This is a genomic window from Neobacillus sp. NPDC093127, from assembly GCF_044754175.1.
GTDB lineage: Bacteria > Bacillota > Bacilli > Bacillales > Cytobacillaceae > Neobacillus.
This window is the reverse complement of the sequence record NZ_JBIVOP010000001.1, coordinates 57672-173014: the sequence shown is the minus strand read 5'-3', so window position 1 is coordinate 173014 and position 115343 is coordinate 57672. Positions and strand designations below refer to the sequence as shown.

Annotated in this window: 98 protein-coding genes, 1 pseudogene and 1 other annotated feature (2 of these 100 cut by a window edge); of the genes and pseudogenes, 78 read left to right on the top strand and 21 right to left on the bottom strand. The window is 40.1% G+C overall.

All coding sequences use genetic code 11. From position 1 onward, the window contains the following. From solA to ACIQCO_RS00670, 21 genes are all read left to right on the top strand, one after another. Positions 1-331: the 3' end of an N-methyl-L-tryptophan oxidase gene (gene solA / locus ACIQCO_RS00770; RefSeq protein WP_400424619.1), read on the top strand. The gene continues 815 nt to the left of window position 1, outside the view; the window shows 331 of its 1146 coding nt (coding positions 816-1146); its start codon lies beyond the left edge, outside the window; the stop codon is at positions 329-331. A 133-nt stretch (positions 332-464) separates the two neighbouring features. Continuing rightward, positions 465-1100, top strand: coding sequence for a YesL family protein (locus ACIQCO_RS00765; RefSeq protein WP_400425886.1), 636 nt, complete (start codon positions 465-467; stop codon positions 1098-1100). Positions 1101-1651: 551 nt separating this feature from the next. Continuing rightward, positions 1652-3001, top strand: coding sequence for an ABC transporter substrate-binding protein (locus ACIQCO_RS00760; RefSeq protein WP_400424616.1), 1350 nt, complete (start codon positions 1652-1654; stop codon positions 2999-3001). Between the two features lie 115 nt (positions 3002-3116). Further along, positions 3117-4118: a carbohydrate ABC transporter permease gene (locus tag ACIQCO_RS00755; protein ID WP_400424613.1), complete on the top strand. Its 1002-nt coding sequence runs from the start codon at positions 3117-3119 to the stop codon at positions 4116-4118. A 35-nt stretch (positions 4119-4153) separates the two neighbouring features. Then, positions 4154-5002: a carbohydrate ABC transporter permease gene (locus ACIQCO_RS00750; protein WP_400424610.1), complete on the top strand. Its 849-nt coding sequence runs from the start codon at positions 4154-4156 to the stop codon at positions 5000-5002. Between the two features lie 177 nt (positions 5003-5179). Beyond that, positions 5180-8179 (top strand): alpha-amylase family glycosyl hydrolase, encoded by a 3000-nt coding sequence (locus ACIQCO_RS00745; protein WP_400424607.1) that lies wholly within the window; start codon positions 5180-5182, stop codon positions 8177-8179. Between the two features lie 153 nt (positions 8180-8332). Continuing rightward, on the top strand, positions 8333-9007 hold the full coding sequence (gene rpe / locus ACIQCO_RS00740; RefSeq protein WP_400424604.1) for a ribulose-phosphate 3-epimerase: 675 nt from the start codon (positions 8333-8335) through the stop codon (positions 9005-9007). Between the two features lie 18 nt (positions 9008-9025). Next, positions 9026-9991: an ROK family protein gene (locus ACIQCO_RS00735; protein ID WP_400424601.1), complete on the top strand. Its 966-nt coding sequence runs from the start codon at positions 9026-9028 to the stop codon at positions 9989-9991. A gap of 12 nt (positions 9992-10003) precedes the next feature. After that, positions 10004-10459, top strand: a complete 456-nt coding sequence (gene rpiB, locus ACIQCO_RS00730) for a ribose 5-phosphate isomerase B (protein WP_400425884.1) — start codon at positions 10004-10006, stop codon at positions 10457-10459. Positions 10460-10521: 62 nt separating this feature from the next. Then, a complete protein-coding gene (locus tag ACIQCO_RS00725; RefSeq protein WP_400424598.1) occupies positions 10522-11067 on the top strand; it encodes a D-lyxose/D-mannose family sugar isomerase in 546 nt (181 codons plus the stop codon). A 25-nt stretch (positions 11068-11092) separates the two neighbouring features. Beyond that, positions 11093-14413, top strand: a complete 3321-nt coding sequence (locus ACIQCO_RS00720; protein WP_400424595.1) for a glycosyl hydrolase — start codon at positions 11093-11095, stop codon at positions 14411-14413. Positions 14414-14425: 12 nt separating this feature from the next. Continuing rightward, positions 14426-14929: an ureidoglycolate lyase gene (locus tag ACIQCO_RS00715; protein WP_400424592.1), complete on the top strand. Its 504-nt coding sequence runs from the start codon at positions 14426-14428 to the stop codon at positions 14927-14929. Between the two features lie 104 nt (positions 14930-15033). After that, on the top strand, positions 15034-15957 hold the full coding sequence (gene rbsK / locus ACIQCO_RS00710; RefSeq protein WP_400424590.1) for a ribokinase: 924 nt from the start codon (positions 15034-15036) through the stop codon (positions 15955-15957). A gap of 26 nt (positions 15958-15983) precedes the next feature. Continuing rightward, positions 15984-17105 carry an amidohydrolase family protein gene (locus ACIQCO_RS00705; protein WP_400424587.1) on the top strand — a complete coding sequence of 374 codons (1122 nt, stop codon included), beginning with the start codon at positions 15984-15986 and terminating at the stop codon, positions 17103-17105. Between the two features lie 25 nt (positions 17106-17130). Further along, positions 17131-18534, top strand: coding sequence for a family 4 glycosyl hydrolase (locus ACIQCO_RS00700; protein WP_400424584.1), 1404 nt, complete (start codon positions 17131-17133; stop codon positions 18532-18534). Next, positions 18534-19436, top strand: a complete 903-nt coding sequence (locus ACIQCO_RS00695) for a carbohydrate kinase family protein (RefSeq protein ID WP_400424581.1) — start codon at positions 18534-18536, stop codon at positions 19434-19436. Before ACIQCO_RS00700 ends, ACIQCO_RS00695 begins: the two co-directional genes overlap by 1 nt. 18 nt (positions 19437-19454) lie before the next feature. Then, positions 19455-20360: a nucleoside hydrolase gene (locus ACIQCO_RS00690; protein WP_400424579.1), complete on the top strand. Its 906-nt coding sequence runs from the start codon at positions 19455-19457 to the stop codon at positions 20358-20360. A 47-nt stretch (positions 20361-20407) separates the two neighbouring features. Continuing rightward, positions 20408-22495 (top strand): glycoside hydrolase family 36 protein, encoded by a 2088-nt coding sequence (locus tag ACIQCO_RS00685; protein ID WP_400424576.1) that lies wholly within the window; start codon positions 20408-20410, stop codon positions 22493-22495. 29 nt (positions 22496-22524) lie between these two features. Then, the gene (locus ACIQCO_RS00680; protein ID WP_400424573.1) at positions 22525-25779 is read left to right on the top strand and encodes a glycoside hydrolase family 31 protein; all 3255 of its coding nucleotides are present in this window, start codon (positions 22525-22527) and stop codon (positions 25777-25779) included. Between the two features lie 28 nt (positions 25780-25807). Then, positions 25808-27982, top strand: coding sequence for a motility-associated ABC transporter substrate-binding family protein (locus ACIQCO_RS00675; RefSeq protein ID WP_400424570.1), 2175 nt, complete (start codon positions 25808-25810; stop codon positions 27980-27982). A 120-nt stretch (positions 27983-28102) separates the two neighbouring features. Next, a complete protein-coding gene (locus ACIQCO_RS00670; RefSeq protein WP_400424567.1) occupies positions 28103-29119 on the top strand; it encodes a LacI family DNA-binding transcriptional regulator in 1017 nt (338 codons plus the stop codon). Between the two features lie 127 nt (positions 29120-29246). Here ACIQCO_RS00670 and ACIQCO_RS00665 read toward each other — a convergent pair whose 3' ends face one another. From ACIQCO_RS00665 to ACIQCO_RS00645, 5 genes are all read right to left on the bottom strand, one after another. Continuing rightward, a complete protein-coding gene (locus tag ACIQCO_RS00665; RefSeq protein WP_400424564.1) occupies positions 29247-31295 on the bottom strand; it encodes an alpha-amylase family glycosyl hydrolase in 2049 nt (682 codons plus the stop codon). Positions 31296-31324: 29 nt separating this feature from the next. Next, positions 31325-31681 carry a Rieske (2Fe-2S) protein gene (locus ACIQCO_RS00660; protein ID WP_400424561.1) on the bottom strand — a complete coding sequence of 119 codons (357 nt, stop codon included), beginning with the start codon at positions 31679-31681 and terminating at the stop codon, positions 31325-31327. 13 nt (positions 31682-31694) lie between these two features. Next, a complete protein-coding gene (locus ACIQCO_RS00655; protein ID WP_400425882.1) occupies positions 31695-32762 on the bottom strand; it encodes an amidohydrolase family protein in 1068 nt (355 codons plus the stop codon). A 123-nt stretch (positions 32763-32885) separates the two neighbouring features. Then, entirely contained in the window at positions 32886-33827 is a 942-nt protein-coding gene (locus ACIQCO_RS00650) for a glycyl-radical enzyme activating protein (protein ID WP_400424558.1), read from the bottom strand. A gap of 18 nt (positions 33828-33845) precedes the next feature. After that, the gene (locus tag ACIQCO_RS00645) at positions 33846-36083 is read right to left on the bottom strand and encodes a pyruvate formate lyase family protein (RefSeq protein ID WP_400424555.1); all 2238 of its coding nucleotides are present in this window, start codon (positions 36081-36083) and stop codon (positions 33846-33848) included. A 497-nt stretch (positions 36084-36580) separates the two neighbouring features. On the opposite strand from ACIQCO_RS00645, the gene ACIQCO_RS00640 reads away from it, so the two are divergent. The 5 genes from ACIQCO_RS00640 to ACIQCO_RS00620 all read left to right on the top strand — a co-directional run bounded on the left by ACIQCO_RS00640 (position 36581) and on the right by ACIQCO_RS00620 (position 45495). Beyond that, on the top strand, positions 36581-37327 hold the full coding sequence (locus ACIQCO_RS00640; RefSeq protein ID WP_400424552.1) for a phytanoyl-CoA dioxygenase family protein: 747 nt from the start codon (positions 36581-36583) through the stop codon (positions 37325-37327). Positions 37328-37729: 402 nt separating this feature from the next. Further along, positions 37730-38803, top strand: coding sequence for a Wadjet anti-phage system protein JetD domain-containing protein (locus tag ACIQCO_RS00635; protein WP_400424550.1), 1074 nt, complete (start codon positions 37730-37732; stop codon positions 38801-38803). Continuing rightward, entirely contained in the window at positions 38794-40308 is a 1515-nt protein-coding gene (locus ACIQCO_RS00630) for a hypothetical protein (RefSeq protein ID WP_400424547.1), read from the top strand. Before ACIQCO_RS00635 ends, ACIQCO_RS00630 begins: the two co-directional genes overlap by 10 nt. Then, entirely contained in the window at positions 40305-41051 is a 747-nt protein-coding gene (locus tag ACIQCO_RS00625) for a DUF6063 family protein (RefSeq protein WP_400424544.1), read from the top strand. The genes ACIQCO_RS00630 and ACIQCO_RS00625 overlap by 4 nt, the downstream gene beginning before the upstream one ends. Further along, entirely contained in the window at positions 41029-45495 is a 4467-nt protein-coding gene (locus tag ACIQCO_RS00620; RefSeq protein WP_400424541.1) for a hypothetical protein, read from the top strand. Before ACIQCO_RS00625 ends, ACIQCO_RS00620 begins: the two co-directional genes overlap by 23 nt. Before the next feature lie 228 nt (positions 45496-45723). On the opposite strand, the gene ACIQCO_RS00615 is transcribed toward ACIQCO_RS00620, so the two are convergent. Continuing rightward, positions 45724-46239: a hypothetical protein gene (locus ACIQCO_RS00615; protein ID WP_400424538.1), complete on the bottom strand. Its 516-nt coding sequence runs from the start codon at positions 46237-46239 to the stop codon at positions 45724-45726. Between the two features lie 26 nt (positions 46240-46265). Further along, complete coding sequence (locus tag ACIQCO_RS00610; protein ID WP_400424535.1) at positions 46266-46772, bottom strand: hypothetical protein; 507 nt, start codon at positions 46770-46772, stop codon at positions 46266-46268. Between the two features lie 244 nt (positions 46773-47016). On the opposite strand from ACIQCO_RS00610, the gene ACIQCO_RS00605 reads away from it, so the two are divergent. From ACIQCO_RS00605 to ACIQCO_RS00580, 6 genes are all read left to right on the top strand, one after another. Next, positions 47017-48201, top strand: a complete 1185-nt coding sequence (locus tag ACIQCO_RS00605; protein ID WP_400424532.1) for a branched-chain amino acid ABC transporter substrate-binding protein — start codon at positions 47017-47019, stop codon at positions 48199-48201. Between the two features lie 86 nt (positions 48202-48287). Next, on the top strand, positions 48288-49274 hold the full coding sequence (locus tag ACIQCO_RS00600) for a branched-chain amino acid ABC transporter permease (protein WP_400424529.1): 987 nt from the start codon (positions 48288-48290) through the stop codon (positions 49272-49274). A gap of 9 nt (positions 49275-49283) precedes the next feature. Beyond that, entirely contained in the window at positions 49284-50588 is a 1305-nt protein-coding gene (locus ACIQCO_RS00595) for a branched-chain amino acid ABC transporter permease (RefSeq protein WP_400424526.1), read from the top strand. 3 nt (positions 50589-50591) lie between these two features. Continuing rightward, positions 50592-51368 carry an ABC transporter ATP-binding protein gene (locus tag ACIQCO_RS00590; protein ID WP_400424523.1) on the top strand — a complete coding sequence of 259 codons (777 nt, stop codon included), beginning with the start codon at positions 50592-50594 and terminating at the stop codon, positions 51366-51368. Between the two features lie 12 nt (positions 51369-51380). Next, positions 51381-52082 carry an ABC transporter ATP-binding protein gene (locus tag ACIQCO_RS00585; protein WP_400424520.1) on the top strand — a complete coding sequence of 234 codons (702 nt, stop codon included), beginning with the start codon at positions 51381-51383 and terminating at the stop codon, positions 52080-52082. Between the two features lie 96 nt (positions 52083-52178). After that, a complete protein-coding gene (locus tag ACIQCO_RS00580; RefSeq protein ID WP_082804931.1) occupies positions 52179-52286 on the top strand; it encodes a YjcZ family sporulation protein in 108 nt (35 codons plus the stop codon). A gap of 200 nt (positions 52287-52486) precedes the next feature. On the opposite strand, the gene ACIQCO_RS00575 is transcribed toward ACIQCO_RS00580, so the two are convergent. Then, positions 52487-52864, bottom strand: a complete 378-nt coding sequence (locus ACIQCO_RS00575) for a hypothetical protein (RefSeq protein ID WP_400424516.1) — start codon at positions 52862-52864, stop codon at positions 52487-52489. 425 nt (positions 52865-53289) lie between these two features. On the opposite strand from ACIQCO_RS00575, the gene ACIQCO_RS00570 reads away from it, so the two are divergent. The 5 genes from ACIQCO_RS00570 (at position 53290) to ACIQCO_RS00550 (ending at position 55502) form a co-directional block, all read left to right on the top strand. Continuing rightward, on the top strand, positions 53290-53685 hold the full coding sequence (locus ACIQCO_RS00570) for a PepSY domain-containing protein (RefSeq protein WP_400424513.1): 396 nt from the start codon (positions 53290-53292) through the stop codon (positions 53683-53685). Between the two features lie 71 nt (positions 53686-53756). Then, positions 53757-54227 carry a DUF2680 domain-containing protein gene (locus tag ACIQCO_RS00565; RefSeq protein ID WP_400424510.1) on the top strand — a complete coding sequence of 157 codons (471 nt, stop codon included), beginning with the start codon at positions 53757-53759 and terminating at the stop codon, positions 54225-54227. A 79-nt stretch (positions 54228-54306) separates the two neighbouring features. Next, complete coding sequence (locus ACIQCO_RS00560; protein ID WP_400424508.1) at positions 54307-54684, top strand: fluoride efflux transporter FluC; 378 nt, start codon at positions 54307-54309, stop codon at positions 54682-54684. Positions 54685-54689: 5 nt separating this feature from the next. Beyond that, on the top strand, positions 54690-55049 hold the full coding sequence (locus tag ACIQCO_RS00555) for a fluoride efflux transporter FluC (protein WP_400424505.1): 360 nt from the start codon (positions 54690-54692) through the stop codon (positions 55047-55049). Between the two features lie 153 nt (positions 55050-55202). Next, positions 55203-55502: a hypothetical protein gene (locus ACIQCO_RS00550; RefSeq protein WP_400424503.1), complete on the top strand. Its 300-nt coding sequence runs from the start codon at positions 55203-55205 to the stop codon at positions 55500-55502. 57 nt (positions 55503-55559) lie between these two features. On the opposite strand, the gene ACIQCO_RS00545 is transcribed toward ACIQCO_RS00550, so the two are convergent. Continuing rightward, positions 55560-56417: an MBL fold metallo-hydrolase gene (locus tag ACIQCO_RS00545; protein ID WP_400424500.1), complete on the bottom strand. Its 858-nt coding sequence runs from the start codon at positions 56415-56417 to the stop codon at positions 55560-55562. A gap of 97 nt (positions 56418-56514) precedes the next feature. Here ACIQCO_RS00545 and ACIQCO_RS00540 point away from each other — a divergent pair, with 97 nt between their 5' ends. Beyond that, positions 56515-58143: an ABC1 kinase family protein gene (locus ACIQCO_RS00540; protein WP_400424498.1), complete on the top strand. Its 1629-nt coding sequence runs from the start codon at positions 56515-56517 to the stop codon at positions 58141-58143. Positions 58144-58361: 218 nt separating this feature from the next. Here ACIQCO_RS00540 and ACIQCO_RS00535 read toward each other — a convergent pair whose 3' ends face one another. Beyond that, positions 58362-59492 carry a polysaccharide deacetylase family protein gene (locus tag ACIQCO_RS00535; protein ID WP_400424495.1) on the bottom strand — a complete coding sequence of 377 codons (1131 nt, stop codon included), beginning with the start codon at positions 59490-59492 and terminating at the stop codon, positions 58362-58364. A 291-nt stretch (positions 59493-59783) separates the two neighbouring features. Between ACIQCO_RS00535 and aspA the strand changes: the two genes are divergently transcribed. Then, positions 59784-61208 (top strand): aspartate ammonia-lyase, encoded by a 1425-nt coding sequence (aspA, locus tag ACIQCO_RS00530; RefSeq protein ID WP_400424494.1) that lies wholly within the window; start codon positions 59784-59786, stop codon positions 61206-61208. 68 nt (positions 61209-61276) lie between these two features. On the opposite strand, the gene ACIQCO_RS00525 is transcribed toward aspA, so the two are convergent. Continuing rightward, positions 61277-61594 (bottom strand): hypothetical protein, encoded by a 318-nt coding sequence (locus ACIQCO_RS00525; protein ID WP_400424491.1) that lies wholly within the window; start codon positions 61592-61594, stop codon positions 61277-61279. A gap of 268 nt (positions 61595-61862) precedes the next feature. On the opposite strand from ACIQCO_RS00525, the gene ACIQCO_RS00520 reads away from it, so the two are divergent. Together ACIQCO_RS00520 and ACIQCO_RS00515 are read left to right on the top strand one after the other, a co-directional pair. Then, positions 61863-62855 (top strand): VanW family protein, encoded by a 993-nt coding sequence (locus ACIQCO_RS00520; RefSeq protein ID WP_400424488.1) that lies wholly within the window; start codon positions 61863-61865, stop codon positions 62853-62855. An 83-nt stretch (positions 62856-62938) separates the two neighbouring features. Then, on the top strand, positions 62939-63508 hold the full coding sequence (locus ACIQCO_RS00515; RefSeq protein ID WP_400424486.1) for a hypothetical protein: 570 nt from the start codon (positions 62939-62941) through the stop codon (positions 63506-63508). Positions 63509-63723: 215 nt separating this feature from the next. Here ACIQCO_RS00515 and ACIQCO_RS00510 read toward each other — a convergent pair whose 3' ends face one another. After that, a complete protein-coding gene (locus ACIQCO_RS00510) occupies positions 63724-63930 on the bottom strand; it encodes a methionine aminopeptidase (RefSeq protein ID WP_082804930.1) in 207 nt (68 codons plus the stop codon). A 231-nt stretch (positions 63931-64161) separates the two neighbouring features. On the opposite strand from ACIQCO_RS00510, the gene ACIQCO_RS00505 reads away from it, so the two are divergent. From ACIQCO_RS00505 to ACIQCO_RS00440, 14 genes are all read left to right on the top strand, one after another. Next, on the top strand, positions 64162-64335 hold the full coding sequence (locus ACIQCO_RS00505) for a hypothetical protein (protein WP_400424483.1): 174 nt from the start codon (positions 64162-64164) through the stop codon (positions 64333-64335). Between the two features lie 115 nt (positions 64336-64450). Then, entirely contained in the window at positions 64451-64798 is a 348-nt protein-coding gene (locus ACIQCO_RS00500) for a PadR family transcriptional regulator (RefSeq protein ID WP_400424480.1), read from the top strand. Beyond that, the gene (locus ACIQCO_RS00495) at positions 64779-65417 is read left to right on the top strand and encodes an HAAS signaling domain-containing protein (RefSeq protein WP_400424477.1); all 639 of its coding nucleotides are present in this window, start codon (positions 64779-64781) and stop codon (positions 65415-65417) included. Before ACIQCO_RS00500 ends, ACIQCO_RS00495 begins: the two co-directional genes overlap by 20 nt. A 70-nt stretch (positions 65418-65487) precedes the next feature. Next, positions 65488-66948 carry a DUF4153 domain-containing protein gene (locus tag ACIQCO_RS00490; RefSeq protein ID WP_400424474.1) on the top strand — a complete coding sequence of 487 codons (1461 nt, stop codon included), beginning with the start codon at positions 65488-65490 and terminating at the stop codon, positions 66946-66948. Positions 66949-67107: 159 nt separating this feature from the next. Beyond that, on the top strand, positions 67108-67983 hold the full coding sequence (locus ACIQCO_RS00485) for an ABC transporter permease subunit (protein WP_400424471.1): 876 nt from the start codon (positions 67108-67110) through the stop codon (positions 67981-67983). Continuing rightward, complete coding sequence (locus ACIQCO_RS00480; protein ID WP_400424469.1) at positions 67980-68981, top strand: ABC transporter permease; 1002 nt, start codon at positions 67980-67982, stop codon at positions 68979-68981. Before ACIQCO_RS00485 ends, ACIQCO_RS00480 begins: the two co-directional genes overlap by 4 nt. Before the next feature lie 515 nt (positions 68982-69496). After that, positions 69497-70207 (top strand): ABC transporter permease subunit, encoded by a 711-nt coding sequence (locus tag ACIQCO_RS00475; RefSeq protein WP_400424466.1) that lies wholly within the window; start codon positions 69497-69499, stop codon positions 70205-70207. Then, entirely contained in the window at positions 70204-71205 is a 1002-nt protein-coding gene (locus tag ACIQCO_RS00470; RefSeq protein ID WP_400424463.1) for an ABC transporter permease subunit, read from the top strand. The genes ACIQCO_RS00475 and ACIQCO_RS00470 overlap by 4 nt, the downstream gene beginning before the upstream one ends. Before the next feature lie 266 nt (positions 71206-71471). Continuing rightward, on the top strand, positions 71472-73220 hold the full coding sequence (locus ACIQCO_RS00465; RefSeq protein ID WP_400424460.1) for a SulP family inorganic anion transporter: 1749 nt from the start codon (positions 71472-71474) through the stop codon (positions 73218-73220). A 237-nt stretch (positions 73221-73457) separates the two neighbouring features. Further along, on the top strand, positions 73458-73811 hold the full coding sequence (locus tag ACIQCO_RS00460; RefSeq protein WP_066085788.1) for an ArsR/SmtB family transcription factor: 354 nt from the start codon (positions 73458-73460) through the stop codon (positions 73809-73811). A 160-nt stretch (positions 73812-73971) separates the two neighbouring features. Beyond that, entirely contained in the window at positions 73972-75783 is a 1812-nt protein-coding gene (locus ACIQCO_RS00455) for a TIGR04190 family B12-binding domain/radical SAM domain protein (RefSeq protein ID WP_400424457.1), read from the top strand. A gap of 363 nt (positions 75784-76146) precedes the next feature. Then, on the top strand, positions 76147-76347 hold the full coding sequence (locus ACIQCO_RS00450; RefSeq protein ID WP_007083969.1) for a cold-shock protein: 201 nt from the start codon (positions 76147-76149) through the stop codon (positions 76345-76347). A gap of 147 nt (positions 76348-76494) precedes the next feature. After that, positions 76495-77640: an exonuclease SbcCD subunit D gene (locus ACIQCO_RS00445; RefSeq protein ID WP_400424452.1), complete on the top strand. Its 1146-nt coding sequence runs from the start codon at positions 76495-76497 to the stop codon at positions 77638-77640. Further along, entirely contained in the window at positions 77637-80774 is a 3138-nt protein-coding gene (locus ACIQCO_RS00440; RefSeq protein WP_400424450.1) for an AAA family ATPase, read from the top strand. The genes ACIQCO_RS00445 and ACIQCO_RS00440 overlap by 4 nt, the downstream gene beginning before the upstream one ends. Positions 80775-81124: 350 nt before the next feature. On the opposite strand, the gene ACIQCO_RS00435 is transcribed toward ACIQCO_RS00440, so the two are convergent. After that, the gene (locus ACIQCO_RS00435) at positions 81125-82780 is read right to left on the bottom strand and encodes an FAD-binding dehydrogenase (RefSeq protein WP_400424447.1); all 1656 of its coding nucleotides are present in this window, start codon (positions 82778-82780) and stop codon (positions 81125-81127) included. Positions 82781-83021: 241 nt separating this feature from the next. On the opposite strand from ACIQCO_RS00435, the gene ACIQCO_RS00430 reads away from it, so the two are divergent. The 9 genes and pseudogenes from ACIQCO_RS00430 (at position 83022) to ACIQCO_RS00390 (ending at position 89322) form a co-directional block, all read left to right on the top strand. Next, positions 83022-83357 (top strand): PadR family transcriptional regulator, encoded by a 336-nt coding sequence (locus ACIQCO_RS00430; protein WP_483873482.1) that lies wholly within the window; start codon positions 83022-83024, stop codon positions 83355-83357. Beyond that, positions 83354-84562: a DUF2812 domain-containing protein gene (locus ACIQCO_RS00425; RefSeq protein WP_400424441.1), complete on the top strand. Its 1209-nt coding sequence runs from the start codon at positions 83354-83356 to the stop codon at positions 84560-84562. The genes ACIQCO_RS00430 and ACIQCO_RS00425 overlap by 4 nt, the downstream gene beginning before the upstream one ends. Before the next feature lie 253 nt (positions 84563-84815). Then, positions 84816-85376: a sugar O-acetyltransferase gene (locus ACIQCO_RS00420; RefSeq protein WP_400424438.1), complete on the top strand. Its 561-nt coding sequence runs from the start codon at positions 84816-84818 to the stop codon at positions 85374-85376. An 80-nt stretch (positions 85377-85456) separates the two neighbouring features. Next, complete coding sequence (locus tag ACIQCO_RS00415) at positions 85457-85975, top strand: hypothetical protein (RefSeq protein ID WP_400424436.1); 519 nt, start codon at positions 85457-85459, stop codon at positions 85973-85975. 16 nt (positions 85976-85991) lie between these two features. Continuing rightward, complete coding sequence (locus ACIQCO_RS00410) at positions 85992-86570, top strand: uracil-DNA glycosylase (RefSeq protein WP_400424433.1); 579 nt, start codon at positions 85992-85994, stop codon at positions 86568-86570. A gap of 114 nt (positions 86571-86684) precedes the next feature. Next, positions 86685-87338: pseudogene (locus ACIQCO_RS00405) on the top strand (HAD family hydrolase); the annotation flags it as partial. 21 nt (positions 87339-87359) lie between these two features. After that, the gene (locus tag ACIQCO_RS00400) at positions 87360-87815 is read left to right on the top strand and encodes a GNAT family N-acetyltransferase (protein ID WP_400425880.1); all 456 of its coding nucleotides are present in this window, start codon (positions 87360-87362) and stop codon (positions 87813-87815) included. 120 nt (positions 87816-87935) lie between these two features. Next, the gene (locus ACIQCO_RS00395; protein WP_400424430.1) at positions 87936-88292 is read left to right on the top strand and encodes a hypothetical protein; all 357 of its coding nucleotides are present in this window, start codon (positions 87936-87938) and stop codon (positions 88290-88292) included. A gap of 61 nt (positions 88293-88353) precedes the next feature. Continuing rightward, the gene (locus ACIQCO_RS00390) at positions 88354-89322 is read left to right on the top strand and encodes an NAD(P)-dependent alcohol dehydrogenase (protein WP_400424427.1); all 969 of its coding nucleotides are present in this window, start codon (positions 88354-88356) and stop codon (positions 89320-89322) included. Positions 89323-89349: 27 nt separating this feature from the next. On the opposite strand, the gene ACIQCO_RS00385 is transcribed toward ACIQCO_RS00390, so the two are convergent. Continuing rightward, complete coding sequence (locus tag ACIQCO_RS00385; RefSeq protein ID WP_400425878.1) at positions 89350-89736, bottom strand: GNAT family N-acetyltransferase; 387 nt, start codon at positions 89734-89736, stop codon at positions 89350-89352. A gap of 217 nt (positions 89737-89953) precedes the next feature. Between ACIQCO_RS00385 and ACIQCO_RS00380 the strand changes: the two genes are divergently transcribed. Then, positions 89954-90937 carry a hypothetical protein gene (locus ACIQCO_RS00380; RefSeq protein ID WP_400424425.1) on the top strand — a complete coding sequence of 328 codons (984 nt, stop codon included), beginning with the start codon at positions 89954-89956 and terminating at the stop codon, positions 90935-90937. Between the two features lie 99 nt (positions 90938-91036). Beyond that, positions 91037-92920 (top strand): selenocysteine-specific translation elongation factor, encoded by a 1884-nt coding sequence (gene selB / locus ACIQCO_RS00375; RefSeq protein ID WP_400424423.1) that lies wholly within the window; start codon positions 91037-91039, stop codon positions 92918-92920. Positions 92921-92961: 41 nt separating this feature from the next. Here selB and ACIQCO_RS00370 read toward each other — a convergent pair whose 3' ends face one another. Then, positions 92962-94476 carry a TerD family protein gene (locus ACIQCO_RS00370; RefSeq protein ID WP_400424420.1) on the bottom strand — a complete coding sequence of 505 codons (1515 nt, stop codon included), beginning with the start codon at positions 94474-94476 and terminating at the stop codon, positions 92962-92964. Between the two features lie 277 nt (positions 94477-94753). On the opposite strand from ACIQCO_RS00370, the gene ACIQCO_RS00365 reads away from it, so the two are divergent. The 10 genes from ACIQCO_RS00365 to ACIQCO_RS00320 all read left to right on the top strand — a co-directional run bounded on the left by ACIQCO_RS00365 (position 94754) and on the right by ACIQCO_RS00320 (position 104973). Further along, a complete protein-coding gene (locus ACIQCO_RS00365) occupies positions 94754-95578 on the top strand; it encodes a M55 family metallopeptidase (protein WP_400424417.1) in 825 nt (274 codons plus the stop codon). 13 nt (positions 95579-95591) lie between these two features. Beyond that, positions 95592-96524 (top strand): ABC transporter permease, encoded by a 933-nt coding sequence (locus ACIQCO_RS00360; protein ID WP_400424414.1) that lies wholly within the window; start codon positions 95592-95594, stop codon positions 96522-96524. After that, on the top strand, positions 96525-97478 hold the full coding sequence (locus ACIQCO_RS00355) for an ABC transporter permease (protein WP_400424411.1): 954 nt from the start codon (positions 96525-96527) through the stop codon (positions 97476-97478). A gap of 4 nt (positions 97479-97482) precedes the next feature. After that, positions 97483-98481 (top strand): ABC transporter ATP-binding protein, encoded by a 999-nt coding sequence (locus ACIQCO_RS00350; protein WP_400424408.1) that lies wholly within the window; start codon positions 97483-97485, stop codon positions 98479-98481. A gap of 28 nt (positions 98482-98509) precedes the next feature. After that, entirely contained in the window at positions 98510-100144 is a 1635-nt protein-coding gene (locus tag ACIQCO_RS00345; RefSeq protein WP_400424406.1) for a peptide ABC transporter substrate-binding protein, read from the top strand. A gap of 94 nt (positions 100145-100238) precedes the next feature. Further along, entirely contained in the window at positions 100239-101162 is a 924-nt protein-coding gene (locus ACIQCO_RS00340; protein ID WP_400424403.1) for a S66 peptidase family protein, read from the top strand. 16 nt (positions 101163-101178) lie between these two features. Beyond that, positions 101179-102279 carry a dipeptide epimerase gene (locus ACIQCO_RS00335; protein ID WP_400424401.1) on the top strand — a complete coding sequence of 367 codons (1101 nt, stop codon included), beginning with the start codon at positions 101179-101181 and terminating at the stop codon, positions 102277-102279. Next, on the top strand, positions 102272-103189 hold the full coding sequence (locus ACIQCO_RS00330; protein WP_400424398.1) for a C40 family peptidase: 918 nt from the start codon (positions 102272-102274) through the stop codon (positions 103187-103189). Before ACIQCO_RS00335 ends, ACIQCO_RS00330 begins: the two co-directional genes overlap by 8 nt. Positions 103190-103191: 2 nt before the next feature. Next, on the top strand, positions 103192-104196 hold the full coding sequence (locus ACIQCO_RS00325) for an ABC transporter ATP-binding protein (protein ID WP_400424395.1): 1005 nt from the start codon (positions 103192-103194) through the stop codon (positions 104194-104196). A 3-nt stretch (positions 104197-104199) separates the two neighbouring features. Further along, positions 104200-104973, top strand: coding sequence for a serine hydrolase (locus ACIQCO_RS00320; RefSeq protein WP_400424392.1), 774 nt, complete (start codon positions 104200-104202; stop codon positions 104971-104973). A 97-nt stretch (positions 104974-105070) separates the two neighbouring features. Here the strand turns inward: ACIQCO_RS00320 and ACIQCO_RS00315 are convergent, their stop codons facing one another. Further along, the gene (locus ACIQCO_RS00315) at positions 105071-108241 is read right to left on the bottom strand and encodes an MMPL family transporter (protein ID WP_400424389.1); all 3171 of its coding nucleotides are present in this window, start codon (positions 108239-108241) and stop codon (positions 105071-105073) included. A gap of 4 nt (positions 108242-108245) precedes the next feature. Then, positions 108246-108707 carry a MarR family winged helix-turn-helix transcriptional regulator gene (locus tag ACIQCO_RS00310; RefSeq protein WP_400424386.1) on the bottom strand — a complete coding sequence of 154 codons (462 nt, stop codon included), beginning with the start codon at positions 108705-108707 and terminating at the stop codon, positions 108246-108248. A 222-nt stretch (positions 108708-108929) separates the two neighbouring features. On the opposite strand from ACIQCO_RS00310, the gene ACIQCO_RS00305 reads away from it, so the two are divergent. Next, the gene (locus ACIQCO_RS00305) at positions 108930-110807 is read left to right on the top strand and encodes a M48 family metalloprotease (RefSeq protein ID WP_400424384.1); all 1878 of its coding nucleotides are present in this window, start codon (positions 108930-108932) and stop codon (positions 110805-110807) included. Between the two features lie 31 nt (positions 110808-110838). Here the strand turns inward: ACIQCO_RS00305 and ACIQCO_RS00300 are convergent, their stop codons facing one another. Then, positions 110839-111732 (bottom strand): cupredoxin domain-containing protein, encoded by an 894-nt coding sequence (locus ACIQCO_RS00300; RefSeq protein ID WP_400424381.1) that lies wholly within the window; start codon positions 111730-111732, stop codon positions 110839-110841. Between the two features lie 144 nt (positions 111733-111876). Further along, on the bottom strand, positions 111877-112008 hold the full coding sequence (locus ACIQCO_RS00295; RefSeq protein ID WP_400424378.1) for a hypothetical protein: 132 nt from the start codon (positions 112006-112008) through the stop codon (positions 111877-111879). A 134-nt stretch (positions 112009-112142) separates the two neighbouring features. Continuing rightward, positions 112143-112358 (top strand) — a binding site (T-box leader). Positions 112359-112406: 48 nt separating this feature from the next. Here ACIQCO_RS00295 and proS point away from each other — a divergent pair. Then, positions 112407-113837, top strand: a complete 1431-nt coding sequence (gene proS / locus ACIQCO_RS00290) for a proline--tRNA ligase (RefSeq protein WP_400424375.1) — start codon at positions 112407-112409, stop codon at positions 113835-113837. 243 nt (positions 113838-114080) lie between these two features. On the opposite strand, the gene ACIQCO_RS00285 is transcribed toward proS, so the two are convergent. Together ACIQCO_RS00285 and ACIQCO_RS00280 are read right to left on the bottom strand one after the other, a co-directional pair. Then, a complete protein-coding gene (locus ACIQCO_RS00285) occupies positions 114081-114668 on the bottom strand; it encodes a YdcF family protein (protein ID WP_400425876.1) in 588 nt (195 codons plus the stop codon). Positions 114669-114788: 120 nt separating this feature from the next. Beyond that, on the bottom strand, positions 114789-115343 hold the 3' portion of the coding sequence (locus tag ACIQCO_RS00280) for a DegV family protein (RefSeq protein ID WP_400424372.1). 294 nt of this gene lie beyond the right edge of the window; the window shows 555 of its 849 coding nt (coding positions 295-849); its start codon lies off the right edge, out of view — the gene reads right to left on this strand; it ends in the stop codon at positions 114789-114791.

Below are 115343 nucleotides of genomic sequence, written 5' to 3'. Positions count from 1 at the left end.
TGAGGTCGATCCGGATTGTGTAAAACGAGAGTTTGGTTCAATCCCCGAAGACGAAGAGGATGTACGTAGATTCCTTAAACATTACATGCGTGAGGCGGAAGGGAAATTGCTAAAAGGAGCAGTTTGTATGTATACGGTTACACCGGATGAACATTTTATCATCGATCACCATCCGAACTACTCTCATGTGGTAATGGCCGGAGGTTTCTCTGGGCATGGCTTTAAATTTGCAAGTGCGATAGGGGAACAACTTAGTCAACTAGTTATCGATGGGACAAGTACATTGGATCTTTCCCTGTTTTCCCTGAGTCGTTTTAATAAAAATCTCTAAATATAAGGATGTATGTTATCACATTGACAATTCTTTACTAAAACATTAATCTATGTAATAACTATTATATCGTCTTACGAAATACAATTAACATCATGTTTCTGAAATTTAGTTTGAGGATGTGAATTTCCGTATGTTCAGTATAGACGGAAAATTATATCGTTTATGTACATGGATTTCAAACTTTGCCTTTCTTAATCTCTTGTTTTTAATCAGCTGTATCCCTGTTATTACGATATTTCCAGCTACTGCAGCATTATTTGCTATTGTTAGACAACTCGTAAAAAATAACGAAATAAGTATTTTTAAAAATTACTGGCTGTATTTTGCTAAAAATTTTAAGCAGAGTTTTCTAATTGGGATCTTTTCAGCCTGTATTGGCCTGTTTCTTTTTGTGGATTTTCGCATTATTAACCAGATGCAACCTAGTTTAAAGTCGTTTTTATTTTCATGTCTAGTTGCCATCACAATATACTTCATTCTTTTTTTATTATGTGTTTTCCCTTTGATGGTAAACTCCTATTACACAACAAAGCAGTTGATTGTGAATGCTTTTACATTCAGTTTGTATAAGCCACATTTAACCTTGTTAACTTTAATTGGATTTTCCGCTATTGTTTTGGCATCGCTCAAGTGGACGTTCTTATTGGTCTTCTTTTCTTGCAGTTTTTCTGCCTATCTGACTTATTGGTTTGCAGAACGGAAATTTTCTTCGTTGGACTCCCATTCGGTCAAAAAAGAGAGTTTAGAATTCAAAGCTAATAAATAGTAAATTAAAAATCTCAAATAGTCACCTTTTCACATCCCCTTTACTACTGGGTACTTTTTACCAGGGGAGATAACGAAAAGATGACTATTTTTTTAAAAGGTTTTAAAAATTTAATATATATTGACAAGGTAATTTACTTATTCTACAATTAGGTTAAACGCTTAACATGTTTCAAACTTATTAAGTTTTAGAGAGGGGGGCACAAGGTAGGAGTTTCTCCGATAGTAATGTGTGCAAGATTTAGATCTAGTTAAGAATTTTACTGATTTTAATGAGACTCAAGTAAATCTATTGTGAAGATAATAGATTGATACTTTGGCCGAATCAGTCTTTAAAATTCTAATCTTTATAAGGTGCGTGAAAGCGGTTACAAGTCGGGATATGAATGATCTTAACTTTTCCGTTGATGTATTTATGTGAATTTTACACAATGGCATTACATATGATTGGGTCTTTTACTTATTTTTCTTGCTGTTGATAGTTGCCAGAATACCATTCACCTTATATATGGAGATTCAAAACTAAAAAAACTGATTTATGGGGGAAAAATAATGAAGAAACTGTTAGCTGTTGCAATGAGTCTTTTCATGGGAGTGGCCTTGCTTGCCGGTTGTTCGGATAGTGCCTCTTCCGATTCGTCGTCAAAAGGTGAACAAAAAGTAGTTTTCTGGACCCACTACGTAGATGATCAGAAGTTTACTGAGCAGGCAGTGGCTGATTTTAATAAAGCGCACAAAGGAAAAATAAAAGTTGAGATGAAGATGGTAAGCAATGATAATTACAATAACGTCCTATTATTGGCGTTGAAAAACAACACAAATGCTCCTGATATTTTTGCAGACGGTATTTCATTACCCCAGCTTGTAGACCAGAAATACGTTGCACCTTTGGATGATTTAATGGGCAGCGATATGAAAAATCGTGTAGAGGGTTTTAAGGCGTTAGGTTCCAACTGGATGGACGGAAAATGGTATTCCTTGCCAATGAGAGGTTACAATTTCCGCCTCGTTTACAATAAAGATATGTTCAAGGCTGCAGGTCTTGATCCAAACTCACCGCCAAAGACTTATGCTGAGATGATTGAGGACGCTAAAAAGCTTACAAATCCGGAGAAAAAACAATATGGTTTCATGTTGCCTACCGGAGAAAGTTGGATTTGGTGGATTTATGGTAACCAACCATCCTATGCAAGCGGCAAGAGCTTTATAGATTTGAAAACACTTCAATACGATTTCACAGCAGCTAAACCAGCTTTGGAAACATATCTCCGGATGAAGCAAGACGGCTCATTATATCCTGGCGGCACTTCCATGAAGAATGATCCGGCCCGTGCACAGTTCTCTGCGGGAAATGTAGGAATGATGTTCGCTGCATCTTGGGATGTTGGAGTATTTAATGATCAGTTCCCGGCTAAAATTGATTGGGGTGTAGCTCCGCTTCCATCCGAAACTGGGACACAACAAGGTAAGACAGAATTTAACTTTGGATCCTATTTATTGATTAACAATAATTCAAAAGTGAAAAAAGCTGCAATGGAATTCTATGAATTCTTACTCAGCCCAACTGAACTTACTAAGTATTATGAGCAAGGTTACGGTATCCCGGTATATCCAGGAATAACAGATAAAGCTACTGCACCTACCAAAAATGGTGCTGCAGGATTTGCAGATATTAGTAACGATTCCTTATATCCACAAGAGCCGCCTACACAAGTAGAAGGTAAAGGCTATGGCGATGTTTATAATGACATTATGAACGGAACAATATCTGTAGATGCCGGACTTGCCGATCTTACAAAACGTTACAATGATGCGGTTCAGAAAGGTATTTCATCTAAAGATTTCAATCCGGATGATTATATTATCAAGAATTTCAGCGTTCAAACACCAACAGGAAATTAATAAGTCTCGTAAGGAATTCGTTTAGTTTTGATCCATGAAAAAACGAGGAACAGTACTGAATCTTTATTAAGATCTGTTCTTCGTTTTTATTTTTTAAAAGTGTGGTGAGGAGTTTATGAAGATTGAGCAACCAATTGATAAAGTAGCAGCCTCTCAAAATCAAGCGGCATCAAAGCTTCCTCCATCAATGGTTAAAAATACAAAAAAGCAGCCTCTTTGGAATCAAATAAAGGAAAATAAAATCGCATACTTTATGTTGGCTCCTGTAATCCTTGGATTCTTTGTTTTTACAATATACCCCAATATTTGGGTGATTGTTCTATCTTTCACTCATTATAACGGTGTAAACAATCCTCAATTTACTGGTTTGGATAATTATATTCGTCTGTTTACCCGTGATCCATTGTGGTGGAAAGCGGTAACGAATACGATTATTTTCACGCTCGGAAAGTTGTTGATCGAAATACCTTTGGCTCTTTTTTGTGCCATCCTTTTAAATAACGCAAAAAGAAAAGGTAGCAGGTTTTTTAAAAGCGTTTTTTTCCTGCCGAATGTTGTGAGTATCGCCATCATGTGTACCGTCTTTTCCGTATTATTAATGCCTGTAAATGGTTATATTAATGGCCTGCTTCCTAGTTTGGGGATGAAGCAGATTGACTTTGTTGGCTCTTCTCCTGCCGCGATGTTAACCGTTATGGGAGTATCCATCTGGCAAAACTTTGGACTAAACATGATTCTCTTCTTGGCGGGATTGCAAGGTATTCCGGGAGAAGTTTATGAAAGTGCAGAAATGGATGGTGCAGTGGGATTTACTCGTTTCTTTAAAATCACGCTGCCAATGCTTTCTAGAATGTTCCAAGTCATTCTCATGCTGGCAATCATCGGATCTTTGCAGGTTTTCGATATTCAATGGCTGCTTACAGCCGGAGGGCCATCAGATTCAACTGAAGTCATGATGACCTATTTGTTCAAATATTATTTCCCACCTTCTTTTTCCCAAAATGCGATTCCGCAAATGGGTTATGGAAGTGCATTGGGTGTTGTAGCTTCAATTATTATCGGTATTGTTACAGTCATTTACCTTTATACCTCCAAAAAAATGGATGACGTATATTGATAGATTGGGATTGTTATTGAAAGGCAGGGTTTCGAATGAATTTGGCTAGAAGGTCAGTTGGAGATATATTTGTTTATATATTCTTAAGTATCATGTTAATCATTGCGTTGTTTCCGATATTTTATGCGATCATGGGATCCTTTAAATCCAATATGGACTTTATAACAGGGGAGGGTGGCTTAATACCATCTACTTGGCATATAGAAAATTATGTAGAGGCATGGCAAAATGCAAATTTCTCCCTATATACGATAAACAGCGTTGTGATTACAGCCTTGGCAATCATCGGCTCCTTGATCTTGACGTCAATGGCTGGGTACGTGTTTGCTAGAAGTAACTTTCCGGGGAAGAAGTTCGTTATAAGCGCATTTTTAGCTACGATGTTTTTAGCAACGGGTACAATTACGATATTTCCTACTTTTTCAATCATTAAGGCACTTAATTTAAATGGAAGTATATTTGGGATGGTTATCGTTTATGTATTCTCAATCAATGTTGCCAATATTTTCTTGACGATGGGATATATTAAGGGGATTCCGAAAGAAATCGATGAGGCTGCTGCAATCGACGGCTGCGGTTTTTTCAAAACGTATCTCTATATTCTTATGCCTGTCTGTCTTCCTATTCTAGCAACCATCGCATTGCTAATCTTTAGGACAACGTGGAATGATTATATGATGCCAATGGTATTCAGTCTTGCTAATGATGATATTAAGACATTAACAGTTGGTGTCACCTCATTAGCAAATTCGGGTGCTGGTTCTTCCGCGTATAACCTTATGCTAGCCGGTACTGCCATTGCACTGGTGCCACAAATCATCTTCTATTTGTTTACAAGTAAATTTTTTATTTCAGGTATTACGATGGGTTCATTAAAAGGTTAATACATATTCATCTTGCCATTGGATTTTTTAGATGAATTCATTTTGAAAGTGAATTCATCTGAAAGGATGTGATGCCTATCTCATTTTGACTGAAAACCTTACATTGATAGTTGTTTCAGCCCTAAAATCAAGCAAATTTATGTTGTAAAATGCAAGAAATTTAAAGGAGGTTTTTTAGTGTTTTCAACCAACCGAGAAAACAAAAATTATTTTCGAAAATTCTTTGCTTTTTTGATTTCCCTGATTATGACTTTCCAGTGTGCAATTTTTACTGGTATTGTTTATGCCGAGGATAATGCTTCAGTCACACAAACAAAAAATGATGAAACAAAAACAATAAAAGGTGTCAAAAAAACGAAAAATGGGTTAACGATGACGTTTAATCCAACTACCGGCGACCTGATTAGTGTTTCTTATGGTAACAAATCGTTGGATTTTAGAGGAGCTTTATGGGATGTTGGGATGATTGACTTTCTTTCTGGCCAAGAAGATTGGCATTATGCTAGAGAACGTTTGTGGGTTGATGATGCAGATCGTCTGCATACCTACGAACTTCCTAACGTTTGGTATCGTAATGGTTCTAAAGACCCAACCAAGGCTACCTTTACCGATACAAAAAATGGTGTTGATATAAAAACAACGATTAACAATTTAGAAATGGTGACCCATTATGTAGTTAACAATAAGAAAACAGTAGAAACATCTGTAACGATTAAAAATGTAAGCAATGGTGAAATTAAGATTGACGGGGTTGCTTATCTAGTACAAAACATGGCTCTTCAAAGTAACGCAGAATTTGAATATCCCGGAAATCTACCACAAGAAGTATACGCGACAGCAGGTCTTCCCCCAGAATATAGCATAAATACGTCGTATTCAAGTCCGCAAATCCATATTAATAACAACAACCAACATATTAATCTATTGTTTGTCGATACTAGTGAAAAATGGATTAGTTCCATGACAAAAGAAAAAGATCAATCGATGACAGCAATTAATCTTGCCACTACCTTACAGAAACTCGCTCCTAATCAATCCCTTGAGGTCGGAACGCAGTACATACAATTGGTCGGCAAGGATAACCCGTATAAAGCTGCTCAAGACTTATATACTTCTAAAGGCTGGACAGCGCCAACCGATGGTGTAAAAGGTGAACCTGTTTACTCTGGACATCCTTCCGGTACTTCGGATGACAACTTTGAAACTCCTCACAAAATTGATAACGTTCAAGATGGTTCAAAGCCTGGAACATTGCAATATTATGCTCATGATTTGCAAAAGATTAAAAATATGGGATTTACCAACATGTGGCTGCTCCCAATTTTTGATCACCCAAACTCAAATGGAAGTATTTACCTTCCTTATAACATGGAAAATATTGATTCGCGTTATGGCGGTACAGAAGGTGCAAAAGCTTATGCATCAACAGCAGCATCATTAGGTGTTAATTTAATGTATGATTATGTTCCGCATGGGCCATATATGTATACCCGTGATGACTCCAAACCTGTTACAGATAATACACCTTTATATGACAATCCTTGGATGACGGAGGAGCACCAGGCATGGGCTTCAAAAGATATATATGGAAATTACCGTTCAGAATGGAATTGTTACGCATTTGACTTTGCCAACCCGAACTATTTGCAATACATGAAGGAGCTCGCCTACACCCAAGCGAAAAATTTCGGTGTTTCGGGCGCAAGAATTGATGCGAATATGGGCTCGATTCCAAACTGGAATCCATATGGCAGCAATCGTCCAAGCGAGACCGGTCTTTTCGGTGGTTCAGCGATGACAAAGGCGATCCGAGATGGGATCAAAGCGGCTGGAAAAACACCAATCATCTTGCCAGAGAATAATAACCCAGTACCATTTTATGCTCCAGCTACAGATCTTTTCTATGATATGCCGTTCTATCAAGTTACCAAAAACTTAAGAGATAATAACGTCTCTGAACAAGACTTTGCTGTTGCGATTGCCCATTGGTTGGACACGGAACAACAGAGTTCACCAAAAGGATTGCAGCACGGCAGATTTTTAGAAAACCATGATACTGTCGCTCCTTGGTATAGTAATTTTGATCAACAAAGGGCGGTCGAAGTATATGGTGCAGATAAAGCTAGGGCGATGTGGGTTTTACTTAGCACCATAGATGGAGCACCGATCATCTATCAAAACGATGAAAACGGAAATGAAGACTTTTTCACGACGCTGCTTTCCATGCGTAAACAGAATCTAGGTGCTAATTACGATATTCAATATTACAAAGACGAAAATAGCGGCGTTGTTGCCTTTAGACGATTTATTGGAGACGCTCAAAAGCTCGTTCTTGTCAATTTAACAAATAAAACTGCAGCAAGAGACTTTTCCAATATCGATATTGGCGGAATCAAATTTAGTACAGCAAAGCAGAAAAAAGTTTATGGGGATGCCCAAATAAGCGGGGATAAAATTACCCTCGCACCTTATCAAAGTGTGGTTATTGAATTGACTGGCGGTAAATCTCTTCGCTCATCCAATACACCGAAAGGTTATAAGGTAAGAAATATTTTGGATGAATATAAAGCAGCAGCAGATGCATATCTGCCGCCAACATTCAATAAACCAACTTTTAAAGTGCCATCCGTTGCCCCAGGCAATAAAGTATTCAATCCGTATTTAGATTTTTCAACCAAAACGGCTGATGGAGATATGTGGAAATATATGTATCTATTGGAAGGGAAGAAGGATTTACAATTCTGCACAGTTATTGACGATCCTGCCGTTGTTGGTGTCTGGCGTGCTTCAGGTACAAACTCCGGCAACTACAATTGGATCGGCGCAGGGGTAAATACGAATGTGGTAGCCGATAACTTCATTAACCAACCTTTTGAGTTAGATTCGAACGGAAATGATTATGGAATGCTTGTATTTTCGGCAGCAGAGGATGGGAAATACACGATACCTGCATTTTCTGTTTATGATTCTGACGGAAATTCAACCGGTTCCATGCTTGTCATTTTGAAAAATGGAGAATATGTTTACCATTCCGATATATTATTCAATAAAGCAGATGTTCCATCCCAGGTATTCGACCTGAAAAAAGGCGATAACCTTATGTTCTATACGGTGAAACCAATGGGTGGATATTCTTACATTCAATTGTCAGGTTTAACTATTAATTATACGCCTTAAAGCGGTTAACCGAATCTGATGAAACAGGTAGAAACAGGGGGCGCTTCTAGGGGCGTCTCCTGTTAAGTTATATATTGACAATGGAAAATTCTTCTTATACAATTACGTTAAACGTTTAACCCGGATACATAAAATCTTGAAAGGGGTGCCTTCATGGTAAGACTTTCTCCATCGTTAATGTGTGCAAATTATTTATATCTGGAAAGGGATATCAAGGACCTTGATAAGGCTCAAGTAGATTTATATCATATCGATATTATGGATGGGCACTTTGTACCAAACCTTTCCTTAAACTTTGACCTGATCAGGTCCTTGAAAGCGGCTACAAAAACGCCGATGGATGTTCATTTGATGGTGGATAATCCCGAAACTTACATACCAATAATCGATAATATCAGGCCTGAGTACGTAGCGTTCCATATCGAAACTCTGAATCATCCGATAAGGTTTATGAAAGAACTTAAAAATAGAAACATTAGGGTTGGCGCAGCTATATGCCCAAGTACTAGTTTAAGCACCTTGGAATACATTTTAAAGGACTTGGATTATGTAATTGTCATGACTGTGGAGCCAGGATATGCTGGTCAAAAATTTATTCCAGAGATGATAGACAAGATTGCTAGGTTAAGTGAAATGAGAAACAACCTAAACAAAGAACTGTTAATCGAGGTTGATGGCAACATTAACGAAATTACAGGAAAGCAGTGTATAGAAGCGGGTGCGGATATTTTAGTTCTCGGAACAGCAAGCATTTTCAAAGAAGGAAAAGATTTATATATCTCTGCAATCGAATTTAAAAACAAGATAGATAACAGCTCTATAGCATAGTAATTAGGGGGCGATATAATGAGCGCTAGTCATTATATTGGCATAGATATTGGAGGAACCAAAACCAATATTGGCTTAATAGATGAAGCTGGACAGATCGTGGAGTGTGAAAAGGTAATTACACAAATGTCTGGTGAAGACAGCTTTCATGCGATTAAACGAATAATAGAAACTACTAAATCGATGGTGGATCATTTGGATTCCGAAATCAAAGTGGAATCGGTTGGAATAGGTATTCCTGGAACTGTAGAAAGGAAAGAAGGCACCGTTTTATTTGCTCCTAATCTTGGGTGGAAGGATGTGCCGATTAAGAAGCTTTTTTCAGCAGTATTTTCCCAGCCGATATATGTGGGTCAAGACACTGAGGCGGCAGCATTAGGAGAGTTTCTATTTGGAGCAGGAAAAGGGCTAAACAACATGATCTGCATAACTATAGGAACAGGTGTAGGCTGTGGGTTAGTGTTGGATGGGAAGTTGTACAAAGGCCGTTTCTTTACAGCGGGTGAATTTGGGCATACCTTGGTTGAAAAAGATGGATTACCTTGCAATTGTGGTAAAAAGGGCTGCCTTGAAGCGTATGCATCGGGAACAGCTATTTTAAAGCGTTTTAAAATGAAGGTCGATGAAGGCAGCTATTCCAGTCTGCTTGAAAAATTGAATGTTGACGATATCAGAACAGAAGATATATTCGTTGAAGCAAAACAAGGGGACAGTTTGGCAATAGCAATAATAAATGATGCGATCAATTACTTGAGTATGGGCATTACGAATGCAGTAAACCTATTAGGTCCAGAAGCGATTATATTAAGCGGCGGCATCGGGAGCGAACAGGAGTTATTTATCGAACCATTGATAAAAAAATCCAATTCAGCTATTTATAGTCTTCTTGTAGACAAGGTGAAGATAGCGAATGCAGATTTAGGTGAATATGCACCGCTTGTTGGTGCAGCCATGCTATTTAAAGATCCATTGTATAACACATAAAACGGGAGGTCCATTATGTTAGCACTGGGAAGCGATCATGTAGGCTTAGCTTTAAAAGAAGAAATTAAACAGCATTTGGATGAAAAGGGAATACCATATAAGGATTATGGCTGCATTTCGACTGAGCGAACGAATTATCCTATATACGGACAAAAGGTGGCAAAGGCCGTTGTCAGCGGCGAATGTGAAAAAGGTCTTTTATTTTGTGGAACAGGTGTAGGGATCTCAATCGCGGCGAACAAGATGAAGGGTGTCAGAGCAGTCGTATGCAGTGATTGCTATACGGCAGTTCTATCAAGACAGCATAATAATACCAACATTTTGGCTCTCGGTTCGAGAGTGGTCGGTGTTGATCTTGCAAAAATGATCATAGACGGATGGCTTAACGCAGAATTTGAAGGCGGAAGACACGAAACTAGAGTTGACATGATTCGCAAAGTTGAAGAGGGTAATGATTTATCAGAATAAAATATTATACTTTGGCGCGTTGGTATATTGCAATAACTATACTACAGTAAGGGGCTGAAAATATGATAAGTAAACTGAAACATAATGAGTTTGCAAGGAAAACCCTAGATTACTTTAAGAAAGCTAATATCGTTTTAACCGAGGATGAACAGAACAAAATTGAAATTGCAGATTTTGGCCTTGATGATATTGAGAATACGGGTCTCCAACTCATTACATATATCAATACAGAGCGAGTATGTGCGAAAGAGCTAGTATTGTTTCCTAATCAAACATGTCCCGAACACAGGCACCCAGATCGAAATGGTCTGCCAGGTAAAGAAGAAACCTTTCGATGCAGGTATGGCAGAGTGTATCTATATGTAAGTGGAGATCCAGCGGCTAACCCATTTTGCAAGCCACCGGCCGGTAGTGAGGAGTATTTTACAGTATGGCATGAGGTCGTATTAAATCCAGGAGAACAATATACGATCTTACCTAATACCCTGCATTGGTTCCAAGCAGGCGGTGAAGGTGCAATCGTATCCGAATTCTCTACTAAATCTCATGATGAGTCGGACATATTTACCGATGTTAGAATCAAGCGAATTCCTGTCATAGAAAACTAATTTTATTTAACAAGGAGAAAAACAAATGGAAGAAAACATTTTAGTACATGGTGAAGCTTTATCTACAGCTAAATTTAAATCTCCATCTAGAGAATTTGGAATCATGCCTTTCTGGTTTTGGAATGGCGAAATGAGTTACGAAGAAATGGAATACCAGTTAAAGGAGTATTATGACAAAGGGATTCCGGGTATCCATATTCACGCAAGATTTGGTGTGAAGGAAAAAATTGGCTACCTTTCCGACGATTGGTTCGATCGTGTCAAGTTCACCGTAGAAAAGGCGCAGGAAATCGGTCTTCAGGTTTGGGTGTACGATGAATACAATTGGCCAAGCGGTACTGCCAATAACGAAGTGCAAAAGCAGAATCCGGACCTTACGCAGCGGTATCTTGAACTTGTAGAAGTGGATATTCCGGGACAGTTTTTTACCTTCCTCGAAGGCACGGATTCAAGATATCACGATTTGGAACAATCTGAACCGATATTCGCTTGTGCCGTATTGGTGGAAGATTTGAAAAATGGTGTGAACAATTATATCGACTTAATGCCATCACTTTCGTTTGATAAGGTGATTACCTGGGAAGCGCCGAAAGGACCATGGAAACTATTTTACTTAATTGAAAGAAAAGCTTCCTGGTATACAGATGTTTTAGATAAAGAAACGACCAAAAAATTTCTTGAACTGACCCATGAACGATATAAAGAATCGATGAATGGCAGCTTTGAAGGAAAAATTAAAGGCTTCTATACGGACGAGCCTGCCATGCATTATTTCACTACAGGAAAAGACAATCCGATTGTTCCCTGGTCAAGGAAGATGTTTAAAATATTCAAAGATGCCAATGGTTATGATTTGAAGCCTCACCTTCTTAAACTTTTCCACGATTTAGGGGAAGACACCGCGAAAGTGCGCTTTGATTTCTGGAGTGCTTTAAGCAAACAGTATGAGGATGCCTATTATAAGCAAATCGCTGATTGGTGTGACGATAATGACGTCTTGTTCACTGGTCATTTGTTATATGAAGAATGGCTGAGGAAACATGCGAGAACAGGAGGCAACCTATTCCATATGCTTAGACATATGGACATGATTGGAGTTGACCATCTGTATCCACGAATTGGGACAAGAGAAATGCCGGATGAGCATGTGGCATTAAAGCTTGCCAGCTCAGCTGCTCATCAGTTTGGAAGTACTAGATTGTTGTGTGAATCACTTGGCGGTATCTACTGGGATGCTACGATGGAGAGAATGAAGTGGATTGCAGATTGGCAATATGTACTCGGAGTGAATCTCTTTAATCCACACGGTTTCCACTACTCAATTGAGGGTGAAAGAAAGCGGGATTGGCCGCCTTCACAGTTCTACCATCATACATGGTGGAAGGATTACACGATGTTCAATGATTACATGGCAAGAATGGGTTACATTTTAAGCGGTGGAAAGCATGTTGCGAAGATTGCCATATTATATCCGTTAAACAGTATTTGGACCAATTACACACCGCAGGCTAGGAATGCAGTCGGCGATGCTATTGAATTTGATTTTAACTATCTAACGGATACTTTGCTGCGCCTGCATGTTGACTTTGATTATATCGATGAAGATGTAATGAAAGAAGCGATAGTAAAAGACGGAAAAATTTGCATTCGGGATGAGGAATACTCATTGCTATTTCTTCCTCCTGTCACGCACATCAAAGAAACCACATTGAAGTCAATGGAAGAGCTTTACAAGCAAGGCGGTAGTGTAATGGGAGATGCAATCCTTCCGTTCGACTGCTTGGAAGGTAATAAAGAAGACTTTACAGACCGAATCGAGAAGCTGTTCCAGGTGTCTCCAATTGAAGTGAAAAAGGCGTTCGACGCTGGCAGCAAACAAGACTACAGCCTAAAAGTAAATGAAAACAGTAATGGCGGTAAAATCGTGTTTATCGAGGGACCTGGACTTTACGTAAAGAAGCCTATGGAAGTGTTAAAAGAAGCAGTGCTTATGTGTGTAACTCCAGAAATCGAAATCGATAGTGAAGAGGTTTTTTATCTGCACAGAGTGAAAGATGGGAAAGACTTTTTCTTTATCATTAACCCTGTTGAAGATGGAGGAGAGATCAACGTTACAATCACCGCAAACGGGAGACCGGAGCTCTGGAACCTGGAAAATGGCGATATCTTAGATATGCCTGTATTCCAAAGAAAAGGAGAAAAAGTAAGCTTTAAGCTTGATCTAGAGCCTTACGGTTCTGCCATGGTATCGTTCTCTGAAACCGATGAGCTTCCGCATATTGAAAAAACAAATATTACCATTACTTCTATAAATGATGAGGCAGTCCAGGGGTATGGAAGAGTAGAAGAAGATGTATATGCTAGTGTCCACAAGAATGGAAAGGTCGTAGAGTTAAAAACAAAAGGAACGAAGCCACTGGCTCCAATTGAATTTGCCAATGAGTGGATGTTTGCAACCGATCATGAAAATGCCTTGCTAATTAACAGCTGGAAGGTAGCTATTGATGAGGCTGAACTTGGAGAAGAGAATGGGTACCACTTGAGCAGCTTTAATGATGACAACTGGATGGACTTTAGGATGGGCGCATGGGAAATGCAGCTGCAAGAAGAGCGTGACGAAAAGGTCTATCCGGTAACTCTATGGTACCGGACGAATTTTGAAGCGGAGTACATTCCGGCAGATATCAAACTATTAATCGATGGATTTAAAGGCAGCAGCTACGAGTTGTTTATCAATGATAAAAAAGTAAATGAAAAACCGGAAAGAAGTTATTTAGATGCAGAAATAAAAGCAGTTGCCATTAAGAATTATGTAAAAACCGGCATCAACACTGTGGTTGTGAAGATTGTCGTAAATACGAGGGCTGAAGGAATACTGGATATCTTAAAAATAACAGGCGACTTCGCATTAAGAAACAAGGACGGTCAGTATCTCATCACTGCCCCTAAAGACGTCATTCAGACAGGTAGTTGGACGCAACAAGGCTATCCCTTCTTCTCAGGTGCAGGTGACTATACACAAATAGTAACCGTTGATGAAGCTTATCTTGGAAAAGTACTCAAACTCAAAGTTGAATGCGGTAAAGATGTTGCAGAGGTTTGGGTAAATGGACAAAAAGCTGGGGTTCGTCTATGGAATCCTTATGAATTTAATTTAACTCCATTCCTGCATGCAGGGGAAAACACTGTAACAGTTAAAGTCACAAATACGCTGATCAATGTTTTAGAAGCAGTTGAACAAGCTTCAGGAGTATTTAATCTAAGCCTTGTGCCTTATGATACCTATGAGTTTAAACTGTCGGATGTCATTCCGAATGAAAAATCTTTATTGGGCGTTAAAGAATAGGAAGGATTCTTTATGATATATGAAATCGCACTCAAAAAAATAAACAATGATAATTTTTCTGATTATGGAACTTACATCGACGAAAGCGAAATCGCCCCTACCTATTCTGATTCAGCCTTTGATTGGTGGAATGCGGTTGGCATTTTTCCAATAGAGGGGAATATTTCGATGGGGGTCGTTCGACCGAATTTTAATCCTGAATTTTCGGAGCAAGTGTTTGAAGCGCACAACCTTACTCCTGAAGTATTGGTACCAATCGATGATAATGTGATTGTGCTGGTAGGAAAGAAAAGAGCGTTTGATAATGGAATGCCTGCAAAGGAAGATTTCGAAGCATTCCTTGTGCCAAAAGGAATGGCGGTTAGCCTTAACCCGGGTATATGGCATCATGCTCCGATGACCTTATCTGGTTCGGTAAAAACGTTGGTTTTATTTAAGGAAAATACCTCCTTTGAAGATACAATCGTGAAAGATCTTAAAGAGCAGGGCCTTGTCATAAAAGTTAAGGTCGATTGATGATAGTAACGTAACTTCTGTATGCATCAAATGTATAGCCGTTATTTTTTACATTTGGTGCATATTCCTTTGTTTTCATATTTTATTAACAGGAGGATAATCGGTTGAACAGGAAACCTTCAGTTTTAGTAATCGGAAGCATAAATATGGATTTGGTTTTGAAGGTAGATAAAGTACCTGTAGATGGAGAAACCGTACTTGGAGAAAGTTATGCGTACATTCCCGGAGGAAAAGGTGCCAATCAAGGGGTTGCGGCAGCAAGGCTCGGAGCGGATGTAACCTTTATAGGTAGAGTAGGAGAAGATGCAAATGGCAAGGTGTTAAAAGGAAATTTGCAAAAAGAAGGAATTAACGCCGAGTTTGTAATAGAAAGCCCAGAGACCAGTACAGGTATAGCAGCAATCATGCTGCAAGAAACAGGACAGAACAGAATTATTGTCATTCCTGGTGCAAATATGAAAATAACAAAAGAGGATTTGCAAACCGCATTTGAACATACATATGATGCCGTTATTGTACAGCTTGAAATTCCGGATGAAATCGTCATCGAAGCCTCCAGGTTAAGTAAAGAAAAGAACATTCCAGTTATTCTGGATGCAGGTCCTGCAAAAAGCTTTCCACTTGAGGATCTAGAAGGATTGGAAATAGTAAGTCCTAATGAATCTGAAGCGTTAGCATTAACGGGGGTGGAAGTGAATTCTATTGAAAGCGCGGAAAAAGCAGCCATAGTGTTAAAGGAACGATCAAACGCGAAGACGATTGTTTTGAAAATGGGATCCCTTGGTGCGTATCTGTATGAGGATGGCGAGGGAGAATTTTTCCCGGCTCATAAGGTGAAAGTTGTGGATACCACTGCAGCAGGGGACGCCTTTACTGCTGCTTTAACCGTGAAATACATGACAAGCAAAGACATAAAAGAGGCCATTCGCTTTGCAAATGTAGCGGGGGCGATAACGGTTACAAGGATGGGGGCTCAACCATCTCTTCCAACGGTAAATGAGGTTGAAAAGTTTGCTGCACGACTTTAATAATCTGAAGAATTTGAGGTGATTGTATGCATTCAGAATCAATTTTAGATAAAGAATCCATTTTAAAATTTAAAGATGAAATATATGAAAGCAAGTATAAGGATATCCCAGTATTTGATTGTCACACTCATATTATGCATGGGCAGGGTGGCATTGAAACTGCAATGGTAATAAAGAAACTGTTTAACTTTGAGTGGATGAATGTATTGAGTATTCCTGTTTGGGATTTTGCCCAAAATCTGAAAATGATGGTTTTTAAAAAACAAAACCCGGAAAAAAGTTATATTTTTGGCGGCTTAATTCACTCCAAAGAAGTGCTGGAAGCAGGGTACGATTACAGGACACAAGCCAAAAATTTAATGGCACTTGGCTTTGACGGCATGAAAATGCTAGAGGGAAAGCCGGAGATTCGAAAGGAACTGCAAAAGCCTTTAGATGACCCTTCCTTCGACGAATATTACCAATTCCTAGAAGAAGGACAAGTGCCACTCCTCATTCATGTTGCCGACCCTGAAGAATTCTGGGATCGAGAGAAAGTGCCGGAATGGGCATACAACAATGGCTGGTTCTGGGGCGACGGAACATACACTTCCAAGGAAGATTTGTATCAGGAAGTAGATGGATTTCTGACGAAGTTTCCAAAATTGCATGCGATTTTTGCCCATTTCTTTTTTCTTTCTGCAGACCTTGAAAGGACTGCTGCATTCCTTGATAAATGGGAAAATGTCAGCATCGACTTAACCCCGGGAACGGAAATGTTTGTGAACCTCTCAAAAAATCCTGAAAAGGCGCGAGAATTTTTCCTGAAATATCAAGATCGCATCCTTTTCGGTACGGATAATTTTGATCCGGGCAATGAAGAAGAATTAGATAATATGATTAAAACCGTACGAATCATGCGACAGTTCTTGGAAACAGATGACATATTTCAGGTTTGGGATTTAAAATTTACAGGAATTAAGCTTGATAGAGAAGTTTTAGAAAAAATTTATTTTAAAAATTTCTTTAAATACGTAAAAACTGAGCCTAAAAAGCTAGTTTTAGAAGCGGCTGTAGAGGAATGTAAGCGCATAATTGATTTAGCCAAGAAGGCTTCAGTAAAAGACTTCAAAATTGAAGAAATGAACAAGCTTTTAAATTGTTTGTAAGCGGCAGGGAAAGGGGAAGCGTAAGATGAAGATTGCACTTGTCGGCGGCGGCGGAGTGAGGACCATGTATTTTACTGAAGCTGTCGCAAAGTATGCGGACAGACTCGGTGTTACTCAAATTTCCATTATGGATAATAATGAAGAAAAATTAGAGATATTTGGCAATATGGCAAAGTACGTGGCCAGGAAAGCAAATGAAGCTTTGAAAATCGACTTAACGACAAGTCTTATAGAAGCGGTAACAGATGCAGACTATGTGGTGACCACAATGAGGGTTGGCGGGGACGAAGGCCGTGTGAAAGACGAAAGAATTGCATTAAAACATGGGGTAATCGGTCAGGAAACAACAGGTGCCGGAGGCTTTGCCTTTGCGATCCGGACGATACCTGTCATGCTCGAATACTGCAAGATCATTAAGGAGCATAGCAACAACGCGGTTATCTTTAATTTTACAAACCCAGCAGGGCTCGTAACTCAGGCGATGCATGCAAATGGTTTTACCAATGTGTTAGGAGTATGTGATAATCCGACTACCTTGAAGACGGAAGTGGCACATGCTTTAGGTTTAGGTGTGAACAGCATCAGCACAAGAATGTATGGATTGAACCATTTATCTTGGATGGACAGTATCAAAATCAAAGGCGTAGAGGTCATTGATAAACTCCTTGCAAGTGATGCGTTCCTCGAAAGCTCCTGGGAATTCGGATACTTTGACAAAGAACTGATCCAGATGCTTGGGCAAATACCGAATGGATATCTGTATTATTTTTACTACAGCGAAAAAGCTCTTAAGAATATTCTTTCATCGAATCAATCACGTGGTGAGGTCATCCGTGATATCAATAGTAGAATGATCAAGAGACTGAAAGAAATTGATGTGAAGAAAAATCCTGAAGAAGCTATTGAAGCCTATCAAAAGTTCCTTCACGAGAGAGAAGGCAGCTACATGTCGATTGAACTTGCAGGTAAAAAGCTCCAATCGAAGCCATTTGATTTATCCACTTTATCAATAGAAGGTTTACAGCAAGTGGAGGAAGAAGGAGAAAACTTCGAGGGGTATGCCGGAGTTGCTTTTAATTATATTGAGGCGGTAAAAAATAATACATCGATGGAAATTCCTTTAAATGTGGCAAATAACGGAGCGATTCCGGGACTAAAGGATGAAGATGTCGTTGAGTTGACCTGTATTGTTGATAAAGATGGCGCGCATCCAATCAGGGTGGAAACGATTCCGGAAAATAATATGCTCCTAATAAATGTCATCAAACGATATGAGAATTTGACGGTAGAAGCAATCAAGAATCGTTCCAAAGAACTTGCTGTACAGGCTTTGATGATTCATCCTTTAGTGAATTCTTATTCTCTCGCTAAGAATTTAGTGGAAGATTATCTGGAAGCACATAAGGAATTTGTAGGAGACTGGAATTAATGAAACCATTTGTTTCAGCAATTGCACCAATCAACATCGATATTTTGTATTCTGGACTATCAAGAGTACCAAATCTCGGAGAAGAGGTTTACTCCAAGCAGTTCGAGACACAGTTAGGCGGCGGACCTACGGCAACAATCATAGCTTTAGCAAGGCTTGGGGTCCATTGTGAATTTGGAACCTTTCTTTCCAATGACTTAATGAGTACTTTTGCTAGAGATGTACTCAAGCAAAATAACGTAAAGTTTAAGAATTTATATAAAGGAAGCAACACTCCGGTGATCGTAACCAGTATTGCCTCTTTCCCAGAGGATCGCTTTTTTATATCCTATGTGCCTGAATGGAAAGAGATTGACGGCACGGATGAGGAAATCTATCAATTATTTACAGGTTCCAAAGTATGCAGGGGTATTGATGGACATAATGAAGTGCTTAAGAAATTAAAGGATGAAGGTACCCGAATCACGTATGATGTGGCTTGGAGCGATGACCTGAATATTGAAAGTCTTCGTGAAACGTTACAATATGTGGATGTGTTTACACCCAATGAGGCGGAAGCTTTAAAAATGACGGGCAAAGCTAAGGTTGAAGAAGCACTGGAAGTTATATGCCAGTATGTTGAACAAACAATTATTAAAATTGGGAAAGAAGGATGTATTACAAAAGTTGGAAATCAAATCCTTCATGTCCCGGCCTTGAATGTATTCCAAGCTGTCGATACAACAGGGGCAGGAGACAATTTTTTAGCTGGAATCATGTTTGGGATGATGCAGGACTGGAATATAGAAGCATGCATGAGAATGGGAAATATTGTAGGCGGTTATTCTACAACCGAGCTGGGCTGCAGCAAGGCACATCTAACGTTAGATGAAGCAATGGAGTATATGAGTTTGTACGAATAATAGGAGGATTTTAAAAGCATGAGTGAGATGAAAGAAAAAATTATCATCGATACGGATATTGGCGATGATATCGATGATGCACTTGCTATTTCTTTGGCAGTCAAATCGCCTGAAATCGATTTAATTGGCGTAACGACAGTTTGGAAAGATACTGCAGCCAGAGCAAGACTAGCAAAAAGTGTATTACGGATGCTGGGCAGAGGTGATATTCCTGTTTATATCGGATGTGCACAGCCTCTAATAGGCAAAGTGGATGACCAAGAGATTCCAAATCAGTATTCAGCGGATATGGACTTCATTACAGTCAATACAGATATGGATGCTGCCGACTATATCATTGATACTGTGATGAAATCGGAGGGTGACATTAGTTTAGTCACGATTGGCGCCCTAACCAATATCGCGTTGGCTATTGTCAAGAAGCCGGAAATTAAGAATAGGATCAAAAGGATTGTTATGATGGGAGGAGCCTATTACTTCCATTACAATGAGTACAATATCGAATGTGATCCGGAAGCAGCAAGGATTGTCTTTGAATCTGGCATTCCAATAAAGGCTGTCGGTCTCGATGTGACACTTCAGTGTCAACTCACGAAGGAGGATGTCGAGAGAATTGAGCATCCACATAGTGAAATTACCAAGTTTTTATCTGAACTGATTGGGCGTTGGACAAAAATCAATAATTATCTGCCAATCCTTCATGACCCTTTGGCTGTTTGTGCAGTTTTTGATAAGGAACTGCTAGAGTTTAAGGAAGAAAGAATTGTCATCGAAACAAAGGGTGAATTTACCAGAGGTGCAACCCATAATCAGACGAGCTACAGATGGGGCAATACAGATCCAGTAAATTCCAACATCTGGACGGCAAAGAACGTAGATCATGAGAAGTTTACAAAACTTTTTATGGATCGTGTGTTTGGGTAAGATCATATACACCGATAGAGATTAATTGAAATTTAATAGGAGAAACCATGAGCCAAATTATATCTCTAAGTGAAAATAGAATCCATGTAGCGATTGAAGTAACAGGAGAAATGGATGTAAGACTGCTTCATTTTTCTTCTCTTCCTTACGATGAAGCAACCCATAAAAATGCAGAGCAAAGAAAAAGATGCCGTCTTGTAGAGGTTCAGGTAACGGGAGAAAATCAAGACGACCATCACGGCTCTAAGCACACAAGAACCAACCCTGGTTTTTTGCTAGAGTATAAGGATCATAGAGACTTCAGAAATCATGAAGGCCGAAAGCTTGAAATTGAACTTGAGAAGGATGGGCTTATTGTCATAAGCCATATCCAGTTTTATGATAACGTTTCGGTTGTTCGAGCTTGGACAGAGCTAATTAACAAGTCTGAGTCTTCCAAAGGGATTGAATTCGTGTCCTCCTTTGCACTATCGGGAATCGAGAAGGAAGGACTGCGATGCTGGAGCGAAACAAGCAGGCTTTATATTCCCCATAACACCTGGTATGGAGAAATGCAGTGGAGAAAATACTCGCTGCCGGAACTGGGATTATCCCCAGTAAATAATGTAACTTTAAAACGAATTGCTTATAACAGTGCGGGTACATGGTCTTCATCTGAGATTCTTCCAATGGGGTGCTTTGAAAATCTTGAAAGTGGAAGCGCTCTAATATGGCAGATAGAGCATAATGGCTCCTGGCATTGGGAACTAGGGGAACAAGCGGAGCATCTATATATTCAATTAAGCGGTCCTACCGAAAATGAAAGCCATTGGTGGAAAGAACTAAAGCCAGGCGCAACCTTTACTTCGGTAACAGCAGCCGTTGGAGTTAGCTGTGAATTTGAAAAGGCTATCGGAGAACTGACGAAATACAGGCGGCTCATTCGAAGGGAAAATGAAGACAATAAAAAGCTGCCTGTTATCTTTAATGACTATGCGAATTGCCTCGATGGTGATCCTACGACACAAAAGCTAAAGCCACTGATTGATGCAGCAGCGGAAGTTGGTTGTGAAATATTCTGCATTGATGCAGGCTGGTATTCGGATGGAGATTGGTGGGAAGGCGTTGGCGAGTGGCAGCCTTCGAACGTACGGTTTCCTGGAGGGATCGAAGAACCTCTAAATTATATCCGTTCAAAGGGAATGATACCAGGATTGTGGCTAGAAATAGAAGTTATGGGTATTCATTGCCCGCTTGCAAAAATGATCCCTGATGATTGGTTTTTTGTCCGGCATGGGAAAAGGATCATTGACCATGGACGATACCAATTAGATTTTCGTAATTCAGCGGTTGTAAAGTATGCGGATCAAATAATAGACAGGCTGGTAAACGAATATGGTGCAGGCTATATAAAGATGGATTATAACATCAACGGTGGAATTGGAACAGAGCTTTATGCTGATAGCTTTGGCGATGGACTTTTGGAGCATAACAGGGCATATCTAAAGTGGATTGACAGCATATTCAAGAGGTATCCTGAGCTTATTATTGAAAACTGCGGCAGCGGAGGCATGCGGATGGATTATGCGATGCTGAGCAGATTTAGTATTCAATCCACAAGTGACCAGTCAGATTATAAAAAATACGCCGTTATTTCTGCAGCAGCCCCGATTGCTGTAACACCGGAGCAGTGCGGAGTATGGTCGTACCCTTTAACGGATAATGATGAAGAAGTTGTTTTTAATATGGTGAATACCATGCTGCTACGGATTCAACAAAGCGGAAATATCCTCGGAATAACAGATCAAGGACAAGAACGAATCAAGCAGGGGATCGAGTATTACAAATCGATTCGAAGTGATATTCCGAATAGTATCCCATTTTGGCCCTTAGGTATTCCAACGTATGGAGACGGATGGCTAAGTTTAGGCCTGAAGAGCGCAGAAAAAATCTATCTGGCTGTGTGGAGGCTGGAGGATCAGCAAGATACTTATCTTCTCCCATTGCAAGAATATAAAGGCATGGATCTATCTATCAAATGTTCCTATCCCGATCCTGAAAGTTGCAGGCATATATGGAACAAAGACTGTGGAACAATCAGTATCACCATGCTTAACAGGAATTCGGCAAGAGTTTTTGAAATTGAAGGAATTTGATAAATATAGGCTTTGAAAGGGGAGAACCCATGGAACTCCAAACGGTTAAAAGTTGGGAAGAAAGGGATCACTCGCTTATCTTGTATTTTGAAAAAGGCATGGCAACGATCACTTTTGCAGAAAAAGATGTTATCAGGTTTCGATACACCGATTCTGGTGCTTGGAATGGCGAGGAAGACTTTATTGTCCATGCCTGTGTGAACAATGTGGCTTTTCAGCTAGACACTAAAGAAAATTCACTTGAATTATCTACTGGTGAGTTGAGGGCAGAACTTCAATTAAATCCTTTTTCTATTGCCATATCTAATAAAAAGGGAAAAGAAATCCTTTCTTCTACAGGTCCTTTCATGTCAATCGAACACAATAGGAAAGTAGCCCGCTTCACGCTAACAGAACATGAAGGAATATATGGTTTGGGTCAAGACCCGATGGCTAACCTGAATCAACGGGATAAAGAAAGAAGAATGTGGCAGCAATGGGGCAGTAATGGACGGAGCGGCAATGGCGGCGTGCCATTTATGATGTCCACGAATGGCTATGGAATTCTGTTAAATAGTGCTTGGCCATCAAGATTTGCCATAGGAAAAGCGGAAGTGGCGGAATTTAATAGAATGGGAGAGATTATGGCTCCTGCACCTAGGGGTTGGGATCAGAACTCTGGAGAAACAGATCCAAATACATCTGCTATCTTGCTAGAAGGGGATAACAAACTTGATTTATTCATCATCTGCCGTGAAAATTTTGATGAGATTTTGAAGGGGTATTACGGCCTGACCGGCTTTGCGCCTATGCTGCCAAAATGGGCGTTTGGATTTATGCAGTGTAAAAATCGCTACCGTTCACAGAATGAGCTTTTAACTATTGCAAGAATAATGCGCGAAAAAGAAATTCCATGTGATGTGCTCATTATCGACTGGCTTTGGTTCCGGGAATTTGGAGATTTGGTTTGGGATCAAGAAAACTGGCCGGATGTTACGGTCATGTTCCAGGAGCTTTCGGATATGGGCTTTAAGGTGATGCAGGCGCAGCATCCATTCCTGTCGCCGAGTGGATTAAAATTTGAGGAATTTAAAAACGCCGCATTTTTAAATAAAGTACCAGAAGGAAAGCGATATACCTTTGACCATTCGAATCCGGATGCCAGAAAGGCATGGTGGAATGAATTCAAGCGTCTTTATAAGCAGGGAATCAAAGGATATTGGACTGATATGGGCGAGCTTGAGGAACATTTCCCGGGAACCGAGAGTTACCTGGGGGGAAGGGAAAAAGTTCATAATATCTATTCGCTTCTATGGGCGAAAGGACTTTATGATGGGCAACGGGGTGACTTCGGACAAAGAGTTATTACATTGGCAAGAACCACGTATGCAGGTATGCAAAAATATGGAACCACGCTTTGGTCTGGCGATATCGATGCTTCCTGGGAGGTTCTCAAGAGTCAGGTCGCAGTCGGACAGGGAGTATGCATGTCGGGCATGCCTTATTGGACTACTGATATTGGCGGCTTTATCACCAACATGGACTTTACCCCTGAGTTGTACGTTCGCTGGCTGCAGTGGGGTGTATTTTGCCCGCTTTTTAGAACGCATGGTACAAAGCCTGAAAATGAACCATGGTCATATGGCAAACAGACAGAAGATATTGTGAAAGAATATATCGAACTTCGCTACAAGCTCATTCCTTATATATACAGCTGTGCACATAAGATTACAACAGAGGGTAAAGCACTCATGCGTGCCATGGTCATGGATTATGGCAGTGAACCTAAAGCCGTAGAGAGAACTGAGCAATTTATGTTCGGTCCGAATATCCTTGTAGCCCCCGTATTGGATAAAGGTGTCAGGGAGATGGAAGTGTATCTTCCGGAAGGAGACTGGTACGACTACTGGACAGATAGGAAATATGAAGGAAAGAACTTCATACGTGTAAGCGCTCCATTAAACAAAATACCTTTATTTGTAAAATCAGGAAGCGTCATTCCAATGAGTGCGGTAACCCAATCGATTGATGAAACACTTAACAAAGATATAACGGTTCATGTTTATCCGGGAAAGAATACTGTTTTTGAGCTGTATGACGATGACGGTCAAACCTACGAATATGAAAATGACTGGTATGTAAAAACAAGGATTGAGTATATGGAAGATGCCGTTAAGTCTGTGAAAATCTATCCTGTACATGTGGACGAGAGCCTTTTATCAGCAAGGGACTATACGATTGTCTTACATGATGTTGATCGGCCAAAGGAAATTTTTATAGGAAACGACATGTGTAAGAATTGGGAATACCTGGAGCCGAATAGAACTCTTACAATCACGTGCAGGAATCTTTCAACAAACACTAGCTTTGAAGTTTTCATAAAGCAAGCGGACATACTTGAGAAGACGGATCAGCAAAAGCGATTGGGAGATGTCCATCTGTTTGCGGATACAGATATGGAGAGTCATGGGAAAGTAACCATACACCTAACCATTGATACGTTTATGGAATACAAAGACACCATTGTCACAGCTAAACTGATCGTTCCGGAAGGCTGGACGATAACAAAATCGGACCGCAGCGACCATGACATCAATTCGTATTGGAAGCTCCAAATCTATCAGGAAGAACAACAAGAAACGACGATTTATCCCGGAGCGAATCTGCAGTGGGAAGTTCATCCTATGGCAGAAGCACTTCCATCATTAACGGAGGGAGTCATTGAAGTTGAATTTTTGAATGAAAAGAATTGTATTCGTAAGACCAGGATGCCGATCAGTTGGGGCACAGGGTTTTTGACGAGATGGTCCATGGTGGGCAGCTTCGAAAATGCTGATAACGCAGGCTTTGATGCTACATTCGAACCGGAAAGAAATCCGCATCAACCTTTCTATGAGCATCAATCCAAAAAGCTGACATGGATACGAGATTCAGACAACGAGTTTAACTGTTTTGGATATGTGGATTTAAGAAGGCTGGGAGCATTCAGCAAAGGCGAAGCCATTCAAGGACTTTCCTATTGCAGATGCAAAGTATGGTCGAATGCCCAAAGGGAAGCATTCCTTGAGCTATCAGCCGAAAGTTCAATAAAGGTTTGGGTCAATCATGAAGAAGTATTCCAATCCAACAAGATCACCATCAATGAACGGAGTACAGCTGTTTCTTTAAAAGAAGGCTGGAATCAGATTATAGTCAAAGCAGCCGTACAATGTGATAAACCTTATAGCGGCAGGGAATATGGATTTAATCTGCGTTTAGTGGACAAACAAGGCCAGCCGGTTAATGATTTATTATATATGCCCTAAAAATACAAATGAAAAGAGTGTGAACTGTATGGAAAGAGGAATTTACTTTGACGGGTGGTACAAAAATAACCACTGCTATCATCCGAGCCTGCCATTTCGCAGCATGCAGATGATCGAGGACTTAGAAAAATATAAGGGGACCATTTTGGTATGGTCAGCATTAGGCGGAGGTTCCATATCGCTTCCTTTTCTTGAGCACGAAGCATTTGGAGAAGTAGATCCGCGTTTAAGATTTTACGGATTTATGAACGATAGCGAATTTATCGAAGAGTGCAATAAAAGAGGGATCAAGGTTTTTGGAATCGTTTTCGAGGTGCAGGGGTGGGAGTTTCCGGCCGTATTTAACGATGATGGTACGGCATTTAAGGGCTTGAATGTTTTAAGAGATGAAACTAACCATGATTGGTATGGACTAAGAGAATTTACCTCTGGAAAGCACGATAAGGTATTTGGAAAAAGTCTAAAGGATTATTTCCCGGAAGGCTTATTCAATAGTGACGGGGAAGAGGTTAAAGATCTTTGGTCAGAATGTGCGGCAATCGATTATAAAGGAGAACCTGTTCATTCTAATTGGGTCGAGGTTGTTGGCCATAAGCATATTGCGTACCAGATGTGCAGAAACAATCCAGTGTGGAGACAATATTTAAAGAAGATTATGGAAATCCAAATTGATGCAGGTGTGCCAGGCATTCAGCTTGATGAATGTGAATTGCCTATCACATCAATACAGGCTGGAGGATGCTTCTGTAACGATTGCCGAAAGCAATTTAGAGAATACCTTAAGGATTTAAAAGCTAGAGGAGAATTAGATCCCCAATACCATGATATTGATTTAGATACATTTGACTACAAAGGGTATATTAATGAAAGAGGTCTTAAGTTTCCAAAGGATCCGACAGGGGTGCAAGTGCCGCTCTTTAAAGAATATTGGCATTTCCAGGTTCGGGCAGTGAAGAAGTATTTTACGGAACTTGTCGACCATGCCAAGGAATATGGGAAGAAGAAGAAAGGAAAAGACATTTTAGTCTCAGGAAACTTCTTTAACCTGATGCCTGTCTACTATCCAATTGAATCAAAAGTAGATGTCATCATCACGGAAATGAGACAGACCGTATTTAAACAGCCATATTGGTATCGGTATTCCGCTGGCTTTGCCGGTGATAAGACAATCGTCGTGGCGGAAAACCCATATGGCGGCATTGTCCCTGAGCTCGTGGAAATGATCGAAACTGGAAATGGCTTCGATTTGTATCGCATCTTCTTGCTCGAAGCATCGGTATACGGCTGCAACATGGCCGTACCATATGGCGGTTGGATGGGCAATACGATCAAGGATTCCTTTACACCGCCAAGAGCCGTTACAGAGGAAGTTCAAACATTCCTCGCTGATAACGAAAATCTGTACTCCAAAAAATCAGGTTCGAATGTGGCCGTTTTATACAGCTTCCCAAGCTATTACTGGCGAGAAACGGCTTCAGGCTATTCAAGCAATCTGGTTGATAATAATGAATCAGGCCTATTGTCTTATAAGATTGATGATATCAATAATCCAAATTCACCAAGACTTCCATTCTGGGAGGTTATCAAGACTTTATCTGACAAGCAAGTTAACTATGATATTAAGCTTGCGGCAGATGACGATCTGAGAGCAGACGAATTCAGTATTGAAGACATTAGCGATTACGACCTGCTTGTACTGCCTGATTGTGATATATTAACGGAAAATCAGGCAAAAGTATTCGAGGAATTTGTGAACAGGGGATCCAAGCTGCTCATTTTTGGCCGTGCAGCCGATAATGTATCTGGGTGGCTAGAAAAAATGAAACAAATGAGTAACGTAATTTACATCGAAAATCCTTCTATCAAACCGGAAGCACTTGAGAATTTTGTAAAAGGCTTTAATGAGGCATATGAAGACGTTTGGCAGCTTAAAGCCTCCGACCCGGAAATCGGAATTCAAATGCATAAAACGAATGAAGGCAGAGCAATACATGTTATCAACTATAATTATGCAAAAGAACAGGACAAAATCAATTCGCTAGAAGAGTTAAAGATAGATGTTAGATTTAAAGAATCGTATAAAGATATTCAAGTTTATACATTAGATGGCAGTAAAATTGAATCTACTTATGAAGTCAAGAATCAAAATGCTGTCGTGACGCTATACAATGTGCCGATTTATGCCGTTGTGGAATTTAAATAAAATGCTATAAACCCGAGTTCTGCAAATTCGGTCGTACAGCTTGAATTTGCAGAACTTAAGCCTAAAAAGTATAGTAAATAACATAAGGAAATTGGCAATCTTCGAAATGAGGGAAGTTATATGGTAACAATAAAGGATATCAGCAGGGAAGCAGGTGTATCGACTGCTTCGGTTTCCAAGGTGCTAAATGGTGATTATCGAAATGTTAGTGAGGAAACAAAAAATAAAATACTTCGTATAGCCAAGGAACTAAAATACAGGCCAAACCGGTTAGCGAGAGGCTTGGTTAAAAATCGCACAAATATTATCGGTTTGATTGTTTCTGATATTACGAACCCCTATTTTGCAGAGCTTGCTAAAGGAATAGAGAATCGAGCGGATAAGGCTGGTTACAAACTGATCCTTTGCAATACGGACGAGGATGAAGAAAAAGAACGTTCATATATTAATGTGATTCTTGAATACAATCTAGATGGTGTCATCATCACTGGCAGTGAAAAATCAACAAGTAACAGTAGTATTGAAGAGCTGCAATATTATAATATTCCGTATGTCTCGATTGATCGCGAGCAAGGGGATGAGGACTACCGGGTATATGTGGGGAATCTTGAGGGCTCTTACAATGCTACAGCGCATATCATAGAAAGAGGCCATACCAAAATAGCCTTTATCGGCGGGGCAGGAATGTCCGGAAGCCGGAACCTAAGGTTAGAGGGCTACTTAAAGGCGCTAACAGAGTATGGTATTGAACCCGATGATTCCCTCATCAAGATCGGCAATTATCATCAGGAAACAGGCTATGATTATAACAAGCTTCTTATAGAAAAAGGTTCCGAGTTTACAGCAATTGTGTGCGGTAATGACCTTATAGCTTTCGGTGCACTGAATGCGATAAAAGATAATGGGTTAAAGTGTCCGGACGACATTTCCCTTATTGGATATGACGATATTTATTTAACTGAGTTGACTGATCCAAAGCTTACGACGATCAAACAGCCATCAGCCGAAATCGGCAACTATGCTATGGAGGTTCTTTTAAAGTTGATGAAAACTGATCCAGTAGAGGAAAAAGTAAAATGCTTTGTTCCTTATTTAGTTGAAAGAGACTCTGTCAAAAGAATTAATGCAAAGAAATAAAGGCTGGCCGCACCAAACTCATAACGGGCAACATGTGAACGGGAAATAACAATAAGAAAAATAAAAGGAGGATAAAGTTCATACTGTATCCTCTTTCTAACCAATAGCATCTTTTCCTTGGATAAATTTAGATTATTTGTAAGATTGCGAAGCTATATCCGTCAAGGGAAATTTCGTTTCCCGCATTTTGTGTCTGTCCGAACAATGTGACTAGTATTTGAAAACCACATGACCATTGTTCTTTGTTCGGGGACAAGTTGATAACGACAAGTCGTTTTTCAGTTCCTTTTGTTCGAGTAAAGGCAATGATGGCTGTATTGGTAGATAAATAGTTTATATCAAATTTATTTCCGAGATACTTTTTCCTTGCAGCAAATAGCTCCGTAAAGAACTCTACTAGCACTGGGCCTTCCTTTCTATATATGGAAGCATCTTCATCCCCTTGATAAATCATTGGGATTCCATCAATCGTAGCCATTAACACCCAAAAAGCTTTTGCTTTTTCTACTCCGTAAACTGCGGTTGCCCGTGCCTTTTGCCAAACCCAGCTCACTGAATCATGGTTTCCAAGAAAACGTAACTTGAGATAGTTTTCGGGTGTTGACAGTAATTGGTGGTTCAGCCATCTTGTCAGGCGTTTGGCATACTCATCTAGAGCTAAATTTGCCTCTTCCATTTCAAACAATACACGATATAGCGGCATATCGTAGAAAATATCCGTATATGGAGCATAAACAGGTACCGGGTTAAAGTTTTCAGGCGTGACGATTGGCTTTTTATTTTTTTTCAGAAAACCTTCACGAATGGCACTCGAAATGCATACACCACCTCGCAAACTCGAGCTGCTCGGCCGATTTCCCATAACGGGATTCCAATTGGAGAGGCCGCCCATCGCACAATCGATCCTTGCTCCGTCAATATCAAACCGCTCCACATGATTCTCGACGAGCTCTGTCGTATATTGCCGATAGACTGGATTGGTCATGTCGAATGATAAGCAGTTCCATTCGATCTTAGGTGTGCCATCTCGCCAAACCGAAGCCCACTCACGATGCTCAATTCCTAGCGGATCATCCTTTTCAGGGCCATGTGGGACATAATCAAACAGTAAGGTCATGCCCAGTTTGTGCAGTTTTTGGCTGAAATACTTGACATCTTCATCTGTGCCATAGCGGGAATCAATAATTTTTTGATCGGTTGGATGGTATACACCTCGATCAAGATGTTCAAAAATGGGTAAAATCCAAACGTGATCAATCCCCATTTTCTTAAGTCTTTCCATTTCTTCTGCATACTCTCTTATTGTCTTTCGATCCTGAAAGTCCGAGTCCATCGTGCCATGCGGATGACAAGAATACAAAACCCCTTCCGTATGACCATTGGTTGGTGGATTCCAGCCTTTTTTCTTATAAAGTTCTCGGATCGGCACAAATGGGTCTTCTTGACCGATGGGCTGAATATAGAGCTTCCCACAGGATATAGTTTCATTCGGTTTGATATAGCTTTCTAGGCAAGCGATATTGACATAATGGGGGATGCCTGCTTCATCTTTATAAACTCCGCTGCTCCATTTTTCTTCTTCATTTACAAACAGAATATTGAGATTTCCGTAATCAGATACTGTTTGAATAATGGGATTCACAAGTCCGGTGACAACTGGTTCAAAAGGTTTTAGTTGTGAAATTCGAAATTCATCATGTGGGACGTTTCCGGGAAACTCAAACCGAACATCTCCAGCTTGAGCAGAATCACGTAAAATAAAAGCCAAACCATTTATCATTCTTCTATCAGAACGGGTATTTTTTACCCGAGTGGATACCTCTAAAGTATCGCCGTTAATCTGATAGATGACGGTGATTACGAGATCATCGAAAGCAAAATTCATATGTAATTCATCGATTCGATCGTTGTATCCGATATAGTCCCATTCTTTTTGGGGTTGATTTATCGGCTCAATAGGCGGCATTTCCCATGTATGGAGAGGATCTAATGAATGGTACTTAAGAAGACCAAGTTTATATTCCTCATCGCAACCGATATCGATAAAAAGTCCTCCTGTTTTCCATTCCATTCCCTTATTGGTTATATTCAATAACTGTCCGGTAAGATTATTAAATTTGCAATGTAAATCCCCCTCTTTTAAGATTAATAGTTCGTTAGATTCAGTGACCTTCATATGTGTATCCTCCCTTTTATTGGCCGTTTTTATGCTCCGATAACTACGCCTATTTTTTCTCCTTCAATAACTACTTGAAATTTTTTCGTTCTTACTTTGTCACTAAATAAAGACTTACCTGTTTTAATATCGAATTCCCATCCATGCCACGGGCAACGTAAAATCTCTTGATCTCTGCCATAAATATATTGATATACTTGTGATTTAATATTAGTTCCACAAACTTCTCCTTTACATAGCTTAGCTCCTTGGTGTGGACAATAGTTGTTTAATGCATGGAATTCTCCTCTGACATTATAAATACCGATCGAAAATCCTTTAACATCAACTATTTTATGGGTACCTTCAGGAATTTCATTAATTCCCGCTACATAATGCACAGCCATACAATCCCACCTTTTATGATAAATTATATAGATTTTTTGCATTTTGATAAAAAATTTTATTCTTTGCTTCTGCACTTAATCCTCTTAATATTTTTGATGGATCATCATTATCCCAATGTGGGTAGTCGCTAGAGAACATCAGAATATTTTCAGCATCGATCATATCAAAGATTGTCAGCAAATCTTTTGGATTTTCAGGCTCTTCAATTGGTTGTGTTGAGAACAAGCAATTGCTGCGAATATATTCGCTCGGAAGTCGTTTTAGCCATGGTACCGAAGAACGTAGTCCCTTATAGTTTTTATCTAACCTCCACATAAGGTGTGGTAACCATGCTATGCCACCTTCAAGACATACAAACTTTAGATTTGGAAATTTTTCGAAGACACCTTCACATACAAGACTAGTGACGTGCGCCATATAGTTCTGCGACAAAATCGTGTGATATTCAATGTATCGTGTTGGATAGCCAGATGCTGTCGGCGCAGATGATATACCAGCACCTTCACCACCTGGATGAATGGCAATTGGAAGTCGGTGACGTTCAGCTGCTTCATAGATAGGATGGAATTGTCGCTGTCCTAGCAGGGTACGCTGTGCACTGCCAATCACAATTCCAACAATTTCAGGGTGTTCTGCCATGCGGTCAATTTCTCTTACTGCAAGAATAGGATCTTGAGTTGCCACAACTATAGAACCTCGAAAGGATGGGTGCATGGAAAGCCATTTGGATATCAGATAATCGTTATAAGCCGAAGCGATTACTGCAGCATAGTCAGGGTCATGCATTGTAGAGACATCCATCATGTTACCAGTTAGTATTGCGTATTCAATATTAAATGGTTCAATCAAATCTTTTACAAGAAATTCTGGATCAGAAGCAGCTGGGCCCCCAGAGGGAGGTGTACAATCTTTACGAATTACACCGACAGGAGACGGATAGCCTCGGTCTGGAATACCGATACCTGTACGCGCAACTTGGGATTTCCAAGGCTCCGGTAAAAAAGGCAACAAATCATCTGAGCATTTTAGTTGGTTATGCACATCGACATCAATAACTTTTAAATTGGTTGACATGTTCATCATCACATTCCTTTCCTTTATATATTTATTGAATCGATAGACTTTCCTCACTTTTTTTGCTTCGACACATGTAATAGTTATTTATTCCACTGAAGTTTCAAATATTTACATTAGGCAGCCTTTCTATCCGAATAAAACCTGTTCACAGCCAAGTTCGTGCAAAGTCTGCAGCCAGTTTGCTTTCAAAGCTTCATCCGCTGATTTAATGTGGTTAAGTGGGGCGGTGGCTCCAATCCGGACTGCTTTATGGTTGCCCATATCGTGGTAAGCCATGATATGAACGGCTTTAAGGTTTGGATATTTGCGGGCCATTGCAGCAATGCCGGCCAAATGCTCGGGGGAGTCATTGACGCCTGGAATCAGCGGGCAGCGTAAAATGATCGAAGCACCTGTCTTGTACAGAACATCCAAATTTTTCAAAATGAGTCGGTTCGATACTCCCGTCACCGCCAGATGACGCTCCTCGCCTGTTTCTTTATAATCAAACAGAAACAAATCGATAAACCTGGCGATTTCTTTGAACTTATTAGTCGGTGCATATCCAGATGTATCGAGGCATACGTGAATGCTTTCCTTTTGTAAGAGGGATGCGGTCTCTTTGACAAATTCATACTGCACCATCGGTTCCCCGCCTGATATCGTGACTCCGCCACCTGACCTCGTATAATAATCCATATCTTTCCTTATTTCCGAAAGCACATGTTCAACCGTTGTCTCATAACCGATCAGTTTGATCGCATCATAGGGGCAGGCAGCAATGCTGGTTTCATTGATTAACGTACGATCATGGAAAACTCTCGCTTTCCCGACCCGAATGGACTGTAGCGTATCATTGGCCTGATCCGATTTAAAGACTCCGGCCGGACAAATCCGGCCTTCATTCAGGCAGCGCACACAAGTATCGTAATGAAAGGAGTAATGAGGATCTTTCGTTTGTGATTCCGGGTTGTGGCACCACTGACACCTTAATGGACAACCTTTCAGAAAAACCGTTGTTCGAATACCCGGTCCATCATGTAATGCGAAACGTTGAATATCAAACACCAAAGGTTTAACACTGACCATTGAATGATCATCTCCAAATCAATAAAGAGTCCGGCTTAAGATTTCTTCTTGAACGTCCCTGTCCAATTCAACAAATCTTGCGCTGAATCCGCCGACACGGACAAATACATGTGAATACTTTTCTGGTTCGATCATTGCCTGTTCCAGTTCGGCCCGGTTAACGACAGAAATCATCAGCTGCGTGCCGCCCTTGGCAAAATAGGTGTCCAAAACAGCCTTAAATTGTTCTCTTCGTTCCGTAAACAGTTCTCTGCTGCACTTTAAGTTATGAACCGCCCCGGCATGGATTCGCGGGTCTAGTTTAACGATGGAATTGAGCAAAGCGGTCATGCCATTCTTGTCGCTGCCTCCGGAGGGAGTATTCCCATTTGTCATCGGTTCCCTTGCTTTTCGGCCATCCGCAGACGCGGAAGTATACCGGCCAAGAATGGTATTCGCTGAGTTATTGATAATGACGTTCAAATAGGAATGCAAATTCGTCCGGCTGCGTTGTTTACTGATGGTAGTGCAAATGTGCTGATGCACTTTTTTTGCCATTTCATCTGCGAGGTCATCATCGTTTCCATACTTAGGGACTTTCAGCAACTCCTTGCGCTCCAGCTCGAATCCCTGGAAATCGGCATCAAGCCATTGTACGAGATGCTCCAGGCTGAATTGCTTCTTTCCAAAAACCAAGTCCCTGATAGCAGTTAAACTGTCCGCTGTATTGATGTTTCCGTACGTTTCCAATGTGCCGCCCAAGTAGGTGATGCCGCCATCAAAGAGGGATTTGCCACGTTCCATACAATCATCATATAGCATGCTTGTGTACAAATAGGCAGCGGTCCCGCCGATTACCCGATATTCCAGTTCCTCCTGATCAGCCATGATTTCCGTAAAATAATCAATTTGCTGCTTGTATGCATCGAACAGTATATCGAAAGATGTGAACTCTTGGGGCTCCCCTGTTGAAAGGCCGATTCTTCTGCCTGTCATCGGGTCGATGCCGTTGTGGAGTGCCGCTTCAAGAGCCTTTAATAAATTGATGACCCCGCTTGGAGTACCGATGCTTCGATGTTCAAGAATATATTCTCCACACCCGAACGGGACATACGTTTCAGCCTCCTCACGGCTGACCCGGAATGCATTGGCTGCCGCTTCTACATTCACATCATCGTTATACAGCAAAGGGAGGGTTCTTCCCTCGCCAATGACGGTCAAGGCTTTCTCCAGCAAGTCCGGATTCATGCCGGTATAGCACCGAAGCGTGAGCTGAGGTTCAATTTCAAATACCGTCCTTGATGCTTCCATGGCAAGCATGGCAAACCGGTCCGCATTGTATTGATTCCGACGGCCCAAACCACCGATTATGACCCGGCTTTCATACACGGTTTTTAACGATGCAATCAAACGCCAAAGCGATTGCACAAGCTTTAATGCTTGAGGCTCAGATAATACATTTGTTTTCAGATCGTTTGCTAAGAAGTCGCCGAAATATACATCCATGCGGCCATAATTTCGAACTCCGGATAGAAGAGAATAGAGCCAAAACAACTGGATGGCCTCCCGGAAGGTCGTTGGCTGATCCTTGGTAATGGACCTGAGTGCAGCCGCTATTTCTTCCAGTTCCAATTTCCTCGCTTCATCGGACTCGCCTAGGCTCATCTGTTCAGCCTGATCGGCATAATAAAGGCAAGAGCCGGTAAACAAATCAAGCGCAAGCCCCATGCCCTCAAATAACTTGACATCACCCCCCTCGCGCACAGCTTGCTGCAGGTGACGTTCAACTTTTGCTTTCAATTCAGGTATGCCAAGCTGCAGCAGCTTGCCGAAATCCGGCATCACGCCGCACATTCTGTACAATGGAAACGCGATTCCCGGTTCGCCGACCCAATTGTCGCTCGGCAGGGCTTCAGCCAAGTATGGCGGGTAAGCCGCCCGTACCTTTGCTTGTGTATTTTCCGTTTTCCAAAATTTGATCAGTTCCATTATGCTTTGCTTCTCGAATTTGCTCGCATCAGGGTTTTCATATGCTTCTATCATTCTTTTCTCGTCAAAGGTGAACGCAAGCTCATCGCAATCATGCGATGTAAACCGTACCCAAGGCCTTCGAAATCTGCCTGCTATGAGATCATTTGCTTGAATGGGTTCGAATGCATACGGATATTGCACACTTAAGCACATGGCCTCAAGGATTGCTACATGATCATTTTTATAGTTGCGGTAGGTCTCGGTAAACATGACCGCTTGTTCCAAATCATCTCTCCACGTCTTCATATGTACTCACCTTTCCCTTAAGTTCCCGTTTGATTTCATTGTAGGGTCAGCATAAGGAAAAGTCTTGTTTTATTTTGCTTAAAATTGTGCTATTTTGATGTTAAAAAGAAAGGAAAATCTAAATGATCATTTTGAACGGGGATAAGATCCTTGATTCAGATGCTGAAGTCCATTTCCGCCTTTTTCATGTATGAATGTGGTATCGTAAAAATTTCAAGATAAATTTTTATTTTTTGAAAGATTCAATTTTTTTGTTGACAATATAAATTACCTTGTAATAAGATTACGTTAATCTCAACATCATGTTAAACGCTTAACATTAAATTGCAAGGTTGAAAATTAAATAGAGAAGGAGGCTCAATGGGAACGCTTTTGGACTTTTTGTAACGATCCTAACCTTTTGTGGAAGCGGATACATACATTCGTATGAAGATGAGTCTGACGAATCGTTGAATTCACGCAGGAAACTTTTAAACTATTTGAAGGGCGGAAATGAGATGGCTAAACTTTCAAAACAGGAAGTCGATTTTTTTAACGAGAATGGGTACTATTTATATCATAAACCGTTATTTTCTCAAGAGAAAATGGAGCGATTAGAGGAAATTTTTCAGGAACACCTGGCGGAAAAAGGCAGCAAATTGTCAGATGAACTTGACACGCCTCATTTTCGTGATGAACGGTTATTGGAATATTTGTTGAGTGATGAAGCACTCGATTTAGTGGAGCCTATCCTTGGCCCGAATATCATCATGTGGACTAGTCACTTTATTTGTAAAGACCCTTACGTCGGCAGGTTTACACCGTGGCATGAAGATTCGGCGTATTGGAATGGCCGTTTCGATAAATACGACAAAATCGTAACCATTTGGCTTGCGCTCGATGACGTGACAAAAGAAAATGGATGTATGAAGGTCATTTCTGGAAGCCATACCAACGGATTTTCTGAATACGAGTCTGTCGATCAGACAGTGAGTACGTTCCATGCAAAAATTAAGGATGTTGACGAATCCAATGCTGTTGATTTTGAGATTAAAAAAGGGGAATGCTCTATCCATGATTCCCGCATCATTCACGGAGCAAACGCAAATACCAGCCCATATCGCCGTCTTGGATTTACCATGCGATATATCTCGGCTGATACAAAAGTGCTTCCGGTTGACATGAACAATGGTTGGAAGTTTTGGCTTGCACGTGGAGAAAATGTGGCCGGAAACCCATGTGTAAACGTTCCGTCTAAATCTTGACTTATTTTTTAATAACGTCCTTTGGGAATTGCGAAACCTTTTTAAATTCATGACCACTCCTTTCATTTGATTGAAAGATCATTTGAACGGATTGGTCTTTCTTATTGGCAAAAAAATGCAATTTAGAAATAAATTTTTATAGTAAAAAATTTATTGGTGTTAAGATGCCGGCGCATGAATTTCTTCATGCGCCTACTCTATTTAGCTCGGTGAACTTCTTCACCTGATACCTTTTTTTATAATGCTATTTCAAACTACTTTGATGTCCGTGTTGGTTCATTAGCCGTCTATTATTATTTTAAAAAAATTTCATTTACCAACAATATCGCAACTAGTTTATAATATAAGGATGTCCAAAATGGATATCAGGAGTCTTTTCATGACACTATGACGAGGTAGTAGGTGAGTAAAATCGATATCATAGAAACACGGGTGAGAGGTTTTATCGCAGATATTCAACACCCTAACCAGAAAAAGAAAATAAATAGTAACGAGTTAGAATTTCAGTTGCGCAAGCTATTAGATAATTATTTTGAAATGGACGGTTATTCATTGTTTTATCTTGCAATCGAAACATTGCAAGCTGAAGGACAACTGATCCCTATTCAAAATAATCAATACAATGGTAAAACACCAGCGCTTGCCTTATATTACTGGGTAAATATAAAAGTTCAGGCAGCCAAATGGGATCGTCTCGAGATGATGAAATTAAGTGATCAGTTTGATTTTTCCTATTATGAACAGCATCCTGAATGGCAAACGAAAGAAGAATGGAATCGAATCCATCATGTATATACGTTTCTAAAGTCCAGTCAGGAAAGGGAAATCGTATCATTAGAAGAAAGAAGCCTTGAGCTCTTTAGCCATGAAAAATTCTTAATTGATAGTGATAGTTTTCCTGATGGAAAAGGTTTTTTAGCTAGAATTGGCATAGCAGAAGATCAACTTAAAATGGTGAATTATGGGGAGCCTTTTGTCTTTTGGCTGAAACAAGGGAAAGAAATGAAAGATATTCAGAGAGTACTAATCGTCGAAAATCTATCTTTCTTTCATACTTCCATTCAATTATTGGAAGCGAATCAACTCGATTATGAACCTGAACTAATCATTTATGGGGAAGGCGCTAAAATTGAACGGAGCTTTTCTTTTTTCTTTCGAATGTTTCCGCCAAAATCCTATCTTTTCTACTACGCAGGAGATCTTGATGCCGCTGGATACGGGATCATCATGCGGCTTATCGAAAAATATCCGGATAGCTGTTTTCAGCCTGCCTTAAAAATTTATCGAAAAATGCTCGAATGTCTAGAACAAAGGAATGATCAGAAAATCGGTCAATCACAAAACCTCAAATACCGTGATTTATTCTTTCAATGGTTTACAGAAGAGGAGCAAGCGTTATTACAGCAATTATGGCAGGAAAATAAGCGAATCCCACAAGAAGTGTTAACAATTGAAACATGGAGGAGATGGCTGTGAACGAATCATGGGAAGGTTTCGCCCAGCGTATGCAACGATTAAATCCATTGTTTGAGCTTGGCAGAGGAATGGAAGTAGGAGAGCTGAAGCCTCATATCCAAACAATTCTGATGCAAGTGCTCCTGACCATCTTTTATCGAGAATTAAATGATGATGATCATCGCCGCAAATCAGATATCAAATATATGGTAGAAGATTCCATTAAGCAAATGAAGCTTCTAGCAGACGATAAGCAAATGGAACGGATTACAAGCGGGCTCCTGTATCAGGGAAAAGAAGAGTATAGTAAACCGTTTGAAGCCTTATATTACGATGAAATCAGACAATCATGGGAAACTCAGGTTTTCCGTTATGTCACGATGGATGAATTATATACGAATTTAGAAATAGGCGGATCGATTGTTTATAAACTCACGGATGTCTCTCAGGAAATGATTTTTATGAGCAGGGAAATGGCGGAGGAATTCTCTATAACGATAGAACAACTCTATAGTATGCAGCTGATTAAAAACGGTAATTTTAGAAAAGCTACTCGAAACCTCGATCACCTCATTTCACGAGTAAACCGCTTAATGGCAAAAGAATTCACTTTTCAAAAGGAAATGATTAACAATCCTAAAATCTTATTGATTGAAGAAGAATGGCAAAGGGCCGACAATCGTGTGGAAATTGAAAAGCAATTTGAAGAAGAAAAAAATCACTTCCGAACCATTACGAGCATGATCGAAAAAACGAAACGAAGAAATGAAGAAGATGATTATATTCAGAAAGAATTGATTCTTCTCCAAGAAAAAATTGGTCATACAAGGCAGCTGCATGATCGTTTTGCCAAGCTCGTCATTCAAAATATCTCCTATGAGATGAAATTAAAAGCGGAAAACCCTTCGTTGTTTTGGGAAACCAGCCTGGTTTCATTTCGAGAACATCTATATGAAAATTGGTTCATGAAGGAAGGAATCAAAAGTTTTGAGACAATAGAAAAAGTACTTTCTCCGTTATTTTCACCAAAGAATGAATTTATTTTGCCGCTGGATTGGATTTGGGGAGAACAAGAATTTGATGAAAAACAACTAATGGCTGCTGTAATCGAAGAAGAGGAAGAAGAAAGCATTACTCGTCTCCGAGTAACGAACTGGGATTCTGTTATTAAGGCATGGAGTTATGTTTTTCAACATTTACAAACATACGGAGAGTTTTCATTAGCGGATTTGCAGGCATGTCCATTAGAAGTGCAGGATTTATGGTTTGAAGAGTCTGAAACGATTGATTTATGGATGATGTTTGATAAAAAGCCGCTGAAGATTCAAGTGCTGCATCGGAAGGAAGAAACATTAAGTGACGAGAGGGAAATTCTTCTATATAAACTAATGCAGGAATATCCGCAATTTCAAACTTTTGAAGGCTTGAAAATCTTTACCATGTTTGATCATCGGGCGGAGCCTCATCAATGGTATCAAATGAAAATTACCCCTTTCAAAATATGTGTACAGGAGGAGCAACGATGAATGCGGAATCAATCAAAAAAGCGTCAGCTATCTATTTTACTCTATTAAAAGATAGAGTAATCGACGAAAATAGCGAACACTTTCAGACCTATTTTGATCCGGAAGTGCGACAAACTGTTCTTTTATTAGCTGACGAATCAGGTACATATATCATTGAATCGCCTAAACGGATTCATTTAGTTGTCCAGCCGACCGGCTCTGTCTTTGCTACGAATTTTACGCATATGAAAGAAAAGCATAAGCAAGTCGAAACGAAAAAACACTTTCATCTTATGAGCGTTGTCATTATGTCTTTTTTAGCAGCGATAGACCGCAACCAGGCTGCAAAAATCCGCACGAAGCGGGAAGGGATTAGCTATTACGCATTAGAACGTCTTGTTAACGATCTCATAACAAATTGGGAAAGCATTCTTAAAGTGAAACCTGCCTTCGGTGAAGAAGAACGAATCGATATGAAGGAAGTTGTCATATTGTGGAAATACATGGAAGTGGACACGGATGATTATGCTCTTAAAAAAGCTAATAGACGAACCAGAATAGGTTTAATTGCAAGCAGCATGCGCTTATTAGAGACGGAGGGGCTAATCGTCATTCTTGATCGGGATGATATACCTAAGGTGATTCCAAAACAAGAGCTTTTTGAGCGAATTGAATACTTGTATCACGATTATGATCGTTATGAATTATTTAAAAAATTAATGACGGTAGAGGAGGATGAGCATGCCGAAAATCCATCGAATTAGAATTGTTGGCCTGAAGTATGATGGCATGCAAAAGCAATATAAAGATACCACCTTTAACTTCCATAATGAAGAGACCTCCACAAATGGCCTCATTGCGATGATGAATGGGGGTGGGAAAGGTGTATTCCTGCAAACCATCTTTCAAATCCTTAAACCTGGAACCTCGTGGGGAAAACAAAACAATCGTTATTATCAGCAGTTCTTTTTTAATAATAAGGAGCAATTTATTCCCTATACCTTTCATGTTCTCATTCAATGGGAATTGGACGGTTCGGACCACCGGCATCTGGTAACTGGAGGAATGTTCTCAGCCGAACAGCGGATTTCGATGAGTGAAGAAAGTGGAAATGAAAGCAAAACGTTGGAACAGGAAGCGAGGATCCTCCCGAATATTACCTTTTATACAAGAGAGTTTGAACGGAAAGAAGAGGTATCGCTTGAACATATTCCACTTTATGAAAATGATGAGGTGGCTGAAACGGAAAGCTTGAAGGACTATTTAAAATGGAATGGATATGACGTTTACCGCGATACGAAGAAGCACTATCGTATTCTGGATACATACGGAATTAACCGTAAAGACTGGGATATTATGAAGGAGATTAACAAGGATGAAGGCGGCGTTGGGAAATACTTTGAGGGTGCTGAGGATGATCATTCCCTGTTTCAAAAACGAATTATTCCTACGGTTAGTCAAGTCTTGCATCCGACGGAACATCAAAAGAACGATCTTGTCGAGATTTTCAAGAGTCAGGCCAGTATTGCGAAGGACCTGCCAGTTCTCTTAAAAAGAGAGCAAGCACATAAGGAATTTTTAGAAGACATTGTCCCTTTTGAAGAGAACTTAGCTAAAGGGGTAGAGCATAAAGAAATTGTTCATGAAAGTGTTAAGGTCGGAAGGCAACTTCTGGGTGCTTTAAAGCATTTGAAGCAATCGGAAGAGGAATCGCTGCTTACTTTAGCGAAAGACATGGAAAACTTAACGATCAGGCAAGCAGATTTACGCTATCAAAAGGACAATTTAGAGTTTGCAAAAGCTCACAGAGAGGTATTGGATTGGGAGAAGAAATTAGTAGAAGAAAGGAATAAACATACCTCCTTACAATCGGCCGTAAAGGAGAAACAGGAACGAAAAGAGCAGCTTGCCTTTCAGGTTTTATTGAAAGAGTGGAGTGAAAACGAACAAAGTATTCGCTCTCTTTCACAACAGATAGCGACATTAGAACAAAATAGCGGCTTAGAGCAAGTGAATCAAAGAATGGATGAAATCAAAAAGGAAGCAGCACAGCAATGGGAGCATTCTTACCGATCCATACAAGAAACGGTTAAGCAGTATTTGGGGTATCAAAAGTTTTTAAAGAGAAAAGGGATGGATCTGTCAGGAAAGGATAAACAAAAGACAAAAGAGATTGCTCAGCTTAGTGCTGAAATTGATTTTCTCTATACGCAAATCCATACATTTGAGTCGAAGGAAGAAGCACTAATCAAAGAATTTGGCGACCTCTTAACCTATGACTTAAGGGGCTATATCGATAGTCTTTCTAAACAAATTGAGCAGAAAAAGGGTATGTTAGAAGAGCTGCAAGCAAAAGAGAAAGAATCTAGTGAAGTGCAAAACAAATTAGCCACATCACATGGTACGCTTGTCCAATCGATTCAGTTTTCAGAAGAAAAATGTGCAGAGTTAAAGGCCGCAAATATAGAGCAAAAGCAAAAAGAAGCAAAACTGTTAGATCGGCTTCATGGGTTAGTAGATGATGTCACTGCACCGTTCACCCACGCGCTTCTTTCAAAATATGCACTACAGATTGAAGACATCCTAGCCAATAATCGAGAACAAGGTGAACAAATTAAAAAAGACCTTTGGGAAATACAACTGGACCATTCGTTAAATGATGAGCACTTCTGGATTCCCAATAAAGATGTAAAGGAATTAAAGGAATGGATTGATGAAAAGACTGGTATTGATGTGTTTTATGGTACCCAATTTCTCCAATCTTTAAGTAAAGAAGATATCGCGAACACCCTTTTGACGTATCCGCTCCTTCCATACGGTTTAGTGGTAAGCGGGCAGCAATGGCAAAAAATTAATCAACAGGTTCTTTCCGGAAGAATGTTTAAAAGTCCTGTTCCGATTTTCTTGCGTGAAGAAATGAACAGCGAAAATCAACAGTCATCCTTCGTAATCATTAACGGAACAGAGAACGAGCTATTAACGGAGAAAAATCATTTTACCAACTGGAAAATTAGTATTGCTAAACAAATAGAAGAAAAGAAAGATACACTTATTGAAATTAATAAAACAGAAACCTCTTTACGTCGTATGTTAAAAGAAATCGATCGATTTTTATCGAGTGAGCTGGCTGTTGATATCGAGAAAGCTTTCAATCAGGAACAGAACGCCTTTCTTTCTAAGAAAACGAAGTTACAGGAAATCACAACCAAAGAGCAAAAAGAAAAAGAATTACAGCTTGGGTTAAAAGAACAGTTGGAGACGACAAAGGGAAAGATCGAGAAGCTTACAAGAAATGTAGAAACAATCGAGGACTTTGATCGTGAAAAGTCTCTTTATCAAGAAAATAAACGTGTGAAATTAGAGAAAGAGAAACAAAAGGAAGTCTTAGGTTTAGGGCAGCAAGAAATAGGAAAAGAGCACCAAAATATAGTAGAACTGCAAAACAAGTGGAATCAAACGTATTTAGAATGGAAAGTTACAACCGAACAAACGATAAAAGAGATCGCCTTCTTTATTGAAGGAGCGGTTTTTCCTACTGATGAAAAAGCGGAGCAATCTGAAGAGGTCCCACGTTTATCACCTCATTTATTAGAGGAGATTAATGGAAGAATCTTAGAGTTAAAACAGCTCCAAAAATCAAAAGAAGAACAGTCTCGAGAATTACTGGTTATTCAAGCAAAAAAAGAAACAGAACAAAAACAGCAAAAGAAATTAGAGAAAAAACTCGATACTTATAACAAGGAGTGGAAGGTCGCTCCGGAACCAGATGAACCGATAAGTATTGTAGAAAATATGCTGCAAACGGCACAGAAGGAAGCAAAGACTGCGGAAAAAGAAGAGCGGGAACAAGGAACGGCTGTAACGGTAGCAGAAACTTCCTTACAGCATGCGACCGTTCAGCGTGACAAGTCAGGAAAAAAGATAGCAAAGCATGAGAAACAGCCTGAAGAATGGGAAGACCTAGACTTAGAGATAAAGGCAGTAGAAATAAAAGACCAAACGAAACAAACGATTGAGGAACTAAAGCAGACGGAAAAACGCCAAAAAGAAACAGAAACGAACATTGCGGGTTTCGAAGGGGATTTGTTAACCTTATCCGTTATCCTAAAGGAGGAAGCGGCGGCATTTACTGATAAGGATGTAGAAAAAATTAAGAGTCAAGGTAAAGCATGTATCTTATCCTGGTGTGAAGCACATCAAGCGATTCAGGAAGAAGGACAAGAAAAGCATGCGAAAATCGAACAATCATTAAGGAATTTAAAGCTAACAATCGAAGGCAAAGATTGGGAGATTCGTTTTAAAAATGAAGTATTAACCACATTAGACCATATGGATACGAGGCATTATTCGCATATTCAAAGTGTCGTTAAAAATATGAAGCGGTTTTCACAAAGTGGATTGGAACAATTAGAACGCGACAAAGAAAGGGCAGAAAAGGCGCAAAACTTCTGGGCCAGCCGTGCCAGCATGAAGGTGATGAGCATTTCAGAGGCGATTCGTTCTATGATTGCAAAAATGAAGCTGAAAAATGAACGAGGATCCTTTCCGCTTGTCCAGCTAAAAGAAGACATCTTACCTAAAAAGGCGGAAGATATCGAGCCGCTGCTGAAGCAGCATTTTGTAGCGGCCATTAACAAAATTACCAAACAATTTGATACGATTGATCATCATAATCAAGCCGTAGACCAAGAAATAAAACAACTGATTAGTGAAGAGCAAATTTTGTTTGTATCACTTCGAAATCGTTATCCTGAGCTGCTTGTCTATAATATGCGAACGGATAATGCCTTTATGTACGGGAAACCGCAAAGAGATCATTATTCAACCTGGCAGACCATTAATCAAGGTTCAAAGACAAAATCCGATGGCAGCGGAGGACAAAAGCTGTCAGCCCGAATGGTGATGATGATGATGTTATTATCTGTTAAAAACGAAACAGACCAGAGCTGGGTTCCTTTAGTCTGTGATAATCCGTTCGGACAAGCGGCGTCGGCACATGTCCTCGACCCGATCTTCTCAGTGGCCGAAAAGCTGAAGTTCCAATTCATTGTCGTCACGCCGCCCGAACTGGTGAAAACGGAAATCAGCCAAAGATTTGATGCCTATTATAAATTGGACTTCATTCGCGAAAAAGGAAAAGAAATTGTAACGGACACCATTGTTCCAGCCTTTCGAATTTACCAGGGAGCTGAAGAAGCTCCGGTTTGATAAAGTATAGGATTTAGATAATAAAAGCAAATATTTGTTACTTAAAAATAATAATCACCCTTCTTATTATAAATAAGGATAATAAGTTTTAATAAACAGCAGACAAGTGCGGTAGACCCTCCTTGTCTGCTTTTTTTGTCTTACAATTTGTCCTAGTTAGTAATAGATAAAATTAAATACATACTCGCAAATATGATGGATCGCTTAAAAGCCGAAATAAACTTCTTGCTAGCCCATTGTAGGTAAAGTGATCGATTGGTTTACGTTTGTTTGAATCGACTGGAAGGTTTCTTTTCCAAAGAACGCATTCGCTTTTTTCGCTATTTGATTTAACATGGCGTCATTTTCCATTAACGCCTCGCGGATACGATCGATTATTTGTAGTGCGTTTGCTCCAGTGACGTGCTTGGCAACTCGTTCAAGAAGGACTTTTGCATCTACAGAATATTTATGGGCGAAGCTGTGACACATGACGATATTTTTTCTGAGCGGCTCAGAATATTCACTTGTAAACGAGCGGCGGATACACCCCCTCATCCCCGCATACCCATAAGAAATCTCGGATGCAGCACGGTAAAATAGCACCATTCCATCTGCATGACTGGATTCTGGATGCACTCGCAGTTCACTTATTAATGAGACTAAACGTTGGACAACTACCTTGGCTTCCTCCGTTTTGTTCCACCATTCCATTAAACGATTTTGCTCATCTGCACTCATAATCATAGATTGTGAATTAGGCATATTGGTATCCTCCCTTGTTTATCCGGCTAAAGCCGGGGGATTGCCTGGATATTCTGGATTCTTGTACGGATGATCTCCCATTCAGGTCCAAGCATGGCCTGACCAAGCCGTATTGCTTCGTTAATCATTTCAGCGATTTGCCTGTTTAACCCTTTGCTAAGTTCAATCAAATACATGGTATCTTGCTGTGCCCAGTTTTCAACTAATTCAAAATTAGGGCGTATTTGTTTTTCGCTAATCCGCAGTGTATCAAGGTCAAACACCAGCATTTCCTTCGCAAGAGAAATAGACTCCCCCTGCCTGAGCCGCTTGATTGTTCCTCTCACAGCATCAAAACCGTAACCAATGTCCGCTACGGTAGCGTGGTAGGGGTTAAGTCCTGGGGCTGTTCGGATAGATGGAATCGAGCGAAAACCAGTGGTAATCGAACAGACGACTTCTTTAGCAGCCATTCCCTTCTTTAAGACAGCATCGATGGCAGTAAGATAAGAATCTCGCAGTTCAGCGTTCCATTCGAAAAAAGTAGAGTTCATTTATTTTTCCCACCTCTTGAACTGTTTAATGTGATTCCCGGAAAGGTTTTTATTCCTCTGAATTACTTTAATCATAAATATTCAAAGATATATTGTCCTCATACCCAGTAATTGATCAAATAGAAGGAATTGAAGAAGCCTAGTAAATTTTCAAAATAATAAAACAAATATATAGTCCTACTTCTTGGTTTGGAACAATATATATGTAAGGGGCTTGTTTAAAAGAAAAATAGGGAGGGTCACTATGAAATTGAAAAAGTCTTTAACATTATTGTTAACAGGAAGCTTGGCGGCAGGGATGATTTTGGCTGGCTGTGCTAATTCCGGTGGCGATAAAAAAGATTCAAATGTTATTAAAATTGCTACTCAGACCCCGCTTTCAGGCGGGAGTGCAACAATTGGGGAAGCCATCAAGTTAGGAGCACAGCTTAAATTGGAAGAGGAAAAGGAGAAGTTTAAAGACTTAGGCTTTACCTTACAGCTTGTACCCTATGATGATCAGGGCGATCCAAAAAAAGGAGTAGCCAATGCTCAGTTAATTGGCGCAGATAAATCGATCATGGCCGTTGTTGGTCACTTTAACTCGGGTGTCGCCATTCCTTCTTCAGAAGTGTATGAAAAATATGCGATACCGATGGTTTCGCCAGCCAACTCAGCTGTTGAAGTCACCTCAAGGGGATTAAAGACAGTCAATCGGATTGTTGCCCGTGACGATTTTCAGGGTCCAGCAGGTGCTGAATTTGCCGTTAACAACTTAAAGGCAAAGAAAATTTTTATCGTTCAAGATAAAACAGCTTACGGTACCGGCCTTGCAGAAGCATTCAAGAAGGCTGCTGAAGAAAAAGGAGCTGAAATTCTTGGATTTGAAGGGATTACCGTCGGAGAAAAGGATTTTAATGGCGTTCTTAACCAAGTGGTGTCTAAGAAACCTGATTTAGTCTACTTCGGTGGAATCTATGCTGAAGGCGGACTATTAATCAAACAAGCACGTGAAAAAGGCATCAATGTCCCGTTTTTAGGCGGGGATGGAATGGATGCTTCTACACTAGTTGAAATTGCCGGAGATACAATTAAAAATACGTACATTACTTCGCTTGCAGGTGATTCTACAAAAATAGAAGAAGGTAAAAAATTTATCGACACCTATAAGGCAAAATATAAGAAAGATACAGAGTCTTATTCGGTATATGGCTACGATACGATGGGTGTGGTTTTAAAGGGAATTGAGGACGCGATTAAAGCAAATAACAACAAAAAGCCATCTCGCGCACAGGTAAGAGATGCCGTCCGCGGAGTGAAAGACTACCAAGGAGTATTAACAAAAGTCTGCTTTGACGATATCGGCGACAATGATTACGCCAAAGTATTTATTTATAGTTTTAAAGAAGCAAAATATCCAGCTGAATATGTGGACGAAGTTAGTAAATAAGAATGGCGGGGGTGGAAAGGGGTATGGCTCATAAAATGGGTGAGAGTACCCTTTTTTTCTATCGATTGTGGACAAGGAGGTAACTTATGCTGAACGAAATACTCCAAACAATCCCGCAGGTGGTGATAGACGGCCTAACCTTAGGTGCAGTGTATGCGGTTATTGCTTTAGGGTACACAATGGTTTATGGGATATTGGAATTAATCAACTTTGCTCATGGTGAAATCTTTATGTCAGGTGCCTTTATCGGGACTGCGATCTTAATTGTGTTGATGGGAATGGGGTGGGTTTCAGCGGTGCCGGCGATTGTTATGCTGATCACTGTCCTCGTGTTAACCGCTGTCCTGACAGGCCTTTTAGGGATGGGGATTGAGAGAGTAGCTTACCGGCCATTACGAAATGCACCAAGATTAATCCCGCTCATCACCGCTATCGGTATCTCATTTTTATTACAAGATATTGTGAGATTCATCGCCGAATTACAAAAAGGGAACTATATCGTAACAGGGCCTAATTTTTTTAAAGATCAAATTTCGATTAAGGCCTCATCAATAAGTGCCATTTTTAACGACGCATCGATTAAAACATCGTTTGTGATAGTGCTAGTTACGGCGGTCATTATGATGATTGGTCTTGATTTATTTGTCAATCGAACAAAATGGGGCATGGCGATGCGAGCAGTTGCGCAAGATCGCGAGACCGCTTCCTTAATGACGGTAAATGTAAACAAGGTTATTTCCATCACCTTTTTTATCGGGTCGGCGCTTGGCGGAGCAACGGGAGTCCTCTTTGCTGTCCAATATGGAACAATTGACCCTTATATTGGCTTTATCCTTGGCTTAAAAGCCTTTACGGCAGCAGTATTAGGCGGTATTGGAAATATCCGCGGAGCCATGCTTGGCGGTTTACTGCTGGGTTTACTGGAAATGTTTGCTTCAGCCAATTTAACCCTCTTATCTGGCGGCGTATTTGGCGCCGAATACAAGGATGTTTTTGCCTTTGCCATCTTGATTATTGTGTTACTCTTTAAACCGGAGGGCTTATTAGGCAAACCGGTAATTGAGAAAGTGTAGGTGGGAAGAATGAAATCTCTATGGAAAAAATATAAACAAAACAAATTTGCGCAGGGAATTCTTCTCCTCTTTTACATCGGGATTACATCATTAAGTCTATTTATGGCTCAAAAATCAGTTACAGCGTTCCTACTTCTTTTATCGTCGCTGTTACTTTTATATTTTACAAATTTCAAGAACCTCACAAAATGGTTAATTGCGGGAATTGTGCTTGTGTTTTTACTTCCCTTCACTGCAAGTAACGGAGATGCCTATCAATCCTATATGGAAGTGGCAACACTGGTCGGAATCTATATTTCTATGGCTCTCGGATTAAATATTGTAGTGGGGATGGCAGGTCTTCTTGATTTGGGGTTTATCGCCTTCTTCGCAGTAGGCGCCTACACTTATGGGATTTTTGCTACAGCCCAAGCATCCAATTTTATGCCTTTTGGAACGTTTCCTCTATCAGGTGAAAGCTTTTGGATCTTTATCTTAATTGGCTGCTTTGTCGCCGCTTTATTTGGCCTTCTTCTTGGCATACCGGTCCTCCGGGTTAAAGGCGATTATTTAGCAATCGTCACCTTAGGTTTTGGCGAGATTATTAGAATTATTTTTAATAATCTTGATCGCCCGCTTAATATAACCAATGGTGCAATGGGGATTCCTTCTGTCACGCCGCCCCGCTTGTTTGGAATCGATTTTCTTTACCCAAGCCAATTTTATTACATTGTCCTAGTGATTTTATTATTCACTATATTTACAGTTCGCCGTTTTGAGCATTCAAAAATCGGCCGTTCGTGGAAAGCTGTCAGGGAAAATGAAATAGCGGCCCAAGCGATGGGTGTACCATTAGTGCGGACAAAACTAATGGCATTTGCGATTGGTGCTTCCTTTTCGGGAATGATGGGTGTCGTTTTTGCTGCAAAACAGGCCTTTGTCGATCCGACCAGCTTCACTCTCTTAGAGTCGATTACGATTTTGGTCATGGTCATCTTGGGCGGGATGGGCAGTGTACCAGGCGTCATTCTTGGTGCGGCGGTTATGACCATCCTCAATCTTCAAGTATTAACAGAAGTGACCAATTGGTTGAATCAACTAAATTCGACGGGTACCTTTTCCATCCCGGACGCACTATCTCCTTCTAAAATGCAGCGGCTTATTTTCGGTCTGCTACTAATCCTGTTTGCTTTATATCGACCTAAAGGGCTCTTGCCCGCAAAAAACCATGTCTATAATGAAAAGGAATTACAAGAGGGAAGCAGGAAGGAAAATGCTGGGGATCTGGAAATTAAGCCTGAACATTCGCAAATCGAGAAAGCTCAGGAGGTTTAGCGTATGTCTATTTTAGAAGTTCAAAATCTTACGAAGAAATTTGGCGGGATCACAGCCAATCAAGATGTATCGATGACAGTGGAAAAAAACTCAATAACAGCCGTTATTGGACCAAACGGGGCAGGGAAAACAACCTTTTTTAATATGATTACAGGGGTGTATCAGCCAACTTCCGGGATGATTTTACTTGAAAACGAAAAATTGAATGGTTTAAAACCGCATGAGGTGTCCAAAAAAGGCATCGCAAGAACCTTTCAAAATATCCGCTTGTTTAGTGAAATGTCCGTGCTTGAAAATGTGCTTGTTGGCATGCATACACATATAAAAGCAGGTCTTGTCGGCATTTTATTCAATCTTCCTGCGATTCGGAAGGAAGAGAAAGCTTCCGAAGTGAAAGCGTATCAATTATTGGAATATGTCGGACTGGCCCCGCTTTTAAATGAAAAAGCATGTAATTTAAGTTACGGGGCACAACGAAGGCTGGAAATCGCAAGAGCTCTTGCTGCCAAACCAAAGGTCTTATTATTAGACGAGCCTGCGGCTGGGATGAATCCAAAAGAAACGAACGAACTTACTCAGTTGATAAAGAGAATAAGACATGAATACAATCTTACCGTTATTTTAATTGAGCATGATATGAAGCTTGTAATGGAAATTTCAGAACATATCGTTGTATTGGATCACGGCGAAAAAATTGCAGAAGGAAAGCCTGAAGACATTCGAAACAATCCTAAGGTGATTGAAGCATACCTAGGAACGGGAGTTGTTCAGGCAGTATAGGGGGGCAGGTTGATGCTGCAATTAAAAAATGTTGAATCCTTTTATGGGGGTATTCAGGCTTTAAAATCTATCGACGTTGCAGTGGAAAAGGGAGAAATTGTAACGCTAATTGGCAGTAATGGGGCTGGAAAATCAACCACTTTAAAATCGATAAGTGGTCTTGTGAAGGTGAAAACGGGGAATATCCTATATAATGGACGAGAAATTTCGAACAAACCAGCACATGAGGTGACGCTTTTGGGAATTGCTCATGTTCCTGAAGGCAGAAGGATTTTCCCAAAACTTACGGTTAAGGAAAACCTGCTGATTGGCGCATTTTCTGTGAAAAATAAACAGGTAATTCAGGAAAGAATAGAAAAGGTTTTTCACTATTTCCCTAAACTAAAAAGCAGGCTCGACCAAAAGGGCGGAACGATGAGCGGTGGTGAGCAGCAAATGCTTGCCATCGGAAGAGCGCTAATGATGAAACCTGATTTATTAATGCTCGATGAGCCTTCAATGGGGCTCGCACCTATCATTGTTGAACAAATTTTTGAAATCATAAAGGAACTGAACCAAGAAGGGATAACCATTCTACTTGTGGAGCAGAATGCATATCAAGCATTGCAAATTGCCGATAGGGGTTATGTCATTCAAACGGGAGAAATTCGCCTGCATGGAAACGGCCAGGATTTGATTATGAATGAAGAAGTCCGCGAAGCCTACTTGGCATAATGAAATTTTAGCATTTTTTCTTCCCAAAAATTTAATGCCCACACAAAGAGGATTCTTTTACATAAGATATTCAGAATCAACTAGGAGGTGGATTAAATGGATGGTGCAGCAGGCTTTGGCGGAGGATTTGCCTTAGTTGTAGTTTTATTCATTCTGCTTATAATCATCGGTGCAAGCTTTATCGGTGGTGGCTGTTTTTATTAAATGACCAACTTGTTAATTTTAATTTAAGCCGAATAGGGATTGTATCTGGCAATCCCTGTTTTCTTTAGCTTTAGGAAAATGCCTAATTTTCTGTCTTTCTCTTTTTATGGTATGCGAAAGTTGTCCAATGGTTATAGGCAAATTGACTATGATCTCAAAATAGGGCATCCAATCCAGAAAGCGGTATGGCCATTCTAGCTTTATTCATCTGTTTGTATAATCCGAATCTTACCTGTTGAATGATACTTAAAATAGTTGAAGACCTCCAGCTGATATCCCGCATCGCTAGGAATAGAAAAAGTGTGAACAAATTCACCTTCAGCATGGTCGCCGTAAAAAATGATACTGTCAAAATATTGAATAGAAGTTCCTAGGTTGCTCATTTTTACGATGGAATACTTAATGGGCCAGGAATGATTGTGTGTAATTTGCGACCCAGTAATGGTAATCGATTTATTTTCGATTGCAAACTTTGAACTGAAGAAAAAAGGAGTATCAATACCTAGTCCCCATTTTATATACCCCTGGTCTTTCCTTACTAGCTTTTTTAACCTCCAAAGCTGGAGCCTTTCGTTCATTCTTCGGAAATAGTGGCTCGAGGAACCAAAAAACCCTTTTATCCCATTATTCTCTCTCCCTCTTTACATAATTACCTTACTGTATTATTTGCATAATGTCATGGAATGGTAACGGCATTACCCCAGCTTGTCAGCTTTTTTTGGACAAATTCTCTATACAAGTTCTGTTAAAAAAAGGGCTGTGTTAAAGAACATTGTTGATTTTGAGAAAATGTTGATTGGAGTGGAAGGCGCGAGACTCCTGCGGGAGCAGCGGGACAGGTGAGACCCCGCAGGCGCTTTAGCGCCGAGGAGGCTCACCGCCCGCCCCGCGGAAAGCGAAGCGCCTGGAACGGAAATCAACATTCACTTTTAACAGAGCAAAAAAAAGAATAAATTTTCCACTCCTGCGCAAGCTAATAAAAAAATAAAGGAGTGTGAGAGTTATGAAGAAAATAATCATGTTACTCACTTTACTAATCCCAATTAGCTTTACTGCTTTTGGGCATGTCAACGCCAGTCATTTATTAGATGCCAAGGCTAATCGAATTACGGAAAAAGAAGCAGGAGAAATCGCTCTAAAAAAGGTAAAAGGTGAAATTATCCACGTAAAATTAGAAGTGGACGATGGAAGAGAGCATTATGAAGTGAAGATTAAAAACGCCGGGACTTTTTATGAAGTGGAAATTGACGCAAAGACTGGTCAGGTTTTAGAAGTTGAGAAAGAAGGGTCACATCGTGGTGACGATGACAGCCATGATGACGATGACAGCCATGGTGACGATGACAGGCATGGTGATGATGACGGCCATGATGGGGATGACGACCATTTAGATGATTAACAGTAATTCTCTTAAAGTTGCATGTCAAATCTGACATGCAACTTTATAAATTGTATAGAAGGAGAAATTGGATGGTAAAAAAGTGTGCGTTTATCCTATTTTTTTTCATTAGCTATTTATCAGCCGTCTTACCTTCCTTTGCAGAGTTTGATAATAAAGAAAATGAAGAACAGTCCAATATAGACACAACAAAGAAACTGCAAGAATGGAAGGAAATAGATAAAGAAGGGGTCTTAGATCCGTTTAAAATGCACCAAGAACAAGAGAGTACTGATTCGGATTTAGATTGCACAAAAAATATTCGCTATACGGTAGCGCAAAAAAAACGTCTTGATCAAATTTATCATCGGATTTATATGGATTATATTGACCTGATAGAAACCTACGCCTGGGGAGGGGCAATGACTCAGGATCAAAAACTGATTCGCTATAAAATGTTAAGAAACTACATTCTTACTTTTCAGAAAAGAAATTACAAATGGTGCAGTGAGTATGAAGAAGATGAATGGGAAGAAGAGTGGTTTAATAGTGATAATGATTAAAAGTCATTTTTAACAATTAATTTTATACCATCTAAGCATTTCTTTGTTTTAAGAGAATATATTAGGATAAAAAGAAGTGATGAAAATGGTATATGTTGCTGTTGGCTTTGGAGGAGTGATTGGTGCAATTTCACGATTTCTTTTAGATTCTTTGATTTCTCGTACGGTCCTTCCTCCTTCCTCAGGAATCCTCATTGTTAATCTTTTGGGGTGTTTTATCATTGGTTTTTTCTTAGCGTTGAAATCACACCGTTTCTCTGCCATATTTCGGATTGGATTTGTAACAGGATTTGTCGGTTCATTTACTACATTTTCCTCTTTTAGCCTGAAAGCTTTAGAGTTATTTATGAAATGGGGAATCCGGACGAGCCTTCTTTATAGTACTCTTACGATCATTGGCGGGTATTGTTTTGTTCACCTAGGACAATCAGTGGCCGCAAAAATAGAGGAAGGGTAACGAATATGGTTAAAGCACTTCTAGTAATCGGTTCAGGAGGATTTCTTGGGGCTATCTTTCGCTATTATCTTAGTAATATTTTTTCGAAATGGACGTTTTTTTCGATTCCAACAGGTACATACATAATTAATGTTTCCGGTTCTTTGGCAATCGGATTCATTTACGGTGCTAATTATTTTTCAGATAGTCAAATCAATTTCTTATCTATCGGTTTTCTCGGAGCGTTTACAACGTTCTCTACCTTTAATTATGAATTACTTCAATTAATCGAAGGGAAAAAGAATCTCCAATTTTTTGTATACGGTGCTTTGATGTACGTCTCGAATTTACTGGCATGTTTTTGGGGATATTGGTGGGGGAAATAACCGGTGGGAAAGAAGGATAGCAAGAAAGGAAGGTTTCCTAGAAAGTCTAGGAAACCTTTTTAATTTATAAAAAAGCGACTGCATTTTTTTGTTTTGCAGGAAACGCTTTCATGTTTGTCGAAATATAGGACTATAGTAGGGGAGGGTTTGATGATGAGTTTGCAGACGGTTCATTCGACAAATATGATGGTTACTGATAAAAAATCTTGTATCCTTTGCGGTAAAGACTTTGAGTATGCTGCAATCGTTAGTGGAGCTGATTTTGAAGAACAGCGGTCAATTCATGTCGGGAAAGTGGTTACTGATCAAGTGGTTATTCTTAAAAAGAGTTTTGCTAATCATAATAAGCTACAAATTGTTGATGTTGAGATTACTGCTAGATGTCCTTATTGTCATTCTAACAATCGATTTAATCGTTTTGTAACTGTGGAAAATCCTATTAAGGAGTCGTAAACTGTAACAGGAGTACTTAAAAAAAGATTGCAAATTATACATTGCAATCTTTTTTTGCTAATGCAAATTTCCGTCAACATATTTCCCATAATCAGGAATGGCAATCCGGTCAAATTCATTTGCCAGTTTCCTTAAGCCAGTTGTTAATGGTTCCCCTGATATCGGTAAGCCATGTCCCGTTACGGCAACAGAGGGATTAAGCGCTTCTAGTTTTTTTACTGATTTCCAAGCTGTCTGCCAGTCTGTCGTAAGGTATCTCGGCGGACCGTTCATTTCTTGTTGCTGGGTCAAGACCTTATACAATGAGTCCTGTTTAACCGTTACAAAGGCATCCCCAACAATTAATGCTCGGTCTTCTTCTCTAAAAAAAGAAACGTGTCCCGGTGAGTGGCCAGGTGTATGAATCCATTTGTACCCTGGCAAATGAGGAATGCTTCCGTCGTGAGGAAGTTGATTTACATGATTTCCTAAATTGATTGGTTCATTAGGGAATAGCGGCGACATTTTTGCGACCATCCCGCCTTCTACTGTTGAATCAGGTTCTGGGTAACTTTTTTCCCCTGTTAGAAACGGCAATTCCATTTCGTGAGCATATACTGGGATTTGCCAATGTTCCACCAACTCGATAATTGCCCCAACATGATCAAAGTGGCCATGAGTCAGGATAATCGCTTTCGGGCGGCAATCAGTTCCAAAACGTTCTTCAGTAACCGAGATAATTTCAGCGGCTGATCCGGGCATACCGGCGTCTACCAACACAAACTCTTTCGTTTCCGGGTTCCCCACTAAACAAATATTTACAATCTGAATGGTATGGCAGTATAAATCAGCAAGGACATTCCTTCCGACTCCACTCCCGATGGAAGTGGCAGGGATATATTTATAATCACTTCCATAAGACATCTCTTTATCCATTGAAAAAACCCCCTTGTCATATTAAGGTATGTTTATGACTAGTTTTTTCATCGTGTGTTCCATTTATTCAATAAGTCACCTAAAGGGGGCGGTTAGGATGAGAAATAATCGTAGGTGGTTACGGATGTGGAGGATATTGTCTTTTGCATTTTCTGTTTTTATTCGAGTGTATTGGTATCGAATCTTTAAAAAGTCACAGTCCGAACGGGAAAAGCTATGGGGGAATATTGGACAGGAATTTCGTCAGACTTTATTTAAGTTAGAGGGATTATTAATCAAGGTTGGGCAATTTTTAAGTATTCGGTCCGATTTGCTTCCAGCTAGTTTTATTAATCAAATTCAGGATTTAGTTGACCAAGTACCGGCCACTCCTTGGGAAGAAATTAAACTTGAATTGGAAAGGGAATGGGGAGGACCAATTGAGGACATATTGGCTTCAATTGATTCAAAAGTAGTGGCTTCTGCATCCATTGGAGAAGTTTACCGCGGCAAATTAAAGGACGGAACCAAAGTAGCGGTAAAGGTGCAGCGTCCAGAGATACGTTCGATTATTCGAACTGATTTTCGTTCATTGGCCATAATTATTTGGTTTGCAGATCACTTTGCCCCTGTTCCTAAAGGGTTTATCAATTTTAAAATGGTGTTCCAAGAGTTAAAAACGGTAATTGAAAGAGAAGTAGATTTTATGAAAGAAATGGAAACCGTTATTCATTTCCGACAGCGGTTCCAGGCCTTTCCCAAGCTTCATATCCCAAGGGTTTATCCTGACCTTTGTACATCAAAAGTGTTGGTATTGGAATGGGTTGATGCGGTTAGAATTACCGAGGTAGATTTTTTAAATCGCTTTTCGATTGACAGGGTAGAATTATCACAGCGGTTATTTCGATTATTTATTCCCCAATGGTTAGAGGCAGGGATTTTTCATGCGGACCCACATGCAGGAAATGTCTTAATAAAGTCGGATGGTACCCTTGTCCTGCTTGATTTTGGGATGGTGGGTGAAATTTCTAAGAAGGATGCTATGAATTTTCAAGATTTAATCCAGGCAATATTTGCGAAGAATTATTCATTGGCAGTAATAGTATTGATGGATTTAGGCTTTTTTCTTCCAGATGCAAACCCAAAAACAATAGAACCGCTATTTAAAGAAGCCCTTTCCATTGATCTTAACGAGTTGAAAGAAATGGATCTTTTTCAAGTGAAAAGGGATCTTAACGAGATGATTAAATTGCTGCCAATTCAAGTGCCAACACGGTTTGTTTTCTTGGGCCGTTCATTTGTAACTGTTGAGGGGATCCTCCATACAGTTAACCCCAATCAAGAATTTTTGGAGATTGCAAAACCTGCGTTTATCGATTGGTTAAAACAAGGTAATCAAAATAAATGGAAGCTACTATGGAAATGGATCCAAGCTCAGCCCGTTTTTCAAATCTTCCAATCTATTACTGATTTACTAGAAACTCCAAAGCGACTCCTTGAGCAAAAGGAAAGGCAGCAGCAAAGGGAGTTTTATTTTTCAATCTTTGAAAATCAAAAAAAGCAGTCTTTTTTCTTGGGTGTCCTAGGGGGAGTGGGCGGCTTTTCCGGACTCTATATGAATGATCCGCTAATTTCACAAATCGCGGCAGGTATCGTTGGCATTTCAGTAATTTTCTATGTGATATGCAGTGTGAGGCAAAAAAAATGGCTGAAGAATTATGAAAAGCTTAATCGTAAACAGCTTTGAGAAAAATAAAGATGCTATTGGTTAGCAAAACATTGAAAATTAATCTTTTTTGTGCCCGAGAAGGCAGTTTTTTTTCTTACACGGTCACAATTAATTTTTTTGTACCCATGAAAAACATTTTTCCCCTTATATGGGCAAAAATATACACAAAAAAAGGTGACTCAATCAATTGTACTTAACGAACTTAGGATTGGTCACCTTAAATATTAATTAAGTTACTATCTCGGTTCAACTAAAGCGGCGAATTGATTGATTGTTGTGGAGTTGGATATACGCACACGGCGCATATGCAGGAATTCATCGGACTCGCCTTTTTCGATAAATTGTCCCGGCTTTGTTGTAGTTGCAAATTTGTAATACTTTTTCGTTTCCTCAACGACCTGGTCATTGAAATGACCATATGGATAGGCAATCGCAATAACAGGCTTACCGGTGATTTGCTCGATTTTTTCCTTCGAAGCATTCAATTCTTGCTCGTAATTCGTTATTTCTGGGAGATCTGCATGTGACATCGTGTGGGATTGGATTGAGAAAATCCCTGAATTCATCATTTCTTTTATATCTTCTGTTGACAGCCGGTAAGGACCGCTGTCAATCGCGCCTGCGATGACATATTCAGTTGCTGCAGGCTGAAACTGGTCATCTTTCAATTCCTCAAGAATTCGAAAGGCATTTAGGTTGTTTTTCATCCCATCATCGAAAGTGACGAGGATCGGTTTATTTACTTTATTGACTTCATCCCAGCGTTCAAACGTGAGAAGAGTGTAATCCTTATCCTTTAAATAGCTCATTTGTGCTTTGAAATTGGCAGGAGTAACGAATAAATCCTTTAACCCCACACCATTATATTCATCAATCGCATGATACATCAGAATGGGCACATGCTGTTGAAATGTCAAACTTGATTTTGCAAGCAGTACTTGAGTCCCATCTTCATTTACCCCGTATGCCTCAACCTGATATTCACCCCGAGATCCCGAAAATTCCTTTATATCAAATAAGAACGAAAAGTCATTTTCCTTTTGGGAAGATGTAAACATCTTTATACCTTCTTTACCTTCAGCAGTCCGCCATATTTGGTAATTGATTTCGGAAACATCGCTTTTTCTTTCTACTGTTGAAAGGACTGCATGAGTAGAATCAAAAGAAATTGGACTAATGGCAATCGTTGCTTGGGGCTCAAAAACGGGAATTCTTTTAATCTTTGGCGATACCTTGCTCATTTTCATTGTTATTTTTGAATTTGCTGCAGGCAGGTCTTCTTTAAGACTGCTCGCATTTGCTTCCTTTAAACTACAGCCGGATAATAATAAAGTGAAAATAAGAGCAAAATATAGTAGTTTCTGCATTTCATCCATCCTTGAATAATAGTTATCTCGGACAATATCATACCATTTGCCTATGCGGAAGAAAAGATAATTAATAATTGTTTAATAGTAATAGTTTGCATTTTTTTCTTAAAAATATGAGCTGTAATTTTTGTATCCTTGTGTAATATTTGCCAAATGGAATTCAGCTTAAACGGACTGATTTTTTGTATTAATATTGAAATAATAGTGTAAATGGGAGACAGGAATTGAATAAGCTGTTATTATTTCTGAGGGAAGTAAAATCTTTATCAATATTAGGAGTGTTGTCAGATGTTTACGGACACAACAAGAACTGAACAAGATTTCTTAGGGAGCAAGGAGATACCAGTCGAGGCCTATTATGGCATTCAGACCTTGAGGGCAGTTGAAAATTTCCCGATAACAAGCTATCGCATTCACGATGAGTTAATCAGGGCACTTGCAATGGTTAAAAAAGCGGCAGCCATTGCAAATATGAATACGAAGCGGTTGTATAGTGGTCTGGGAAATGTAATGTGTCAAGCAGCCGATGAAATCATTGAAGGTAATTGGCATGAACAATTCATTGTTGACCCCATCCAAGGCGGAGCAGGGACATCGATGAACATGAATGCAAATGAAGTGATTGCGAACCGTGCCCTTGAATTGCTCGGACATGAAAAAGGCACGTATATGCATTTAAGTCCTAATAGCCATGTTAATATGTCGCAATCGACAAATGATGTGTTTCCTACAGCCATACATATTGCAACACTTAAGCTTCTCGAAAAATTGCTTAATACGATGAATGACATGCATCAGGTTTTCAAAGGCAAAGCAAAGCAATTTGAAAACGTTATTAAAATGGGGCGCACCCATCTTCAAGATGCTGTGCCAATTCGACTTGGCCAAGAATTTGAGGCATACAGCAGGGTGCTGGAACGGGATATGAAGCGGATTCAATCATCAAAAGGGAATTTGTTCGAAGTCAATATGGGAGCCACAGCCGTCGGAACAGGATTAAATGCAGACCCAAAATATATTAAAGATGTCGTTGAACAGCTTGCGCAAATTAGTGGATTACCCTTGGTCAATGCTGAGCATCTCGTTGATGCTACTCAAAACACGGACGCTTATACTGAAGTTTCTGCGGCATTAAAAGTTTGTATGATGAATATGTCGAAAATAGCTAATGACCTCCGGCTGATGGCTTCGGGTCCACGTGCAGGACTAGCTGAGATTACTCTTCCGGCTCGCCAGCCCGGTTCATCCATTATGCCGGGTAAAGTAAACCCAGTCATGCCGGAACTTATTAATCAAATAGCCTTCCAAGTGATTGGAAACGATCATACCATCTGCCTGGCTTCTGAAGCAGGTCAGCTGGAATTAAACGTTATGGAGCCTGTATTAGTCTTTAACTTGCTTCAATCGATTAGTATTATGAACAACGGATTCCGCTCATTTACCGACCATTGTCTCTCTGGTATTGAAGCAAATGAAGTCCGGCTAAAAGAATATGTAGAAAAAAGCGTAGGCATTATCACGGCCGTAAATCCGCATTTAGGTTACGAAGTGGCGGCCCGGATTGCAAGAGAGGCAACTATCACTGGTAAATCTGTTAGAGAATTATGCTTGAAGTATGATGTATTATCTGAAGAAGAGCTAGATCTAATATTAAATATCTATGAAATGACCAAACCAGGAATTGCTGGTGCTGCTCTTTTGGAAAGAGATTAATCAAATACAGAAAAAAAGAATCAGTAGGACATACCCATCCGTGGTATGTCCTATTGATTCTTAACTTATTATTTCTTTTCATGAATAGTCCGATAAATTTGCGTATACATACTTCCTTCCGCAATATTTTCTAGAAAAAAATCACCAATTAGTTTAATATATTCTTCATCGTCGAACATCTTTTTATTTTGTAATTCCATTTCTGCTAAACCTTCATATGTTGCAAGCAGAGCATAAGTGTGGTCTCTCCCAGAAACTGGTGCTAATAATTCGACCTTATGATCATAATTTTCATTTCTAAATTTTTTTATCTCTTTTAAATTTTCAATCCCCTCTTTGAATTTATCTTGCTTAATCACAAACGTCTGGTAGACAAAAACGGACAATTTCTGGACACCCCCAAATAATTAAACAAACATACCTATACTATTTACGTAATCAAACTATTTATTCAATAGTTTGCTTCAATTAATTTCCAGTAAATTTATTAGGTAAAAAATAAATCAAAAGTACTAGTTTGAAATTTATAGCAGGAAAGTGGAAATTAAAATGGAATAGAATAGGTTAATCAATGAAACGAAAGTCCATGTGAAGACGTCTAAAGAATAAAAGGAAAAATACGGTTTACATTAAAAGGAGAATAGTTAGGGGAAAATGGCAAAGTTTACTTGGGCAATTTCATTACTGGTGGTAGGTAGTTTATTAGGTTTAGCTGGCTGCGCTGAACAGACGACGATAGAAAAGCAAGCAAAAGCATCGGAACTGCAGCAGAAAAAGGAAGAGAAAAAGGAGAAAGCTAAGAAAAAAGAAGAAGAAAAGCCTGTTATCGTTAATATAATCGACCCAAATACGAAAGACGTTATTAAAACCTTTACTCCGAAGGATTTTGGATTTGCCATCGATACTGAAAAGTATAAATCCGAAATCGGCAAATGGGCAAAGGAACTTGCTAGAGGGACAAAAGAAATACCCGGATATGACAAGCGGATGATTCTTGATAAACTCGATGCAAATGGTCAGGTTGTAAAAGGGACTCCTCAAACCATTCTTGACGAAGCCGAGTTAATCGAAAAAGTACTTCAAGCTTCTGAAAAGGGCGGAAATGTAGAAATTCCCCTCTATGTCACAGCAAGTGGTTATAACCTTGAGGAGGCAGCCAATTTGGGAGAGGTGGTTGTTGCTTCCTATACCACCTATTTTAGTAGCAGTGTAGCCGGAAGAACTAAAAATATTGCCTTATCAGCAGAGGCCATCAATAATGTGATCCTCGGCAGCCAGGACTCTTTCTCGTTTAATACAACGGTAGGACCGAGTGATGCAGAACATGGGTATCAACCAGCACCGGAAGCCGTTGAGGGAAAATTAGTAGATGGGATTGGAGGCGGAATTTGCCAGACCTCGTCTACCTTGTATAATGCGATTGATCAATTAGCTGTTGGTTATATTGAAAAACATAACCATTCGCTCCATGTTGGCTATGTTCCTACGGGAAGAGACGCCACGGTCTCCTATGGAGGTTTGGATTTTAGATTTAAAAACACAACGGGCGTACCCATTCTCTTAAAAGCAATTGTCAAAAAAGGATCACTTACCGTCGAGGTAAGAACATCAAAAGCATATCAAAGCGTAATTAAGAAGCGTGGTTGAAATCAGCTAGATAAAAAAAGGACATGTGTCAATTAATATAGTTGATAAATTAAATCACCGATTACTGATGGGGGAAACAAACTTTGAATAAATCAACCATAGAATGTATTAATGAAATGGTATTTATGGATAAACTTAATTTGTTTGAGAAACCAGATGCTATCCTATATCACCCAGGTCACTTTCCAGAACTTAACGAGCAATTTTTGGATTACTATAAAAAATCTGGAGCAAATATCATATTGATTCCTGGGGTTTTCAATAATTTCTTGAATAATAATGAATATAATTTTTTTGCTCCCCTTTTGATAAATCAAGGTGTCGAAGAAGAAAAACTAGTCCGAATTTATAGTGATGATGAAATTAATAGTGTGAATGATGTTATTAAAGCAGCTTTTATTTTCCTCAATAAAACAAACCATAAAAATATCTTATTAGCAGGAAAATCTTTCTTTTGTAAACGATTTTATTTCCTGGCTTCCTTATATGCAAATGAAGATAAAGTTCTAGATATATTGCCACTTCAGGATAATAGAGGAATCACCCCTAATATGTGGACTCAAAGTGAAAAAGGTAGGGCTAGGGTATTAAACGAGATTGAGCAATTTGCAAAAATTACAAAGGAAAAAATTATTAATAAAGTTACTTCTTAGTTGGAATTAAAGCTAAAGCTGGCCTTAGTTTAAATATAGCCGTACCATATGAAAGTCAAAAAGCTTGAGGTTGAAAATAAAATTCGCCTCAAGCTTTTTATGTGTTAAGTATCTTGTTATTTATTCTGCTAACGTATAAGTTATTTAAACTGTGATTTTGGGTTTTTTCCACGTTATCAGAACTACTTAGATCAAATAAAGGTCCTTTTTTATTTTTATTGCATCTCTTCCCAATCCGTGTAATGGCCGCTGCCTTGACAACTCGGGCATTCGAAGGAATTAAAGTAAGCAAATTCATTATAAGGGTACACGGTATAGCCTCGGCCTTGACAATCAGGACATTTGCCTTGGTCTTTCATTGTCGAGACATGATTTTGGTACCTTGTTTCTTTCCATTGATTAAATGAGTTGAGTAGTCCCATTTTCTTCACCTCATCATTTTTTTCATAGTATGATGATAAAATGGAATTATTATACTTGGCAGCCTATATTTCATTTCGGAATACTAATGAATTCCACTTTTTCATTCAAATACTATTTGATAATAATATATTTTATGAAAAAACCGCTAAATTTGTGAGGATTATCAAGTGTTTTTGCCGATGGATAATGTCTTAGAAAACCCCAAATACTAAAGAAAAGAGGTGATATTTATGGGTAAATGGAATAGGCAAGCTGCACCTAATAATAATTTAGCGCCGAAGACAATCAAGACTGGAGAATTAGTTGAGAATGAGGCAAAACATGAGTTTTCGGAGGAATTATCTGACGGCGGCGAACGGGATCAATACATTGAGCGTCAGAAGAACAATCTCAAAATGAAATAGTAGTTGATCAGCAGTGACGATGCATAAATCGTCACTATTTTTTTAAAAGACTTTACAAAATATTTGTGACGGTGTAGAATTTCTATGTACCTAATATACCTAGGTAGGTGAGAAAATGTTTAATCGTGAGTTGGTAAAAGGCAGTACATCACTAATCCTCCTTCAATTATTAAATGAGAGGGATATGTATGGTTATGAATTAGTCAAAGAATTAGAGAAGCGCAGTGACAATGGCTTGAGCGTGAAAGAAGGGACATTATATCCTGCGCTCCATAAACTCGAAAAGCAAGAGTACATCGAATGCTATTGGCAGGAGCAGGAGAAAGGTCCGGCGCGTAAATATTACCGGATTACCCTGGCAGGAAAAGAATTATTAGATGAAAAAACACGTGAATGGCGGGACTTTGTTCAAGTAATGAACAAGGTGATTGGGAGAACGAAGCATGGACCAGCCGAAGAATAGGTTTCTCGAAGAACTAGCGATCGGGCTTGGAAGCCATCCAGATAAAGAAAGTATCCTTCTTGAATATGAGTCGCACATAGATGAAATTATTATTGAATCCTTTGACTGTACGAACGAAGCGGAGATTACAGATAGAATTATTTCAAGACTGGGAAGCCCTGAAGAAATTACCGCCTTGTGGAAAGAAGAGCTAACTGTTACCCCGAGTAATATGAAGTGGCTGTTTATACTGCTTAATATCCTTTTTTTTGGCGGAGGCAGTTTATTAACACTGGCACATAATCTTTATCAATGGCAGTGGCTGTCGGCGATTTGGAATCAGTTAGCATCGATTCCTACCTTATTAGCCTTTTTGTATTTGTTTTTCTGGGCCTTGCTAGGATACGAAATCGGCAAAGGGTTTGGACACAGTGGGAGAAGGCTCTTAAGAAAGACATTTTTGCTTGCACTCATTCCAAATATAGTGCTAATGCTATTAGTCGTTTTTAAGATTATACCGCATTCGTGGTTCGCTCCGTTATTAACCAAAACGTTTATCATTGCTTGTATCATTTTTACTGGTATCCTTTACCCAGTAAGCTGGATTGGCTACCGCTGGGGGCGGAAAGCTTCGATATAGGCAGTTTTTTTTGCAAATATACCTAGTAAAACTATATATATAGAAATTCTACATTAAAAGAGGGATGAATATGGAAATGAAAATTGGTAAATTAGATTGGCTCTTTTTAGTTTTGTGCCTGCTGCTCGGTATTTTAGCGGAGGAAGCTTTTTTTCGTGATAAAATTGGAATTTCCTATTTCGTGTTTATTTTAGCTTTCTACGCCGTATTTATGTGGCGCTATCGACGCTTTCCATTTTCCCATCAGCGAATCGGGTACTTGGTTATTTGCTGTATTTGGCTGCTCTCGGCAAGCTATTTCTTAAATGACAATCTGTTTTTTTACGCCCTTAATATTTTGGTGATTCCTTGCTTAGTTCTATTTCATCTTGTCTTAGTTACGAGTCCAAAAACCTTTAAATGGAACCAGTCGGCATTTGTCAGCTATTTTTTCACAAGGCTTTTAGATGCTGTAAAATATAACGCTGCTTTTGCCGGTCTATTTGGAAAAGGTTTGAAGCAGGGAGTTGCCGAGGATAAATTAATCATCTGGAAAAAAGTAATGATTGGTGTATTGATTTCCGTTCCAGTGTTGTTAATCGTCTTAAGATTGCTTATGTCGGCAGATACACAGTTTGAACGATTAATTGGCAATATTCCAGATTGGTTCCATATTTTTGATACGGAAGGGGTTATCCGATTTATCATTATCCTCTTCTGTACTGCAGCCTTCTTTGGCTTCATGCAGGTGCTGATTAAAAAACAAATAAAGGTAATGAAGCAGCAAACAGATCATCAAGTGGTTCAACTCGATTCGATTATCACAATAACCGTGCTCATTTTAATCAATACGGTTTATGTATTATTTACACTTGTCCAGTTTAAGTATTTCTTCAGCGGTACTTTGCAGGGAGACTTTACTTACGCAGAATACGCTCGTAAAGGATTCTTTGAACTTTTATTTGTTACACTCATCAATTTGTCGATAACCGTGGCTGTGCTAACCTTTGTTAATCGGACAACGAGTCTCATGAAACGATTGACACAAGTCATGCTAACTGTTCTCGTCCTGGCAAGTTCGGTGATGTTAAGTTCTGCCTTTTTACGGTTAAGTTTGTATGAGGACGCGTATGGCTTTTCTTTCATCAGGGTCCTCGTCCATTCCTTTATGATTTTTCTAGCGGTCATCTTTACCTATACATTGGTGAAAATTTGGATTGAGAAGCTGTCATTGTTGCACTTCTATTTCATTTCTTCATTAATATACTTTACGGTGATAACGGTCATTGATTTAGACAAAATTGTCGTTAAAGAAAATCTTAATCGCTATGAGGTCAGCGGGAAAATTGATGTTCACTATCTAAACCATTTATCGTCAACAGGTGTACTTGGATTAATCGAGCTTTATGAAAAGGATAAGCATATCCCCGAGTTAGAAACGATTTTGCTTGAGCGGCAAGACGAAGCCAAATCAGACAGCCATGCTTGGCAATCTTATAATCTAAAACGAACTCAAGTTACAGAAAAATTACTAAATCTCCAACTAAACTAAGAACGAAATGGCATGCGAGTAATTTGCATGCTTTTTCTATTTTTTGAAACTTATTTCCTTTATTTCCGTCTAATAAAATTGAGAATATTTCCAAAAGGCAGATTACGATTATTGAGGGGGAAAAGAGATAATGAATTTAAATTTTTCGCGGGGTGTAAAATGAAACGGTTGATAAGTGCACTTTTTAGAATAGCTTTGGTCCTTTCCGGGTTTCTCTTTATTTTTAATCTTCCTTTAATACTGGGAATCGGAGTGGATTCGGTAGAAATTCATTTCGATCAGTTTTGGGAGGTTGTAAAGAATAACCTTCAATTTTTATTTCAAATAAGGGATGACATGTATTTAAGCTTATTTAAACAACTGGATATAACGGGAAGCTATCAGTATACCATGTCTATCCTGATTATTAGCCTTACCAGTATCATCCTAATTGCGATGGTTACAATGATTTTGATTATGATGGCCCCGGAAAAGGTTAGAAATTTCATGAAAAATGGTGTCAATTTTTTCGAGGCGGTACCTGATTTACTTATTATTTTTCTGTTTCAGTTTTTTGTTATCACACTTTATAAAGCTACAGGATTCAAGTTTTTACGGCTATACGGAGTCTTTGGTGTGAAGCCGTATTTTATTCCAATTATTACAGTTTCTTTCCTGCCGCTGTTCCTGCTGTTACAATTTCTAATTCAGGTGATTACCGAGGAACAAAATCAGCTTTATGTTCAATATGTGAAAGCAAAGGGAATAGGGCGGTTAAGAACCTTACTCGTACATATGATTCGAAATATTTTACCGTTAATCGTTTTACAATTAAGAACTGTTATTTGGGTATTGTTATCGAATATTTATCTGGTCGAATATATGTTTAATATTAACGGATTTACTAAGCAGTTTGTGATTATCATTTATCAAGGCGGAGATTTTGCTTCGCTTGTTGCCTGTCTATTGATGTTATCCCTCCCGCTGCTGGTAATTGAGGCGGCAGGTTGGTTGGTTTCAAAACGGATTAAAGGGACGGAGGCGGTTAGTTTATGAGGCGTTATAAGAAGACAATCATCGGCTCTTCCTTACTGCTAATTATATTTTTGATGAGTTGTTTATACCCATTATATGGTCCGGCTGATTTTAATCATAAAGTATTGATTCACGATGAAAATGGGAGAGTAATCGACAGGGCTCCGTTTCCTCCATCAGAACAACATTGGCTTGGAACCACGCGTAATGGTGAGGATTTGCATTGGGTTTTACTCTATGGTGTGAAATTTACGTTAATTGCAGCTTTTAGCGTTGCCATTCTAAGAGTCATTTTTGGCGGGATTGTTGGGCTGATTATTTCACTTTGGGCGCCATTTTTAAAAAGGTATTTTAAAGACTTTTTCCTAACAATGCGTTATATTCCGTCCATCTTAATTGCGATTATATTGATGGTACCGATTAAGTTCCCAGATGGTGTTACCATATCTTCCATTGTTACCTATCAACTGATTATTTTAGTTTTTATTGGATTCCCTTCAGTTACTGTTTTTGCGGCAGATATAACAGATGAATTATTGAAAACTTCATTTGTTCAAAGTTCCTATTTAATGGGAGCGGGGAAACTCCATATTATTAAACGGCAATTGTTGCCATATATGCGCTCCTACGGAATCTTATTTACCGTTCAGCAGATTTTAAGTACACTGCAAATCATCATGCAGCTTAGTATTTTTGAACTTTTTCTTGGCGGGGCCAATCGGGCTGGGATATTTGGATATGATGACCCCTATGGAAGGCCCAAGCTAGCATCCTTATCTTATGATTGGGCAGGGTTAATCGGGCAGAATTTTACTGAGTTTACCCGAATGCCTTGGATTGTCTTCGCTCCATTAATGGGCTTTTTCCTTCTTATTTTGATTATCAATATGATCAAAAAGGAACTTGAGAATAATATTCACGGGTTAGCATTGATGAAATTGAAACGGAAAAGAAAGAAGGAAAAACCACTTCCAGCTGCTCAAACTCACACAGGTAAATTCGATTTTTTACATGATTGAAAATTTATCATAGCAATCAGGCATGCCGGTAAAATGGCAGGCCTTTTTGATTGCCAAAGACTGTGTTGCGATTTTTAGCGTTTATATAAATTAGGAATATTGCAAAAATACTAATTAAATGGTAAAAAGAGAGAGGACTAATTTTTTATTATATCTGAATTAATATTATTAAACTTTGAGAATTGTCTAGCTCCAGCACCCTAGCGGCTAATGTCCTTCGCTCTCCGCCCTACGATAAGTCAACATCGGTTCGCTCCGCTCACCGTGTTTCCTTTATCTCAGTTGGAGCGCTCCAGGCCATACGCCGCTGACCAGGGTGCTTGCGCTTTTCTTAAAATGTGGGGGATGAGATGAAACGTTTATTACGCTCGCTTATTAGAATAATTTTGATCCTTTTCGGATTCCTATTTATTTTCACGTTACCATTGGTTTTTGGGAGCGCGGAGGATACAGTGCTGGTCGATTTTAGGACCTTTTGGAATGGTCTTAAGTTTAATTTTCAATCGTTAACCCAAATGAATGATAGTAGCTACCTAGAGTTTTTTAAGGAATTAGACATAACCAATAGTTATCAGTACACGATGACGATTCTTGGTGGGAGCCTTATCGTTATCATTTTCCTAGCCATAGTCATTTCTATTTTGATTATGCTAACACCAGAAAAAGTAAGCAATCGCTTAAAAAACGGCATTAATTTTTTTGAGGCCGTGCCAGATTTACTAGTGATTCTTTTGTTTATGTTTTTTGTTATCAGCCTATATAAAACAACGGGATTAAAGTTTTTACAGCTTTATGGGGTATTTGGTAATAAACCGTATTTTGTTCCAATCATGACAGTTTCTTTTCTCCCGCTGTTCTTATTGCTACAGTTCCTTGTAAAAGTCATCAATGAAGAACAAAATCAGCAATATGTACTTTACGCGAAAGCAAAAGGAATTGGCCGGTTAAGAATAATACTTATACATATTATGAGAAACATTTTTCCACTTTTAATATTGCAGCTGCGAACGATTGTCTGGGTTTTATTATCGAATATTTATCTTGTTGAATACGTGTTTAACATTAATGGCTTTACGCAGCAATTTCTAAAGCTCCTGTTTATGGGCGGAGATTTCGCGTCACTAGTAGCTTGTTTATTGATGTTAGCCATTCCGCTCCTGGTTATGGAAGCATTGGCATGGTTCATTTCTAAGTTTATCAAAGGGAAAGAGGCAGTGAGTATATGAGAAAATATAGAAAGACAATCATTGGTTCATCCTTACTCCTTCTCCTGCTAGTAATGAGTATTTTATATCCTTATTACGGACCCATGGATTTTAATCATCAGGTTTTAGTGAAAGATGATCAAGGCACAGTTATTGGCCGGGCACCGTTTCCTCCTTCGGAAAATCATTTACTGGGAACCAATCGAAATGGCGAGGATATACACTGGCTATTACTTTATGGAGCCAAATTTACGTTAATAACAGCTTTTGGAGTCGCTGTATTAAGAGTGATTCTAGGCGGGCTTTTCGGTATCATTCTGTCCCTTTGGGCTCCCTTTTTAAAAAGTTATTTTAAAGACTTTTTTTTAACTTTTCGCTATATACCATCGATTCTTCTAGGGATTATTTTAATGCTCCCGATTGTCGGAAATTTTTCTGATGCGCCCGTATCTATCATTGTCACCTATCAAATTATGATTCTTGTTTTTATTGGCTTTCCATCGGTTACCCTATTCGCATCAGATGTAACGGATGAATTAATAAAAACGTCATTTGTGCAAAGCTCATTCTTAATGGGGGCAGGCAGACTTCATATTGTTAGGAAACATTTGCGTCCCTATATTGGCTCTTATGGTATTTTATTTACTGTTCAGCAGATTATTAGTACTCTCCATATTACGATGCAGCTTGGTCTATTTGGCATGTTTCTGGGGGGACGGAACAGGGCAGGGGTTTTTGGCTATGATTCTCCAGAAAAGCCGGCATCCTTATCCAATGAATGGGCCGGTTTAATTGGGCAGAATTTTAGCGAAATTATCCGTGCTCCATGGGCAATCTTGAGTCCAGTCATTGGGTACTTTGTTGTGATTGTGATCATCAATTTAATTAAGAAGGAATTGGAAGAAAACTTAAATGGCTTCCAGGTTGTCAAGAAGAAACAAAAGCAGAAAAGGGGTGCACGGGCTGATGCGCGCTCCACTGCTAGACGCGGATTATTTGAATTTGTTCAGAAGCTTTAGGGTGTAAAATTGAGAATGCAATAAAAAAAGACGTCTGTATAAACAGACGTCTTTGCGTATTGAGGCGAAAAACCACACTCCACATAGTGCGCTCCATTAAGGAATGTTTCTCGACTTACACAACTCAGCTCATCGCTTTGCTAGTATAACACGAGAAATACACAAAATACAAGTGAAATATTTCTGAATAAAACACTTGCTTATCATTATTTATTATCGTATATTCAAATAATCAGATATATAAATGAAAGATAAGAAGGGTGAATATGTTTACTGACAAAAGGTTCCATCATTATTCCTTAAGTAGCCTGCCCAAGGACCTCCTGGCAGGGGTGATTGTTGGGGTCATTGCGATTCCGCTTGGCATGGCATTCGCAATTGCTTCAGGGGTGAAGCCAGAGTATGGAATCTATACGACTATTGTTGCTGGGATTCTCATCTCGTTATTTGGCGGCTCAAAGTATCAAATCGGCGGACCGACCGGGGCATTTATTCCGATATTATTTGGAATTGTCATGACCTACGGCTATGAAAATTTACTCATTGCCGGTTTTATGGCTGGGGTTATTCTCCTGTTAATGGGTATTTTTAAACTGGGTTCCTTGATAAAATATATTCCCAGACCGGTCACAATCGGGTTCACCACCGGAATAGCTGTCACCATTTTTACAGGTCAGTTAGCTAGTTTCCTAGGTTTAGAGGGACTAAAGAAGCATGAGGAATTTATCAGAAACATTCAAGAGATTTTTATCCATCTAAATGCAGCCAGTATTTATAGTGTGTTAACGGCAGCGATTTGTTTAGTAACCGTGATCCTAACGCCAAAGATTGCCCCGAAGGTTCCTGGACCGCTTATTGGTTTAATTGTTTCTACCTTGATTGCAACATTGTTTTTCCCAACTCAGGTGGCTACAATTGGAACTGCTTATGGTGAAATCCCAAGTTCATTACCGCATCTCCATATTCCGAACATTAATATGGAGATAATTATTAAACTAATCAAGCCTGCATTCATTATTGCCATGCTTGGCGGTATTGAATCCCTGCTTTCGGCCGTTGTCGCAGATGGGATGACGAATAGTAAACATAACAGCAATAAGGAATTAGTTGGTCAGGGGATTGCCAACATGATCACGCCATTATTTGGTGGAATTCCGGCGACCGGTGCGATTGCCCGGACGGCAACAAATATTAAGAATGGAGCTGTTTCTCCTTTTTCGGGAATCATCCATGGGGTAGTAGTATTACTCGTCTTATTGTTTTTTGCGCCCTATGCATCCTATATTCCATTAGCAAGCATGGCCCCCATCCTCATGGTGGTTGCCTGGAACATGAGTGAGCGAAAAGTGTTCACCCATATTTTAAAAACAAAATCAACCGATTCACTTGTGCTGGTCGTTACGTTTTTATTAACCGTTTTTGTCAATTTGACGATGGCCGTCCAAGTCGGTCTAATCATGTCGGCAATTCTGTTTGCCAAACGGATGAGTGATGTGATGGTAACAGAAAAGGTACTGCCCAACCCTGATACGAAACACGAAAAGGTTGAGACCGGTATGGTTACCGATACACACGACTGTCCACAAATTAGTATCTTTAATGTCGAAGGGCCGTTATTTTTTGGAGCAGCGCTAACATTTGAAGAAACGATTATGAAGACAATCAATTATCGGCCAAAAGTTCTTTTGCTAAGAATGGGGAGAGTTCCGTTTATCGATACAACAGGGGAAGCGAATTTAGCACGGATTGTTCACCATTTTTCGAAAAATGGTATAGTATTGATATCGGGTTTAAATCCACAGCCGGAAAGTGTTTTGCGAAAAACAGGGCTATATCAAGTGATTGGTGAGGACCATTTCTTTGAACATACTGGAGTGGCCATTCAATATGCACTATCGCAAATTAATAAAAATAAATGCCTCGGCTGCAAACATTTTGCTTTCAGAGAATGCCAAAAACTATCAACTGCGGAGGCGGTAGAAGGAAGCAGGAAAAAACTCACAGCTACCTTCTAGTTATAAGTATTGTCTAGCTCCAGCGCCCTAGCGGCTAGTGTCCTTCGCACTCCGCCCTACGATAAGTCAACATCGGATCGCTTCGCTCTCCGTGTTTCCTTTATCTCAGTTGGAGCGCTCCACAAGGAAAGCTTCGGCAGCATAGGCATCGCACGAAGAAAAAGCGAAAGCTTTTTCGAGGAGGCCATACGCCGCTAACCAGGGCGCTTACGCTTTTCTAAGAAAGGTGATGATGAATTGAATTTGGAAATGCAGCGATTTAAAGCGGAGTTTTTCAAAGCATTAGCCCATCCATTACGGATTCGGATTTTAGAGCTGCTAGCAGAAGGGGATAAGAATGTAAACGAAATTCAAACCCTTGTTGGCAGTGAAGGCTCAGCTGTTTCACAGCAACTTACCATTCTAAGAGCAAAGAATATTGTTTCGGGTACAAAAGAAGGAAATAAAGTCATCTACACATTAAAGGATCCGATGATTATTGAATTGTTAGCCGTTGCAAGGCAAATATTTAACAACCATCTCGTTGATACCATCACGATATTAGATAAGTTTAAAGAGGATGATGACCTGATAACATCACCGAAGAATTAAATTCTTCGGTTTTTTTCTATATTAAAGGTGAAAAAGAGTTTATTGTTATATTTTGGTAATTATCGTTATTTTGTAATATTTGATCCAGTTTTTTACCCAAAGAATAGATTATTATTAAGGTAGTAGTACTAGATATAGAATATTAGGAAGGTGATTGAAAATGTATGATTTGGTATTGCTTCATCCGCCTACGGTTTATGATTTCCGCAAAGAGATGCTGTTTACCGGTCCTATCAGCGATGTCGTTCCGTCTTCCCCTGTATTTGAAATGTACCCAATCGGATTAACAAGCATCGGAGATTATCTTGAACGTTTTGGGCTAAAAGTGAAGATTATCAATATCGCTAATCGGATGCTGCTAAATCCCAATTTTGACGTCGAAAAGAAAATCAGAAAAATAAAAACAAAGGCGTTTGGCATTGATCTTCACTGGCTCCCTCATGCCCATGGCAGCGTAGAACTGGCAAAGATCATAAAGAAATATCACCCAGATACTCCAGTAATGTTCGGGGGGCTTTCCAGTACTTATTTTCATAAGGAATTAATTGGCTATCCTTGTATCGATTTTGTTATCCGCGGCGATACAACCGAAAAATTGATTCTGATGCTGCTGAATAAGCTTGAAAATAAATTAAATGACAGTTTTTTCGATATTCCGAATTTAACTTGGAAACGCGGGGATTCCTGCCATTATAACGAGATGACCTATGTGCCTGACAGTCTGGATGAGTTTAATTTACCGGGCTACCGTTATATCATTCGCTCTGTCTTCAAGTATTTTAATCTGTTAGACCCATTGCCCTACAAGGGGTGGCTCCAATACCCAAATACGGCCATCCTAACTTCAAAAGGCTGTACGTATAATTGTTTAATTTGCGGCGGCTCTAAAGATGCCTACGAGCTTAACTGTAATCGAAAAAAACTGGTGATGCGCTCGCCGAAGAAAATGCTGGAGGATATCGCGTTCATTCAACGCTTCACCCGGGCACCGATTTTCCTATTAAATGATATCAGGCAGGGCGGCAAAGAGTACGTGGATGAATTCTTAACCGGATTAGAAAAAATGGACTTGAAGAACGAAATTGTTTTCGAATTGTTTAATTTTGCAGATGAAGAATTTTTCAAGCGCCTTAACAAGGCAATGCCTAAATATAGTATTGAGCTTACGCTTGAATCGGCAGATGAAGATATTCGCAAATATAATGGTAAGCTTCCATGTACAAATGCCAAGGTAATCAAAATGCTCCAATATGCCTTAAAACATGGCTGTGCTAAGATTGATTTATTCTTTATGACAGGGATACCTAACCAAGATTATGATAGTGCAATGCGGAATGTCGATTTTTGTGAAATTATTCACAAAGAGTGTGATGAAGATCTGCGTATTTCGTATTTTGTTGCACCGCTTTCGCCATTTCTTGATCCCGGCAGTCCAGCCTTTGAGCACCCGGAAACATTTGGTTATAAAAAATTCTGCCATCAGCTTGAAGACTTCCGGGCGGCAATGAAACAGCCTTCATGGAAAAACATGCTCAGCTACGAAACGAACAAAATGACCAGAGAGGACATCGTTAGAGCCACCTATGATTCTGCTTTAAAATTGAATGAATTTAAATACAATAATAAGATCGTAACGAAGGAGGTTCATGATGAGGTAGCAATTAAAATAAAAAAATCAGTCGAATTCCTCAAGCGGCTGGATGAACTGGCACTTCTATCGCAGGATGAACAAAAGGCGGCGATGGCATTAATTAAAGATGAAATAGATCAAATCAATCGGCACAGCATCTGTGGGAAGAATGAACTGAAATGGGAAGTAAAAAAGCTGTTTGCTGATTTCCCTTCGTTGACCTTTATCGGCTTAGAATTATTAGTGGGTGACATAATTAAGGGAATAAAGTGCCGGCTGGGAAAAATTGACCGGAATATCGCGGTAACCTCCATTTCCCAAAATGGAAAGATAAAGGAATAGTAACTTAAAAAACAGTGATTATCTGTAAATTCAAAATTCGTCGACAATTATTTTCCTGCAAAATACGACATTGTGTCTGGATGGGCTGAGCGTGAATCCTATTTAGACGAAAAAAACCTTCGGAAAGTAGGGGGGAAATGTAGAATTCTGTAGGCTTTTGTCGCTCATTCCTTCCTTGACATTTTGGCAAAAAATATGATAAATTTTAATCAGCCGTTGCACGAGATTAGATTTATATTTTACTAGCTTGTTCAAAGTTTTAACCGATTTTTGGATAAGAAAATGAAGGTAAAGCTATCACGTTGTAATTTGGTGAATTTACACATGGCTTACGTTTATAAGCCAATAGGAGGATTTTTTTACATGAAAAACGGTAAAGTTAAATGGTTTAACTCAGAAAAAGGTTTCGGATTCATCGAAGCTGAGGACGGTAACGACGTATTCGTTCATTATTCTGCCATCCAAACAGAAGGTTTCAAAACTTTAGAAGAAGGTCAAGAAGTATCTTTCGAAGTAGTTGAAGGAGCTCGTGGACCACAAGCTGCTAACGTAACTAAAAAGTAATCTTAAAAAAACTAATGACAACAGCCCGGACTTATGCGCCGGGCTGTTTTTTGTTGTCTAAATTTCAAATTCCATAGAATTTCCAAATCTTTTCATATTGGTATTTTGTTATAATAATAATATTGAATAATAACTGGGGTGAAGTAGATGAAATTTATCCATACCGCTGATTGGCATTTAGGTAAATTAGTTCATGGTGTTTATATGACCGAGAATCAACGGGAAGCACTTGAGCAATTTGTGGCAATCGTCGCTGAAGAGAAGCCGGACGCTGTGGTCATTGCTGGTGATCTTTATGACCGTTCCGTGCCGCCAACGGATGCCGTTGAATTACTAGATGAAATTCTTTTTAAAATTAATGTCGAGCTAAAAACACCAGTTGTCGCAATCGCTGGAAATCATGATAGTGCAGAAAGACTCTCGTTTGGCAGCTCGTGGTATAAGCATAGTCAATTCTATTTGTCAGGAAAATTAAGCAACAGCTTTAAGCCGGTGCAAATCAATGGAGTGAATTTCTATCTAGTTCCATACGCAGAGCCAGGCCTCGTCCGCCAGCTGCTTGAGGATGATTCGATTCACTCACATCAGGATGCGATGAAGGCGCTGATTGGCAAAATGGAAGAAACGATAAAACCGAATGAGCCGAACGTTTTAGTTGGACATGCCTTTGTCTTAGGCGGCCAAACTTCTGATTCTGAACGAATATTATCCGTAGGTGGGTCGGGATGTGTGGGTGCCGAATTGTTTGAACCGTTTTCCTATACTGCACTTGGCCACCTGCATAGTCCCGATGCCATTAACCATGATAAAGTGAAATACTCTGGTTCTCTCTTAAAATATTCTTTTTCCGAAGCAAAACAAAGAAAGTCGATTTCGATTATTGAGATGAATGAAAAAGGGGGTTTTACCCATCGTTACCGTTCGCTCACACCAAAGCATGATATGCGGGAGTTAGAAGGGCATTTGGAAGAATTTCTAGATCCCCAATTTTATGAAAAAGAACGAATCGAGGATTATTTAAAAATCACCTTGTTGGATGAAGGGGCATTGATTGATCCGATTAATAAATTGCGGCAAATATACCCGAATGTCCTTCACCTGGAACGAAAAATCGATCTTACCGATTTGAAGAAGAAACAATCCTTCAACGCGATTCGTAATGAAAAGAAGTCGGAGATTGAGTTGTTCGAACAATTTTACACAGAAATGACCACTTCTGAATTTACGCCGGGTAAAAAAGAAGCAATGACTGCGGTAATTGAAAAAGTGCTAAGAGAGGAAGGGTTGAAATGAAACCGTTAAAACTGACGATGCAGGCATTTGGCCCATATGCAGGCAGTGAATCAATTGATTTTACCGCGCTCGGCAACCGGACGATGTTTGTCATTTCCGGAAAAACCGGTTCCGGGAAAACCACGATATTCGATGCGATTACTTATGCGATTTACGGAAAAGCGAGTGGAGAGGATCGCAATGGCCCTGAGCTCCGCAGCCAATTTGCCGCCGACAGCCTGTTAACAGAGGTTTCACTTGATTTTTCACTTCGGAACATTGTGTATTCGATTACCAGGTCACCCCAGCAGCTGAAGAAGAAGGACAAGGGTGAAGGCTTTACCCAGCTTGGAGCAAAAGCAGAATTGTATAGCTGGGACGCTAATGGCGAGAAAAAACTGATTGCTTCGAAAATCAGTGATGTCGAGGAAAAAATTAAAGAAATCATGCTGATTGATGCCAACCAATTCCGGCAGATATTAATGATTCCGCAGGGGGAATTCCGCAAGTTGTTAACCTCTGACAGCAAGGACAAGGAAGTCATCCTTCAGCGGCTGTTTCATACTCAGCTTTATAAAATGGTTGAAGAAAAGCTAAAGCTAGAAGCAACTGAGCTGAAACGGTCGGTTGAGGACCAAGTGCAGGCACGAAATGAAGCGATTCGCCGCATTCAAGCAGTAACAAACAAAGAGCTCCATGATTACCTTGAAGCGGGAAGTGTGAATGACACCATTATCATGCCGCTTTTACAAACTGAAATATCCGGTATGGGCGAATTGATCGAACAACTGGACAGCCAATTAAAAGCCAAAGTTCAGGAGCAGGACCGGTTAAAGGGTCAGCTTTTTGAAGCAGAAGCGATTTTGAAACAACTGGAAACGAAAGAGGGATTGAAGGAGAAAAAAGTCCAGCTCGAATCTCAGAAAGAATTATTTGTAGAAAAAGAAGAGCAGGTTCAACGAGCGCAAAAAGCGGCTTTATTGGCTAAGCAGGAGGAGCTTTGCCATCGCTTAAAACGCGATGCAGACCAGCTGGAGGCAAATGTGAATTCGCTCCAAGTGAAAATCGAAAACTTGAACGGGCTTGCCAAACAGCATGAAGAGCAGCTTCGGGTTGAGCTGGAACGGGAAGGCGAGCGGCAGGCTGCGCTAAATGAGGCGAATCGGTTAGCCAATATGAAAGACGACGTCTATTCATATGCTGCATTGGTAAAAGAGACGGCATTAAAGGGAGCATTTTTAAAAGCGGCTAAGGAAAAGCTGCAAACCTCAGAAAGAAATGTTAAACAAAATGAAGAAATGGTGAAATCCCTTCTTCAGCAAAAGGCCGAGATCGAAAAGGGGCAGCTAACCTATTTAGAAAATGAAAGGCAAGTGGAAAAACTACAAGCGGAGCTAGACCGCTGTGAAAAATTTGAAAAAGTCCTCGGACGCAAGCAAACGGCTGAGCAAAATCTTAAAGGAATCACAGACCGCTATGAAAATACGGCTGCGAAATTTATCGATGCAAAGGCACTTGTAGAGGACATGGAGCGAAAATGGCTTCATGGTCAGGCCTCATTGTTAGCTTCAAGACTTCATGACGGGGAAGCATGCCCAGTATGCGGATCCGTGGACCATCCAACGCCTGCTTTACAGCATGATGGCAGCATACCGAACGAAGAAGATTTGAAGGCAGCAAAGGAACAGCTTGGCAAATGGGAAAAAGAAAAGGCAGCAGATGAGGCAAAGCTTTATCAAGGACAATCAGCCGTACGAACGCATGAGGAAGCCGTTGCGGAAATCCTCGCTGAAATTCGTACGTATCGTTTAGATTTTACTGAAACGGATTTAACAGATGTGAAAGCAGAAGTCGTTACGGCGAAAAATGCTCTTATTCAAATGCAAACGAACCTGGCTAAGCAGATTAAGCAGCTTGGGCAAGTAAAAATAGACCTAGAGAAACGGGAATCCGAAAAAACTGCTTTACAAAACGCGATTCAACAATTAACGGCAGAAGTGACGGATTTAACGGTGCAATATACCGAAAAGAAAACAAATTTGACGAGAATGATGAGCATCATTCCCGAGCATCTGCGGTCGGAAGCGGAGTACGAAAAAGCATTAATTGCCTCTCAAAAGCGCCATGAATTACTTGTGAAACAGCTCGAAACGGCCCAGCAGCACGTACAAGCAGTTAAAGAAAAACTTTCAAATGAGACAGCAAGATTAGTAGATGCAGAAAAGCACTTAGCCAGTAAGCAACAGGAACTTGACACAGAACGTGAAATCTTTAAAAATAAGCTGGCCGAGCAAGGCTTTGAAAAATATGGTCTATACGCTGCTTCTAAACGGACAGAAGGTGAGATTCGCAGTCTTGAAGCTGATATCCGCAGCTATCGCGAAGAATTACGTTCGGTTTCGGACAGACTGGAAGAATTAACGGAACTATTAGCAGATGTGAAAACCCCCGATATAGAGGGATTAAAGCTTGAGCTGGCAAGGCTGACTAACGAAATCGAGGGACTAACACAGCAGCGCACAGATCTATTCGTTAAGAAACGGGATAATGAAGAAATTTATACCCGGGTGGAAAGCTTGAATGAGCAGATGAAGCTTCTGGAAGAAAGGTACAAGTTAATTGGTCACCTTTACGAAATTACCAAGGGGCAAAATAACTTCCGGATTACCTTTGAACGTTATGTCCTAGCTGCCTTCTTAGATGATATTTTACGAGAAGCCAATGTGCGCTTACGAAAAATGACCTCAGGGCGTTTTCAATTGCTGCGAAAAACAGACCGTGCCAAAGGAAATGCCCAAAGCGGTTTGGAATTACTGGTATTTGACCAATATACAGGTCAGGAACGCCATGTCAAAACGTTATCGGGCGGGGAAAGTTTCAAAGCTTCATTATCTCTGGCTTTGGGACTGGCAGATGTGGTGCAAAATTATGCCGGCGGTGTGTCCTTGGAAACGATGTTTATTGATGAGGGATTCGGTACACTTGACCCTGAATCATTGGACCAGGCAATTGAAGCATTAATGGATATCCAAAGCAGCGGCCGTTTAGTAGGGATCATTTCACACGTTCCAGAACTAAAAGAACGGATCGATGTGCGGCTCGAGGTCATTGCTGATCAGACCGGGAGCAGGACCGAATTTATGTTTACGAATTAGGAATTGTTGAAATAAGAGTATGTCCCGATTTAATTAGGGTCATACTCTTTTATTTTGGCTCTTTTTGTTGATTTTTATGATTCACCGAAAAAAACTTTAAATTCTCTGATAGAACCTGCATAGTCACCGATAGAACTACCAAATCTGATAAATAGACGGAAAAATTCCGCTTAATGGGAAAATATGATTAAAAAATGCCTAAATAGACGGAGAAATTCCGTCTAATGCCTCGAAAAATTCGAAAATCGGGGATTTTTCGAGGCATAACCGGAAAATTTCCGCTTATTTACCCCGAAACGAGCTCCAATCTGCATTTAACCGGAAAATCTCCGCTTATTTTACTTTGCTGGTTACTCTAATTCCTTCGCCAGCGCCCGCCCCGCCTGCCTTCCCGTAAACAAACAGCCTCCAACAAAAGTTCCTTCTAATGAGCGATAACCGTGAATCCCGCCTCCGCCAAACCCTGCAACTTCGCCGGCAGCATATAAACCAGGAACCGGGTTTCCAGAGGAATCTAGTACCCTGCCGGATAAATCAGTTTGCAGTCCGCCAAGTGTCTTACGACTAACGATATTTAAACGAACAGCGATTAATGGCCCCATCTTTGGATCGAGAATTTTATGCGGTGAAGCCACTCTAATCAGTTTGTCGCCTAAATAATTCCGTGCACCGCGCATCGCCGTTATCTGCAGGTCTTTCGTAAATTTATTATCAATCTCGCGATCCCTAGCAAGAATCTGCCGTTCAATCTCCTCTAGATTAAGTAAGTTTTCCTCGGTGAGCTTGTTCATTCCGGCAACTAGTTCCGGCAACGTATTGGCGATAACAAAATCCTCACCTTTGTCCATAAATGCTTTTACAGGTGCTGTCGGGCCTGGGAGGACACGAGCCAACACCTTTTTAATACTCTTCCCAGTCAAATCAGGATTTTGCTCCGACCCTGATAAGGCAAATTCTTTTTCAATAATTTTTTGCGTTAATATGAACCAGGAATAATCATAACCAGTCTTCATGATTGCATCAAGGGTTCCTAATGTGTCGAAGCCTGGAAAGTTTGGTGCCGGAAAACGCCTCCCTTTTGCATCGAGCCAAATGGATGAAGGTCCCGGAAGGATGCGAATACCGTGCATCGGCCACACCGGTCCCCAATTTTTAATGCCTTCTGTATAGTGCCACATCCGATCACGATTGACGATTCGACCGCCAGCTTGTTCAGAAATGGCAAGCATTCTTCCATCAACATGCTCCGGCACCCCAGATATCATATTTTTCGGTGCTGCCCCGAGCCTTTCTGGCCAATTTTTTTTGATAAGTTCGTGGTTGCCGCCAATACCGCCGCTTGTTACCATCACAGCTTTCGAATGAAACTCAAAATCGCCAATCTTCTCGCGGGAACTTGCTTCTCCCCGCGCGACTGAACTTGGAACAAGAATATCACCACTGACTCCGAGTACAGCGCCATTTTCGGTGATTAATTTATTGACTCGGTGCCTTGGACGATAGTCAACAAGACCATTTTCCATCGCTTTTCGGACTCTCTCCTCAAATGGCCGAACAAGTCCAGGTCCTGTTCCCCAAACAATGTGAAATCGCGGTACGGAGTTACCATGGCCATCAGCGAGATAACCGCCACGTTCAGCCCAACCCACCACAGGGAAAAAACGAACGCCCATATTATATAACCATTCACGTTTTTCACCAGTAGCGAAATCAACATATGCTTGCGCCCACTTTTTACCCCAATAATCCTCATCTTCTTCTCTGTCAAACGCTGCCGACCCTAACCAGTCCTGCCAGGCAAGCTCATGGGAATCCTTGATTCCCATTCTTCTCTGTTCAGGTGAATCAACTAGAAATAACCCTCCGAACGACCACCAGGCCTGTCCGCCAAGAGACGCTTCAGGTTCTTGATCTAAAAGGAGCACTTTCTTTCCCGCATCGGCGAGCTCAGCTGTTGCAACTAACCCTGCAAGCCCAGCCCCAACCACAATCACATCAAATCTCAAATTCTATTCCTCCTTATTCGGTGAGTAGGAATTTCACGAAAAGCCAATATTCACAATTATAACACAATTTATTTTGCTGTTTTAAGCATTGAGTAAACACTTGTTTACCAAATTAAAACTGCTAACAAATATTTCACAAATTTTAGTAAAGGTTGAATTGAATCATATGTCACGTTGTGATATAGTCACGGTAAGACATATTTATCTGTGACATAATTTATTAAATCAGACTTGTGAGGTGATGTTTTTGGAGATTGAAAAGGTCTTGAAAAAGTATATACCGATGACAGAAACGGCATTTTATATTCTCCTTTCCTTAACCGAACCCCGCCATGGATACGGAATTGTTAAGCATGTTGAGGAAATCACAAACTCAAGAATTCAATTGGGATCGGGTACGGTGTACGGTACGTTAACAAAAATGCAGAAGGATGGGATTATCACTGTCTTCGCCGATGAGGAAAGAAAGACAGTTTATGAAGTAACTGATATTGGAAAAGAGTTAATTATCTCTGAAATTAATAGGCTTAAAGAGCTGCATCAGAATGCGTTGAAATTCGAGGGGGATTTTTTATGATTAAAAAAGTATTTAGACCATTCTGGAGCTATGATGTTCAAAAAACAGAAAAGTGGCTCTCTTCTATGGCGGAAAATGGTTATTTTTTAGTAAAGATCAATCGAGTAACTCGGTGCTTTTTCTTTCTACAAGCCGAACCTAAAAAGTTAACTTACCGAATCGGGTTTGATAAAATGCAGGGGGAGTCACTTTCAAGAGGGTTATTATCAGAGGACTGGACAAAGGTTTTGCGGACTGGGCACTGGTTTGTAACGACTAATGAAAAGCCGATAGAACAAATTAAGACCTCGTCCGTTCGAGAAGGCATTATCAAACATAATCGAATTATTATGTATCTTTTCGGCAGCATAGTGGGTTATTTTTCAATTATGATGATGATTTTTCTGAGTATATTTGGAATGATTTTCTTTTCTTCGGATTCTCAGGTAGAAGTGGTAGATAGCCCCTATTGGATTTTTACGTATTTGTATTTTGGTGCTGTAATTGCAATTTTCGTCCTTGCCCTTTATTCTGTGATAAAAATTCATAGGACCAATAAAAATTTAATTAAAGAAAAGACTAGAGATGATCTTCACTTTGAGATGCAGCCCGAGGGCAAACTTAGCAAAGCGGAAGAAAAGCAGTTGAAGCGTTCAGGACAACTGATTGTGAAAAGAAAGCTTGGCTGGATGTATGCCCCAGATAAGCTTGAGCAATGGCTTGAGGAAATGGAAGAACAAGGATATAATCTCTACCGTGTCAGCAAGACAGGAACGGTCTTTCATTTTTTAATTGGACGTCCACGGAAAGTAAGTTATTGTGCGGATTACCAAAACATCGCGGATGAAAGCTACTTCGATATTCACAGAGAAGCGGGCTGGAAAAGCGTGTTTGTTTCCTTAGGATCGATCCAAAAATGGTCGCTATGGAGCCGGGAGTATAATGCGGGGGAGGAACGGCCGCAAATCTACAGCGACAAAACCGATCAATTAAAACATGCAAGAAAGATTGCAATCGCTTATTCATGTTTTTTTCTTCCGTTAATTATTGCCTATCTATTAAATCTAGGCATAGGATTCGAATTGTACATTCATAACACAGTGGATAAAATGCGTATTATGACTTTGATTATCATGGTGATGGCTATCCTTTCATTTGGTTCTTACACGATCAGAACTTGGTTTTATTACTTTCGGTTAAAAAAACGGTATGACTATGATTTGTAACACAAGATAGGGCAAGGCCCTTGCGACCTGCAATATTTTAAAAAAATATTAATAAAAAGTCACTGATGTAAATCAGCCCAGTGAGGAAAAAAATCAATCCAAGTTTTTACCTGCTATTTTTTCAGCTGCTGCTGTATTATTGGTGTTAGGTGTAAGATATGCAAGAAGAAAACGGTAACGTGTTATTTGTTGCTCAACCGCAGTGTAATAATTAACCGATGCAGAAAATATTTTAGATTAGGAGACTATGTCCATGAAAACAGAAAAAGAAAAAATGATAAACGGTGAACTTTATGTTGCTGGCGATCCTGAACTAGTAAAAGAGCGGGAAAATGCACGAAGACTTACAAGATTATTTAATTTTTCATCAGAAACAGAGGGGGGCAAACGGACAGAACTTCTCAAAGAATTATTTGGTTCAACAGGAGAAAATATCTACATAGAGCCAACCTTTCGCTGTGATTACGGCTACAACATTCATGTCGGCGAAAATTTTTATGCCAACTTCAATTGTGTATTTTTAGACGTGTGCGAAATTCGGATAGGGAAGAATTGTATGGTTGCTCCGGGTGTTCATATTTATACAGCGGGGCATCCGTTGAATCCAGTTGAGAGAAATTCCGGCGTTGAGTTCGGTGCGCCCGTTCAAATTGGGGATAATGTTTGGATTGGCGGCGGTGCGATTATAAACCCAGGTATTAAAATAGGTGATAATGTCGTCATTGCTTCAGGGGCGGTTGTCACAAAGGATGTACCCGATAATGTGGTCGTAGGCGGAAATCCGGCTAAAATAATAAAAAATATTGAGTTATAGTTTTTATTAAGACTTTCAATCTGTATAGATCACCCCGCAATGAAGAATAATATGTTCATCCATTGAGGGGTGATTTTTTGATGAAAAAAACAACTGCCATTATAGCTGGCCTATTCCTATCAGTTTGTTTATATTCCATAGAAGTCAATGCTGACGAGCTGCCCAGGCTTTCCCCTGATTGCATTGAAAATATGAAAAATCGAGATTTAACGTATAATAAAGCACTCATGAAAGATATTATTACCGGGCTGGAATTAGACATAGATGATCGAAGCTTTATAGAGGTTACGGACAAGGGACTAGATGCTGCTAATCTGATCTATGGCGGGAAAGAAATCGATGAATATTATCAATCATTACATCAACATTTTATTGTCGCCTCTCGCGGAAAGCCGACATTGTTCATAAAACCATCGGAAGCCTATTTGCTATATAAACAGCCGGACAACACCAATGTCGCAGTGCATTTAAAACTAGCTGATCTCAAATGGGAAGTGATTGAAAAGAAGAAGAAGGAATGGAACGCTGTTAATTATAAGCTGCTGAAATGCGAAAAGGAATATTTGAAGGAGAAGCAAGAATATAGTAATAAGGATTAATTTTGGAGGGAAATCAATGCCTGAATTTTGCCCAGTTCTTTGGCCGGAAGAGCCTGCACCAGAGGACCAAATAAATTGCTGCAAATGCGGTCTCGATGCGCATGGTTCCCGAATGATCTGGGGTGAAGGCAACCCGAATGCACCGATTATGATTATTTTGGATAATCCCGGTGCACGGGAGGATCGTGAAGGGAACGCCATTGTATGTGGTACAAGACATACGCTGCAACAGGCGGCCGTGGAAGTGGGCTTAACGATGGAAGATTTGTACGTGACGTTTATTTTAAAAAGAAAGCCTGTCCGTGCTTATGATAAAGAACGAACCCGTCAAACCTGTATAATCCATCTTGACCAGCAGCTTGAGGCAAAAGAGCCTGTGCTAATTCTGTGCTTGGGAAATGTTGCAGTGCAATCCTTTTTCCAAGATTCTAAGGCAGAAGTGAAGTCACTAAGAGGCGCCATCCATCAAGTCCATGGTTACCCAACAGTGGTAGGTTACCACCCATTGGCTGTCAGGCGCCGGCCTAATCTTTGGTCAACATTTGTAGAGGATTGGGGATTTGTTGCCAAGCATTACCGCGATAACCTAACGTAGAATACATACGACCTAATGCGATACTTAAATGTTAAAAGTGTCGCTTTTTTTATTCGACTATTGATAAAATAGAATTCAGAATATGGAAATTTAAAAGAAGGGAGATGCGATACAATGAAGGCAGTGATATTTGATCTTGATGGCACTTTGTTAAATCGAGATGCTTCCGTCCAAAAATTTATTGATGATCAATATGAGCGCTTGAAAAATTGGCTCGGGCTTATACCAAAAGTTTTGTATACATCGAGATTCATAGAATTAGATAGTCGTGGTTACGTTTGGAAAGATAAAGTGTATAAACAACTTACCACTGAATTTGACATTAAGGGGATTACCTGGAGACAGTTGCTTCAAGATTACTTAGAAGAATTTAAAAATCATTGTATCCCGTTTCCCAATTTAATAAGTATGTTAGAAGAATTAAAGAAAAAATCGTACCTCATGGGCATCATCACGAATGGAAGAGGACAATTTCAGTTGGATAATATTAAGGCATTAGGTATTGAAAAGTATTTTAAAACAATTCTTATTTCCGAATGGGAGGAGATCAAAAAACCGAACCCGGAAATTTTTGAAAAAGCATTAAAACAACTAAATGTTTTAGCAAATGAGAGTGTTTATGTTGGCGACCATCCTGAAAACGATGTAAAAGCTGCTGGGAACGTTGGAATGAAAACAATCTGGAAAAGAGATGCTCAATGGAATGAATGTGAGGCGGATATGATTATCGAGGATTTAAGGAAAATTCCATACATAATAGAAAAACTGAAAGTAGAAGGGAATTGCCGCATGATAAAAAAGATTGATTTTCAAAATATAGACCAAGTAAGGGCTCTGTTCGATTTGCAAAGAGCCTCCTATCTCATCGAAGCCGAATTAATCAATTTTTTCGATATCCCACCGTTGAAAGAATCTATGGAGGAACTGAAATCGAGTAAGGAAACCTTCTTTGGATACTTTGAGGGAGATGAATTGGCTGGAGCTATTTCTTATACAATCGATGATCGCGAGCTCACGATTTGCCGAATGGTTGTCCATCCCAAGCATTTTCGTAAGGGAATTGCTCAAGCATTATTAACCTTTATCGAGAAAGAACATCCGGATTTACTAGTTTTTAAAGTTTCGACAGGTAAGGATAATACACCAGCCAAGAACTTATATTTGCGAAATGGATTTAAATTGGTTCTTGACATGGAGGTTGTTCCAGGTTTATTTATAAGTCACTTTGAAAAAAGAAGGGAATAGTCCATGAAAACTGTAAAAGAGACTACAACATTCACGCACAAACAATTAGCCATAAATTGTTTTAATACTGCGTGGGATTTATTGGATAAAACTGAAAGGTCATCCGAAGAGACGGTAGAAATGATCAATCTAGCACATACCTCGTTTTGGCATTGGACAAAGGTTGTAGATCACACACCGCAAAATCTCTCGATTGGATATTGGCAATTATCAAGGGTTTATGCTGTTGCGGGGTTGGGGGAACGAGCATTATATTACGGAGATCGTTGTTTGGAAGTTAGCTTGGCAAACGAAATTGAACCATTCTATATTGGCTATGCCTATGAAGCACTATGTCGAGCAAATGCTCTATTAGAAAAAAATGATCTTGCAAAGGAACAATATAACTTCGCTATGGAATATGCACAACTGGTTAAGGTCGAAAGATCAAAAGAAAGTTTAATAAAAGATTTAGATTCGATTTGGGATAATCGATAAAACTCAGGTATTAAAATTAAAAATACTTTTACCCAGACGGAAAATTAAAGGAGAAGTCCTCATGAAGGCGATGGTATACGATAAGTACGGAACGAGAGATGTTCTTACTCTCAAAGAAGTAGAAATACCTACTCCACAGGATAATGAAGTATTGGTAAAGGTCCATGCTGTTTCCGTGAATTCTTGGGACTGGGACCTCCTAAGAGGTAAACCATTCCTGGCTCGAATGGGAGGTATGCTAAAACCAAAATACAAGATACTTGGAGCAGACATAGCAGGACGGGTTGAAGCGATTGGCAGAAATGTTAAACACCTTCAACAAGAAGACGAGGTATTCGGGGACATTTCTTGGTGTGGCTGGGGTGGATTTGCAGAGTATGTATGTATACATGAAGATGCCTTGTCCTTAAAACCAGCGAGTATGACATTTGAACAAGCAGCGGCAATTCCACAAGCTGCTGTTCTCGCCTTACAGGGACTTCGCAATAAAGGACAGCTTCAGGAGGGGCAAACGGTTTTAATTAATGGTGCCGGTGGTGGTGTGGGCACGTTTGCGTTGCAGATTGCCAAATTACATGGTGCTGAAGTAACTTGTGTGGACAGCACAGTTAAGTTGGATATGCTAAAGGCGCTGGGCGCAGACCATGTTATTGATTACACTCAAGAAGATTTCAGCCAACAGGGACTGTTTTATGATCTTATTCTTGATGTTGTAGGGACTCGGTCAATCTTCGATTACAAGCGTTCATTAAATCCAAAGGGTAAATATGTTATGGTTGGAGGCTCTTTATCTCTAATTTTCCAATTATTGTTCCTGGGACCCTTGATTTCTAAAACTGAAAGAAAGAATATGGCTATCCTAGTTCATAAACCAAACAAAAATGATCAAGATATTTTAAAAAATCTTTTTGTTTCAGGTAAACTAGTACCTGTTATTGATAGACAATATTCGTTAAGTCAGGTGGAAGAAGCTATTCGGTACCTTGGAGAAGGACACGCAAAGGGGAAGGTTGTTATCAGTGTGGAGTAGTGGGATAAATCCCACTACTCCTGATTATTATACTAGCAAGTTTGTATCAAACTCTTGGATTGACTTCCTATTTTCGTCATATCTTTCGCTGAACATTCCACCCGTAAATTTAGAAATCGTACTTCTCCAAAAAGCCTGTGCAGGATAGTTCTTTTCAATTTGGGTGACAAACCACTTACCCGGAAATAAGGTGAATATTTCATAGGCAGCCATTTTTCCATAGCCTTTACCGGCATATTTTCGAACAATAAAGAATTCAAGTATCGCGTTCGGCTCAATTTCTGTGGCACTTTCAACAAGGGCAAAACCAATCAGTTCGTCTTCCTTTTTAATGAAAAAGGGGTGCAGGTTCGGGCTGCTCCAGTAGTCTGTTAAATCAAACGGCTTGTATGACCCTTTCGATTCTAAAGCAATGGTTGGGATGAACTGGCTAAATTCATAAATATAAAATTGGATAAGGTTATGTAGGATATTCTCTTCTTCCTTTTATACTTTCACAAGATTAATCATATTATTCCCCAATCTACTAAAGTAGTATTTTACAAAATTTTGTCAGTTTCCTTTATTTTATCATTTATAGAAGGAGTTTGTTAACTGAAAAATAAAAAAACAATATTGAGAGGGATCCAAATTGGACGAGTCAAAATTTTATGCCTATTGTTTGCAGGGAGATGTACGGGCAGCTTATGAGTATCTATACTCAATTCCGAATAAAAGTAAAAAACATCAGCAGGTAGAATCTAAGTATTACCAACGTTTTTTTGGTAGAAAGCCAATATATCGTTTTAAAACGGATGATCCATGGATTAGAAAGGTTGTTTTGGCCTATTATCAATACTTTACTTCTGTATTGATGGGGCAAAATGTCAATGAAGCGGAAAATCAGCTAATTAAGTCGTTGGGAGTATTAATTTCTGATGGGAATTTAATTGATAATCTGGATTTGTTTGAAGAAAAACTGGAAGCAATTTTTGAGCAAAAGGGCTATCGCTTCTTGGGCGGTGTGACGTCTCCATTCAGAGGACCATATATTTGGAGGACAACAGATAAAAAGGAATTTAGGGTTGAATTACCTCATCAAACACAGGATGTTACTGTTTACTTTTTGAGGGATTTCATTATGCAAAGCTGGATTCATTTTGCAACATTCGGCGAAAAATTTGCCGGAGGCTGGGCGAAAGAAGACGGTCTTTATTATGTAGATGAACGACCTAAGAAAAAAAGGGTAACAATAGAAAGCAGCGAGTTTCAAGTGAGTTATTTAAAACATGAAGCGCAGCATCTAAGCGATTATGCACGATTCCCTAATCTGCCCGCAAAAGATTTGGAATACCGGGCCAAACTGGTTGAGCTAATTTATGAACCGAAAACGTTTAGATTACTAAAGAAATTTTTTTATGAAGCTAAGAATGATGCGAAATTCCCGCATCCATACTCATCCTATGTGCTCATGGCTAGATTGTCTCAATTAGCTATTGGAAAAGAAGTGATTCCGAGCCTCGATCAATGGAAGTCTGTGGATTCAGCAAGGATTCAAGATTGGGCTCGGACTTTATATGAAGAACATACAGGGGAGCTGGAAACAAGTGAAATCATTACGGTCGGAATCATTTGAAGAATAGCGATAGTAACAGATTGTCTAAAAATGTTCTCTTGAACAAATGTATTATTAGGGCTACAGTAGAATGGTAGATCGATTAAGAAGGTGACAATCTTGGAAAAACGATATTTTACGATTGGCATGGCGGGACATATTGACCATGGGAAAACCTCATTAACAAAAGCACTCACAAATATTGATACAGACCGTTTAAAAGAGGAAAAAGAGCGGCAAATCTCGATTGAACTCGGATTTGCACCATTATTTGAAGATGATGAAATCCAAATTTCCGTCATTGATGTTCCAGGACATGAACGCTTTATCAGGCAAATGATTGCCGGAGTTGCCGGAATTGACCTCGTTGTCCTTGTCGTCGCGGCGGATGAAGGCGTGATGCCGCAGACGAGAGAACATCTTGATATTTTAAAATTCTTAGGTGTGAAAAATGGTTTAGTGGCGATTTCGAAAATCGACAGGGTTGACCCGGAATTTATTGAGCTTGTCAAAGAAGATATTTTTGAAGAGCTATCAGGCACCGTGTTTGAGGATGCTCCATATGTGCTTGTCGATAGTTTATCAAATAAAGGAATCGACGAAATAAAAGAATTAATTATTAAAACATTAAAGGACCAAGAAATGCGGGATGTTAAAGGGGCATTCCGGCTGCCAATCGACCAAGTGTTTACTGTGAAAGGTCAAGGAACAGTTGTTCGTGGGACTGTGTATGAAGGTTCCGTTGAGGAAGGGCAAGCACTAAAAATCATGCCAAGAGGGCTCGAGGTGAGAGCGAGGCAGATTCAGGTGCACCATAAACCTTCGGTAAAGGCATATGCCGGTCAGCGGACTGCGATCAACCTTTCAAATGTTTCCAAGGAAGATTTGGAACGCGGCGATGTCCTCGTCTCTTCTGAGCATTTTATTGTAACAAAAACTTTAGATGTAGCCATTCGGATGGTTGAAGACCTTGAACATCTGGTGAAGCAAAGGATGCCGATCAAGCTTCATATCGGAACGGCAGAGGTAATGGGCAGGATTGTTTTCTTTGATCGTAATGAAATTAAGGAAGAAAATGGTGAGGTACTTTGTCAGCTTCGGCTTGAGGAGGAAATTCTCACGAAACGCGGGGACCGCTTTATTTTACGAAGGCCAAGCCCGCAAGAGACAATTGGCGGCGGCTGGGTAATTGATCCACGCGGAAATAAGTATCGGTTTGGAAATCAAACAATTGAGGAACTTGAAAAGAAAAAAGCAGGCACACCGAAAGAACGAATCACGGCTGCTTTAATAGAAGCGAAGAGTCTGCCTCTAAATGAGTTGATTAAGCGGACAGCATTGGATGAAGCAACCTTAACCGAACATTTAGGTGATGCCGAATTTGTTTTATACAATGGTAAAGAATATACACTTCAATTGCTCATCGATTCTTTGGAAGAAGATATGTTTGATCGGTTACAGGATTACCACCTTGTTCATTCAATGAAACCAGGTGTAAATAAGGCAGAGCTTTTACAAACAATGCAAAAAAGATTTCCTAAATCCCTGCTTGATTATGTCGTTGAAAATGGAATAACGAATAGTATTTTTAAACGAAAAGAACAATTTGTTTCCTTGTCAGGATTTATTCCTAATGTGCCGAAAAGCTGGACAAAGCGGACCGAAAACATGCTTGAAGAATTGAAGAGAGACGGCTTGAAGGTTCGCTATTTAAAGGAATATTTTTCAGGAGCAGGCATTCCTGAGAGTTTAGAGTTTGACCTAAAGAGATTTCTCGAAGACCAACAGCTGCTCGTGCAGTTAGATGATCAGTTTGCCTATCACGGGGAAGTGTTTGGCGAAGCAGTCGATAAACTGCGGAGTCAAACGGGAACAGAGTTCGAGGTCGGAGATGCAAAGGATGTACTTGGATTATCGCGAAAATACATGATTCCCTTTTTAGAGAGATTGGATGCTAAGGGATTTACGAAAAGAGTAGAGAACAAACGAGTTTGGAAAATGTAAAAAAGCCTCACTCCTAAAAATCGGGAGTGAAGGCTTTTTTCTTATGATAGGAATTCAGCAGGGTTCAGTCCAAGTTCCCGGCAAATGTCTGCTACCATTTGCTTTTCATTATTATCAAAATTTCCATCTGCGTAGCCGATTGCGATACAATAGCGGGCTACTAGCCGGGCAATTTCTGGCTTTGTTCTAATTTTTCCAAGGGCACGAAATGCCTCGGCACGACCCATCATGCGGTCATTCTCAATCCTTGCGACGAACAAGTTAAATTTTTGAATGACTTTATTGGTATCAAAAACTCGTAATTCCTCACTTTGATGAACAAATTCCATCATTTTTTGGCGTTCGGAAGCGTCTAAGTAACCATCCGCCATTGCCACTAGGGCGCATCCCGCAACGACTGCCTCGAGAACGTCCTGGCTTTTGTATCGATTGAACACATCTTGAGCTTTCCGCTTTTGATTATTTGCCCATTCCGCATAATCGGTTTGCGAAGGGGACCACGTGCTTCCACAGCTGTTACAAGTAAACTTAAGCTGGTTTTGTCCGATAAAACCGCCTAGCAGCCCAACAGGTCCGAGGATTAAACCGCCAATGGCCGCTTTGCCAAGACCAAATCCTTTTTTCCCTGTTCGTACATTCGAGGAATGGCAGCGCGGACAAATAATGTCGTCACCGCCATACGTCTGACGTGAGCCGGAAGTTGATGGAAAGGCCGACTGCGTCGGATACCCATAGGCAGGCTGCTGGTATGAATTTTGGACAGGCTCGTTTTGCTGGTAGGGACTATAGCTATTTTGATTCTGCTGGTAAGGGCTAACGTTATTTTGATTCTGCTGGTAATGGTTAAGATTGTTTTGCTGCTGATAAGAATTATTAGGTTGCTGGTAAGGATTACTTGCTTGATAGGCATTAGTATTCCTTGGACTCTGCTGGTAATTTGGCTGCTGGGATGGCGGAGCTGCCGGTGTGCTCACTGGCGGGTCGTCAACTGTAACGCCAAAGTTGCGGCAAAGTGCGGCTAATCCCCCTTGAAAGCCACTGGCAATTGCATTAAATTTCCATTCCCCGTTATGACGGTAAACTTCCGCAGCAACAATTGCTGTTTCAACGGTAAAATCTCTTCCAAGGTTAAATCTTAATAATTCTTCATTGGTTACATCATCAAAAATACGCACGTAGGAATCGGCTACTTGTCCGAAATTTTGCCGTTTCACCTGTGCATCGTGAATCGTAATCGTAAAGGCAATCCGATGGATGTGAGCAGGGACTTTGTCTAAATCAATTCTAATCTGTTCATCATCCCGAACACCCGTACCAATCCGGTTGTCGCCGCTATAAATTATGGAGCCATTTCCACCTGAAGGATTATTATAGAAAACAAAGTCCTGGTCGCTTTGTACCATTCCAGTTTGGCCTAATAAAAAGGCCGACGCGTCCAAATCAAAATTAGAACCTAAATGACTAACATTCCAGCCCAGCCCAACACCAACCTTTTTCAGGCCGGGGTGAGATTTGGTTAAATCAACTTTTTGCCCCTTGCTAAGCGAAACACCCACAAATTTCCACTCCTTATCGAATATTGTCCATATGTACATTATAATTCTATTTTTTGAAAAAGAGAAAAACTTCTAACCGAAAGACATTCGGAGAGTCCAATTTCATACATTTAAATATACGGGAATGAAGGCGAGAAGTTTCAAAAAATTACCCAAAAATAGTATGTAGGACCATTATCTCACTTAACATAGAATTTTATAAATAGTTTGAATAAAACGAAATGTTATTTTATAATAGTAAGATAAATTGAAATAAATAGGAGAAAGGAAATCGTCTATGAAACTATATATTTCTGTTGACATGGAAGGAATAACGGGTCTAGTTGATCATACCCACGTTGATTCCAATAAACTTAATTATGAACGAAGCAGGATCATCATGACAGATGAGGCTAATCATGTGGTCACTGCCGCTTTTGATGGAGGCTGTGAGGAAGTCGTTGTTAATGATAGCCACTCGAAAATGAACAACCTGTTAATTGAAAGGCTTCACGCGGATACACAGCTAATAACTGGTGATGTAAAACCCTTTTCAATGGTTCAAGGGTTAGATGGATCTTATGCGGGTGCCATGTTTGTTGGTTACCATGCCCGTGCATCCTTACCGGGAGTTATGTCCCATTCAATGATTTATGGTGTTCGCAATATGTACATAAATGATATTACCGTTGGTGAGTTAGGATTTAATGCCTTTGTCGCAGGTTATTTTGATGTACCAGTTATTATGGTCGCAGGGGATGATCGTGCGGCAAATGAGGCAGAGCAACTCATTCCAAGTATTACAACGGCCATTGTGAAAGAAACGATCTCTCGGTCAGCGGCAAAATCGTTAACTCCGGTAAAAGCTGGACAACTCCTCCGCGAAAAAACAGCCCTTGCGATAAAAAATATGGGAAAAGTGAAACCGCTTACTCCGCCGGACCGTCCATTATTAGGAATAGAGTTTGCCAATTACGGACAAGCAGAGTGGGCAAATTTAATGCCGGGAACAGAGATTATCCCTGGAACAACCACGGTTCGTTTTCAAGCCAAAAATATTTTGGAAGCGTACCAGGCCATGCTCGTAATGACTGAATTAGCGATGAGAACAACATTCTGTTAGAAAGGGGTCAAGCATGAAAGCTTACTTTTTTAAACGATTGATTGCCATGTTGATCACCTTATGGCTCATCATTACCGGGACATTTTTCTTAATGCATTCCGTGCCGGGTTCACCTTTTAATGAAGAGAGGACAACTAATGAGGCAATCCAAAAAAATCTTGAAGCCTATTATCAGCTCGATAAACCTTTAATCGTTCAATACGGGAATTATTTAAAGGCATTGGTCAAGTTTGACCTCGGACCTTCGATTAAAAAATCATCCCAGACAGTTAATGACATGTTGGGAAGAGGATTTCCGGTTTCGTTCGAACTAGGTATTTATACGCTGATTGTAGCGCTTATTTCAGGGCTTATTCTAGGTGTGGTCGCCGCACTAAGACATAATGGAATCATTGATTATCTGGCAATGAGTATTGCGGTACTTGGGATTTCGATTCCGAACTTTGTCATGGCAACCGTGTTAATTCAACAGTTGGCTGTTAATCTGCCAATCTTCCCAGTTGCCACCTGGTCCAGCCCCCAACATATGGTACTGCCGATATTGGCATTGGCAACAGGACCAATGGCGATTATCGCCCGCTTAACCCGAACAAGCATGCTTGAAGTTTTAACCCAGGATTACATAAAGACGGCAAAAGCGAAAGGACTTTCACCGGTCAAAATAGTCTTTAAGCATGCCCTCCGAAATGCACTTTTACCGGTGGTAACTGTACTAGGGTCATTAGCGGCAAGTATCTTAACCGGGACATTTGTTATTGAAAAAATATTTGCCATCCCTGGGATGGGAAAATATTTTGTGGATAGCATTAATAATCGTGATTATCCAGTCATAATGGGGACAACCGTTTTTTATAGTGCGATTTTGATCTTTATGCTTTTATTAGTCGATATTGCGTACGGGTTATTAGACCCGAGAATTAAGCTCCATAAAAAGGAGGCGAAATAAATGGAATTGCGTAAACAAGAAGCACAAAATATTTCGCCAGATGTTCCAAATGAATGGTTTGTTCCAAAAGTTCGAAACAAACAAGAGGCTGAAGCTGTTGTAAGGCCGAGCCTGTCGTACTGGCAGGATTCGTGGCACAGGCTTTTGAAAAACAAATTGGCAATGGCAGGACTTATCTTCTTACTCTTATTAGCGTTATTGGCTATTTTCGGACCGATTTTTTCAACCCATACGGTTGAGTCGCAAAAACTAACCGAGCAAAATTTACCGCCATCAAGCAAATATTGGTTTGGAACAGATGATCTCGGCCGCGATGTATTTATCCGCACCTGTTATGGGGCCCGTATCTCTTTATTTGTCGGCTTAATGGCTGCGCTCATTGATTTTATTATTGGTGTAGTATATGGAGGACTTTCCGGCTATAAAGGCGGCCGTACAGATAACCTAATGATGAGATTTATTGAGATATTATATGGACTTCCCTATTTACTTGTCGTCATTCTAGTAATGGTTGTCATTGGCCCAGGTCTAACCACTATTATTCTAGCACTCTCAATTACAGGATGGGTCGGGATGGCGCGGATTGTCCGTGGACAGGTCCTGCAAATTAAAAACTATGAATTTGTGCTTGCATCGAAAACATTTGGGACGAAAACAGCACGGATTATTCGGAAAAATCTATTGCCAAACACAATGGGACCGATTATCGTCCAAATGACGCTGACGATTCCATCTGCTATATTTGCCGAGGCGTTTTTGAGCTTTATTGGACTCGGTATTCAGGCGCCGCATGCCAGCTGGGGTGTAATGGCGAATGATGGTTTGTCTACGATTCTATCAGGTTACTGGTGGCGCTTGTTCTTCCCAACGATGTTTATATCGTTAACAATGTTTGCATTTAATGTATTAGGTGATGGGCTTCAGGACGCCCTGGATCCGAAGTTGAGGAGGTAACAGCATGGAAAAAGTTCTTCAGGTTAAAGACCTTCACGTTTCCTTTTCAACTTACGGCGGTGAAGTGAAAGCCGTTCGCGGGGTCAGTTTTGACCTCCATAAAGGGGAAACATTAGCGATTGTCGGGGAATCCGGCTGCGGAAAAAGTGTCACTTCACAAAGCATTATGAGACTTATTCCTGAACCCCCGGGTAAAATTCGCGGCGGAGAAATTATTTTCAAAAATATGGATTTAATCAAATTGAAAGAACCGGAGCTGCGGAAAATTCGCGGGGCCAATATTTCGATGATCTTCCAGGACCCAATGACGGCACTCAATCCGACGATTACCATTGGCGAGCAAATTATGGAAGGGATTATCCAGCATGAGAAACTAACGAGGGCTCAGGCGAAAAGAGTAGCGGTTGAGATGCTGACGCTTGTTGGGATTCCTAACCCGGAAATACGGCTAAAGCAGTATCCCCATCAGTTTAGCGGGGGAATGCGCCAGCGGATTGTGATTGCGATGGCGCTAGTGTGCCGGCCTGATGTATTAATTGCCGATGAACCGACAACTGCTCTTGATGTCACGATTCAAGCGCAAATTTTGGAGCTGTTTCGTGATATTCAAAAGAAGACAGGGGTTTCGATTATTTTAATTACCCATGATTTGGGAGTGGTCGCCCAGGTTGCTGACCGGGTTGCTGTCATGTATGCCGGCAGAATTGTTGAATTAGGCACAAGGCGGGAGATTTTTTATCAGCCGCAGCACCCATATACTAAGGGATTGCTTCAGTCTGTACCGCGCCTAGATGCGGAAAAGGGAGAGCTTGTTCCCATCCCTGGGACACCCCCCGATTTATTTTCACCGCCTGTAGGATGTGCCTTTGCGGCACGCTGTCCTTATGCAATGGAGGTTTGTGATAGGGTTTATCCGTTTAAAACGCATTTAAGCGAGCAGCACCAGGTTGATTGCTGGCTGCAGGACGAACGGGCAAAGAAATTGGTTCCAAGCTTTAAATAACATAATTAATTGAACGAGGGGGAAGAAGATGAAAAAACTTACTGTTTTGTTAGTCGCTGTGATGATGATGTTTGCTTTAGCCGCTTGTACAGCCAACAAGGACGCTGGCAGCGAAAAGAAAGATGATGGAAAAGGAAAGTCAGACGAAAAAAAGGTAGAAAAGGTTCTAAACTTGAATAATGGCCAAGAGCCAACATCGTTTGACCCGCCAATCGGCTTTGATGCTGTTTCATGGAATTCGTTAAACAATCTTATGGAAGGTCTTACGCGCTTAGACGAAACACATCAGCCAAAAGAGGCAACAGCTGAAAAATGGGATGTTTCCGCTGATGGCAAAACGTATACATTCCATATCCGTGACAATGCAAAATGGTCTAACGGCGATGACGTAACGGCCGATGACTTTGTCTTTGCCTGGAAGCGTTTGTTGGATCCGAATACAAGTTCACCGGCAGCCTTTTTAGCTTACTTTATTGAAGGCGGCGAGGCTTATAATACCGGAGCGGGTTCTGCAGATGATGTAAAGGTAAAAGCAGTGGATAAAAAGACCTTCGAAGTAACACTAATCAGCCCGCAAGCTTATTTCTTAAGTGTTATTTCTAATCCATGCTTCTTCCCGATAAATGAAAAAGTAGCCAAAGAAAATCCAAAATGGTTTGCCGAAGCCAACACATTTGTCGCAAATGGTCCATATAAATTAGCAGAATGGAACCATGATAGTGATTTTACTATGGTCAAGAATGATAAATATTGGGATACAAAAAATGTGAAAATCGATAAAGTTCATTGGGCAATGGTAGACGATCCAACAACTGAATACCAAATGTTTACAACAGGTGAGCTGGATACATCTGATGTCCCATCAGAGATGGCTGAAAAGCTGTTTAAAGATGGCGACGTAAAGGTTGAAGACCAAGCCGGAGAATATTTCTATCGTTTTAACGTCACAAAGGCACCTTTCCAAAATGAGAATATCCGTAAGGCATTCGCCCTTGCTGTTGACCAGAAGCAAATGGTTGAACTTGTAACGAAAAATCAAGAAAAGCCTGCATACGGCTTTGTCTCTTACGGATTTAAAGATCCTGAAGGTAATGACTTCCGTGAAAAGAGCGGTGACCTGATCAAAACAGATGTAACGAAAGCGAAAGATCTGTTGAAAAAAGGGATGGAAGAAGAAAAGTACACGAAGCTTCCAGAAGTAACTTTAACCTATAGCACTAGTGATCAGCATAAGAAAATTGCTGAGGCGCTGCAGCAAATGTTTAAAGAAAATTTAGGTGTGGACGTGAAGCTTGCCAATATGGAAAGCAGTGTGTTTGCAACCGATCAAAAAGCGTTAAAATTCCAGTTCTCACGGAGCTCGTTCCTTGCAGACTATGCGGATCCAATCAACTTCATCGAAAACTTTATTACTGGCTCGCCGATGAACCGTACAGGTTGGAGCAACAAAGAATTTGACCAATTGATTAAGGATGCGAAGCTTGAAAAAGATGAGAAGAAACGTTATGAAATGATGTATAAAGCCGAGAAAATTTTACTCGACGCGGCTCCAATTGTTCCAATTCACTTCTACAATCAAGTGTATTTACAAAATAAAAATGTAACAGGCATTGTCCGACATCCAGTTGGTTACTTAGAGTTAAAAGGCGCAGATAAAAAATAAAAAGAAAAGCGGAAGCGCTGGAGCTGGAAAAACTGGGAAAAGGGATGTTCGCTTGAACATCCCTTTTCTTAAAATCTGGAAGGGGGTTATTATGATGAAGGTTGTAAAGCCGAATCGCCTGCAAAAGGGTGATACTGTTGGAGTCATTGCACCAGCAAGCCCGCCAAACCTTGAAAATCTCGAAAGAGGGATTGAGTATTTACGAAACTTAGGGTTAATCGTCAAAAAAGGAAGAAGTGTTAATGAAACTTACGGCTTTTTAGCTGGTACTGATCAAGAAAGACTCGATGATCTCCATGAGATGTTTTTAGATAAAGAGGTAAAGGCAATCATATGTGCCTGCGGGGGATACGGAACTGGTCGAATTGCCGCTGAAATTGACTACGAAATCGTTAGAAAAAATCCGAAAATTTTTTGGGGATATAGTGATATTACTTTTTTACATACTGCTTTTCGACAAGAAACAGGGCTCGTTACCTTCCATGGCCCGATGCTGGCTTCTGATATTGGGAAGGAAGATACACACGCATTATCACTGGAGGGATTTTTGCAATTGTTCCATCCAGAAGCGTTGTCCTATACTGAGCAGCTCTCTCCATTAGAGGTGGTAGTTGCTGGTACAGCGAGCGGTCCGCTCATAGGCGGCAACCTGTCACTGTTAGTAAGTACACTCGGCACAAAATTTGAAATAGATACAAAAGGAAAACTGTTGTTTATTGAAGATATCAATGAAGAGCCGCGTTCAGTAGACCGGATGCTTAATCAGCTTTATATGGCTGGGAAGCTAGATGATGCAAGCGGGATTTTGGTAGGAGACTTTTGTGATTGTACATCAAAAAGGGATCAATCATTAACACTTGATGAGGTAATCAATCATTATCTCGAGCGTGCAAACAAGCCTGCTTTAAAGGGATTCCAAATCGGTCACTGTAATCCGCATATTTCTATACCACTAGGCGTGAATGCGACAATGAATACGATGGAAAAAACGCTGATTGTGGAAAGCGGCATTTTGTAAAGGAGTGATAAATAAAATGAAGATTGAGAGAATTGAAACATTCCGAGGCGCGGTCCCGCTTATTAAACCATTCAAAACAGCACTAAGAACCGTTACAACGGCAGAGGCTATTTTTGTGAAAATAAGCTGTGATAATGGCATTGTTGGCTGGGGGGAGGCACCTCCTACCGTTGTGATTACCGGAGACAGCCTCTTAAGCATCGAATCGGCTATCAACCATGTCATAAAACCATTTTTAGAAAAGAAAAGTCTATTAAACTATGAATTACTATTTCAGGGATTGAAGACGATTTTGGTAGGGAATCCGAGTGCAAAGGCAGCCGTCGATATGGCTCTTTATGACTGCTTAGCCCAATATTGCAAGCTGCCGCTTTATCAATTCCTTGGCGGGCATAAGCAGGAATTGGAGACGGATTTCACCGTTAGTGTCAATGGGCCTGAAGAAATGGGCGACGACGCCGTTTCTTATATCCAACAAGGTTTCAATGTATTGAAAGTGAAGGTGGGCAAGGATGATATTGACACCGATTTCGAACGCATCCGCGAAGTGAGGAACCGGGTTGGGAACGAAATCAAAATCCGCCTCGATGCGAATCAAGGCTGGACTGCAAAGGATGCCATCCGGGCCATTCGCAAAATGGAGGACAGCGGCTTAATGATTGAATTGGTCGAACAGCCTGTTAAAGCAGATGATATCGAAGGTCTAAAACAAGTAACGGACCATGTCGATACGCTGATTATGGCGGATGAAAGTGTGTTTACACCAAAACAGGCCTTTCAAGTATTGAAAACAAGAAGTGCTGATTTAATAAATATCAAGCTGATGAAAGCGGGAGGGATTTATCAGGCGCAGATTATTAACCAGCTTGCCGAAACATGCGGTGTCGAGTGCATGGTCGGCAGTATGATTGAAACTCGTCTTGGGATTTCTGCTGCCGCTCATTTTGCCGCAAGTAAGCAAAATATAACGCGCTATGATTTTGATGCCCCGCTGATGCTGGCGAAGGAAATTGTTGATGGGGGAATCCAATACAATGGGCGACTGATCACAATGCCAAGCGAGCCAGGTCTAGGGATTAAAGGGGTTATTTTTGAAGGGGGAGTTTCTGTTGGATAAATGGCTTGTTACTGTTCCGGTTGCTACGGTCTGGACGTCTGCTGATTCGCCCCGGGAAATTGATTGGGATGCGGTCACAAACCCAGTGGATTTAAAAGCATGGTTATCCGGCTTAACATACGAAACACGGATAGGTTTATGCGAAGACAACCTTGTTCAAACGCAGCTTTTATACGGTCAAGAGGTTTTGCTGGTAGACGAAAAAGAGGAGTGGGCTCAAATCATTATACCGGATCAGCCTTCATCAAAAAATGAGAGCGGCTATCCTGGCTGGGTTCCGAAATGTCAATTAATGAAATGTCATGAGGACTGGACTCTAGATAACGGACCTGTGGTAGTTGTAAACAGACCGAAGGCTATTCTTTCGAAAGAAGGCGGTACTTTGGAAGTATCGTTTCAAACGACGCTGCCGCTTATGAAAGAAGAGAATTCGCAGGTACTAGTCAAAACTCCGGATGGGATTGGTGCATTAGGCTGGGAAAATATTGTTGTCTTTGAATCCTTAGCAGCACGTTACAAAGGGACAGGAAGCGATATTGTTTCCGCTGGAGAACAATTCCTTGGCCTGCCCTACCTTTGGGGAGGGATGAGCAGTTATGGCTATGATTGCTCTGGTTTCAGCTATTCCATGTGTAAGGCAAATGGCTATGTCATACCACGTGATGCTCATGATCAAGCAAGTGCAGGAAAACCAGTTGCCACAACAGATATAAAACCTGGAGATTTATTGTTCTTTGCCTATGAAGAAGGGAAAGGGAGTATCCATCACGTCGGAATTTATTACGGTGACGGGAAACTGCTTCACGCTCCGAACACCGGCAAAACGGTTGAAATTATTCCGCTTTCGGGAACCATTTACGAGCAGGAACTTTGTGCAGCACGGCGTTACTGGAATGATACGGAGGCCTAATTATGGAAAAATTACTACAGGTAAATAACTTGAAAAAGCATTTCGATTTAGGGCATGGCGAAATCCTGAAAGCGGTTGACGGGGTAACATTTCATATTAATAAGGGTGAAACCTTTGGCATCGTTGGGGAATCGGGCTGTGGTAAATCTACTGCAGGCAGGACAATCATCGGCCTATATGACCGGACAGACGGGGAAGTGCTTTTTAACGGGAAAAACATTCACAACTTAAAATCACGGGAACGGTTTGCTTTTCACCGCCAAATCCAAATGATTTTTCAAGACCCATATGCATCATTAAACCCGAGATCAACCGTAAGTGAAATTATTTCTGAGCCGATGGAAGTCCATGGTTTGTATCCTAATAAAAAGGATCGATTAAAGCGGGTCTATCAATTATTAGAGGATGTTGGCTTAAATAAAGACCATGCCAACCGCTATCCCCATGAGTTCAGCGGCGGTCAGCGCCAAAGGATTGGCATTGCCCGCACACTGGCACTAGACCCGGAATTTATTATTGCTGATGAACCGATTTCCGCTTTAGATGTGTCCATCCAAGCCCAAGTTGTGAACTTGTTGAAGCGGCTTCAAAAGGAAAAGGGGCTAACCTACCTATTTATCGCTCATGACCTTTCTATGGTAAAACAAATCAGTGACCGGATTGGCGTCATGTATTTAGGGCAATTAGTTGAATTGACAACTAGCAGCGAATTATATAAGAAACCTCTACATCCGTACACACAGGCCTTGCTGTCAGCAATTCCGATCCCTGATCCGGACATAGAGGACAGAAGAGAGAGGATTATTTTGAAAGGGGAGCTGCCGAGTCCAATCAACCCGCCAAGCGGTTGTGTTTTTAGGACGCGCTGTCCAATGGCAATGGACATTTGCAGTGTCGAAAAACCAATGTGGCAAGAAATGGATGCGAACCATTTTGTCGCTTGTCACTTATATGATAAAAATAAAACCGGCGGGCACGATTATTCTCAGGCTGCCGTGACAATATAGTCGATGAAAAGCTTAGAAACGAGAATATTCGAAGAACTTAACGGATTCAAAGGGCGGATTGGGCTGGTTATTGAGATTGACAACGATCAGATTCAAGTGAATAGCTTGGAAGTGTTTCAGTCTGCAAGTCTAATTAAAGTCCCTATTTTAATCGAAGCACTGAGACAATGTGAGAATCGGGAGCTGGTCGAGAATGACCCAGTCCCGGTTTTAAAGGAAGCAATTGTCGGTGGTTCAGGCGTTTTGCAGGCGCTGTCACCTAATGTCCGGCTGACAGTTAGAGACATAATGACCTTAATGATTATCGTCTCAGATAATACGGCTACTAATCTTATGATTGACTTATTGGGAATGGATGCGATTAATCGGTTTATGCGGAAGTCTGGATTGAAGCAGACGGAACTGAACCGGAAAATGATGGACTTTCAGGCGATATCGCAGGGAAGGGACAATTACACCAGTCCGTTGGATATGATTCAATGCTTGAAGTGGATGACGGAAGGAACGGTTCTTTCAAAGAAGAGTCAGGCGGTGGCGTTGGAAATCATGGGATATCAGCAATTTAAAGATAAGCTGCCAGCGCAAATGGATGATCGGCTGTTCGTGGCCAACAAAACCGGTGAGCTTCCAAAAGTGGAACATGATTGTGCCGTGCTTCAATTTGGAAAGAAAACCGCTTTTGTGGCAGTCTTGATGGACCAGCTGGAAGACTTGCAAGCAGGAAAGCAAACCATGAATCAAATTGGAAAACATATTTATGATTATTTAGTTAAGTAGATAAGAAAGGGACTGACTTCTGAAAAAGTCAGTCCCTTAAATACGTATATTATCACATTGTTATCTACTTTCCGATTTGGGTCAGTGTACTGTTTCGTTAATTTAGATGATTTACACGGTCGTTATTGTTTCTAAACGGCCACCAGTTGGCTTCGCCAAAGGTTTTCACCATGACTGGTACAAACAATGGAAGCACAACGAGAGAATACAAGGCAAGACCGATTAAGAGAATCGCAGCAATTTCTAGCAAGGATAAAACGCCGGAAGGCATCATCGCCGCAAATGTACCGCCTAAGATAATAGCGGCTGAAATTATAACAGTGCCCATCTTTTTCATAGAATGCAAGATTGCCTGTTCCACTGGCAAATCCCGGTATTCGTTGAAACGGTCCATTAAGAATATGCTGTAGTCAATCCCAAGCGCTACTAAGATAACAAAGGCAAAAAATGGTACCGCCCAGCTTATACCTGAATAACCCAGCACATGTACAAAAATCGCTTCCGAAATTGCCATCGAAGTGAAGTAGGTTAGGATTAAGGAACCAATTAAGTAAAGCGGCATAATAATGGAACGCAGTAAAATGATTAGGATGATACTAATCCCGATAAGCATAAGTACCACTGTCCGGGAATAATCTGCCTTGGAAATGGTATCAAGGTCATTGTGCATACTTGATACACCGCCAACGGCTACTTTGGCATTTTCAAGCTTTGTATCCTTAACGGCTCGTTTGACCGCCTGCTTAATTTCTGGTATTCGATTAATCGCTGCATTGGAATACGGATTTTTATTAAAGACGACATCAATCGTCATCACTTTACGATCTACTGACATATAAGCATTGAGTGCTTGCTCAAAGTCCTTGCTATCCAGTACATCCTGCGGAATATAAAAACCATTCTGTTTTTGTTTCGCTACATCTGCCAAATAATCCTCAGCGGAGTTGAGACCGTTTGAAACTTGATTCAGGCCATCCGCACTTTGGGTTAATCCATCCGAGAGTTGGGTGATTTGACCGCTTATATCCTGAAAACCAGTTAAGAATTGCTGCTGTCCGTTTTTCAGGCCATCCAAACCACTAGAAACAGGTGAGAGGCCTTGGTCAATAATTTTTCCTTGTCCGTCAGCCGCTTCTGCAAGCCCTGTTTCAAGAGCACCGATTTTTGTAATAAACTGATCCAATCCACCTACCATCTGTTCTTGACCGGCAATTAATGTTTCAAATTGGCCATTCGCCATATTGAGTCCGTTTTGGGCTTCTGTCAGTTGTTCATTTATTTGCTTCAAGCCGCCGGCTAATTGTTGAGTTGCCGCTTGTGCACCTAGAGCATCCGGATTACCTGGAACACCTTTTATCGTCATTTTTATAGCTTGATAGTTTTCACTTTGGTCAATCGTAGGATATTCTTGTTCAAGACCAGTGAAATATGAATCCATCGCAACTAGGCTTTTGTTTAGTAAATCTACTTTCCCTGCAAGATCATCAAAATAGCCTTTAAGGGTTCCGATGCCTATGCTGGCGGATTTATAACCCTCAAGTAGTTGTTTGCCGCCATCACGGACTTTTTCAGCCCCAGCCTTTATTTCAACTAATCCGGCACGTGCCTGGGCAACACTTGTTGAACCATCTTTTAAACCATTTTGAATTTTAGTCAGATTATCTTCAATGGTACCGACCCCGGTTTTAAGGTCATTGGTCCCATTAATCAAGGTGTGAAGCCCATTTGTAGCCTCCTGCATTTTCGGCTGATTCGCTGCCATCTGGCTGCTTGCTTCGGCAAGACCGTCACTGATTTTCTTAATGCCGTCATTTCCTTGACCAAGTCCGTCCCCAAGGCTGCCTACTTGTTTCGATAGATAAAAATCTTCAATCGGTGCGCCTGTTGGCCGGGTTACAGAACGAACTGTTTTCACATCATTTACTTTATTCAGCTCCTGGCTGATTTTTTCTGTTAGCGCGATATAATCCGATGTGCTCATCTTGTCATCGTTTTTGATGACAATTTGTGTTGGCATCGATTCACCGGGACCGAATGAGTCAGCGATGATATTGAAGCCTTTTATCGAAGGATAATCATCACTGATTTCCTCAAGTGAGTTAAATGATAATTGACCCTTATAGGTGAATAAGAAGGGCACCGAAATGATGGCGACAAGGATAAAGGCAATCAACGGACGCGCTAGGGCAAATTTTCCGACAAAACCCCAGAATTTGCTATCACCATGCTCAAGCTTGCCTTTGGAAGGCCAAAATAGTTTTTTTCCAAGCACTGCCATGAAAAAGGGCACTACAGTGAAAAGCGCGATTAATAGAATGGCTACACCAACGGCAACGGCTGCTGCCGATTTGTAAAGCTGGAAGGTTGAAAAACCGATGGATGCAAAGCCAATTAAAACCGCAATCCCACTGAATAAAACAGTTTTTCCAGCAGTTCGATAAGTGGTAATAATCGCTTCATTCGCTTGTTCACCTTTTGCCAGTTCTTCTTTAAAGCGGCTGAGGAGCAGGATACAATAGTCCGTACCAATCCCAAACAGAACGGCCACCAAGAAAATCTGGGTAAAGGTTGACAGTGGGAAGTTAAACTTATCGACTAATATGGAAACGATTGATTGAGCCGTAAGATAGCTGAAGCCGACGGTTACTAACGGAATAATCGGTGCGACAGCAGATCTAAAAACAAGCAGGAGAACAATCAAAATGAAACCAACGGTGATTCCTTCTGTTTTTTTCAAGCCTTCTTGTGAGTTGGTGACGAGATCTTCGCCAATGACCCAGCTGCCTGTATAATAATGAGCAAGCTTGATCTCATTAATCGCTTTATATAAATCATTTGAAATATCTTTAGCTTCCCGGCCATTTGCGGTCACTTTTAGCGAAACAAGAATGGTTTTCCCATCTTTAGAAACAAGCTGATCCTTAAGCTGTTCTTGATTGAAATGTGTGAGGATGTCAGTAATTCCTAGTTCATTGTTATTCTTTTCAAGCAGTTTTACCGCTTTTTCTGCTGTCGAAAAATCATCCTTTGTTAACTTTTTATTACTATGGAAGACGAGGGCTGTTTGCAGATGACTGCCTTTGTTTTCACTCGACTGGACATCTTTGAGAATTTTTTCCGCAATGGTCGATGAATAACCTTCGGGTACTTTAATTTGTCCCTTCTCGCGGACAAGTGCTTCCATATTTGGAGCGACCATAAAAAGAGCAGTGATAACAGCAATCCATGCAACGAGGATCAACCATTTTCCTTTAATTATTGCTCTCACTTGTTTATTCCCCCAATTCTTCTTTCTTCTTGTGGTCTAATATTTGGGCTAGTTTTTCATACGTATTGATAAAATTCTTAATTTCTGACTCTTCAAATTGAGTAATGATGGATTCCACGAGAAATTGAATTTTTTCTTGGCAGTTCTGATAAAGAATATTGCCTTCATCCGTTAACGTTAAATATACTACTCTTCTGTCGTTTTCATCACGAGTTCTTTTAATAAGGCCTTTATCGGCCATTCGGTTGATAATCGCTGTGATGGCACTTTTATTCACTTCAAATGCATCAGCCAATTCAGAGGAAGTACATTCCTCTGACTGAGAAATGTACCTTAATATGTAGTGCTGGTCATTGGTTAAATCATCGCCAATTTTCCCTTTGATTAATGACTCCGCCTTTTTATGAACTTGAAAAGAAACTGTCACGTATCGGTCGATTAACTCCTGAATAACCTGGTTAGTCACAATATTTTCCACCTCGCAAATTTAGTTCAACTATTTAACTATTCACCTGTTTAACTATAAAACAAAGCAAAAGGAGTGTCAATTCCTTATCATTAAGGCGCTTTTTTGTCAGGTTTTACTTATAAAAATAAATAATTATATTTACAAAAAAATAGTTATTTATGTAAGATGATGCCATCTGATATAATACTATCAAATTATAGAAATGTGGTGACATCGTACATGACAAACGGCGAATTTGAATTGCTTGTGAAACGATTTGAGAAGGAGGCAGCCAGTAATTCAAAGTCATATCGAACAAAAGTGTTGTGGATGACAGGTCTTGGCTTTGGATATGTGTTTTTCTTTTTAGCCTGTTTTTTAGTTTTGATGGGGATATCGATTGCTTATTTAGCAAGCGGGCACTTTACCTTCGGCAGCATCAAACTTCTCCTCATTGCAGGTGCCTTATCCTATTTTATTTTAAAAGCATTATTTATAAAAATGGAGCTTCCGGACGGATATTATCTGAGCGAAGAAGAAGCACCACAATTGTTTGCTAGGATTGAAGAGTTAAGAAAGAAAATCGATACACCTGAAATTCATGCTATCCTGTTAGACAGCACATATAATGCAGGAGTTCTCGAATATTCTAAATTTGGTTTTATCGGCAGAAAACAAAATATTTTACAAATTGGCTTGCCGCTGTTGTCTACTTTAAGTGAACAAAATTTTCTTACCGTAATTGCCCATGAATTGGCCCATATCAGCCATTCAGACACGGCATTTGGTGCGAAAATTTACCGTGTACGCCGTACTTGGGGGAGGTTAATGCACTCATTAGAGGAGAATGAACAATTTGGGACGTTCCTTTTTAGGAAGTTCTTTACTTGGTACTATCCTCGGTACGATGCCTATACCTTTGCACTTGCTCGCCAACAGGAATATGAGGCAGACAGGGTTGCCATGGAAGTGACCTCGAATGCCGCTTCTTCCCTTTGTACGATTGAAGTGGCCGCCCGATATTTTGAAGAAGACTTTTATGATCAGTTATTTGAAGAAAGTGCAAAAACGGATTCCGTGCCTGAACCATACACAGAATTTAAATCGAAATTTAATAGTTTAAGTGTGTCACAATTTGAGAACTATCTTCAAGACTCATTAAAGCGGAAAAGTACGGTGACCGATACCCATCCAAGTTTGATGGAAAGACTGCACTTTTTACAAGGGGAGCCTTCTTTGCCTGAAAAAGTTAGTGACACGGCATTGGAAACCCTTTTCGTAAATCCTAAACGGATTCTTAATCACTTTAATGACCTTTGGATCCAGTGGAACCACGACAATTGGAAAGCAGGAATCAAAGACTATCATCATGACCAAAAAAGATTTGAAGAACTTTCAACCAAAAGCGCTCCTTTAGAATTGGCTGAATTATGGGAAAAGGGGAATCTTACAAGGCAATTTAAGGGGGATTTGGAAGCGGTAAAGATTTACGAAGAAATCGTTCAGTCCTATGCCGAAGAAGAAGTAGCCCCAGCCTATTTATTTTTAGGAAATTTTTATTTGGAAAATAAGACAACAGAAGAAGTTGGATTGGAATATATTGAAAAAGCAATATCCTTGGATTGGGAATGCCGTTTAAACGGCTTGGATAGTTTATGTGAATATTACCATCAAACAAATCAAACAGAAAAGCTGGAAGAAACAAAGGAAGAGCTTGAAAAATGGTTGGAAGTTGTCGAGCAATCAGACCAAGAATGTGATTATTTTTATGCCAATGATCAATATGTCTCACATGACAAATCAGCAAAAGAAATAGAACTTGGTGTTCAACAGTTAAGTTTGCATCCGGAAATTATATCTGCCTACCTAATTCGTAAGGTGTTAACTGTGATTCCTGAAAGACAGCAATATGTATTGGCGCTTAAAGTACTTACTCCAAAAGGAACTAAACATATAGAAAACATCGAAGAATTGTATGAGAAATATGTTCATGAACTAACTGCCTTCACTGATACCGCAATAATTATCCTAAATGAAAAGGATGAACTCTTGCAGAAAATTAAATCAATTGAATATGCGTCTATTCATAGTCTCAAAAAAAGTGAACGGGTATCATAAAAAAATGGCAAACCAATTGGTTTGCCATTTTTTACTCAACTATAATCGTACCCTTAAACATCTTCATCCCACAGCTAAATGTATATTCTCCTGTTTTGTCAGGGGTGAAGGTTAAATTGGTAGTACCTTCTATAAGGGTGATATTATTAATATTAAAATCCGGAATCATAAAGGTAGATAAGCAGCTATTATTTTTGAGTGGATTTTCGATTTCTAGGTCAACCGCCACCCCTTTTCTCACTCGAATTACGTTAGGTGTGTAGCCTTTTTCCGTTACGAGCATTTTCACTTTTGGTGTGCCTTCGTTCGTCACATCCACTTCCGTTTTCGCAACCTCCTGATTACTGGATGCCTGTTGTGCTTGGGTTTGAGCGGGTTCATCTTTCCCAGGGATTTTCACAAAATCACTGCTATACATGAATAGGAACAAGGATACAAGCACAACTCCTGCCCCTAAAATGGCAAATGGCGAAAGCTCCTGGGTATCAATCGAAAACTTGTTATTTGTAGCAACCTTAATATAAACAATTACAAAGCCGATGATAACAATATAAAAGCCTAATAAAATACCTACTAAAAGCGTTGGGTTAATAAATTGAAGGAAAAGTCCAAGTATCGCACCATTAATACTTCCCATTAAACCAGCAATTGACCCCATAAGAATAGCCAAAATTCCAATGGGGTGTCCGGCTAAAAAACCAATAATAAAGCCAATGATCATGCTGACACCAACGACTAGAAACATCTCACCGGAAAGAATCCCAATAATACTGCCGATAAGCAGGCCGGTTATCACAGCAATAACCATGCTGATCATGACCCCTGGCGTATTTGTCAGTTGGTTTTTATAACGGTATATAAGAAAAATAGAATAACCGGTGCCAATCGCAACAACTGCAGCTGATATAATCGAAAAAATTGTCATTTGGAATCTCCTCTTATGTTTCATTTGAAATAAACAACATAAGAGTATTATAAAGGCAAATAAGCAATTCAAATTTGTATTTTAAGTGATTAATATGAACTTTTTATGAATCTTGCTGGGAATGTGTGGAATGATTAGCGTAGATCATTTATCTTTTTCTTTATCAAGTGCATTTTTATAAATTCTTTTTAGGGTTTCATTTTGCATTTTGATGTATTCAAGCAAAAATTCCTTTTCTTCTTCATCCAGGTCAAGATCATCTTTGTCATCGTTCATGCGTTTCACCCCATTTTTTCTAATAACTGCATTTTAACCCATTTAAATAGAAGTTTAAAGTTGAAAGTAAGAAAAATATTCCACGATAGAATTGACATTTGTGAGCAGGACAGATATAATTTTTTAAAAATACTATTGAAACAATGACGAGGATTAGTAAAGTGAAGTGTTCTTACCTAGAGAGGAAACCATTGGTGCGAGGTTTCTTAAGACAATCATTTGAACCTGCCTCCGAGTTCTGTATCGGATAAATTTGAAGATACAAGCGGATAAACTCCGTTATCATGGAAAGAGTATAAAGCAATTGCTTTATGAATTTAGGGTGGTACCGCCAGGCCTTGGTCCCTTTTTAGGATCAAGGCCTTTTTGTATTTAAAAAACTTAATGAGGTGTCAAAAATGGCAAAGGAATTTGTAAAAGATGTAACAAGTATGGATGAGGATTTCGCCCAGTGGTATACAGATGTTGTTACGAAAGCAGATTTAATTGACTATTCAAGCGTGCGCGGTTCGATGATTATTCGACCATATGGTTATGCGCTTTGGGATAATATTAAAAATGAATTAGACAGTCGAATTAAAGAAACAGGTCATGAAAATGTGTATATGCCATTGTTTATTCCAGAAAGCCTGCTGCAAAAAGAGAAGGATCATGTGGAAGGATTCGCTCCAGAAGTAGCTTGGGTTACCCAAGGCGGATCTGAACCATTAGCGGAACGGTTAGTTGTTCGCCCAACATCAGAGGTACTGTTCTGTGAACATTATAGTAAAATCATTCATTCCCATAGAGATTTACCAAAGCTATATAACCAATGGTCAAATGTTGTCCGCTGGGAAAAAACAACTCGACCTTTCTTAAGGACAGTAGAATTTTTATGGCAGGAAGGACATACAGCCCATGCGACCGATGAGGACGCGATGGAAGAAACAATTAAGATGCTGAATGTGTATGCGGAGCTTTGTGAAACGGTTCTTGCGATTCCAGTTGTAAAAGGGCAAAAGACGGATAAGGAAAAATTCGCCGGTGCTAAAGCCACTTTCACGATTGAAAGCTTAATGCATGACGGAAAAGCTTTGCAGTCAGGAACTTCGCACCATTTTGGCACAGGCTTTGCGGAAGCATTTAACATTCAATACACGGATAAAGAAGGAAAACTGCAATATGTCCACCAAACATCATGGGGCTTCACAACAAGGATTATTGGCGCCTTGATCATGGTACACGGCGATGACCGCGGACTTGTCATTCCACCAAAAGCAGCACCAACGCAAGTCATGATTGTGCCGATTGCGCAGCACAAAGAAGGTGTGCTTGATTTTGCCTACGATTTGAAAAAGTCGCTTGCGGCTGTTGCTCGTGTTGAGATCGATGCCAGCGATAAAAAGCCAGGCTGGAAATTCAATGAGTACGAAATGAAGGGGATTCCAGTTCGTCTTGAAGTTGGACCAAAAGATATTGAAAATAAGCAAGTTGTTTTAGTAAGACGAGACACGTTAGAGAAGGTAATTGTTCCTTTGGATGAGTTAGAAACAAAGCTTGTTGAATTACTTGATGATATTCAATCCAATTTATATAACAAGGCATTGAACCACCGTGAAGATCGGACTACAGTTGCTCTAACCCTTCCTGAATTACAAGAATCACTTGAGGCAAAACCAGGATTTATCAAAGCGATGTGGTGCGGTGAACTAGCCTGTGAGGAAAAAATCAAAGAAGAAGCTGGGGCTACATCACGTTGTATCCCATTTGAACAAGAACAGCTTTCAGATTCATGCGTTTGCTGTGGAAAAGAAGCGAAACAAATGGTTTATTGGGCAAAAGCGTACTAAAAATATAATTTTCGAGGCTCTTCCTTTATGGGAGGGGCTTTTTTTCTGAAAAAGCCGTCTTTTCCTAGCGTTTATAGACAAAATATAGTTCCATGGGCGAATTTAGGAGTTCAATGAGCGAATCTCGGCATTCAATGAGCGAATCTCGCCATTCAACGGGCGAATTTCATTTCGCTCTTTTTTTATGCAAAAATACAGAAATGAATAAATGAAAAACTCGACCGCTCGAGTCGAGTTTTTCACTTAATCAAGAATATACCTTTTCAAATAGAACTTAGTAATCGCCAAATATTCTCGGGTATAGGATTTGAACACTGCCTTTAACGGGGTCTTCGCCGGAAGACCTTGTACTTCTAAGTCCTGGTCACGGGCGATTGAAATTGCTCGATACAAATGAAAGGTATTTGTAACCACAAGTCCAAGCTTCGCATCTTTAGGAATGAGCTTTTTCGAAAAATCAATATTTTCATATGTATCAGTGGAACGATCTTCTAATATGATCCGAGATTCACTAATTCCTTGCTTAACCAGCTCTCTTTTGATAGATTCCGCTTCGGAAATGTCTTCGCCCGGACCTTTGCCTCCCGATGCAATGACAACGGTATCCTTGTTTTCCTTTAAATATATCGCAGCAGCATTGATTCTGCTTGCGAATGCCAGTGAAGGGACCGTGCCTTTAACACTTGCCCCAAGGACGATTAAATAATCAGCATTCTTAGGCGCTTCCATCTTGCTGTACTGGCTAATTTTAAATTGCAAGAAGCCAATATAGAGTAGTCCTAATGCTGCTATAACTCCCACGACTGAAAGTATTCTTTTCTTTTTTTTCATCTTTTTCAATCCATTTCTACATGTTAATGGTACTATCAATAGATTGATAGTACCATAAAATAGCAATTTTTGAAAAAATTTTTATAAAAAAAGAAAATGTGCCTCTGTCAAATTTGTCCTTCATTCACAAACCCAAGAAAGCCCAATTGTCCCGACTCCAGTATGGACACCTGCAACCGTTATCAGCATTAATTTTTCTGTTTCGATTGTTGGAAATGCTTCGTTTAGATATCTTTCAAGTTCGGTTGCCCTGTCTAAATCGTTAGCATGGACAATAGCCACTTTCCGGACCGATTTTGTTTCAAGGTCTTCCTTTAGTTTATTCACCAGCCAGGCTAGCGCCTTTTTTTCAGTGCGAACCTTATCTTTAATCTTTGCGGCCCCATCTTCAATCGATAAAATCGGCTTAATATTAAACAGCGAAGCGATTAATTTTTGGCTGCCGGAAACCCTGCCGCTTTTGTGAAGCTGATCCAGATTTGATGGGACTAAATACAAACGAGTGTGGTCGCGTAAGGCATTTAATTGTCGAACCACTTCACTGGCATCAAGTCCTTGTTCTGTTAGTTCTATGCCTTTTTTTATTAAAAAAGAGAGAGGATAGGAACCCGTTTGTGAATCAATAGCAAACAGTTTAAAGTCTTCCATTTCCGCTGCCATCACCGATGCTTGGTA

What these genes read in the sequence shown, in the direction of transcription:
- ACIQCO_RS00765 (WP_400425886.1), top strand. Translation starts at nt 465, where the DNA reads ATGTTCAGTATAGACGGAAAATTATATCGTTTATGTACATGGATTTCA.
- ACIQCO_RS00760 (WP_400424616.1), top strand. Translation starts at nt 1,652, where the DNA reads ATGAAGAAACTGTTAGCTGTTGCAATGAGTCTTTTCATGGGAGTGGCC.
- ACIQCO_RS00755 (WP_400424613.1), top strand. Translation starts at nt 3,117, where the DNA reads ATGAAGATTGAGCAACCAATTGATAAAGTAGCAGCCTCTCAAAATCAA.
- ACIQCO_RS00750 (WP_400424610.1), top strand. Translation starts at nt 4,154, where the DNA reads ATGAATTTGGCTAGAAGGTCAGTTGGAGATATATTTGTTTATATATTC.
- rpe (WP_400424604.1), top strand. Translation starts at nt 8,333, where the DNA reads ATGGTAAGACTTTCTCCATCGTTAATGTGTGCAAATTATTTATATCTG.
- ACIQCO_RS00735 (WP_400424601.1), top strand. Translation starts at nt 9,026, where the DNA reads ATGAGCGCTAGTCATTATATTGGCATAGATATTGGAGGAACCAAAACC.
- ACIQCO_RS00725 (WP_400424598.1), top strand. Translation starts at nt 10,522, where the DNA reads ATGATAAGTAAACTGAAACATAATGAGTTTGCAAGGAAAACCCTAGAT.
- ACIQCO_RS00720 (WP_400424595.1), top strand. Translation starts at nt 11,093, where the DNA reads ATGGAAGAAAACATTTTAGTACATGGTGAAGCTTTATCTACAGCTAAA.
- ACIQCO_RS00715 (WP_400424592.1), top strand. Translation starts at nt 14,426, where the DNA reads ATGATATATGAAATCGCACTCAAAAAAATAAACAATGATAATTTTTCT.
- ACIQCO_RS00705 (WP_400424587.1), top strand. Translation starts at nt 15,984, where the DNA reads ATGCATTCAGAATCAATTTTAGATAAAGAATCCATTTTAAAATTTAAA.
- ACIQCO_RS00700 (WP_400424584.1), top strand. Translation starts at nt 17,131, where the DNA reads ATGAAGATTGCACTTGTCGGCGGCGGCGGAGTGAGGACCATGTATTTT.
- ACIQCO_RS00695 (WP_400424581.1), top strand. Translation starts at nt 18,534, where the DNA reads ATGAAACCATTTGTTTCAGCAATTGCACCAATCAACATCGATATTTTG.
- ACIQCO_RS00690 (WP_400424579.1), top strand. Translation starts at nt 19,455, where the DNA reads ATGAGTGAGATGAAAGAAAAAATTATCATCGATACGGATATTGGCGAT.
- ACIQCO_RS00685 (WP_400424576.1), top strand. Translation starts at nt 20,408, where the DNA reads ATGAGCCAAATTATATCTCTAAGTGAAAATAGAATCCATGTAGCGATT.
- ACIQCO_RS00680 (WP_400424573.1), top strand. Translation starts at nt 22,525, where the DNA reads ATGGAACTCCAAACGGTTAAAAGTTGGGAAGAAAGGGATCACTCGCTT.
- ACIQCO_RS00675 (WP_400424570.1), top strand. Translation starts at nt 25,808, where the DNA reads ATGGAAAGAGGAATTTACTTTGACGGGTGGTACAAAAATAACCACTGC.
- ACIQCO_RS00670 (WP_400424567.1), top strand. Translation starts at nt 28,103, where the DNA reads ATGGTAACAATAAAGGATATCAGCAGGGAAGCAGGTGTATCGACTGCT.
- ACIQCO_RS00665 (WP_400424564.1), bottom strand. Translation starts at nt 31,295, where the DNA reads ATGAAGGTCACTGAATCTAACGAACTATTAATCTTAAAAGAGGGGGAT.
- ACIQCO_RS00660 (WP_400424561.1), bottom strand. Translation starts at nt 31,681, where the DNA reads ATGGCTGTGCATTATGTAGCGGGAATTAATGAAATTCCTGAAGGTACC.
- ACIQCO_RS00655 (WP_400425882.1), bottom strand. Translation starts at nt 32,762, where the DNA reads ATGAACATGTCAACCAATTTAAAAGTTATTGATGTCGATGTGCATAAC.
- ACIQCO_RS00650 (WP_400424558.1), bottom strand. Translation starts at nt 33,827, where the DNA reads ATGGTCAGTGTTAAACCTTTGGTGTTTGATATTCAACGTTTCGCATTA.
- ACIQCO_RS00645 (WP_400424555.1), bottom strand. Translation starts at nt 36,083, where the DNA reads ATGAAGACGTGGAGAGATGATTTGGAACAAGCGGTCATGTTTACCGAG.
- ACIQCO_RS00640 (WP_400424552.1), top strand. Translation starts at nt 36,581, where the DNA reads ATGGCTAAACTTTCAAAACAGGAAGTCGATTTTTTTAACGAGAATGGG.
- ACIQCO_RS00630 (WP_400424547.1), top strand. Translation starts at nt 38,794, where the DNA reads ATGGCTGTGAACGAATCATGGGAAGGTTTCGCCCAGCGTATGCAACGA.
- ACIQCO_RS00625 (WP_400424544.1), top strand. Translation starts at nt 40,305, where the DNA reads ATGAATGCGGAATCAATCAAAAAAGCGTCAGCTATCTATTTTACTCTA.
- ACIQCO_RS00620 (WP_400424541.1), top strand. Translation starts at nt 41,029, where the DNA reads ATGCCGAAAATCCATCGAATTAGAATTGTTGGCCTGAAGTATGATGGC.
- ACIQCO_RS00615 (WP_400424538.1), bottom strand. Translation starts at nt 46,239, where the DNA reads ATGCCTAATTCACAATCTATGATTATGAGTGCAGATGAGCAAAATCGT.
- ACIQCO_RS00610 (WP_400424535.1), bottom strand. Translation starts at nt 46,772, where the DNA reads ATGAACTCTACTTTTTTCGAATGGAACGCTGAACTGCGAGATTCTTAT.
- ACIQCO_RS00605 (WP_400424532.1), top strand. Translation starts at nt 47,017, where the DNA reads ATGAAATTGAAAAAGTCTTTAACATTATTGTTAACAGGAAGCTTGGCG.
- ACIQCO_RS00600 (WP_400424529.1), top strand. Translation starts at nt 48,288, where the DNA reads ATGCTGAACGAAATACTCCAAACAATCCCGCAGGTGGTGATAGACGGC.
- ACIQCO_RS00595 (WP_400424526.1), top strand. Translation starts at nt 49,284, where the DNA reads ATGAAATCTCTATGGAAAAAATATAAACAAAACAAATTTGCGCAGGGA.
- ACIQCO_RS00590 (WP_400424523.1), top strand. Translation starts at nt 50,592, where the DNA reads ATGTCTATTTTAGAAGTTCAAAATCTTACGAAGAAATTTGGCGGGATC.
- ACIQCO_RS00585 (WP_400424520.1), top strand. Translation starts at nt 51,381, where the DNA reads ATGCTGCAATTAAAAAATGTTGAATCCTTTTATGGGGGTATTCAGGCT.
- ACIQCO_RS00580 (WP_082804931.1), top strand. Translation starts at nt 52,179, where the DNA reads ATGGATGGTGCAGCAGGCTTTGGCGGAGGATTTGCCTTAGTTGTAGTT.
- ACIQCO_RS00575 (WP_400424516.1), bottom strand. Translation starts at nt 52,864, where the DNA reads ATGAACGAAAGGCTCCAGCTTTGGAGGTTAAAAAAGCTAGTAAGGAAA.
- ACIQCO_RS00570 (WP_400424513.1), top strand. Translation starts at nt 53,290, where the DNA reads ATGAAGAAAATAATCATGTTACTCACTTTACTAATCCCAATTAGCTTT.
- ACIQCO_RS00565 (WP_400424510.1), top strand. Translation starts at nt 53,757, where the DNA reads ATGGTAAAAAAGTGTGCGTTTATCCTATTTTTTTTCATTAGCTATTTA.
- ACIQCO_RS00560 (WP_400424508.1), top strand. Translation starts at nt 54,307, where the DNA reads ATGAAAATGGTATATGTTGCTGTTGGCTTTGGAGGAGTGATTGGTGCA.
- ACIQCO_RS00555 (WP_400424505.1), top strand. Translation starts at nt 54,690, where the DNA reads ATGGTTAAAGCACTTCTAGTAATCGGTTCAGGAGGATTTCTTGGGGCT.
- ACIQCO_RS00550 (WP_400424503.1), top strand. Translation starts at nt 55,203, where the DNA reads ATGAGTTTGCAGACGGTTCATTCGACAAATATGATGGTTACTGATAAA.
- ACIQCO_RS00545 (WP_400424500.1), bottom strand. Translation starts at nt 56,417, where the DNA reads ATGGATAAAGAGATGTCTTATGGAAGTGATTATAAATATATCCCTGCC.
- ACIQCO_RS00540 (WP_400424498.1), top strand. Translation starts at nt 56,515, where the DNA reads ATGAGAAATAATCGTAGGTGGTTACGGATGTGGAGGATATTGTCTTTT.
- ACIQCO_RS00535 (WP_400424495.1), bottom strand. Translation starts at nt 59,492, where the DNA reads ATGCAGAAACTACTATATTTTGCTCTTATTTTCACTTTATTATTATCC.
- aspA (WP_400424494.1), top strand. Translation starts at nt 59,784, where the DNA reads ATGTTTACGGACACAACAAGAACTGAACAAGATTTCTTAGGGAGCAAG.
- ACIQCO_RS00520 (WP_400424488.1), top strand. Translation starts at nt 61,863, where the DNA reads ATGGCAAAGTTTACTTGGGCAATTTCATTACTGGTGGTAGGTAGTTTA.
- ACIQCO_RS00510 (WP_082804930.1), bottom strand. Translation starts at nt 63,930, where the DNA reads ATGGGACTACTCAACTCATTTAATCAATGGAAAGAAACAAGGTACCAA.
- ACIQCO_RS00505 (WP_400424483.1), top strand. Translation starts at nt 64,162, where the DNA reads ATGGGTAAATGGAATAGGCAAGCTGCACCTAATAATAATTTAGCGCCG.
- ACIQCO_RS00500 (WP_400424480.1), top strand. Translation starts at nt 64,451, where the DNA reads ATGTTTAATCGTGAGTTGGTAAAAGGCAGTACATCACTAATCCTCCTT.
- ACIQCO_RS00495 (WP_400424477.1), top strand. Translation starts at nt 64,779, where the DNA reads ATGGACCAGCCGAAGAATAGGTTTCTCGAAGAACTAGCGATCGGGCTT.
- ACIQCO_RS00490 (WP_400424474.1), top strand. Translation starts at nt 65,488, where the DNA reads ATGGAAATGAAAATTGGTAAATTAGATTGGCTCTTTTTAGTTTTGTGC.
- ACIQCO_RS00485 (WP_400424471.1), top strand. Translation starts at nt 67,108, where the DNA reads ATGAAACGGTTGATAAGTGCACTTTTTAGAATAGCTTTGGTCCTTTCC.
- ACIQCO_RS00480 (WP_400424469.1), top strand. Translation starts at nt 67,980, where the DNA reads ATGAGGCGTTATAAGAAGACAATCATCGGCTCTTCCTTACTGCTAATT.
- ACIQCO_RS00475 (WP_400424466.1), top strand. Translation starts at nt 69,497, where the DNA reads ATGAATGATAGTAGCTACCTAGAGTTTTTTAAGGAATTAGACATAACC.
- ACIQCO_RS00470 (WP_400424463.1), top strand. Translation starts at nt 70,204, where the DNA reads ATGAGAAAATATAGAAAGACAATCATTGGTTCATCCTTACTCCTTCTC.
- ACIQCO_RS00465 (WP_400424460.1), top strand. Translation starts at nt 71,472, where the DNA reads ATGTTTACTGACAAAAGGTTCCATCATTATTCCTTAAGTAGCCTGCCC.
- ACIQCO_RS00455 (WP_400424457.1), top strand. Translation starts at nt 73,972, where the DNA reads ATGTATGATTTGGTATTGCTTCATCCGCCTACGGTTTATGATTTCCGC.
- ACIQCO_RS00450 (WP_007083969.1), top strand. Translation starts at nt 76,147, where the DNA reads ATGAAAAACGGTAAAGTTAAATGGTTTAACTCAGAAAAAGGTTTCGGA.
- ACIQCO_RS00445 (WP_400424452.1), top strand. Translation starts at nt 76,495, where the DNA reads ATGAAATTTATCCATACCGCTGATTGGCATTTAGGTAAATTAGTTCAT.
- ACIQCO_RS00440 (WP_400424450.1), top strand. Translation starts at nt 77,637, where the DNA reads ATGAAACCGTTAAAACTGACGATGCAGGCATTTGGCCCATATGCAGGC.
- ACIQCO_RS00430 (WP_483873482.1), top strand. Translation starts at nt 83,022, where the DNA reads ATGTTTTTGGAGATTGAAAAGGTCTTGAAAAAGTATATACCGATGACA.
- ACIQCO_RS00425 (WP_400424441.1), top strand. Translation starts at nt 83,354, where the DNA reads ATGATTAAAAAAGTATTTAGACCATTCTGGAGCTATGATGTTCAAAAA.
- ACIQCO_RS00420 (WP_400424438.1), top strand. Translation starts at nt 84,816, where the DNA reads ATGAAAACAGAAAAAGAAAAAATGATAAACGGTGAACTTTATGTTGCT.
- ACIQCO_RS00415 (WP_400424436.1), top strand. Translation starts at nt 85,457, where the DNA reads ATGAAAAAAACAACTGCCATTATAGCTGGCCTATTCCTATCAGTTTGT.
- ACIQCO_RS00410 (WP_400424433.1), top strand. Translation starts at nt 85,992, where the DNA reads ATGCCTGAATTTTGCCCAGTTCTTTGGCCGGAAGAGCCTGCACCAGAG.
- ACIQCO_RS00400 (WP_400425880.1), top strand. Translation starts at nt 87,360, where the DNA reads ATGATAAAAAAGATTGATTTTCAAAATATAGACCAAGTAAGGGCTCTG.
- ACIQCO_RS00395 (WP_400424430.1), top strand. Translation starts at nt 87,936, where the DNA reads ATGATCAATCTAGCACATACCTCGTTTTGGCATTGGACAAAGGTTGTA.
- ACIQCO_RS00390 (WP_400424427.1), top strand. Translation starts at nt 88,354, where the DNA reads ATGAAGGCGATGGTATACGATAAGTACGGAACGAGAGATGTTCTTACT.
- ACIQCO_RS00365 (WP_400424417.1), top strand. Translation starts at nt 94,754, where the DNA reads ATGAAACTATATATTTCTGTTGACATGGAAGGAATAACGGGTCTAGTT.
- ACIQCO_RS00360 (WP_400424414.1), top strand. Translation starts at nt 95,592, where the DNA reads ATGAAAGCTTACTTTTTTAAACGATTGATTGCCATGTTGATCACCTTA.
- ACIQCO_RS00355 (WP_400424411.1), top strand. Translation starts at nt 96,525, where the DNA reads ATGGAATTGCGTAAACAAGAAGCACAAAATATTTCGCCAGATGTTCCA.
- ACIQCO_RS00350 (WP_400424408.1), top strand. Translation starts at nt 97,483, where the DNA reads ATGGAAAAAGTTCTTCAGGTTAAAGACCTTCACGTTTCCTTTTCAACT.
- ACIQCO_RS00345 (WP_400424406.1), top strand. Translation starts at nt 98,510, where the DNA reads ATGAAAAAACTTACTGTTTTGTTAGTCGCTGTGATGATGATGTTTGCT.
- ACIQCO_RS00340 (WP_400424403.1), top strand. Translation starts at nt 100,239, where the DNA reads ATGAAGGTTGTAAAGCCGAATCGCCTGCAAAAGGGTGATACTGTTGGA.
- ACIQCO_RS00335 (WP_400424401.1), top strand. Translation starts at nt 101,179, where the DNA reads ATGAAGATTGAGAGAATTGAAACATTCCGAGGCGCGGTCCCGCTTATT.
- ACIQCO_RS00325 (WP_400424395.1), top strand. Translation starts at nt 103,192, where the DNA reads ATGGAAAAATTACTACAGGTAAATAACTTGAAAAAGCATTTCGATTTA.
- ACIQCO_RS00320 (WP_400424392.1), top strand. Translation starts at nt 104,200, where the DNA reads ATGAAAAGCTTAGAAACGAGAATATTCGAAGAACTTAACGGATTCAAA.
- ACIQCO_RS00305 (WP_400424384.1), top strand. Translation starts at nt 108,930, where the DNA reads ATGACAAACGGCGAATTTGAATTGCTTGTGAAACGATTTGAGAAGGAG.
- ACIQCO_RS00300 (WP_400424381.1), bottom strand. Translation starts at nt 111,732, where the DNA reads ATGACAATTTTTTCGATTATATCAGCTGCAGTTGTTGCGATTGGCACC.
- ACIQCO_RS00295 (WP_400424378.1), bottom strand. Translation starts at nt 112,008, where the DNA reads ATGAACGATGACAAAGATGATCTTGACCTGGATGAAGAAGAAAAGGAA.
- proS (WP_400424375.1), top strand. Translation starts at nt 112,407, where the DNA reads ATGGCAAAGGAATTTGTAAAAGATGTAACAAGTATGGATGAGGATTTC.
- ACIQCO_RS00285 (WP_400425876.1), bottom strand. Translation starts at nt 114,668, where the DNA reads ATGAAAAAAAAGAAAAGAATACTTTCAGTCGTGGGAGTTATAGCAGCA.